This window comes from Wenzhouxiangella indolica (assembly GCF_042310355.1).
Taxonomy (GTDB): domain Bacteria; phylum Pseudomonadota; class Gammaproteobacteria; order Xanthomonadales; family Wenzhouxiangellaceae; genus Wenzhouxiangella.
The window spans coordinates 1-115,343 of record NZ_JBHJMR010000009.1 but is presented as its reverse complement, the minus strand read 5'-3'; the positions used below and the strand labels follow the sequence as shown (position 1 = coordinate 115,343).

Here is a 115,343-nt window from a genome sequence, read left to right as displayed (position 1 = left end):
GGCTTTCACCTCCTCGTGATCGATCGCAGGTTGAAATAGTGTCATTTGATTCGGGAGAAACGATATGAACATTCGAGGAATGCTTGGCCTGAGCCTGGTCGGTCTGGCCGGCATCGCCGCAGCTGATTGTGGCAACTTGCTTGACTACTCGCATCGCGGCCTGGCTACGTCCGAGGAAACCAACCTTTGCGAGGCCTTTTCGGGGCAGGTCATGCTGGTGGTCAATACGGCCAGCGAGTGCGGCTTTGCGCCGCAGTTCGAGGGACTCGAAGCCCTCTACCAGGCCTACCGGAACGAAGGCCTGGTCGTGCTGGGCTTTCCCTCCGACGATTTCCAGCAGGAACTCGACGACGAGAAGGACACGGCGGACGTCTGCTACGTGAACTACGGCGTGAGCTTTCCAATGTTTGCGACCAGTTCGGTCAAGGGTGAGGATGCCAATGCGCTTTTCCGGCAGCTCAACGCCGAGGCAGGCGAGCCGGGCTGGAATTTCAACAAGTACCTCATCGATCGAAACGGCAAGGTGGTGCAGCGTTTCGAGTCCGTCGTGAAGCCGCGCAACAGCGCGCTTGAAGAGCGCGTGGCCGATCTGACAGCGCAGTGACGCAGGCATGATGCATGGTGACCATCAGGCCGCTCAACGTGATGGGCACCGAACTGGCAGATCAGGTGTTTTCCGGCTTGCCAGCGGATTCTGTACGAGTGCGATCCAGTAGCACGCGATCGCGTGGCCACCATTCGGGGTGATAGCGGCGTACCCAGTCGCTCAGGTCCTCGCGCAGGTCCAGCTGCATCAGCCAGGCGTCGGTGGGGTTGGCGGCAGTGGCATAGAAGGTGATTTCCTGGAAGTCCTCGTTGATCTCCGTGACCGACGTCATGAGCAGTTCATCTTCGACGGCGCGTTCGTCTTTCGCGACCAGCTTCTTGAAGGCCTTGCGCAGCTTGTCCGGTTCGGCGCAATGGTCGAGGCGCAGCGAAACCGTACGGGTAAGGCTGGCGTCGACCATCGACAGGTTCTCGAACGGATGGGAGATAAAGTACTGCACCGGCACGATCAGGCGCCGGCCGTCCCAGGAGCGCAGGACGAGGTAGCTGTAGTAAATCGACTCCACGTAGCCCCACTGGTCCCCGTACAGCACGGCATCGCCGATGCGGACCGGCTTGGCTACGGCGATCTGCAAGCTGGCCAGGATGTTGCCGAGCACGGTCTGGCCGGCAATGCCCAGGACTACGGTTATCACGCCGGCTGAAGCCAGCAGCGACATGCCGACGTTGTCGAACAGACGCAGCTGAACCAGGAACAGCACGATGCTGATCAGCACAGCCGCCAGTAGCACGAAGCGGCGCAGGGCGTAAATGGATGTGTAGAGCTTGCGACGATCCCGGTCGCTGCTGTCGTCGATCTCGTCGACAAAGCGCTCGGTGACTTTCTCGAGCGTGGCGTCGATGGTGCGCAGTGCGGCGAGTGTGAGGCCGACGATGGTCAGGCCGATCAAAAGCGGCGTGAGCACGGTGTAGAAGAACCCGGAAAAGCTGATGATCCAGCCGGTCAGAAGCTGAGCGAGCAGGGCCATCAGCGCGACCGTCAGCGGCATGCGCATTCGGTCGGCCGCACGGTTGATCCAGCCGATAGGTACCCGGCATCCCAGCCAGCCGAGCAGGCGATGGACGATCAGGCCCAGCCCCACCATCAATGCGACGGTCAGAGGCAGGGCCAACCATTCCCAGGCTCTCGTACCGAAACCAACCGGCCGCTGGAGCACGTCGGGCAGTCGCTCTTCCAGCCAGCCCGGCCCGTAGCTTTCGTACATGGCATCGATGGCGCGAACCGTCTGGGAGGAGAAAATCCAGATGGGTGGCTGCTCGCCCGGTTTGGCCCGGTTGAGGCGAATCTCGGCCGGTCGGCCATTGACTTCGAGCACGCTGAGTTCCAGGCTTCGGCGCGGCTGGCCGGCCAGTGGCGCATCATTGCTCGCGGCTTCGAACAAGGCATCGCTGCGAGCTGGCAATTCGTTCCAGCTGATGACCATCGTACGGTTCATGACCTCGCGCAGTTTGCGCGCCAGCTCCGGGCCTCGCTCGGCCTGCTCTTCCTCGGAAATGTGGCTTAGTTCGAGAACGTGCGCCGCTCGAGAAAAGTCTCCGTCGTCGCCTGAGTCGAGGAACTCGATGACCGCCGCACGCGGCGTGCTGATATCGAGGTCGTCCGGGGGGGCTCCAAGGCCGGCGTTGAGGCTTTCAGCCTCGAACCAGTTGCCTTGCGTGGAATCGTTGGCCGCGCCTGCTGCCGCCGAAAGCAGGAATACCAGTCCCAGCATTAGCGCCAGCCGCATGAAACCGAATTTCGAGGCAGGATTCATGTAAACAGCTTACACGAGCGACTCCACGTCGCGCTCAATCCCAGCGCTTCAGACGCTTGCCGGGATGATGCGTTACGGCCTGACGGCCTCCACGCATCCTGCGAGCAAGACATGGTGTTGACGCGTATCGCAGGTAGGATGCGTGGAGCGCAAGCGCAACGCATCAGGCGCCTATCGGGCCACCACAAGTTGATCGTGCCGCGGCAGGTAGAGTGCGGCCTTGATGTCGGTCTCGCCCATCTGTGCGAACAGCTTTCGATAGGTCTCCAGTTGCACGTTGTAGCGTTCCGCTTCCTCGCCGAGGAAACCCTCGAGATCGCCGCCGCCGTGATAGCCCGACTTGTAGTCGATGATCCAGCGCGTGCCGTGTTCGTCGATGAAGGTGCGATCGATGACGGCGTTGACCAGCTCGCCGTCGATGATGCCCGACAGCGGCAGTTCGCAGGCGGCCTCGCGATGCTGACCGCTGAGGATCCAGCGCCCGGTTTCACTTTCGAGCGTTTGGTCGAAGGCTTCGCGAATGGGTTCGACGGCGGTCTCGAGCTCGTCGCCGCCCGTGCCCATGGCCTTGAGCAGGCCGGGGATGCGCGCGCGCAATGACCGGCGCTGATGCTCGTCGAATTGCTCGATCCCGACCTGCCCGACGCGCTCGAGCAGGCGATGCAACACCGTGCCGATGCGCCTGACCTGGACGCCGGCCCAGTTGAATTCGATCTCGACCTCGCGCTCGCGCGGCGGCAGGGTTGGCCGCCATTCCAGCCGCTCGCCGATCGGCGGCTCCCAGCCGGCCCGCACGCGGCGCAGGCCCTGGTCGGGTCGACCATCGCTGCCCGTGGAAGCGTTTTCCGGCGGTGGCGCTTGCTGCAGCGCGCGAACGAAGTCCTCGCCACAGGTCGGCCACAGGTCGGACAGCAGGCTGCCCGCCGACGGCTGGACCGGTACCTTCTCGGGGTCGAGCGAGGCCGTCAGCAGCAACTGCTCGCGTGCCCGCGTCGCCGCGACGTAGAGCAGGCGCTGGTGTTCGAAGCCCTCGCGCTGCTTCTGCTCGGCGCGGATGAGTTTGATGAGGTTCGTGTTGTCGTCCTGCTCGGCCGAGCGCAGTGGGGCGATCAACACGCGCTCCTCGCCGGATTCGGGCGTGAAGGGCAGCCAGTAGAGCAGCTCGCGGTCATTGCCGCCGGTGCCGCGGTCGAGCCCCGGCAGGGCGACCAGGTCCCATTCCAGGCCCTTGGCGCCGTGCATGGTCAGGATCTCGAGCCGGGTGTCTTCGCTGGGTGGGTCGCCTTCGGTGAACTGCTCGTCGAGCAGCTCCATGAAGGCGTTCCAGTCGGCCAGCAGGCCCTGTTCCTCGGCGGCGGTCAGGGTGTCGAGAAAGGCCAGGGCATCGCGTCGTTCCGATTCCGGCCGCTCGAGCACCTGCGGGCCGCCCAGCCGGGTCCACAGGCCCTCGACCAGGTCGCGCACGCCGCGCTTTCGCCACAGGTCCCGCGCCTGCTCCAGGGCTTCTAACACCCGAACCGCACGGCTGTGACCGTCTCCGGCAAGCCGCTCGAGCGCATCCGGGTCGTCGGGCGACCGGCCGTCGCCGGCCAGGGCATGCAGGTCGGCCAGGGTCAGGCCGCTGACCGGCGAGCGCAGCAGCGCCAGCAGCGAAGCCGTGTCGGCCGGGTTGATGATGGTGCGGGTGATGGCCAGCAGATCCTGTACGACCGGGCGGGTCAGCAGGGGGTCGAGCTTGACCGCCCGGTAGCCGATGCCGTGGCGCGCCAGCGCGGGCAGGATATCCGCCAGGTGCGAGCGCGCCCGCACGATGATCGCGGCCTTGAAGTCGGGATCGTCGCGGCGGGCCTCGATCGCCTCGGCCAGTCGCCCGGCCAGGGCATCGGCCTCGGAGACGCGATCGGGGCGGGCGAGTATCTCGACGCGGCCGCCGCCGTCGCGCCCGGGCTCCGACGGCGCGTAGCCGACGGCGCCGGCGGAGATGTCCTCGTCGACGGGAAAGACCGGCCCGAGCCGTTCGTTGACCCAGTCGACGATTTCGGCCCGCGACCGGAAATTGCGCGTGAGGCGGCAGGACTCGACCGCCTGGGCGCCGATGCCGTGCTCGCGCGTGCGCATGAACAGCCCCACCTCGGCCTCGCGGAAGCGGTAGATGGACTGCATCGGGTCGCCGACCAGGAACAGGCTGCGTTCCTCGCCCGGCTGCCAGGCGCCGACGAGTTTCTCGAGCAGGTGGTACTGGCCCCAGTTGGTGTCCTGGTACTCGTCGACCAGGATGTGGCGGATGCGGCGATCCAGGTACAGCGCCAGGTCGGTGTAGCCGCCTTCCTCGTCGCCCAGGCCGCGCAGTGCGGCCGCGCCGATGCCGGCGAAGTCGCTCTGGCCGGTTTCGGCGAACACCAGTTCGAGTTCGGCGGCGCTGGCCTCGAGCACCCGGATCATCGAGGCCAGCACTTCCCATTCCTCCGGGCCGTAGTGCGGCTCGGGCAGGGCGCGGGCGCGGTCGATCCAGGCCGCCAGGTTATCGTCGTCGCGCAGCCGATCGAGCAGCGGCACGATGCGCTCTTTGTGTTCGCTCTTGGGGGGAAAGCCCTGGTTCTTGTTGGGACTGGCGCGCCAGGTGCCGGTGTTGGTCAGCAGGGCGAAGCCCAGCGCCCGCCAGATCGGCAGGTCGGCCGGGTCGGGGTTCGGCAGCCGCGTGAGATCACAGTCGTCCAGCGGCGAGTCCGTGCCGTCGGCCTGGAGGCTGCCGGCCGCCTGGCGGAGCAGCTCGAGCAGGGTCTCGGGGTCCACGCCGGCGGCCGCCAGGCTCTCGTCGAGCGCGGCCCGGGCCGCGCTGAGCTGGTCGGTGACCACCGCGCGAACCACGCGCTCGAAATCGGCCCGTTCCGGATGGCCGCTGATGCCAAGCGCCCGCAGCCACTGCTCGCGCTTGCCGAGCAGGGCGACCAGGAGATCCTCGATGTCCTGGCTGCGGTGGTCGCGCCACAGCAGCAGGCGCTTGACGTCCTCGGCCAGCCCGTCGCCGCCGTCGGCGCGGGCCAGCACCCGTCGGGCGGCCTCGCGGTAGAGCACGCGGGTATTCTCCGCCGGCGCGGGTACCGGCCCGAGCTGGCTGGCGACCGGCATGGTGCGCGCCAGGTAGTGGTTGAAGCTGTCGATGGTGCGGATCAGCAGCCGTTGCGGGTTGTCGAGCAGGTGCCACTCGGCGACCTTGTCGGCCACCGCGCGGGCCTTGGCCAGCGCAGCCTGTTCGTGTGGGCCGGAAGCCTCGTAGTCCGGGTCCAGGAACTGCAGGATGCGCTCGCGCATTTCGGCGGCGGCCTTGCGCGTGAATGTGATGGCCAGGATTTCCTCGGGTGCCTCGACCACGCCGAGCAGGCCCAGGTAGCGTTCGACCAGCAGGGTGGTCTTGCCCGAGCCGGCCGGCGCCTGGACGATCACCGAGCGATGCGGCTCGACGGCCAGTTGTCGCTGCTTGTCGTCACTCATGATCGGCCTCCGGCAGGACCACGCGCTCGTTGATGCGGCAAAGCGCGTGCAGGTGGCAGTACCGGCAGACCTGCGCATCGCGCGGGTGAACTTCGGCCCGGCCGGCCTGGAAGTCGGCGGCCAGGAATCCGAGCAGATCGCGCCAGTCGTCGACCAGCGACGGCCAGGACGCCGCCCCCTTGAAGCGGGAGTTGCCCTTGATCTCGCCGATGACCGAAACGCCGGGCATGCCGGCATCGACCTCGGCCAGGCCGTCGAAACCCAAGCTGTCGGGCCGCAGACGCGCGAAGGCGATGGCCGCGGGGCGCGGCTGAAGGCTGGCGGCGTAGGCGGGTAGCTGCACGTCGGCCAGGCGCGCCTCCGGCGCCCAGCCGCTCTTGCCGCTGGCGCCGGTCTTGTAGTCGATCACGACCGAACCGCCGCCATCCATCTCGTCGACGCGGTCGATCTTGCCGGTGAGCTTCAGGCCGCCGAACCCGAGCTCGATCGTTGTTTCCAGCGCCTGGACGGTGAACCCCTCGCGCTGGCGTTCGATCGCCAGCCAGCGCTCGAGCGAACGGTCCAGGCACTGCGCCTCGATGGCCAGGCCGGCTTTGCTCAGCGCCGTCGGGCTGCGACGTGCGAATTCCTCCATCGCGGTGTCGCGGGCGGTGGCGATGCGTTCGGCCAGCGCGTTCTCGTCGAGGGCTTCGAGCGCGGCCAGGCCGTCCAGCCCCCGCCAGAAATGCTCCAGCGCCTTGTGGATCAGGCTGCCGCGGTCGCGTGCATCCAGCCCGGGGCGCGGCGGGGTCAGATCGCCGGCGCCCAGGCGGGTTTCGGCGAAGGAACGGAAGGGGCAATCCGACTGGCGCTGCAGCACCGATGTGCCGCCGCGCAATTCGCCGCCGGGGTGGGCCGGTGCCACGGTGTCGTCGGGCAGGGTCTCGATATCGGCCGGGACGATCGCCTCGCCAGAAGCGGCTTCCTCGACCGTGCAGCCCTGCAGCAGCGGCGTGAGGTGGCGCTGCTCGTCGTCGCTGCCGCGGCTGAAGCTGCCGACCACGCGTGAGGCGGCGCGCAGCAGGCCGTCGAGTTCGTCGCGCGCACGACCCAGGGCACCCTCGGCGCTGGCCGCCGGAATTTGGGTCTGAAGGCCGGCCGGGATGAAGGGGTCGCGCCGCGTCGGCGACGGCCAGGCCTGGTGGTCCAGGCCGGTGATCCAGACCGCGTCGAAGCGCGATCCCAGCGCTTCCTCCACGCCCAGGATCTCGACCGGCGCGCCGGGGTTGCGTTCGCGGAAGGTCGCCGCGGCCGCGCGTTCGTTGAGTCGGCGCACCGCCTCCGGGCGCGAGACGGGGCGCTCGACGACCAGGTCGAGCGCGCTGAAATCCTCGAGCAGATCGTGGAAGCGCTGCAGCACCTGGAATTCGCGGCTGTCGAGCCCGCGACCGCGACCGAAGCCGATGGCCGCCAGTTCCTTCTGGAAGCGCGCCACCCACTGCGAGGGCAGGGCGGTATCGCGGTGTTCACGCCGCAGCATCTCCCACCCTGCAATCCGCGTGGACAGCTCCTTCGCGCCCGCCTCGCCCGACTGCCAGGCCAGCTGCCCGGCGTGCAGCCAGTGCGGGCGATGGCGAATCAGGCGCGAAAGCGCATGGGCTCTCGAGCGCGCTTCCTCAGGCCAGTCGGCGAGAAAGGGTGAGCGCAGCAGCGTGGCCGCCTCGGGCTGGCTGATACGGTGCGGATCGAGCCGGAGCAGGCCCAGCGCGTCGGCCACCAGCGGCCAGCGCGACAGCGCGGGACCGAGTGAAACGTGCCAGGGCTCGTCGCGGTGGGCCGCCAGCGCGAAACCGCCGGGATCGAACACCTGCCGGAAAATCCGCTCGACCGCGCCGAGACGTTCGCGCAGGCCTGGGACGACGATGGCGATGTTCTGGTCGATGTCGCCGGCCAGTCGCTCGCGCGCCCAGCGCGCCGCGGCGAGCAGTTCATCGGTGTCCTCGGTATGCGCGGTGACCGACCGGATCGGCCCGGTAGCCTCGGGCGGCTCGTCGCGTTCGATCCGCGTACCGGCCGCCTCGGCCGCGTCGATGATGGCGCGCTGCAGCGGCGTCATGGCCAGCTCGAAACCCGACAGTCGGATGGCTTCGGGCAGCGCGATATCGCCGGCGGCGATCAGCTCGGGCAGCCGGCCGGCGAAGCGCCACTCATCGATCAGTTCGCGGCTGTCGCACAGTTCCAGGAAGCGTTCCGCCCAGTCGCGAAAGTGGCGGCTGTCCTCGCTCAGGATGATGTCCGACCAGCGCGTCGGTGCCTCGATGCGGTACTCGTGCAGCAGCCGCCAGCTCGCCGCGGCCATCTCGGCCACGCGCGGCTCGCCGATGAACACGTCGCGGTCGATCACTGACTGCCACAGCACCAGCGCCTGGGAGGCCGACACCGGCACCCGCGGCGACTCGGCCGTCAGGAACCAGTCGTCGCGCAAGCGGCCGATCCAGCTGGAGAAGGCCAGGACTTCCGGCGAGCGCCAGGCTTTTTCGCCATCGGCCTTGTGCGCCAGCGCCTGGCGGTGCTTCTCCGCGCGGGCCAGCCGTGCGGTGGGGGTCAGGATGGTTTCGTTGGGGGTCTGCACGCCGTTCATGAGGCCGCATTATGCAGCAGGAATTCTCAGAACCCGAGAATCCGAAGTTGCGTCGGCGGCATCGTCCACGACCCACTGGCCTGGTCCATAATCGGGGCCGAACCTTCGCTGGAGATGATTCGATGCAATCCGTTCTCGTCGGTGCAGGGCTCGGGCTGCTGGCCGTGGTCGCCGGGGCCGCTACGGGGCACGGGCCGGTCGGCGGCCTGGATGCCGAGGCCATGCGCTCGGTCATGACGGCCGTGCGCTACCACGAGTTCGGCGCGGTGATGATCGTGGTGACTGGCTTGGCGGGCTCGCTGGTGGACGCGAAGGCAGTGGCTTTCCGGTTGGGCCTGTCTTCATGGCTGTTCGTCGCCGGCACGCTGCTGTTTAGTTTCAGCATCTACGCGCGCATGCTGCTGGGCCTCGACTGGCTGGGGCCGGTCACACCGCTGGGCGGCATGTGCCATATGGCCGGGTGGATCGCGCTTGCCTGGGCTGCGGTAGCTGGTACCCGGCGGGCAGTGTTCGAGGCATCCCGCTGATCGGAATCAGCTTCCTTCCAGTGCCGCCATCATCCGCCGTCCGGCTGCATTGGATTCCCGGATCAGGCCGTCATCCATGCCTGCATCCCGCAGGGCTTCGAGCCTTTCGATCAGTTCGGCCTCGCGGTCGGCCAGGGCCCGTTGCAGGTGGGCGTGGCGTTCGTGGTCGAGCCACTCGCGGAAGCGATCGGCCAGGCGGGCCAGGTCTTCGCGGTCGACGTTGACGTCGTGGGGCATCAGGTCCTGGTCGCGAATACGCGACTCGAGCGCATCGGAGAGTTCGTTCAGCTCGGCGCGCCGGTTCTCGAGACGATCTTTCAGCTCGCCATCTTCGAGCAGCTCCTCGCAGGCGTGCCCGTAGCGCTGTGCGAGGGCGCAGGCGTGCTGGTGCGCTTCGATCAGTGCGGCCTGTTCATCGGAGTAGACGGTCCGGTTGTTCATGGCATTCGACTCCCGTTTCGCCCGGAGTGATGGTGGATGTTGGCAGTCTACCCGTTCGCACGGGCTGGCAGGGCGGGCCTATCATGGACGCATGGCCCGGCAATGCTACGAAGTGGATTCGGAATCGCTGGGCGATCGGACCGTCCGGTTTTCGGTGTCGGATGCCGGCGGGCCGCTGAGCTGGCGCCGTGTGCTGGCCGGGTGGCGCAGCGATCCGGCGCTGGGCGACTGCCTCGGACGGGCGCTCGCGCGGCAGCCATTCGTCGCCTTTCGATTTGAAACGCCGGCGATGACGGCCTCGCGCCTGGATTCGATGTTCGAGTGCGTGGTCGTGGCGGACGCTTCGCTCGACGGTCGGGCCGATCCGGTGCCCTTTGCTGGGTATTTCCGCACCGATCGGGACGTGGTCCGTTTTCACAACCTTGGCGGTGACGCGATCATGGTCGTGCCCTGTCCCCGCGCCGACGAGGGCGTGTACGTTCATTTCGCAGCTTTCTTGCGGGGCGCACCCCGCGAGCAGCAGCGCGAACTCTGGCGGGAGGTTTCGGTGGCGATGAGCGAACGCCTTGGCGAGTACCCGGTCTGGCTCAGTACCGCCGGTGGCGGTGTGGCCTGGCTGCACGTCAGGCTCGACGATCGACCCAAGTACTACGCCTATTCGCCCTATTGTCACGCGCCCGAGGTCGGGCGGTGATCGGGCGGCGCGACCGCGTTCGGGGTTCAGCGTGGCGCGTAGATCGACAGGCAGGCCGGAACGACGGTGCACTCGACCGGGGTTTCGGCCAGGAATTCGCCGTCGGCGGTGACGTCCATGGTCTTGTCGGTCTCGATGCTCAGCTCGCTGCAGCGCCAGTGGCTCAGCGAATCGGCGGCGCGGGTCAAGCCCGTGCGGAACCGAAGCGCATTGCCCAGCAGGCTCAAGTGGCTTTGTTTGGGCACCAGCAGCACATCCAGCCGCCCGTCGTCGAGCTTGGCGTCGTCGGCGACGGTCATGCCGCCGCCGTAGTGAATGCCGTTGGCGATGGTGATCTGCACGTACTCGCCTTCACGTGAGCGGTCCTCGCTCTGGATGCGGGCACGAAAAACGGACTGACGCTGCAGCGCCTGGACGATGCCCTTGAGGTAGGCCAGCACGCCCAGCTGCGACTTGGACCCGGCGTCCATCTCACGCGTGACCTGCGGCCCCAGGCCAATCCCGATGGCGTTGATGAAGCTCACATCGTTGACGCGTGCGGTATCGATCCGGCGCAGGTGCCCGGCCAGGATGATGTCGACCGCGCGCTCGAGGCTCTGCGGGATCTCCAGCGAGCGTGCCAGGTCGTTGGCGGTCCCCAGCGGCAGCAGGCCGAAGGGCTTGTCGACTTCGATCAGGGCGTCGAGGGCGAGGTTGACGGTGCCGTCGCCGCCGCCCAGAACGACTCGATCGAAGTCGCGGCCGCGTTCGCGGATGGCAGCGGGAAGGTCGCCGGGTGATCCGGGCCGGATGACTTCGATCTCGCCCTGTTCGCCCAGGCGCTCTGCCGCCAGGTCGATATCATCGCCCCCGGAGCGGCTGCCGGGGTTGGTGATCAGTAGCGTGGATTTTCCCATGTTCGTCAGGATACGCCGATTCGGCGCGTTCGATGGGTTGGGGATATCCTGCTGTGCAACGCCTCGTTAACGTCTCACGCGTACAATGAAGTTCCGCTTTCGATGAATGAGGAGCCAGACAATGACCGTAAGAAAAGCGAATGCCCAATGGCAGGGCGATCTCAAGTCCGGCAAGGGCAGCATGGCTTTCGGGAGTGGTGCCTGGGAAGGGCAGTACTCGTTCAGTTCGCGTTTCGAGTCCGGCACCGGCAGCAACCCCGAAGAGCTGATTGCCGCCGCCCACGCCGGCTGCTTCTCGATGGCGCTGTCGAACATCCTGGCCGAGTCCGGCCACACGCCCGATTCGGTGTCGACCGAAGCGAAGGTTCACCTCGAAATGGGTGACGACGGTCCGTCGATTACGCGGATCGAGCTGGTGTGCGAAGCGACCGTTCCGGGCATCAGCGAGGATGAATTCCAGCAGCATGCCGACGCCGCCAAGAAGGGCTGCCCGGTTTCGAAAGTACTCGCCGGCGCGGAAATTTCTCTCAACGCCACCCTCAAGTAATTGCCGAACGGGCCGAACGGGTCAGTTCGGCGCGGAAGCGATCGCCGCTTCGCTCGTGCCGCCCTCGGCGCTTTTCGGGGTCGGCGCGGGCCGCCGCGCGATCATCGGCGGTTCGGCCATCACCTGATGCCAGAAGTGCAGCGACAGGTCGTTGATCGCGCCGCTTTCGGCGTTGAGCAGCAGCGCCAGGCCGGTGTCGTGGTCGGGTGAGTAGGCGATCTGGGCGACGAAGCCCCGCACCCAGCCGCTGTGGGTGACCAGGTCGTGGCCGTCGATGGTGTAGACGCGCCAACCCAGCCCGTAATGAGCATCCGACAGGAGATCGCGCCAGCCCTTGCGGCGCAGTTCGCGCGTGGTGCGAACGCGCTTGCGCGTCAGCTCGCGCACCAGCTCGGGGCGAATCACGTCCGGGCGGTTCCCCATGTGGGCAACCAGCCACTTGCCCAGGTCCAGGGCGCTGGCGTTGACCCCGGCCGCGGGCGCGACGCGGTAGTAGTTCTCGTTGACGCCCACCGGCACCCAGCGCTTGCGCGTGATCCTCACGTGCGGCGAGGCGCGGTTGCCGCTGGTATCGAAGCCGACCAGGCCGACCGAGGCCTGGCGCATGTCGAGTGGTTCGAACAGCCGCTCGCGTAGCAATTCGGCGTAGGGTCGTCCGGCGCTGGCCTCGATGGCCGGCTCGACCAGTGAGAACAGCACGTTCTGGTAGGTGTAGCACTGTCCGGGCTGGCATACGGGCATAACCTCGCCGAACTTCGGCAGGATCTGCTCGAGGCTCCGCCCGGCGTCGAGCATGTTGTCGTAGGCATTGGGGACGATGCCGGCGGACTGGCCGAGCAGGTGCTCAATGGTCAGTTGCCGCGCGTGCTCCGGACGGGCGAGGGTGAACTTCGGCACGAAGCGCTGGATCGGGTCGTTCCAGCCCAGCGCGCCCTCGGCCACGAGCTGGCCGGTCAGCTGCGCGGCGAAGGTCTTCGACACCGAGGCGGTGCGAAAGACGGTCTCGGGCGTGACCCGGCGCTGATCGTCGAGCGAGCGCACGCCGTGGCCGGCGGCATGGACAATGCGCCCGTCACGCACTACCGCCCAGGCCGCGCCTGGCACCCGCTGGGCTTCGAGCAGGATGCGGAACTGGCTGTCGATTTCGGCGAAGGTCGGCCCGGTCGAGGCGACGCTCGAGCCGTTGGCCAGCGACATCGCCATTGCCAGCATTGCAATCAGGATTCGGGGCATGCGCGGTACGGTTCGGCGGATAAGACCGACGATTATACGGGTCGCCGCGCGGAAAGGTGAATGGCGGCCTGCCGGCCCCCGGCCGGCGCTGACCGGGAGCGCTGTCCGCTCCCGGCCGCGTGGTTCAATCCTCGAATCGGTCGGCGAAGAGACCGTCGCCGGCCTCGACGGCGGCAAGCGCGTCGAAGCCGGCCCGTCGCCAGGACGGATGGCTGTTGAGGTCGACCGCGGTCATGCTGAACAGCTCGGTATCCGGATCGTATTCGACCACCTGGTCGTTGCGGACATAGAACGACCCGCCGGTTCCCGGCACCATGATCCCGCTCTGGAACGTCATGAGGATATTGCCCGAATCGAGAATATGGGCACCGTTGATGTCGGCGCGAGCGGGCAACATGCTTCCCTGGAAATAGAGCTCGTAGACCGATCCGGTCCAGCGAACCAGGTCGGCGCGGCGAAACAGGGGACTGCCACCGACGCTTCGGTCGAAGGAAAGCACGATGTCTTCAGTGGCCGGATCGATCGTGACGGCATCGATGTTGACGCCGGCCGGAAGCGCATTGGCGCTGCCGTCGAAAACGACCACGGGATCCGTCAGGGAAGCGTTCACCTGAACGACATCACCGGGGCGGACCAGCACACCGTCGATGACCAGCGAGATGTCGATCGCGAACCATCGAGGGAAGCGGTTGTACCCGACGATGTCGACCGGGTCGGTCGCCGGCGGGGCATGAAACTCCCCAACGGCGCTGTTGGTTCCCGAAGCATTCCAGATGAACGTGCTGTGGTCGCTGGCATTGATGGCCACCGTTTGCGAAGCGTCCTCGTAGATCCGGGTCTGTATGTCGGACGAAATGAAGACTTGTGCCAGCGGCGTCTGAGCGAACAGGCTTGGCGCCATGCACAGCAGCAAGGCCCAGAGCGCGGGGAAGACGGCTCTGCGAGTGGGGTGTCGGTCGTTGTTGGATGTCAGCATCGTGGTCCCAGCCGTCAGTCGCATTGGGTCGCGGTGCCGCATCGATTCGGTGCAATCGCCGTGCAGGAATTGCTGGCGTTGCCCGACATCAACACGTTGCCGCAGTAGCCACCGAACACGCCCTGGCCGCCGTTGTTGAAGACCGTGCTGTCGGTCACGTAGCTGGCGCCGAAGCCGAGCGAGACGCCGTTGTCGCCGTTTTCGCGCACGACCAGGTCGTTCAGGCGAACTCCCGGACAGAGCGCTTCGATGCCCCGGCCGCCGTTCTCGGCCACCGTCAGATTCTCCAGCCTTGCGCCGCGACAGACCCGGATGCCGTCGTCACCCATGCCGGTGATCGCGCCGTTGCGAATCACGATGTCCTCCCTGCCGTTGGCGTCGATACCGTCACCGCTGCCGCTGCCCGAACAGGTGAGCGTGGTGCCGGAGCAAGTGACGGGCCCGCGGAGCGAAAAGCCGTTGAGGTCGATGGCGACCGAGTCAGTGCTGACCTGGATGAGGGTGGTGTTGACGCTGGAAGTGGTCAGGTCCGACGTGAGCCGATAACTACCCGGCGAGGTGATGGTGACCGGCAAGCCGGACGAATCGCCGCTGAAGCAGCCGAAGACCGCACAATCGGCGTTGATTTCGATCACGCCGTCGACCGCCTTGGCCGAGAACGGCGCCAGAAGCAGCAGGGTCAGGACAAGAATGCGCTTGCTCATCTGTGATTTCCTTTTTGATCAGTGGTTTGGAGGCTCCGCGTTCGAACCGGGGTTGCGCTCGTGATTTCTAACGACCCGGGTTTGATTTCCGTGCCAAAACCGCAGAGAATCCGGATAGGCGCTTCTGGCGCCTTTGCGGGGATGCGCTCCGGGAGTGGCAATGGCGCAGGCCAAGCGGGAAGATCTAATCGATACGTGCGGCGCGTCCGGCCGGGACGAGTATTTTGTCCAGGTCTACCGCCAGCTTCGCCAGGCGGCGCGCCAGGCCCGGTCGGCCAATCCACAGCAGACCCTCAACACCACTGCGCTGGTCAACGAAGCCTGGCTCAAGCTCGAGCAGGCCGACGCCCCGGCCAACGACCGGATGCACTACCTCAAGACCGCCGCCATGGCCATGCGGCAACTGCTGGTCGACTACGCCCGCTACCGCGGCGCCGAAAAGCGCGACCGCGCCATGGAATTGCCCCTGTTCGAGGAGTTCCTGCCGGAGGTCGATACCGATTCGGCTGAGGAAGTGCTTGCCCTGGAAGCGGCCCTCGAGTGTCTGGAGGAACTCGACCCCCGTGCCGCGGAACTGGTGGTGCTGCGCTTTTTCGGCGGCGCCACCCTGGAAGAAGCGGCCGATATGATGAACACCTCCCGCCGCAGCGCGGCGCGTGAATGGGCCCGGGCCCGGGCGTTCCTGCGAACGCAACTGGTGCCGTGAGCCCCGATCGACAGGTCTGGTCGCAGGCCGCGGCCCTGTTCGACGAGCTGGCGGAAAAGCGCTCGCCCGAGCGCGAGCGGATCCTCGCCGACCGCCAGGTGCCCGAGGCGGTGCGCCGCTGGCTGGACGAACTCCTCGACGCCCACGATACCGACCGTTCCCTCCTCATCGACCGCCGGGTCGAGGAGCTTGCCCGCGGGCTGACCGGCGCGGCATCCGGGCTGTCTGCCGAGCAGCTGGTCGGCCAGGACTTCGGACCCTGGCGCTCGCGCCAGGCGGTCGGGCGCGGCGGCATGGGCGTGGTGCTCGAAGGCGAGCGTGCCGACGGCCGTTTCGACATGCGCGTGGCCATCAAGGTGCTCGATCCCGAGGGCCTGGGTTCGGCAGCCCAGACGGTCATCGAGCAGGAAGTGCGAACCCTGGCCCGGCTCGAGCATCCCGGCATCGCCCGGCTCGTCGACGGCGGCGTGCGCGACGACGGCGTGGCCTGGCTGGCCATGGAGTTCGTCGACGGCGAGCCTCTCGATGCCTGGTGCGACCGCCGCGGCTCGTCGCTGGCCGAACGTCTCGCCCTTTTCCGCCAGGTCGCCGAGGCCGTGGCCTACTGCCATCGCTCGCTGGTCGCCCATGGCGACATCAAGCCGGGCAATATCCTGGTCGACGAAAGCGGGCGAGCGCGGCTTCTGGATTTCGGCATTGCCGCGCGCATGACCGATCCGGGAGCCGCCGATTCGGTTTCCAGGGCGGGTCGCTGGTGTTCGCCCGGGTACGCTTCACCCGAGCGCCTGGCCGGGCAGGCGCCCTCGATCGGCGACGACGAGTTTGCGCTTGGCGCCGTGCTCTACCGCCTGCTGACCGGTCAGGGCATTCGCTCGGCGCTCAAGCAAACACGGCTGCTCAGCGGCGAACCGTCGCGCCTGGAAGGTGGCACCGAGCGCGCGCTGGCCAGCTGCCACGACGCTGACCTTGACGCAATCCTGCGGCGGGCGATGGCCAGCGCCCCGCACGAGCGATACCGCAGCGTCGAAAGCCTGCTCGAAGACCTCGAGCGCTGGTCGGTCGGCTTCCCGGTGGTCGCCCGCAACGGCGGCGCGATGTATCGATTCCAGCGCTGGCTGGGACGCCATCGCAGCCTGGCCGCGGCCGGCGGCCTGGCGGTCGTGGCCTTACTGGCGGGCACTGCTGTGGCGCTGTGGCAGGCTGATCGCGCCCGCCTGGCCGCCGAGCGGGCCCAGAGCAACGCCCGGTCGGCCGAAGTGGCGCAGGGCCGAGCCGAGGCCATCAATCGTTTCCTGTTGGACCTGTTCGAGGCCGAGATTCCCGATCTGCCGCCCGACGAGATGCCCACCACGAGGGAACTCGTCGAGCAGGGTATCGAGCGGGCGCGTGACCCTGCGGCCGGCCCGCCGGAACTTCGCGTCGAGCTGTTGATGACGCTGGCGGGCATTCTCATTGCCCGCAGGCAGCTCGACCAGGCCGACGGCCTGATCGAGGAAGCGCGGGCCCTGGTCGATACCGATGCGCATCCGGACCTGGCCATCCGCCTGGCCATGCTGGATGTCGATCGCAACCGCGACCGAAACCGGTTCGACGCGATGGCCTCGTCGCTCGAGCACGCCATCGCGCTGCTCGAGCGCCACGATCCGGAGAGCATCGAGCGCCTGGAAATGCAGCGTGACCTCGGACGGCTCCACATGCGGCGCGAGGAATTGGCGCGCGCCGAAGAGATCCTCGCGGAGGTTCAGCACGCGGCGCGCGAACGCGAAGACGCGGACGACCTTCAGCTGCGCCTGGCCGGCGACCTGGCGATCGTGGCTGGCCGCTCGGGACGGCCCGAGCAAGCCATCGAACGGTTCGAGGAAGTGCTTCGACTCAAGCGCGCCCGGCCCGAGCCCAGCCCGCTGTCGCTGGCGACCACGGTCGTGAACCTGGCCGGGCTGCACGCCCAGCTCGGCGACTACCAGCGCGCCGAGGCTCGCTACCGCGAAGTCCTGGACCTGCTCGGCCCTTTCGGGGAGTTGCCCCAGGGTACGCGCGCGACCAGCCTGGCGGGACTGGCCGATCTCAGGCGCTGGCAAGGCCGATTCGACGAGGCCGAATCGCTGATCGAACAAAGCGCGGAAGAGTGGCGTCGCCTGCTCAACCTCGAATCGGTCGACGACGATTTCTTCATTCATTACTACCTGGCCGAACTCTACGGTGACGCGCACCGGTTCGAGCCGGCGGCGGAGCGAATCGAGCTGGCCATCAACCGCATGACGGCCGGCGACGAAGCGCCGCCGCAACGGGTTGCCCAGGCCCAGGCCGATCTGGCGCGCTACCGCTGCGAACTCGGGCGAACGTCGATGGCCGGCTTGTTGCTCGAACAGGCCCGAAGCGTGCTCGAACCCGACCGATCAAGGGCGCTGGCCGAAGCCGAAGCCGCGTGTGCGCTGGCGCGCGCGGATTCGGTCGGCGAGACGCTGATTGCCATGGATCTGATCGAGCAAGCGCGCGAGGTGCCCGGCGAGCTGGCCGTGGTCGCCCGGCTGGAACTGCGCCGCGCCGAGCAGCTGCTCCACATGGATCGCCCCACGGAAGCACGTCAACTGGTCGAGCAGGCCCGGGCGCGGCTTCGCGCCGCCGCCGTTCTGGCCGAGCATCCGCTGCAACGCAAGGTCGGCGCGCTGCTCGACGGCCTCGACGACGCGGCCCGGGGCTGAGCAGCGGGCGGCCAAGGGCTGCCGTCACGTCGCATTGCCATCCTTGGGGTAACCAGCGAACAGAGGGAGCGAACGTCATGTTGAATCCAGTACTGAATCCAATACTCAAGTCCGCATCGGCGGCAACCTTGTTGCTGCTCGGATCGGCGACGGCGCAGGATATCGAAGACGTCGAGATCGGCGTCGAATCGGTCGGTGACAACGTTCATGTGCTGACCGGTCGCGGCGGCAACATCGGCTTGGTGGTCACCGACGACGGTGCCTTCCTGATCGACGATCAGTACGCACCCCTGACCGACAAGATCGTCGAAGCGGTACGCTCGGTCACCGACCAGCCCGTCCGGTTCGTGCTCAACACCCACTGGCACGGCGACCACACCGGCGGCAACGAGAACCTGGCCGAGAACCAGGGCACCCTGGTCGTGGCGCACGACAACGTGCGCGAGCGCATGTCGAGCGAGCAGGTCAGCGAGTTCTTCGGCCGCACCACGCCGGCGTCGCCCGACGGCGCCCTACCGGTGGTGACCTTCAACGACGCCATCTCCTTCCACCTGGGCGGCCACGAGATCCGCAGCTTCCACGTACCGCAGGCCCACACCGACGGCGACTCCGTGGTCCACCTGCCCGACGCCAACACCATCCACGCCGGGGACATCGTCTTCTACGGGCTGTATCCCTTCGTCGATGTCGACTCCGGCGGCAGCCTGTCCGGCATGATTTCGGCAGTGGAACGCATCGCCGAGCTGGCCGATGACGAGACGGCCATCATCGTCGGCCATGGCGGGCCGGTCATCGATCGCGAGCAGCTGCTCGGCTACCACGACATGCTCGAAACCGTTCGAGAGCGGCTGACCCACGCCATCGACCGGGGCAAAAGCCTCGAAGAGATTCAGGCGATGGGAATCACGGAAGAGTACGACGAGCAGTGGGGTGGCGGTTTCATTCCGCCCGATCGCTGGATCGAGCTGCTCCATCGTGGCCAGACCGAAGGACGCGGGCCGCACGGCCACGCGCATTGAGCCGGGCCGGCGGCCTGAACGGCCAACCCTTACGTTCAGGCCGATAGGGTTCCGAACCAGATGAAATGCCGCGCGCCCTTGCCCTTGCGGTGGGGGCGCACCACGCGCTCGTCGACGCGGAAGCCGGCCTGTTTCATGCGCTTGACGAACAAGCGGTCCGGCCCGGCCGACCAGACCGACAGCACGCCCCCGGGCCGCAACGAGCGGGCGATGGCCGCCAGGCCGGCGGCCGAGTAGATCCAGTCATTTTCGCGCCGGATCAGCGCCTCGGGGCCGTTGTCGACATCCATCATGATCGCGTCGAAGCCGGACTCGGGCTGGCGGATCACGTCACTCACGTCGCCGACGTAGACGGTGGTGCGCGGGTCGGACAGGGGATGCCCGGCCGGCTCGCCCATGAAATCGCGGTTCCAGTCGACCACCTCCGGCACCAGCTCGGCTACGACCACCTCGGCGTCCGACGCGCTCGCTTCCAGCGCCGAGGCAAGCGTAAAACCCATGCCCAGCCCGCCGATCAGCAGGCGCGCACTCTTCGTGCCCTTGATCCGCTCACAGGTCAACTCCGCCAGCGCCTTCTCCGAGCCGTTGACGCGGCTGTTCATCAGCTCGCCCCGGCCGGGAATGGTGATCGAGAACTTCACGTCGTGCTGGTAGAGCAGCATCTGCTTGTTGGTGTCGGGGATGGTGGCGCTACCGAGGAGTATCGAGGGTTTCATGAGCGTTCGGAGAGACCGGGTTGAGCGGAAAGGGCGGCGACCTGCGTGGGACAAAGGCCAGGCGGAACGTTCAGCATGCATCGGATGGGGCAAGTGCGACACCACGGTCATGCCGGCAACGATTATACGGCCTCCCCGCTCGACGCTGGTTCCCGTTGCATCGCGGCGCCGCTGCTTCTACCTTGGTGGGCGGCATCGCTTTTGCACCGGTTCCGGGCCATGATCGAGACAACGGTGAGATCCAGGGAAGTGACGTGGCATTGCTTGCGCAGATTGTGCAAGCCATGGACGGATCTGCCCGGTGCTGCATCGTCATCCCTGGGCTTCTTCGCCTTGAGGGCGATCGTGCTCGTTTGCGGCAGCCTTCGCTCGGTCCGCTTTCTTGCACTGGTGATTGTGCTTGCGGTATCGGGGTGTATCACACTGCCTGAGCCTGCGGAGTACGACCATTTTCTTCAGGCCCAATCAGAAGGGTTTGTCGTGTATCACACCTATGCCGATGTGGTGTTTTTGAAGGTAGTGGGTATCCGATCGCTCGTGCTGGGAGAACGAGCCGCGGATCTCGATCGTCTGCGTACCGTGTACGAGTCAAACTCGAAGTCCAGGCCTGCCTGGAAGATCGATGCTGTGCCTGCCTTACACGATGCACTGGTAAGGATCGAGCCTGTGCTCGACGAGCACGTGCAGTTCATCAACACCACCCTGTCCGAGCGCGGATGGATTGACGAGTTCCGGCCGATCATCCACCTGAGCCTGGTCGAGCAAGATCGGAAGGTCGATCACTTTCAGGTCGATCGTTTTCTGTCCAGACCGACGCTGCACTTCGTGCTTCCGGCTGATCCCGAGTCGCCTCGATCATTGGAGGTCTCGTTGATCAACGCGCTGAGTGTCATCCAGCACGAATTGGTGCACTTTTCCGGGGCTTTCGGTGAGCTCGATGGGCCGACGGGACGTGAGGGCAATGAACAGACGAACGAGGAGGTCCTGGCGAACCTCGTTCAGCAATGCGACCGCTTGGCTTTGTACTCGAACTTCAAAGGCGGGTCGGTGAAAGTTTCCCTGCCCGAACCGGCGGCAAGCTTCGCCGGAAACATGGACGAGGCGCTCGAGGCCGCCCGTTCGGTCGGGCCATCGGCAGAAGGCCAGCTCATTGCCGACTGGTTCTTTCTTGGGGCGGGCGCGGGTGATCCTGATCCCTTGTCAAGCACCGATTTCTCCCGGATAGCCTCGTACTGCGCAGACTGGACGGCCACTGCCCGGGATTTCGTCTCCATTTACGAGCTTGTCACGAGCTTTCGCAATCCCATGAGTGAAGGCGTATATTGACCCAAAGAAGTCCTTAACTGCCGGACAATCGCCGGCCCGACCAGGGAGAAAGACCATGGCCATCCGGTTGTTGAAAGTTGTACTGGTTATCTGCATCGGCCTGCAGGCGCTGTTCTACGCGCTGCAGAACATCGTCAATCTCGAGGCCGCGCACGCGGTCATGTCGGCCGTCTTGTCGATGGCCGACCACGAGTACTACCCCAATCATTTCGGTCCGCCGGTGACCGGCGTACTGGTCTGGGTCGCATTGTGGATCGTGATTGTCGGCGAGCTGCTCGCCGGGGTCCTGTGCCTGAAGGGCAGCTTCGACATGCTTCGCCGCCGGCACGACACCCCTGCCGTGTTCGCGCACGCCAGGCAGTGGGCGGTTGTCGGCTGCGGCGTGGCCGTGGCGGTCTGGCTGGGCCTGTTCATGGCCGTTGGTGGGGCCTACTTCCAGATGTGGCAGACCGAACTGGGTATCAACTCGCTCGAAGGCGCGTTCATGTACGCGGTCTCCTCGGGCATCGTGTTGTTGTTCGTCAACATGCCCGAAGAAGTGCCCGGGCAAGCGGTGTGACCGGGCACGAGTCGGTTTCGAAAACGCAGCCCGCAGCGTGTAACCTGTAGGCCGGCTTCAACCCCGACGATTGCCATGCCCCGTTTCCCGAACATCGCCGAGTCTGCCCAGGGCGTGAAAGGCGCGGTCTATTCCGGCCTGAAGAAAAAGCCCGACTCCGGACGACCACCCGTTCCGCTACATATCGGCGATACCTGGATGGAGCCGGCTAAAGGCTGCCGCATGCAGGACCTCACCGTCGATGATCATCCGGGCATGCACCGCTACTCGCCCGTGCCGGGTTACCCACAGCTGCGCGATCGCATCGCCGAAGTCCACGGCGAGCGCACCGGCATCGCGACCGAACGCAGCCAGGTGGTGGTCACCGGCGGCGCGACGGCCGGCCTGGCCGCCGTGGTCGGGGCGCTGGTCTCACCCGGCGAGGAGGTGCTGCTCGTCGCCCCCTACTGGCCGCTGATCGCCGGCAGCGTCAGGGCCTTCGGCGCCACGCCGGTCGACGTGCCGATGATGACCGAGATCGAGACCGCCGAGGCAGCCGTCGAGCGGCTCGAGCAACACCGAACCGACAAGACCGTCGCCGTCTACTGGAACACCCCGCACAACCCCACCGGAAGACTCCTGCCGCGCGAGTGGCTGGAAGCCATGTCCCGCTGGGCGCGCAAGCACGACCTGTGGATCTTCTCCGACGACGTCTACGAAGACTACGTCTACGACGGTGAACATGCCTATACGCGCACCGTGTCGCCCGACAACACCATCTCGGTGCACAGTTTCTCGAAAGCCTACGGCATGGCCGGCAACCGCTGCGGCTACCTGGCCGGCCCGAACGAGGCCATCGATGCCGTCAAACGCATCATGACGAACATCAACTACTCGGCCTGCTCGGCCTCGCAACTGGCCGCGCTCAATGCACTCAACGGCGCGGCCGACGAATGGGTGGCCAACGCCCGGGAGAAGTATGCCGAACTGGGCCGGGAAGCCGCCGAGGCCCTCGACCTCCCGGCACCCAGGGGCAGCACCTTCCTGTTCCCGGATGTCTCCCACGCCCTCGATGCTTGCCACGACAATCGTGGCCTCGACGGCTTGCTCGGCGACCTGGCCGAGGCCGGCGTGCTGGTCGCCCCGGGCCCGAGCTTCGGGCCCTACAAGCAGCACGTGCGCCTGTGCTTTACGGCCGCGCCGCCGGAGCAGATCAGGCGAGGTATCGAGATTCTGGCGGCGCGCATCGGCCGCTGACTGCCGAGTTTCTCGCGGCAGCAATTGCCAACGCCAAGCGCCTTTGAGAGGCTCCAGGCTGAACTCGTCGGTGCGGTAGGCAACAGTGCGCTTCGAGTCCTCGGAATACACTGAAGTGAAAGATTGATTCAGTGCAATGATGCAGAACCTGCATGGTGGGCTTGCGTCTATGGAAGGCAATACAAGACTTCTTTTCTATTCAGTAGCCTTGGTTACGGGCATATTCTTTTCGGCCTGGGGCCTCATCGAAGCCAAAAACATCCTTGCGCCACTGATCACCGCTATCAGTCTGGCGCTGGTGATCTTGCCGTTGGCAAAGTGGATGGAAAGGCATTCGAACAGGGCGGTGAGCTCCCTGGTCAGCACTTTTCTGCTCTTCGCTCTTTCCCTGATATTTCTCGCCGTACTGTCCTACCAGACCAAGGTGTTTGTTGATAGTTGGCCCGAAATTTTGGAAACGATGGAGCCCAAGATTGTTCAATGGAAGGCGGTTATAACGGACAACACCTTCCTGGGTGACAGCGATCTCGATATATTGGACGGTCTTTCATCCTCTGGAGATGAGTCCGGGGAGGGTGCGCCGGTCGTGAGCATGGCCGGGCGTGGCGTCGGGTATATCGGCACGTATCTGCTGACACTTATCTACGTCTTCTTCATACTCAATTATCGGCATCGGTTCCGGACCTTTCTTCTGCGGCTATTTGCTGATGAGAAAGGCGATGAAGTCGATCAGATCATCCAGGAGTCGGGCAACGTAGTCGTCCAGTACCTGCTTGGCAAGCTGATACTTATAGGCGTGCTCGCGCTAGCCTATTCCATTGGCCTGGGGATTACAGGCGTCAGCAATTTCATTCTCGTCAGTATCATGGCTGCGGTCTTGACGCTTATCCCCTATTTGGGAAATATCATTGGATTTGTCCTCGCCATGGTGTTTGGCTACCTGACATCCGGGGAAGTCGGCGTGCTGATCGGGATTCTGATCACCTTTACGATTGCCCAGTTCCTTGAAAGCTACATTCTGCAGCCCTACGTCGTGGGCCAGAAAGTGGATGTGCATCCATTTATCGTGATTTTGGCCGTAATTGTCGGAAACGCGTTGTGGGGAGTGATCGGCATGATCCTGGCCATCCCCGTGATGGGGATCATTACAATCCTGTTTTTGCACATTCCGGCCCTGAAGCCCTTCGGTTACCTCTTCAGCAATAGAGAGGCGGATATCTGATCGGAGGGCTTGGTCTCGCGAGGTTTTTCACGGGCCCGGAGCAGGCCGTTCACACCGTCCCCGACGGAGGCTGCCCATTGATCCATCCGACCCCACTGGCGCAGACAAATCATGCTGTGCTAGTCTCCAAACTGTATCGGCCCGCTTGGGAAAGGGGCGGGGCCGGACACGAATTCAGAACAGGAGGGTGGTGGAATCCGACCACGATTGCGCATTCACCCTTGGCGTTGGCGATATTTTCAGGCCCAGGGCAGATCATGAAGTTTCCCGCTTCCCCTTTCCGGGATCGGAATCGAGCCCCGTTTCGCCAGCGTCCAGCCCGAATCCGCGCAGTTAAGTGGCCCCTCGGCCACGTAGCACGCAGGTAGCGAGGAGGAAGTGCCAAGTCAAATCAGAATGATGGGACCCAGAAGCGCCCTCCACCGCAGACTAAACGGCGAGTTCGTCCGTTTAGTCACTAAAATCCGCTTTTCAAACCTGTTTGCTATTTAAGCATCTAATGCAAGACGAAAAACTTAAAGACTACAGGTCTGACCTGACTAATACGCTTCGGTTTCTCAATGAGGCCTACGACAAAATGCTGCTCACCCTTGCGGGCGGAGCCCTCGGTCTTTCAATTGTTTTCCTCAAAGATATTCTTGTTGTGGAGGCATTGAAGAGCCCTTTGCTGCTGATATGGGCATGGGGGCTTTTTATTTTCAGCTTAGCCGGAGTTCTTGGAAGGCTTCTCTTCGGAATAGAGGCCTATCGCAAAGCGTTGCGTCAAGTTGATGACGGGACCATAAGACAAGCTAGGCCGGGGGGCTTTTATTCGATCGCGAGCCGGTCGCTTCACATATCAGCTGCACTTAGCCTAATAGCCGGTTTTATCTGTATTGCTGCATTTGCCTACAAAAACGTTGGAGAAGCCAATGCCGAAAGAAAACCCCAAACCACCACCGCCGCCACGATGGCCGCCTCCGCCACCTCCGCCCAGGCCTGGGAAAGATGACCCTAGGCCACAAGACCGACCGACATGGGACCCACCCCCTCCGCCACCAAGGCGAAAGCAGAATGCTTAACAAGTCGCTCAAGTACGTTCCGGGCCTGTCGGCCCTCCACCGGATGCAGCAAAGCTGCGCCGCTTAGCTCAGACGTTAGGCTTCTATTGTGCGGAATCCCTTTCTGGTCATTGCATTAGTTGGCACTTTGTTTGGATGTACTCGTTACGCGAACTATGATTTTGAGACTAGCGGAGAAGCTTGGCTAGAAGCTGAAGAACACGTTCGCGGTCTTCAGAATGTCCCATTCCAAGGATTTATGTTTTTGTATTCTGGCCCTTGGGCATGGAGCGAACCCGATTGGCGAATTACCGTTGACTTTCGAAAAGGATTTTTAGCGAAGGTAAGACGATATGAGTTTCACCCGGGGTTTCAGGCCCGAGAGATTTTCGAATCTGGGGTGAGAACCAGAGAGGAATTGTTTGAAGAACTATCCTATGAAGAGTGGGTGACTACTGCTTCACAATGTCCAGGTCTCAAAGGCCAAACGGATGAGCTGTGGTCGATGGTTACGTCTCGAACTGCTGATTTTTCCTATAATCTAGACGGAAACGTCCGGGTCATGTTGGATGGCGGATTCTCATATGATTTGTGGCTTTCAAATGGAATGATGGAGAAGACTGGCTACTCAGTAGTTTTAAAAAGTGACCCAATTGTGCAGGCTATTCAAGCATACGAAGAGACTGTCATTGAGTGCGCGAGAGAAGCCTAATCGCTAGCGAGCTGGCAAATGAACTACCTTCAAACATTCGGCCCAAAGGTCGGTCCTTGTAACATATGCGGTGAGCACAGTCGGCTTACTGCGGACCATGTTCCTCCTAAAGGAGTGAATCGATTCCCACGAATGCGACTATATCAGCTCGTTGATGCGATGGGAGTTCCGGATGTAGAAAAGAAGGGAGGCCGAGACTTTCAACAGGGAGTAAAGTTTCGAACCTTGTGCAGCCGCTGCAATGGCCGTTTGCTAGGGCGATTGTATGATCCGGAGTTAATAAGACTATCTAACAATGTATCTAGATACCTATTCTCAGTCTTGGATAGGCCGCATGCAACCCAATTCGAAACCAACCCAGGATTAGTGGCCAGGGCAGTTCTAGGGCATATACTCGCCTTAGGCGTTAAGCGAGCTCCTGAGGGACCAATGGCCGAGGAGGCAGCAAAGTTAGTGCTGGATCCAGATAGGCAGTTCCCGGAAAGATTAAAGGTTTACTATTGGCCATACCCGTTTTGGGACCAAGTGAAGATTAGAGGGTTTGGGCTCATTGTAAAGTGGGGGGCACCACAACTAGTTGCTTCAGTTTTGAAGTATATGCCATTGGCGTTCTTGGTTTCGCACGATGTAGATCCGAGGCTGACTGTTCCTCATTTGTGTTTAAACGAACACATGGTAGGTAGTGGGAATTACAGAGCGGATATACCTTTGAGTTTTAGTGACATTCCTCCACATAGATATCCAGAGGCTCCCGGCGATGACGGGGCAGTTCTTCACGGGGCAGACTCATATCTGTCGGAGCGGCGTAGTTAAATGCTACGGTAGCAAACGTTTGCAGGCCGCTTCGGCCTTCGGTCTACAGTGGACGCAGGCAAGGCTGCGCCTCTGAACACGAACGTCAATAGGGTGTGGTCGGCCCCATTGTGCATAAAAAGTCCCTGAACCACGCGCCCCCAATCAAATCCAACAAGATTCGCTTACGCGCACGCCCTACCAGAAACGCAAGTAGCACCAAGAAGGAGAATCAAATGAAGTTCTCGATCACGTTCCAATCCGCAATCCTTTCGGTTCTTTTCCTGGCGTTCTACGCCACTGCCGATTCGCCGGATTTCCTTGTTGAGATGAGAATCATGGAATCCGGAACCGAGGTGGCCTCGCCGCAGATAATGATCAAGGAGGGTGCTGAGGGTTCCCTGAGTACGTCGGGCGAGAGCGGCGTTGCCCTGGGGCTGGTTGTGAATGAGGTCAGTGAGCAGGAGGTCCATGTCATGGCCGAAGTCGAGTCGGGTCAGAGCGCCATGTCTCCGGAGCTGTTGATCAGGACAGGGCAGTGGGCCAGTGTTTCCAGCGGAGACATGGAGTTTCATTTGCGCGTCGAGCATCTGGCGGCTGGAGAATAGTGTAGCCGAACGCTGGGACTGTGCCGCCGGAGCCGCCTTTTGAATCTGTGCGTTAGCGAACTGACGACGGCTACGTACTAAGGCATCCTGACATCGGCTGCTCGCAACGAGCAACCACTACCACGCGCATTCAGACGCACAGTCGGATGAATGGCATCGTGACCGGGCCTCCCTCTCCCGTATCGATCAAAGCACGTGGCGCCCGCACTTGTTCCTCCCAACGAGTGCGGGCATTTTTTTTGTCAAATCCGTCCCGAGCATTCTCGGCATTCTGGTGCCAAGGTGTTGCGCGCGTCCCTTGGAAGGCCCGTTGCAGTCAGGTTGTGCACCACGCGACCGGATATTGCTGTGTTTGTTCGATAGCGCACGGACGGGTCCTTGCTGATGCGGCATTCTGGCAATGGATGTTCGCAAGGAGCATCCAGAAACACGCGCATTCAGCCGCACAGTCGGGTGAAACGCATCGTCCCCGGGTTCCCCCGCCCGCATCGATCGAAGCGCGTGTCGCCCGCACCCGTTACTCCAAACGGGTGCGGGCAACCTTTATTGGGGTGACGTGCAAAAATTATTTGGGCGACGCTTCGGAAGCGGCGAGGTTCTGAAGTCGCTGTCGCAGATCATCCAGTTCCGGGCCGGCCTCCGCAAGCCAGCTTTCGATGTCCGGTTGCAGTTTCTCGATGCGGTCGGCTTGGCCGTGCTGTCGGTAGAGCTCAAGCAAGCGGATTGTCGATGCCAGGCTATCCGGGCTCGGCTCGGTCTCGTCATTCACCGTTTGATCGATCTCTTGTTGCCGGTACATCCTTTCGCTGCTGTAGTCGCCTGCCTGGCGATGAATGTCGGCGGCCAGGCGCAGGGTGTCCAGTAGCTCGGGATCTCCGGGCTCGAGTTCTCTTCGGCGGACATCCAGTGCAGGTTCGAGGTGGGCCAGGGCCTGCTCGGGCTGGCCGGCCTCCAGGGCGGCGCTGGCCGCCAGGTCGCGCGCACTGAGCGAATCGGGATGGCCCCTGCCGAGCAGCCGCTCGCGCCAGATGATGACCGGCTCGATTTCCTCCAGCGCCCGTTGCGGACGGTTGGTGCGCATGTAGAGCTGGGCGAGATTGTGCCTGGAGCTCAGGGTGATCGGGCTGTGCGGGCCCCAGGCCTCGCGCGTGAGCCGGAGGATGTCTTGCATCATGGCCGTGGCCTCGTCGAAGCGGTCGAGGTCCATGAGCGTGACGGCCATGTTGTTCATCACGCGCAGGGTGGAGTCGTGGCGGCGGCCGTAGTGGCCTGAGAGGATGTCGTAAACCTCGCGCTCGACTTCCAGGGCCGCTTCGGACCGGCCCAGGTGGCTCAGTGCGGCGCCAACGTTGAGCAGGGCGCTGTAGTAGGAATCTTCGTGGGGCTCGAAGTGGCCGCGTGCGCGCTCGACGGCGGCGCGGAAGTGCTCCAGTGCTTCCTCGATGCGGCCGGACAGGGCGTGGACGTAGCCCAGGGTGTTGATGGCGCGCACGGTGTCGGCGTGGTGCGGCCCCAGTTCCTGTTCGGCGCGATCGATGTTCTCCAGCGCGACCTCAAGCGCGCGCTCGTTCTCGCCGGTGCGGACCAGGTGGTTGGCGAGGCTGTCGTGGGCAGCGTGGCGCAGGCGCAGCTGGTCGGGCTTGTCCGAGTCGAGTCGCGCCATGATTTCGTCGAGCTGGGCGCGCGCGGCATCGAACTCGGCCTGGCGGGAGAGCAGGCGGTAGTACTGCCGGCGCGCCTCGAGGGTATCGGTGGCGGCCGGGCCCAGGGCGTCGAGCCGCAGATCGACCACGCGCTTTGCCAACGGCAGACTGTTCTCGACCATTCCAGCGTTGAAGTAGATGTCGCGCACGGTCTCGAACAGGTCGGCCTGCAGGCGCGGTTCGTCGGCGAAGTCGGTCTCTACATTATCGATGGCGCGCTGCATCATGAACTCGTCGAGCAGGTCCTGGGCCAGGTCGGTGGGGTTTATCCGGCCGACGGCCAGGTCGAAGGCCTCGATGCCGGCTGTCACGGTTTCCTCGTCGGCGTCGTGGCTGAACGACTGCGCGTGCTGCTGCCGCAGGCGGTCGACGAAGCTCTGGCCCAGCTCGCGCGGCTGCAGGTCGCCGAGCATGGACTGCTGGAAGTCGACCATGCGTTCGAGCTCCGCCGATCGGGCCTCGGCGATCTGCTGCTGCTCGCGCGCCTCGCTCATGCCCCGGATCGCCAGGGTCAGGCCGGCGGCCAGCGACAGGGTCACCAGGCTGGCGGCGGTCACGGCCAGGGCGTTGCGCTGCACGAATCGCCGCGCGTGGTAAAGCCGGCCGCCGTTGACCGCGCGCACCGGCTGACGGGCCAGGTAGCGGCGGATGTCGTCGGCCAGTTCCGGCACGCTGGCGTATCGCTGTTCGCGGTCGTGGGCGATGGCCTTGAGCGCGATGGCGTCGAGGTCGCCCTTGAGCTGGCGAACGAGCCGCCCCGGCGTGGTGCGGCGATGTTCGGCAGCGTGCTCGAGATCGGCCTCGTCGGACTCGAGCAGGCGTGAGGGTGCTGCCGGGCGTTGTTCGGCCAGGCGCTGGCGGATGACGTGGGTGTCGGTCTCCCTGAACAGCTGTGAAGGATAAGGGCGGCAGTCGGTGAGCAGCTCGCACAGGATCACGCCCAGCGAATAGATATCGGCGCGCATATCGATGCCGACGGTCTCGTCGAACAGCTCGGGGCTCATGTACAGCGGAGTCCCGGTGGTGCCCTGGTGACGGCGCTCGCTGGCCGAGCTTTCGGTGGCGGCGATGCCGAAATCGATGATCTTCGGGCGGGGTACGTCGTCGACGCGGGCGACCAGGATGTTGGCGGGCTTGAGGTCTCGGTGGACCAGGCCCTTCTGGTGCGCGTGCGTCACGCCCTGGCAGATGCGCACGAACAACTCCAGGCGCTCGCGCAGTCCCAGGCGGTGGCGGGTGCAGAACTGCGTCAGCGTCTGCCCCGGCACGTACTCCATGGCGAAGTAGGGATAGCCGTCGGGGTTGGTGCCGGCTTCGAAGATCTGCGCGATCGCCGGGTGGTGCATCTGCGCCAGCGCCTGGCGCTCGACCAGGAAGCGAACCTCGCTGGTCGCGCTGCGGATCTTCTGCTGGATCAGCTTGATCGCGACCTGGCGTTCGACCGGTTCGAGCTGCTGGGCGAGAAAGACCTGGCCCATGCCGCCGCTACCGAGCTTCTCGATCACGCGGTAGCCCGGCAGCTTCAGTTCTTCGTCCGCCGCGCCTGCTTCGATGCCACCCGCGTCCCCGCGCTGTGCGTGGGTAGCCGCCTCATCGAGTCGGGTGCGGTCGTCGTCGCGTCGGTCGTGGCTCATTGCGGGCCGCTCTCCCCGGGAGCGTCGAGCATCCTGAAAAACCCATTATGCACGACTCGTCTGCACCAGCCCGACCCGGCCACCTGGTGCCGGTCGCGCTTGCCCAACGGAACAACCGTCAGGCGTGTTCGGTGCAGCCGTTCAACTCTTCCAGAACCAGCGCCACATTTCCGCGTAACTCGGTTCTTTGCCGTACATCATCATGCCGGCAGCGAATATCTTGCCGGCCGCGCGCCGAAACAGCCATGCCGTCGCCGCAAGCAGTGGCAGGGCAAGCGCGATCTCCCACCACGCCACGCTGGTCATGACCATGCGGGCCGGCAGGACGGCGTAGCTGGTCAGCGGGAACACGCCGAGGAACTGGATCAGTGCGCTGTCGGGATTGACGAGCGTGAAGAACGCCAGCCCGACGGGCAGGAGGGGCAGCATCATCCAGCCGGCCTTCTGCGAGGTGTTGGGGTCGTCGATGGTGGCCGCCACGCCGGCCAGGAAGGCGTTCCACATCAGGATGCCGAGTAGGGCGAGGACGACGAACAGGGCCAGCAGGAACGGGTCGACCAGTTCCAGCCCGGCCGCGAACGGTGCCCCGAACCAGGTCAGGATGGTCGCGCCGATCAGGGAGATGAGCGCGTAGTAGACGACGTAAACCAGGCCGATGCCGGTAATGCCCAGGATCTTGCCGTCGATCCATGTCTGCGGCGAAATCGCCGAGACCACCTGTTCGGTGATGCGCTGCTGCTTTTCGGCGGTGATGGCGGTGAACTGGTAGGCAAAGCCCATGAAGACCGCGATCAGGACCAGGCCGATCGCCACGCCGGCGACGATGCGGTCGGCGCGGCTTGCCTGTGGCTGGCTGCGGAACTCGGTTGCGAGCGCCATCTCGCCGGTCAGTTGACGGTAGGTCGCCTCGTCGATGTCGAGGCGGGTCAGCATCAGTCCGGTGCGGGCGTCCTGCAGAAACTCCTCCAGAATCCAGCGCCACGGCCGGTCACCGGCGGCAATCAGGCGGGCCTGGTCGGTGGATTCGATCGACAGGATGCCGCCGATCTCCTCTTCTTCCAGCATCTGGATCAGGCTGTCCCGGTCGGCGTCGCGCCGGTCGAGGAAATTCAGGCGCGGGCTGTCCAGGTCCGCCAGTTCGAACGGTCCGGTCTCGACTACGGCGATATCCGGAACGCTGAGCGCATCGCGTCCGAGATAAGTGGCCACGGTGCCCCCCAGCGCGCCGAAGATCAGCATGAAAATCGTGCCCTTGATCATGTCGGAGAGCTTGAAGAAGCGCTTGAACTCCCAGCGCGCGACGGTGCGAACCAGCATCAGGCGATCGCTCATGACTGGCCCTCCCTGGTGTTGGTGCTTGCCGGGCCGTCGCCGGACCCGCCGAAGTTGCGGATGAAGATCTCGTGCAGGCTGGGCGTGAGCGTGGTCAGTCCGGTCAGGCGCCCGGCGCGGGCGAGATCGGCCAGGACGTCGCCGAGTTCGGCATCGTCGTCGAGCTGGATTTCGATGCGGCGTTCGTCGACCGGCTCGACCTTTGCGACGCCGGCCGAAGCGTGCAGGCTTTCGGGGGCGACGGGATCGGCGTAGTCGATGACCAGCCGGCTGGCGGAGGCCGTGCGGCTGCGGATTTCATCCAGCGTGCCGCACAGCCTCGCCTGGCCCTGGTGGATCAGCAGGATGCGATCGGCGATCTGTTCGACCAGCTGGAGCTGGTGGGCGCTGAGCAGGATGGTCATGCCTTCGTCGCGCAGCTCGCGGATCCAGGCGCACATGCGTTCCTGGTTGATGGGATCGAGGCCGGAGAAGGGTTCGTCGAGAATGGCCAGGCGCGGCTCGTGCAGGATCGAGGCGATGAACTGCACCTTTTGCTGGTTGCCCTTCGACAGGCTCGAGACCTTGTCGTCGGCGCGCTCGGCCAGTTCGAGGCGCTCCAGCCAGGCCAGGGCGCGCGGGCGCGCCTGCTCGGGGCCGCAGCCGCGCAGCGAGGCGAGGTAGAGCAGGCACTTGAGCACGGTGGCATCCTGGTAGAGCCCGCGTTCCTCGGGCAGGTAGCCCAGGCGCCGGCGGTCGAGCCGGCCGTGGTCGAGCAGCGCCGGGGCGAGTTCGATCCGGCCGGCGTCGGGCTCGATCAGGCCCATGATCATGCGCACGCTGGTGGTCTTGCCGGCGCCGTTGGGCCCCAGCATGGCGAAGATCTCCCCGGCATCGACCGCGAACGACAGCGCGTCCACGGCGCGGACACCGGCGAAATCCTTGGCGACGCCCTCGAAACTCAGCATGCAACTTCTCCACTCGGATGCAGTCCGGGAGCGTATTCGTTCCGGCACTCGTTGTCGTGTGCCATTGGTCAGCCCTTCGCGTTCGGGCTGACCAAGGTGCCGGCCTACTTGAAGATCGTCAGCTCGAACTCGCCCTGGCTGTCGGCCAGGCTCGTGACGTGGATCGTGTAGGTGCCGGTTTCCGGCAGGGTGGTGACGGCCATGCTGTTGGTGCCGTCGCCGCCGTCGTCGTCGCTGACCAGGTTGCTGCCGTCGGGCCTGGAGACGTAGAGCATCGCGTCGAAGGCGTTCGACTTGAGCTCGATGGTCAGCGTCTCGCCGGCCTCGCCCTCGAACTCGAAGCTTTCGTAGCGCTTACCGTTGTAGGCGCGCGCCGAGTCGTTGTCCAGGCGTCCGTCGTATTGCGCAGCGGCTTCGCTGGACAGTTCGGTAACGCTCAGCTGGTAGCGGCCGGTGCTCGATCCGAACGTTCCGGCCGTGATGGTGATGGTCTCGCCGTCCGCTTCGAACTGGTGGTACAGGCGGCTGTTGAGGCCCTCGTCCCCGCCGTCGTCGTCCGTTCGCTCGTTGCCCTCGGAGTCGACGACGGTCAGGAAGGCGTCGAAGTCGTAGGACTTCAGGTCGATGACCACCCGCGTGTCGGCCGAGCCGACCAGCTGGTAACGATCGCCGCCGCCGGACGCGTCGTCGAGCTGTCCTTCGACGGTCTGGCCGATTTCGATCGTGCCCGGTGAGGGCAGCGTGCGTGCAACCACGCGATAGCTGCCGGAGCCGCCCATGAGCGCGGACGCGACGATCTCCACTTCGCCGCCCTGCTCGAACGTTCGCACGAAACCGGCGTTGATGTCCTGGTAATCGTCGTTGACGAGCGTGTCGCCGTTGGGCAGTGTGGCGTTGACCACGGTGTCGACGCCTTCGCCGATGACGATGACTTCGACCGTCTTGCCGGCTTCGACTGCAATCGTGTGGCGGTTGGCGGACGGGTCGCCGTTTTCGCTGAATTCACCCGACTCGGAGAAAAACTCCTGCTGGGCGGCCAGCCCGCTGCTCAAAAGCACGGCGGCGATCGCTGTAATGGCTCTGTTCATGATTCCGGTGTCCCTCGGGATATTGTTGGTCGAGCGATTATACGGCGGCGGCGACTCGACGACTGCCTTCCAGGCGCGGCCGGGCCGAGGGACATGCCGTGATGGTCTGCCCTATCGGGCGCAGTCCGGCTGGCTTTCCAGCCAATGCACCGCGGCTTCCAATGCATCGTCGGGCTTGACCTTCTCGTCGGGCTCGACCTTCGGATGATGGATATTGCCGTGGCGGTCGGCCATGTAGCCGATGGGGAATGTGATTCGAAAGCCATCCGATAGCGGTCGCCTCACCCGAACTCGAGGTGCGGGTGAGACAAGCACGGCGATGGGAAGGTCGTTGGATGCCGGTTGGGGAGATCCGAACGTTGTATTCCTACCAGGCGATGCCGTAGTCCTCGCCGTAGTCGCTGGCGCCGCCCTGCATGGTGCCGTTCTCGAAGTCGAACCAGATGGCCTGGGTGGGGTTGTAGACGCGATCGACCCGATCGACGTCGTAGCCCATCTTGCGCAACTGGCCGGTGGTGTAGGGCGAGAGCGAGCGTGGCACTTCGATGCGGCCCGGCTCGGCCTGGTGGGCGCCGAAGCTGCTCTGCATCTGGTAGCTCATGATGTTCTGCTTGCCCTCGGCGGCCTGCTGCACGTTCATGTCCCATTCGACCATGTTGAGAAAGAACTGCAGCAGGTTCTGGTCCTGGGTGTCGCCGCCCTGGACGGAGAAAGCCATCAGCGGCTTGCCGTCTTTCAGTGCCATCGAGGGCGTGAGCGTCACGCGCGGGCGCTTGCCCGGCTCGACCACGTTGTAGGGGTTGAGTGATTTGTCGAGCACGAAGCTTTGCATGCGCTGGCTCAGGCCGATGCCCGACTCGCCGGCGATGAAGGCCGGCACCCAGCCGCCCGAAGGCGTGACGGAAACGACCCAACCCTCGGCGTCGGCGGCCTGGATGGCGGTGGTGCCGGCGCGGAAGCCTTCCTCGAAGGACAGGGTGCTGGCCTGCTGGAAGCCTTCCTCGCCCTCGGCCTCGGCATCCGGAGGGACGAGCTGCCAGCTCTGGCGAAGTTCTTCGAAGGGATTGTCGCCGTCCTGGAACTGGTACGGGTCGCCCGGCAGGTAGTCGGTCAGGTTACGGTCGTCGCGGATCAGCTTGCGGCGCTCGGCCGCGTATTCCTTCGACAGCAGCCCCTCGACGGGCTCATCCGGCGGCATGTAGGGGTCGCCGTAGTAGAAATCGCGGTCGGCGAAGGCCAGGTTCATGGCCTGGTAGAGGGTGTGGATGTAGCGCTGGGAGTTGTAGCCCATCGCCTTGAGGTCGAAGCCTTCGAGGATGTTGAGCGCCTGCAGCATCACCGGGCCCTGCGTCCAGGTGGTCAGCTTGTAGACGTCGATGCCGCGGTAGTCGGTGGTCACGGGTTCTTCGAGCTTGACCTCCCAGTCGGCGAGGTCTTCCAGCGTGAACAGCCCGCCGGCCTCGCGCGTGGCGCGCACGATCTCGCGAGCGATGTCGCCGGTGTAGAAGCGGTCGTAGGCGGCGTAGATGGCCTCCTCGCGACTCTTGCCCTCTTCCAGGGCCTGCTGCTCGGTTTCGACCAGTTTCCGGAGGGTCTCGGCCAGGTCCTCCTGGACGAAGATTTCGCCCTCGCGCGGGGCCGCGCGCTGGTCGGGGTCGTCCGGGTCGTGGTTCGGCAGGAAGACTTTCCGCGATGCGGGCCATTGCGCGAGCACTTCGCGCCGACGTTCCATGTTGTCCGCCTGGGCTTTCTCGATCGGGTAGCCGTCGGCCATCTCGATGGCCGGGGCCAGCACGTCAGCCAGGCTGAGCTTGCCGTACTCGGCCACCATCACCATCAGGCTGCCCGGGGTGCCGGGTGTCACCGCGGCCAGCGGACCGTTTTCCGGCGGGTACTGCATGCCCTGCTCGCGGAAGAACTCGGGCGTGGCGCCGGTGGGGGCGACGCCGACGCCGTTGACGCCGATGACTTCGCCGGTTTCGGGGTTGTAGATCAGGGCCTGCGTCTCGCCGCCCCAGCCGAGCGTGTCCCACATGGTGGCGGTGGCGGCCAGCATGGCCGCGGCGGCATCGACCGCATTGCCGCCCTGGTGGAACATCCGCGCCCCGGCCGTCGCGCCCAGCGGCTTGCCGGTTACCGCCACCCAGTGCTTGCCGTGCAGGATGGGTTTGCCGGTGTCCTGGGCCGAAACCGATGCGATGCATGCAGCCCAGGTCAGCGCGAAGGTCGCAAGGGTGAGCGAAAGGCGGTTCATGGCTTGTTTCTCCGACGGGAAGTGCCTGCATGATAGCAAGGGCCTCGTCGGACAGCGTGTGCGCCACCGAGCAGTGGCAGGAAACTTGCGTAGTTGTCGTAAGTGAGTCCTGGAACCATTCCGGAAAGGCCATTGCTCGACAAACGCGCGCATCTGACGGCCCTGCTGCTGGTCGCCGCCAACCTGGTGCCCCTTGCAGGCGTCTTCTACTTCGGCTGGGCGGTCTATGAAATCCTGCTGCTGTTCTGGGCCGAAAACCTGATCATCGGTCTCTACACGCTGGCGCGCTTCGTGACGGTCTATCGCCGCAACGGGGACGGCAGCGTGTGGTTGCTCATGCCCTTTTTCTGCTTTCACTACGGCCTGTTTACCCTGGTTCACGGAGCGTTTGTCATGACGGTGTTCCGGCCGGAGGCCCATGACGGCGGCCACGCGCTCGGGCTGTGGATTCCGTTGCTGGCGCTGCTGGTCAGCCACGGTGCCTCGTACGTGATGAATTTTCTCGGCGATGGCGAGTACCGGCGCACGAGCGGGAAGGACTTGATGGTCGCGCCGTACCGGCGGGTGATGATTCTGCACGTCACCATTGTCGGCGGCGGTTTTCTGGTGAGCTGGCTGGGCGAGCCGCTCTATGCACTGGCGCTGCTGGTCGTGCTCAAGATCGTCATCGACGTGGCCGCTCACCTGGCCGAGCACCGTCGCGAGCAGGCAGCCGAGCGGCGCAAGCGGGAAACGGGGCGGGCCGACAGCCATATCTTTCGCAATTGGGATTGAAACAACCGGGAGGATTTTATGAGCGCGACGCCGAAGATCGATGTCGTTGAACTGATCGAGCGGATTCAACCCCGTATCGATGCCGTTGAGCAAGAGCGCGAAAGGTCTCGCGCGCGCCTGATTCGCAACCTGGCGCTGATAGCCGCCGCTGCCGTGATTTTAGCGCTGGTCGTGCTGTTGACCGATGCCGGATTCGGATTGGCGCTCGTACCGCTGATCCTCGCCCTCGTTGCCGGTCTCGTCCTGCTTCAGCGCGCGCAGAAGCGCTGGTCGGCCGCCGCCCAAAAGGAGTTGGTGCCGCTGGTGTGCGAGTCGATCAGTGACGATCTCGAGTACCGCAACGCACTCGACTCCCATGACTTCGTCGCGCCGTTCGATGCGCTCGACCTGGTCGGCAGCTGGTCGCGCGCGGACCTGGCCCACTTGATTCGCGGTCGACACCATCAGACCCGCTTCGAGATGGTGCATGCCACGCTCGAGCGCGTCAGCCGCGACAAGGACAGCAACGACAGCACGAGTACGGTGTTCCATGGGCTGCTTGGCCGCGTGGAGCTGCCGATGAGCGTCGATCCCGGTTTCAGCATCCGGCCCAACTTCGGCTGGTTCATCAAGAAACTCACGCCAAAGACCATCCCGACCGGCGATGCCGAGTTCGACGAAACCTTCCTGGTCACCCCGGAGCGTGGCGCCGAGCTCGATTCATCGCAGGTCGAGGCCGTGCTCACGCCGGAATGGCGTCGGGCCCTGTTGGCCATAAACGCGGGCGAAGGGCGCCAGGTCAACAACCGGCCCGCGCTGGCTGCCGGATTCAAGTACGACAGCTTCTATTTTTCCCTCAGCCGCTATGAAGTCGGTCGGGCGCTCGGCCCGATCAAGACCGAACGCGCCCGGCCCTTTCTCGACGTGGGCCATGTCCTGGCCAGGGAATCGCGGCTGGTGGACGGCGTGGAGACCATGGTCGATGACGTCTGCGTCATCCACCGCATCATCGATCGGCTGGAACCGGCGCTCTATAAGTTATAAGGTGAGTGACGGGGTACACTAGGCCGGGCAGCCGGGCAAGAGCGCTCAGGCCGGTCCGTAGTCGTAGTCACCGCCGACTTCGAGCGCGCGCTGGTAGGCGGGCCGGGCCTGGAATCGCCGCACGTATTCGAAGATGTGCGGAAAGGTCGTTTCATCGACCGTGCCGCGGGCTGTCGCGGCCTCCAGCGGAAAGCTCATCTGGATGTCGGCCGCCGTGATCGATTCACCGGCGAACCATTCGTGTTCGGCCAGATGCGCATCGACGAACGTGAAGTGTGTGCGGATCTGCGGGTCGGTGAAGGTCCGGTCCACCTGGGCGGCGATGCCGGCCGCGACCGGGCGAACGAACAGGGGTGAGCCGGTGCGGACCTTGGTGAACACCAGCTTGAGCAGCAGCGGGGGCATCAGCGAGCCCTCGGCGTAGTGCATCCAGTAGCTGAATTGCCAGTAGCTCGGGTCGTCGGGTGACGGCGCCCACTTGCCGCCGCCGTAGCTGCGCGCGAGGTACTCGATGATGGTCGCCGACTCGGCCAGCACCCGTTCGCCGTCGGTGATGACGGGTGATTTGCCGAGCGGATGAATCGAGCGAAGCTCCGGCGGCGCGAGGCTGGTTTTCGGGTCACGCTGGTAGCGCTGCACCTCGTAGTCGGCGCCGAGCTCCTCGAGCAGCCAGAGGATGCGTTGGGAACGTGAATGTTCCAGGTGATGCAGGGTGATCATGGGTGGCTCCCGTTGCTGAAGCGGTCATGGTAGCTTGTTGGCATGCAAATGATCGCCAAGTACGCCACGCGTTCGGAAGCCGAAGAGCGCGCTGCCTTCCTGCGTTCGCGCGGGATTGCCACGCACGTGACCGACATGACCTCGCTGCGCCTGAACCTGGCTCACCAGGGCCGGTTCCGGGCCGCGCTCTGGGCCGTGCTCCCGGAGCAGGCGGAGGACGCCGAGGCCTTGCTCGAAGATCCGTCTCATCGCGCCAGCACCGCGCTCAATGACCATGAGTTTCAGCGCCTGGAGGGCGAGGGCGCCGATGCGGCGCGGCGTTCCATGATTCGCTGGCTGACCATCACGGCGCTCGGTCTGGCCGCGCTGGCGGCGCTGGTCGTGGCGCTGGGGCTCTAGCGCTTCCATGCCTGAGGGGCCGGAAATGTACCTGACGGCCCGCAAGGTGGCCGGGGTTCTGGGCGATCATGCCCTGAGCGAAGTCTGGTTCGCCTTCGATCGGCTCAAGCACTGGTCGGAGCGCTTGGCCGGGCAGTCCCTTGAGTCGGTCGACACGCTCGGCAAGGCGCTGCTGCTGCGCTTTGCCGACGGCACCACCATCTACACCCACAACCAGCTCTACGGCCGCTGGCTGTTCGCCGAGGCCGGCCGCCGGCCCGACACCAATCGGCAACTGCGCCTGGCATTGTCGACCGAGGAGCGCTCGGCCTTGCTCTACAGCGCGTCGGAAATCGAAGTCATCGAAGCCGGCAGGCTCGGTGAGCATCCCTTCATTGCACGCGCCGGCCTGGACATTCTCTCCAGCGGTGCCGATGTCGAGCGCGTGGTCGAATGGATCGGGCAGGCGCGCTTCGCGCGCAAGCGCCTGGGCCACCTGCTGCTCGACCAGGGGTTCCTGGCCGGCGTGGGCAACTACCTGCGCTCTGAGATCCTGCACGTTGCCGGCCTGGATTGGCGGCTGCGGCCCCGCGACCTGGACGACAACGCGCTGTCCGGCCTGGCTGAGGCCGCGCACACCCTGATGTGGCGCTCGGTCGATACCGGCGGGCTGACCAACGATCCGCAGCGCGTCCGCGAGCTCGAGCAGGCCGGCTGGCACCGGCGCGACTATCGCCACTTCGTCTTCAACCGTGACGGTCAGGTATGCTTTGCCTGCGACTCGCCCATCGAGCGTGTCACCGTCAGTAGCCGCCGGCTCTATCACTGTCCGGTCTGCCAGCACCCGAAGAATCCGACTTGAGCGCCGAATTGTTGACACCCCTGTTCTCGTTCACCCGCAAGGATCGGGAACTGGGCGAGTCGACCCTGCAGCGCGTTCGGCGGCGCGAAAGCGCCTTGATTGCTGCGTTCGCGCGTCGGGCTCCGCATATTCCCCTGGTGCAACAGCGCACGGGCGAGGACGACTCGGCCCTGGGAACGGCCGGTTTTGCCGACCTCGAGGCCCGTCCGCGCCGGATTTTTCCGACCGACAACCTGGCCGTGACCTATGTCGAGCTGGAGTTTCGCTACCTCTCTTCGCGCGATGTCGCCTACCGCTTGAACCTGGGGCGTACGCGCCTGTTTGCCCGCATCGAGGATCCGCTCTACCTTGACCGGCGCTGGCACAGCGTCGAGGCCGTTCGGGGCGACGATGCCCTGCGCGAGGCCTATTTCCGCAAGATTTTCGGCCTGATGCAGGCGCAAAGCGACTGCAACCGGGACCTGGGCGCCTGGTGGCGGGACTACTTCCTGCCCGACTCGGGCGGCAGCGACCGCGATCTCCTCTCGGCGATCCAGTATTTCGACCACAACCTGCGCACCCGTGCCCGCCTTCCCGATTCCGGCCGAAGCCGCTTCCAGTCGGCGATGCAGAATTTTCATCCCGGCGAGCAGCTGCCGCGGCAGGGACCGTTCGCCCTTCGGCTGTCGGTTCGGCCCCATCGTCACGACGACGGCAGCCACAGCCAGTCGGTCACCAGCGTGTTCGTGGGCACCACGCGCGGCATTCCGTTTCGAGCCGCGAACGGCCGGGTGCGGTTTCTCGCGCCGGGCAACGCTTTCGAGCGTCGTTTCCGCGAGCACGTCGACGCCGCTGCCCGGGAACGGCTGTCCGACCTGGCGCGAAGCTCCTGGCGCCGCAATGCCGAGGAGCGAATATGGGGCGGCCCGGGCGAGTGCGAAGCCTACTTTCACAACCACGCATCATTCGTCATCAAGGGGCTGACCTACCGGGTGGAACGCGGCGCCGACGGCGGGCCTCGCGTGATGGGATCGCACCGCAACGTGGCGGTCTATCGCAACGAAGGGCATCGACTGGTGGTCAAGGCCGTGCCGTTCGAGACGGTGGGCGACCTGGTCCGCCTGATCCAGGCGCATCAGTACGTTCACGGCGTGCAGGCGCCGGCGTTGCTGGCCCAGGCCTGCGCCCATCCCGAACTGGCCGAGGAAATCCTGTCCACGGTGACCAGCCCCCTCAGTGCGGTCAGGCCCGCCGGCCCCGGCGACCCGTCGTCGGCGAGAAAGGCCCTGGGAGAAGACTGGAGCGCCTTGTTCAGGCGCAACCTGGGGCCGCTTCTGCACCGGGTCACGGTCGATTTCGAGCACAAGCTGATGCTGACCGTGCTCGACTGGAGCGCCGGCGGCATGCTCTCTGACCTCGACGCGCGCAAGCGGCTGATCGAGGATTGTCCGCTCAGCCATCGCCTGCGGATGGCGGCCAACCTGTTTCAGAACGGGCACGAGATGCTGGCCGACGACGTCACCCACACCGACCTCAAGCCCGAGAATATGCTCAACCTGCCCGGCGGCGCCTTTCGCGCCCAGCAGCGGGCAAGGACGGACGGCTGGCCGGTTCTCGACCCGCTCGACATCGATGAGCTCCAGCGCGGTGAGCGAGCGATCGAGGGAGACTTCTCGGGGATCCATTTCGGGCGGGAGGGCGCCATCGACAACCTGCCGCGCGGCGAGGGCCTGCCCACCTCGATCCATTATTCGAGCTGGAAGTTCACCAGTCTCGGGCTCAGCGACGGTTCGATGCCGATGGTGCTCAAGGGGCGGGAGGTGGCAATGCCGCCGATCGACACACTGCTGCTCGAGCAGGACATTGCCAACCGCGGTACCACCGCCTGGGAAATCGTTTACGGCTCCCTGGTCGACTGCATTCCACCGGCCGAGGAGGCGCGCCGCAGGGCGTCGCACCATGCAGCGCGCGAGCGCATCACCGGGCCGCTGGAGCGCGTCATCCGGCTCAAGCGCCAGGGGCGGGAAGATGATCCGGTCGCCAGGCGCGAACTGCGCGATGCGCTTCGCACCTGCGACAGCCGCCTGCTCGACGTGGCCAGCCTGCGGTCGGAAACGATCGATGCCAAGCGGCGCATCACGCCATTGCTGCAGAGTGCTTGCGACAACAGCGCGGGCCAGGCGGTCTGGCTGGATACCCGGATCATCGAAATGCTCGATCACCTGGCCTGCGACTTCAGGCGTCGCGACGTCACCAGGGCCCAGGTCGCCAAGCTGTATCGAACGGCCGAGGCGCTCTTTCGCGCCGAGGCGAGGCGGCTCGAACACGCCGATCACCGCACGGCGGTGACCCGGCGTCTGAGAATGGTGGCCTACATGCAGGCGCGCGGACTGCACTTCAATCCGGACTGCGGTCTGCTCGGGCTGGAGCGACTGCCGGAGCAGCTGGAGCGGGCCAGGGCGCTGGTCGATCGCCTGCCCGATCCGCGCCTGGCGCTGAGTGAGTTCGGCCAGACCTGGCGGCACGTGCAGCAGTGGGATGGCGGCATTGCCCAGGCCCTGGAGCACCTGGAGGAAGCGGCGGGTGAAGCACCCGAGCGCCCCGACGAGGCGGCCCGCAGGGCACTGGACGAGCTCATCCAATCGGCGATTCGGAAGGAACACGACACGCGCTGCCGTCTGGAGTCGAGAGCCGAGGAGGAGAAGATGAGGCCGCCGTTCCTCGGCTTGTTCGAGCGCCGCCGGATTTGCGTTGACCAAATGGATGGTAAATTCCAGTTCAGCCACAGCGTCGATCCCTGAGTGCCGAACAAGACCGTTAGGATGACAATATGAAACTGCACACATTCCCCGAAGCCCCGAGTCCGCGCCGGGTCCATCTCTTCCTGGCCGAGAAGGGCCTGGAGATCCAGCAGGTCCTTGTCGACATGCGCAAGGGCGAGCACATGAGCGACGCCTTCGCGGCGCTTCATCCCGACTGCACCCTGCCGTTACTCGAACTCGATGACGGTACTTGCTTGAGTTCCTGCGCGGCCATCTGCCGCTATCTCGAGGCGCTACAACCCGAGCCGCCACTGCTGGGAACCACGCCGGAAGAACGTGCCCTGATCGACGATCGCGACCGTTGGGTCGAGATGAACGGCATGCTGGCCGTGATGGAGGGGTTCCGGAACGCGGTCGGGGGCATGAAGGATCATGCGCTGCCGGGGCGCCGTCCGGTGGCGCAGATTCGGGAACTGGCCGAGCGCGGTCGGCAGCGTTTCGAGTGGTTCATGAATGACCTCGACGACATGCTCTCCGGTCGGGACCATGTGGCCGGCAACGATTTCAGCGTGGCCGACATCACCGCGCTGGTGACCATCGACTTCGGGCTGCGCGGCATGAAGATGCAGCTCCCCGAGGATGCCGCGGCGCTGAAGGCCTGGCACAAGCGCGTGTCGAGCCGCCCCGCGATCAGCGGCAAGTAAAACGCCCGAAGCGCGGTGCACTTCGGGCGTTGCTGGGAGAGCCCTGGAAACCTCTCAGTCAGGGAGAGTCGCGGGTTCGGTCATTTCGGGCCCACGCAGGGCAGGGCGCCAACGCCAATTGGCTTTCGCTGAAGATTCCGGTGCCGGACTTGCCGATCGCGACCGCGCGCGAAGCAACGGGTGCGTTGCCTTGAGCTTGCGGGGTTGGTCTGCGATCGGGCATCGGTCGTCGGCATGCGATGGTCTTGCCCGTGTACTGCCGCCAGAGCGCGAGTTCTCTCACCGTTATGGCGTGTCAGTCATCCAGCGAGGTGCCGGTCAGTACGAAGCCCGCCCAGTAGTAGGGATGGGCCGTCTCGCGATGCTGTCGCATGTGCCGCTGCGCTGCGCCCAGCGCCCCGGCCGGTGATTGCGCCTCGATCAGCAGGTGGCGATAGAAGACCTGCATGAACTCGGCCGTGCGCGCATCGTCGATCTTCCACAGCGTGCTCAGTACATTGCGCGCGCCGGCGACCATGAACGGGCGGGCCAGGCTGAGTGCGCCGCCGCCGGCCGGCACCGGCCCGGTGCCGGTTTCGCAGCCGCTGAGGACGACCAGCTGCGCATCGAGCGAAAGTTCGGCGATTTCCATCGGGCGCAGCAGCGAAGGGCCGGGACCGTTTTCGTTGGCCAGCAGCAGCGCGGATAGTTCCGGGTAGTGCAGGTCGACCAAGCCGTGCGTGGCGATGTGGACCAGGGAGTAGCCGCCGAGGCCGCCTGCCAGCAGAAACTGCCGCGACGCCGTGCGCCCGGTGCGGATTCGCACGTCGACCGCGGCGGGATCGAGCTCTCCGAGCAATTGCGCTTCGCGCTGCGTGCCCGGTAGCCGGGCAAGCAGGCCGCCTCGCATGAGTTGCCTCGCCAGGCTGCGTTCCGGCAGCGAGCTGGCCGGCGCCCCGCCGGATTGCCAGCCGGGATTGGCGACCAGCATCATCCTGGGTTTGGCGCCAAAGCTTGCCGGCGAAGCGGGTAAGGCGTTGTCCATCGCGGCGATGCGGCGCAGGGCGAGGCGCTTGCCGAGCGGCGTGCCGTCGTTGACGAGCAGGCTGAACGGCAGGCCCTGCAGGTTGCCGTGCGGCTCGATCAGCAATTCGTCGGAGCGAGCGATCATTTCGGAGGCCGGTTCGACGAGCATCCCGCCCAGCTCACCGGCCAGTCGGCCGATGGCGCCGACGGCCTGGCGGGGGTGGCGCAGGCGCGCCAGCAGATCCGATACGAGTGCTTCGATCCGCCCGGAACCGGGCAACTCGAACATCCGGGACCGCTCGGACGAAATGGCCCAGAGAAAGCTTCTATCCTCCATCAGATAGAACGTGAGAAGCAGCTGATGCGCTTCAAGCCGCGAGCGGACCGCGGCAAGCGATGTCCGCGCGCCTTCCGGGCCCCTCCCTTCGAGCTGCCGCAGGCGGGTTTCGAGCCGGTCGATGGCCAGCAGCAGCTCCTGTTCGTCCGGTTCGTCTCTGTCGCCAGCACCGACGAGTCGCCGCTCGTGCAACTGCGTCATCAACGCGCCGTGCCGGTCGAGCAGGCGACGCCGGTCGGATCGCTTCAGCCCGCGGCGATGGGCCCTACGCAGGTCGATGGTTTCGGATGCCCGCACGCGGGCAGTGGATTCCCAGGCCTGTTCCGGCCGGTCCATTTCGACGAGCAGGCGAATATGCCTTTCGTCGATGCGCCCGAGCGTCGCCGACATCCCCAACCGGCGGACGTTGCCTAGGGATTGCCCGCGCAGCGCCAGGGCCCGATCAAAGGCCTGCGTGCTAGTCTCCAGGCGGGCCGCGTCGCCACCGGCGGGCAGCTCGAGGAGGGCATCCAGGGTCAGCAGTTCGTGAAAGACCCGCTGTGTGTCGCGGAAGACCGACAGGGCATCGTGCAGTATTCGGCGGGCTTCGTCGTGGCGGCCGTCGGCGATCAGCGCCACGCCCAGGCGGTAGGCCACGATGGCTGATTCGCCCGGCTGGCCGAATTCAGCCATGGCGTTGCGGACGGCACCTTGAGTCTCGATCGCGCGATCAGGGCTTCCGGCGAGTAATGCTACGTGCGCCCGCCGGCTCTCCAGCATCAGATGCTGGCGCGAGTCCGGGCGATCGGCGATGAGGGCCAGCGCGTTGTCGATCGCCGCGATGGCTGCCGGAAAGTCGGCCAGTTCCTGCTCGAGGTCGGCCAGGTTGCGCAGGGCGCGTAGGCGGGCGTCGAGATCCTCAGGCTTGAGCTCGACCGCTTCGTGTGCGAAATGCAGGGCGGCATCGATATCCCCGAGATGGAAGTAGATCTGGCTGAGACGGACGCGAACCTCGCTCATCCAGCGACGCGCGCCGTCGGCGTCGAATAGTTCCATGGCCCGAGAGAGGATCGGCAGGGCTTCGTCCAGCCGGCCCTGGCGGATCAGCAGGCCTGCCAGATTGTGCCTGGCCTCGGCGCCGGTCCGCGCACGGTCCACGTGACCTTCCAGCGCCAGCAGGTTGCGCCAGTAGCGTTCGGCCAGCGCCACCGCGCCCTGCTTGCGGCGCACGATTGCCAGGTTGTTGAGGGTGTTGAGTGCCCAGGTCAACTCGGCAGCGCCGTCCATTGCCACGTCGGGTTCGACAGTGGGCTTGATGTCGCGAAGGTCGACGGGGCCTTGCAGGATACTCAGCGCAATCTCGAAATGCTCGGCTGCTGGCAGAAGCCTTTCCCGGCGCATCTCGAGTAGCCCCAGGTTGTTGTTGATGGCGGCAACGTGGTGTCGATCATTCAGTTCGATGAATATTGACAACGCCTGCTCGAAGTGAACACCGGCTTCATGTAGTCGACCATTCTGCAGCGCCACCAGTCCCAGACCGTTGGTGGCCGATCCCTGCCCGAATCCGTCGCCCAGGACGACGAAGAGATCCTTCGCTCTCAGAAAAAGCTCGGCAGCTTCTTCTAGCCTATCCCTGGCCCGGAGCAGGTCCGCCAGTTCGTAGCTTGCGATGGCCAACCAGACGTCGTGTTCGCTGCGCTCGAAGGCATCAATGGCGGCTCCAAAGTCATCGACGATGATCCCTCTCTGGCTTTCGTCGCCAAAGTATGCAGCGAGTCTCTGGTCGATCGCCGACGCCAGCCCCGCTATTCCGTCGCGCGGAAGATCCTCGGGGCAGGTAGAGATCTGGACATCGGCTTCGCTGATCTCGACGTCTTCGAGAGCGCGAAATCGGATAGCGTGGGTAGCAGCTTCCGGTGGGGGAAGCAGGTATCGGCCATGGCGGCCAAGCCAGCTTCCCGCTCGACGCTGCAGCTCTCCGTAGTCATCTATGTACTCTGCGATAATGTCCACGCCCTGGTTCTGTATCTGAACGCAGGGCGCGGTGGATTCAAACAAGCCTGCGGGCTGGAGTTCGAAGCCTTGATTCTCTACAGACCAGCCACCTTCAGACAGCGCGAGCGCGACCGCAAGGAGTGATGGTCGCAGAGCTGCTTGCATTTCATCAGTTTTGCGGCTCATCGCTGCCAGTGCCATGCCCATCGCCCGGGGGGCCGCTTATTTCAACGGGCTCGCCGATTCCGAGGGTATTTACACGCCAATAGACTCTATGGCCCGAAGAGTTCTTGCAAGTGCTGAAGAGAATCTCTTCGGGTGGTTCGGACCCCCAAAACTGAGCCAAATCCGACTCACATGATTCGGCGTCGTTGCTCAGAGAATGAATGGTAAGCTCCTTCCATTCTCCGGTGCTGCTCCCGTTCGGTTGGTCCCAAAACCTGACTCGAATCTCTTGGGCTTCGTCTGATTGCTGAGGATTGTGCAGCATCCCGTCCAGAGAGTGCACTTGGGCGCTTCCCTGAGTGTCGTAGTCAACAATGATAAAAGATACTAGTCCTGATGAGAGCCGATCGACCTGGATCATGTCGCCGGGCATAAGAGGGTTCTCAAGTTGTTCCTCACAAAGGCCACCTGACAGCTTGTTGCAGCCGATGATATGCCAAGTTTGGCCAAAGAGCTCAGTCGTCTGAGACTGGGCATGAACTGGTAGTGAAAGTACTGCCAGCAAAAGCCCTATGGTAAGAATGGTTCTTCTCAAGATCATGGATCGCTCCTTCTGTAGTTGTAGCAACTAGTCTTCTATCGAGTTTATCGGTCAGCAAAAACTGAGCCTATCAGTATCGGATGCCGGAATTAGCGCCCGACAATTCGCTACATGCTCCGAACTTATATGCGCTCGTTCTCGCAATCAATTCGATTGCCCGCCGCCGTCGCTGCCGGTACCGTGTCCGCTTCCCGGTGGCCCGTAGGGCTGAATTTCGCCCCAGTCGACTTCAACAAAAGTGGTGTGATCTCCGGGCAGAATCTGCCAGTAGACCAGGGAATCTCGTTCGCACTCCGATTGGGCTTGTGTCTCGGAGAATCCCTGACCAAAGCGCTGTCGCAAGTACTCTACGCATTCGTTCAGTTCCTCGCCTTCCGGTGCTCCATCGATATGCAGGGCAGAGATGATCGCCGTCTTCATTTCTTCATTACCGTCCTCCCCGTAGTCGAGAAACGTGATGGCAACGCGTGGCGGGTTCTCGTCCAGATCGAAGTCCAGTGAGCGGCCGGCGAGTCGTAGGAACCCCTCGGGAACCGGTGTCGAGAAACGAAACTGAAGACCGTCCTTGAAGTGAATACCGAGTCGCGATCCCGGCTTTGGTTTGCGGACGTCGGTGCATGGACTGGACGCGTTGGCGCTCGTGCAGAAAGTGACTTCCCAGTCGAACCCGACCAGGGCCGGGTCTTGTGCGTCGACACTAGTGGCGAACGTTATCAGCGCCAGGACTGACGCGGTGTATACATGCTTCAACATGGCTTAGTGCTCCCTCAATTTGTAGGACTTCAAAGTTTGACCGCCTGGAGAACGGACGACGATCGATTTTAGCTCCCCAGCTTCCGGCAACATTACGGTGAGATAACCGCGTTCGTCCGGAGTCTGCGCTTCCCAGATCAGGTTTCCTTCGTCGCGTACGAGCTCGAGCTGGAAAGATGCGTGCGAATAGCCGGAAACATCGATCTCCAGTAGTGCCGGCCCCTTATGGCCGGTCAGTTGAAGCGTGGAGTCGGCGGGTTCCGGAAGCAGGCTGCGCTGTTCAAAAAGCGTGACCACTGGAATTCCGGCGCTCGGTGCCTGGAGATTGTCGATTCGCTCGTTTAGCTGTGACGAATAGAGTCCGAGCGCCACAGTTACGGCCGCGAAGGATGCCGCCAGCGCCCAGCCGAGGCGGGGCAGGGGCGTGCTACCGGATTGGCGCTTTGGCCGATCGGAGGAAGCGACGCGTTCGGTCTCCTCGAAGCCCCGCCTGAGCAGGTCTTCGGTCTGTACCCGTTCGAACAGGTCGTCGTCCTCGAGCATCTCGATTTCCAATTGGCGCGCGGTCTCGTCGTCGGCATGCCCCCGCACATATTCCTCGACGCGACGATTCCGGTCTTCGGGTGCATCGCTCATGCGGAATCACCGTTGCGTGGCATGGGTAGTACTGTCTTCATGGCTTCGAATCTCTCATCCATGGCGGGTCAGCGGACGATCAGGTTGCCGTCACCCAGGCGGGCTTCCAGGATCTGGCGAAACCGCTGCCTGGCGCGATAGAGCACGCGGTCGAAATGCGCCGGGGTCAGTTCCAGCGAGGCGCAGATGCTCTCCTTGGCTTCCTCGCGCAGGTAGAAGCGGCGCAGGATCTCGCGATCGCGCTCCTGGCCGAGTTCGTCGAGCAGGGTTTGAACGATCTTGCCGAGTTCGCGTCGTTCGAGACGATCGACCAGTAGCGGCTCGCGGGTGGCGGCGCGCTCGACGGCCTCGAAATCCGGATGGGTGTTTCGGCGAAAGTAGGTGCGCGCCTCACCCTTGGCCAGGTTGATGGCAGTTTGGTACAGGAAGGCGGCAAGCTTCTCGGGTTCGGCCAGGCCCTCATCGCGAAGGCGCTGGATGACCACCATCAGCGCTTCCTGGCGCAGGTCGGCGGCCAGTGAGGGTTCGCGTACGTGCCGGCGCAGGACGAACTCGATCTTCGGGCCATAAAAACCGGCCAGCGCCTCTTCGGCACTCCGGTCGCCCCGCCGGATTCGCAGGGCCAGGTCCACGGCCCGATCTTCGGTCTGCTGAGCGTCGTTCACATGCTGTCCCCGTCGGCGCGGGCGGGATCCCTCAACCCCGCAACCGCGCTGGTCACCGGATCGTATCACGGTGCGCCTGTCACGCCGATGACGCGGGTCCTTGAAGTTGCCGCCCGGAGGCCGTACTAATCATTTCAGAAAGCCCAAGGAGGCATCGATGACCGACACCCGCGAGCGCGACGGCGCGCTTTTGACCATCGCCCTGTTCGCCGCCTTTGCCGACGGCGCCAAGCACGAGCACGAACGCGAGGAAATCCGCAATATCGCCGAGTCGCTCTCGGGCGAGAACGCGCCGGATCTGCGCGCGCTCTACCAGGACGTGCTGCTCAAGCGCGTGAGCCTTGCCGATTCGGCCGGTTTGCTCACGGACCCCGGCGAGAAGCACCTGGCCTACGAAATGGCGGTGGGCGTATGCGATGCCGATGGCCGCATGACCGACGACGAGCGTCGGTTCCTCGACCGGTTGCGCGGACTACTGGGCATGGATGCCGACGAATCGGCACAGATCGAGCACGAGGCCGACCGCGTCGTGGACATGGTCGAGGCCGCCGCGCCGGCAACGGTGTCGAAAGCGGCAGCCACCCAGCCGCCGATCGGCAGCGCCACGGCGGTTGACGAGGTGGCCATGGACAAGACCATCCTCAACTATTCGATCCTCAATGGGGCGCTGGAACTGCTGCCGCAGTCCTGGGCGTCGATGGCGATCATTCCGTTGCAGATCCGCATGGTCTTCGGCATCGGCAAGGAATACGGCGTCGAGCTCGATCGCGGCCACATCAAGGAATTCCTGGCCACCCTGGGCGTGGGCATGACCTCGCAATACCTCGAGCAGTTCGGCCGCAAGCTCATCGGCGGTCTGCTGGGCGGAATGGCGGGGCGCGGCGTCGGTCGCGTGGGCCGCTCGGCGACCGGCATGGCGTTCTCTTTCGCCACGACCTATGCCCTGGGTCATGTGGCGCGGCGCTATTACGCCGGCGGCCGGCAGATGAGCACCGAGTTGCTCAAGTCGACTTTCAACGAGATGCTCGGCTCGGCCAAGCAGAAGCAGAGCGAGTTCATACCGCAGATCGAGCACAAGGCCCAGAACCTCGACATGAGCCAGGTCATGAGCATGGTCAAGGGCGGCGGTCGGATCTGACGGTCGTCGGGTCTTCGGGCATGGCCTCCGGATCGGGCAGCAGGAGGTCCTCGAGGAAGAAAGCCGACAGTTCCGAGCGGCCGGCCAGCCCGGCCTTGCGGTAGACGGCGCGCGCTTGTTCGCGCACCGTTCGCTCCCCGGTCTCGCGCACGGTGGCAATCTCCTTCAGGCTCAGGCCCTTGAGCAGGAGCAGGGCGATCTCGGCTTCGGCCTTGCTTAACTGCCAGGTCTCGAATTGATCCTGGATGGCTTCGCTCAATCCCCGTATGGTGGACCGGTAGCGTTCTCTCCAGCGGCGCGATTCAACGCGGGCCGAATCGAGTCGGGTGTTCATCCAACTCAACTGTTGGCGTCCTCGGATGACCAGCATCAGCAGCCAGGCGAACATGCTTGCCGCCAGCACCAGCAGAGCCAATTCCACCAGCACGTGGATCGGGTCGACGCCCTCGGCGGAGTCCGACAGGAGATCCCAGCCGATCAGCACCGCGATTGCGCCGAACACGATCAGCAGCAGCGGCGTTCCGGGGGAGGTGAATCTGTCATTCGACATATTGGGGGTCTCGTGGCCGACAGGTCATTTGCCGGATTCTAATGAATGCAGGGTGGGTACATGCTTGCCCCCAGTCAATTCTACGGATCATCGCCATGAGCCATCACATGAGCCATCAGGAAAACTCTTCGTCGACACGCGTCTGGGATCCGGCGGTTCGCATCGGCCACTGGTTGCTGGTGGTCGGCTTTTTCATCAACTACATCATGGAAGACGAGGTGATGACACTGCACGTGTGGATCGGCTACACGCTGCTGGCCATCGTGTTGCTTCGGGTGCTCTGGGGCTTCGTGGGTTCCGAGCACGCCCGCTTCGGGGATTTTGTCCGTTCGCCGGCGACGGTCTGGCAATACCTGGGCAATATGGTCCGCGGCAAGGCCAGGCACTACCGTGGCCACAATCCCGCCGGTGGCATCATGATCCTGCTGTTGCTCGCCTGCATGGGCGCGCTCGCTTTCAGCGGTCTCGTGCTCTACGCGCTGGAGGAACAGGCCGGACCGCTGGCCGGCTGGGTTGTCGAGGCGGGCGAGGGCGGTGCCCGGGCACTCTGGTCCGCTGACGAGCATTTCTGGGAAGAAGCCCACGAAGTGCTCGTCAACGTGATGCTCGGCCTCGTCGTCGTTCACGTCGTGGGCGTGGTGGTTGCCAGTCGTCTCCACAAGGAGAACCTGGTCCGCGCGATGATCACCGGACGCAAGCCTGACCGGTAGAAGTGCGACCTTTTCAGTCTTTCTTGCCCGTCTGCGCGCTGTATGTCTCTCGTCGAGGATCGGCTCGCCAGACGAAGTAGGACAGACCGACGGGAAGGAGGGCGGCGAACAGGATTGCCGCCAACATGATCATCCAGCCCGTGTCTTTGTCGGTCAGCCAGACGGCAGCCAGCGAGCCCAGGCCGGCGGCGATGAACAGGCGCGCGGCCCAGCGGTGGGTGACGTCCCAGCTGCGGTCGGACGACAGGGTCCAGGGGGTGCGGATGCCGGCGAACCAGTTGGGGCGCGCCTTGCTCAGGAAGTTGCCGATGACGATGATGAACAAGGCGACGAGGCTGGCGATGATCCGCGGCATCGTCGCGCTGCCGGCCTCGATCAGTCCGATTGCCGACAACGTGATCACGCCCTGGGCGATGGCAAGAACGACCAGCGTGCCGAGCCAGGCCGTCAGCCACAGCGCCGACGATTTTTCGAGGTTGCGACCGCGGGGATCGATGTAGGGCGCCACGACGAATATGAGCGTCAGGCCCAGCGCGAGGATGGGCATAAAGACGAAGGCTTCGAGCCGGCCGCCGGTGCGGTTGACTTCGCCGCCCGTGCCCCAGTGCACCGCGACCGCCTCGCCGGCCGGCACCATGAACCACCCGGCAGCACCGAGCGCGCCGATCAGGATGAGCAGCGGAATCGATCCGATCAGACCTTTGCGAATCATCGTGATTTACTCCTCTTGTCGTGGCTTGCCGGCACCGAACAGATCCATCAGACCGCTCAGCGCTTCCTCGGCCACCGAAACATTCAGCCGGTAGCGGATTGTCGTTCCGTCGCGTTCGGCGTGGATCAGGCCCGCGTCTTTCAGGGCGGCGAAATGACGTGACATCGTCGGTTTCGACACGGGAAAATCCGCTGCAAGGTCGCCCGCAGACACCGGCCCGTTCCTCAGCTTCCTGAGAACCGCGCGTCGAACGGGATGGGCCAGTGCCTGGTATACGTCGACCATGCCACCAAATTTACACTAGACGCTAATTAGCGTCAATGCTAAATTAAGGTATCAAGCTTGGGATGCTGGCCCAGTTTCAGGTCCACGGGTGCTTCGTCGGCGACCAAACTTAGCTGCCAGCCCTGCTGGATCCCCCCCTGCGGAGATTGGCCCGATCAAGGACAATAACGCGACCCTTTCGGCGCACCGGAGCAACCCAGCAATGAATCTGGCCCTTTTCGACCTCGACAACACCCTCCTGGACGGCGACAGCGACTACCTGTGGGGCGAGTTTCTGGTCGAGCTCGGGGTGGTCGACGGGGACTGGTATCGCTCGGAGAACGAGCGCTTCTATCAGGTTTACAAGGACGGCGAACTGGATATCAATGAGTTCCTCGGTTTTGCCTTGCAACCGCTCGCCGCGCATCCCCGGGCGCTGCTGGAAGAATGGCGTCATCGCTTTCTTGAAGAGAAGATCATGCCGCGCATCGGAGCCGAGGCCCTGCAATTGGTCGACCGGCATCGCAATGCAGGCGATCTGCCGGTCATCATCACCGCGACCAACCGCTTTATCACCGAACCCATTGCCCAGCTGTTCGGGGTCGATCGCCTGCTGGCCACCGAACTGGAACGCCAGGCTGGCGAATACACCGGCCGGGTGGCAGGCACGCCCTGCTTCCAGGAAGGCAAGTTGACCCGTCTGCGCGAATGGCTCGACCAGCCGGCCGACCAGCTCGCCGAGGCGACGTTCTATTCGGATTCGCGCAACGACCTACCGCTGCTGGAAGCCGTCGGCCGGGCGGTGGCGGTGAATCCGGACGATGTCCTGGCTGAAATCGCGCGCGAACGGGGCTGGCCGATCATGTCCCTGCGGGCCTGAAGCGAATCGCGGCCCGAATGAGCCACGCGAGCCGTATACGCTGCCGGATTCAGGGTTCGGTACGCAGTGCGGCCGACGGAACAGGCCAAGTAGCCATTGACCAAGCAGCTGAAACCAGGATGGTCGAACTGGCGCAAGGCCTGCAAACACTGAATCTCGCAACCAGCTCGCACGAATCGGCAACCACCGGGCATTTCCGCCGAAACCGCGCCATAGCAGACTGAAGCCTGGTGTCTCCCGGAACGGGAATCATGCGAATTCAGAATGCGAAAGTATGCTCGACAAACCTTGATACGCGCCCAGGCCATGTCCAATCGATTGCGGCGTTCGCCGCTGTCATGATTCTATGCGCGGTGATGCCCCTGCGGTCGTGGGCGGCCGACAACGAGGACCTTGAAACCCAGATCGGGGCGCTGATCGGCACGCACAATTTCGCCTTGCCGATCTCATTCGTGCCGGATCCCGTCGTCGGCATTCCGGCCGGGGTCGTGACGTTTGCCACCAACCTCAAGCTCAAGGACACCCGCGCGGTCTTCGTCACCCCCGGCGACCGGTCGGACTGGCCGAACACCGCTGACTCCTGCGCCTACGCCTTCGAGCTCCCGCAATCTGAAGACGAATTTTCCAACCTGCTGGGTTTCGTCGACCTCAAGAGCATCTCCGGTGACTGGGGTGTCCTCGACGACAACGGATCGGTTGAGGTCCAGCATGCCAACACCGGGGTCAACGTTTCGGTCAACAACGTCTACATCCTGCCCGGGCAGAGTTCAACGCAGACGGTTTCGCTACCCCCCGGCGTCCACCCTTTCGAGTGGCGGGCCGATACGCAGATTTCGGATGCTTTCGACATCATCATTCCGGCCGCGCTTCTGACCTACAACGCGATCAAGTACGGCGGCGCTCTGGCTAACCAGGGAGCATCCGCGGCGCAGCAGCTCACGCTCAAGGAAGCCGCCGAGGAAACCCTGAAGAACATCGCGCTAGCGACGGGGCTCGTCGCGACGTCGCAGCTGTTCGACACGCGCAACTCGGTCACTCATACCCGCAACCAGCAAGTTACGATCTACAAGGCCGTGGCACCGGAGATTGCCACGACCCAGTCGAACGTCGTGCTGGAAGCCACGGACTACGGTGGCGTTCGCTACGAGCGAGTAGCAGGCCAGCTGGCTCAGACGATCGATGCCTCCGACCCCTGCGGCATGCCGTTCTCCCTCGGCAATGATGCGCCGCTGCTGCTGGGCGTGGGGAGCAATGACATTACCTGGACGGTCTCCGACAGTGGCCCGCTGCCGGGCGGCGGAGGTAACAGCAATTCGCTCGTCCAGCAGGTCGTCGTCGAAGACACGCAAGCGCCCATCCTGGTGGCCCCACCCGGCCGCGTGATCGAGGTGCCGGTTGCCGATCCGGGTCTGGATGCTGCTTCCGTCATGCTCGGTGCGCCGCGCGTGGTCGACCTGGCCGACCCGGCGCCGCAGACCGACAACGACGGGCCGGCATTTTATCCCATCGACTCGCGCTCGCCGATCACCTGGACGGCGACCGACCAATCAGGAAATTTCAGCCAGGCCGATCAGCTCATCACGATCAAGGCGGCGGGCAGCAACACTGCGCCGGTGGTCGACAACGTCGTGGCCGATACGCTGACGTCCCAACCGGTCGATATCGTGCTGAGGGGCGAGGATCCCGATTTCCTCGACGGGCGATTCGATCCCTTGTCGTTCCGGATCAGTGAGCGGCCAGCCAACGGTGAGTTCGTCGCACCGCTATACCCGTTCTTCATTGAGGACTACCGGACCAGTCCGGGCGGCCCCTACGGACAGCCGTTACTGGACGCGGACAACCCCAATCAATGGCTCTACCAGAATGTCTGCCAGGTCCTGCCCGGACCGGACAACGACAAGATCGCACTCGACTGGGTGCATCGGCCGCAGTACGTCCACGTAACCGACGCGGGCATCTACGCCATGATCGACTTCTATTTCCGCTGTGGGCCGAGCAGCGTGAGCCGGAACAAGCGCCTGTCATTCTGGGACGCCGACGGGGAGTTCATCGAACAGGTCGACTACATTGGCAGCAACAACACCTTCGTCGTCGACCAGGACAGCTTCCTCTACACTCTCCGACGCAACGGCGGCGGGTCGAGCACCTCGCTGCTCATCGCCCAGAGCGACGACAGCGTCGATCCTGAAGAGTCGGCAAGCGGCGGCGACAGCTGGCGGATCACCGCCTCGTCGGCGAACAATCCCGAGCTGGGGCTATCCGATCCGATTCAGGCAGAATCGCTGTCCTACGCTCGGGTCGACACACGCGAGGGTTTGCTCTACGTCACCGACCGTCGACGCGTCTTCGTCTTCGACGTGCTCGAAGACCTGAGCGACGGCGTGCCGAACGACAACAACGACATGAACGATCAGTATCGCGGCGCCCTGAACGGTGGCGCTCAGTTCCTGTGCAACAGCGGCAATTGGGGCAACGACTGGACGGGTTTTGCGATGGATGTCGATCCCGACGGCAATCTCTACGTGGCCGACTCCTGCGCCGACCGCATCCACAAGTTCGGCCCCAGTACCCGCAATGCCCAGGGCGAAGTGATGCTGGGTGACTACGTGGGCTGGATGGGGCGCTGCGAGACGAGCACGAACAACGCCTGCGACGAGCAACGTCAGACCAGCAAGGGCTACAGCTGCACCGATGCCACCTGCAGCGTCGGCGCCGGCGGCTTCGCCGGCAGCGAGAACGGCCAGTTCTCCGAACTGGAATTCATCGCCCTCGATCCCAAAGGCGTGCTGTACGCCACCGACGACGGTGACCCGGACACCGGCGGGCGCGTTCAGCGCTTCGGCACCGACGGCAGCTTCGGCGGGGTGGCCCGCTCGACCGGCACCGGTATCAACCAGGGCGACCAGCCCGGCTTCGTGCTGGGCAACCTGGGCACGGTTCGCGCGGTCTCGGTCAACTCGACCCAGTTCTTTGTGGTCGACCAGAAGGAGTCGTTCGTGCACGTGTTCGAGACCTCGCCGCTGAAGGACATCACCGAAAGCTCGGTGACCGTCACCTATGTGTCCAACTTCGGCTTCCACAGCGATATCGACAGCTTCGAATTCATCGCCACCGACGGGCTGGCCGACAGCAACGTCGGCACCGTCTTCGTCAGTGTGTCGAGAAACTTTCGCCCGCCCCTGGCATTCAGCCAGTCGGTTGTTACGGCCGAAGACCAGGCCGTCGACATTACGCTCGAAGCCGAAGACCCGGACGGCATCATCGGGGTCGACTTCAATGGCCTCGACGAGCTCGGCTACCAGGTGGTCGAGCCGCCTGCACATGGCCAGGTCGAACTGATCGCCTCGGACAATGCGACGGCGACCGTGCGGTATACGCCCGAGCCCGACTACTTCGGGAGCGACCGCTTCACCTTCGTGGCGAACGACGGCGTCGATGATTCCGAACCCGCCGAGGTTGCAATCGAAGTGACCTACGTTGACGACCCGCCGCGGCTGACCAAACTGGAGGCGCCGCCGCGCGTGGGCCTGGGCTTTCCGGTCGCCATCAACGCCGAATTCGAAGACGACGGCGCGTCCGGCTATTCGGCGACCTTCCTGGCCGGCGACGGCAGCCCGATTCAGAACGAAGGCGGCATCGTGGAGGAGAACGACGAGGCGTATCTCGACGGCATTCTGCTTATCGAGCCGGTCCTTGGGCAGGGCGCGGGTCGGGCGGTGGCGCAGCACACCTACACCGGCGCCGGGCCGAAGACCATGACTTTCTGCGTGGCCGACCAGCTCGCGCGCGAGGACTGCGCCCAGCAAACGGTAACGCCCGAGCCCCTGGTCAGCCTGGGCGTGAGCCTGCCGGACGATCACGGTGACGATGCGCCGCCGCCGTTTGCCGCGGGTGAGGATTTCTTCATCGACGTCGCGGTCGGCAACCTCGTGCCCGAGGGTGCACCGGGCTTGTCGGCACAGTCGGTCTTCATGGAAGGCACCATCAGCGGCGCGCAGGTGACGTTCACCGGCGCGTCGGAGGGCGACTGCCAGATCGGCGCCGATGGGTTGAGCATGGACTGCGACTTCGGTGACTTCGTGGTGGGTGAAGAGCGAACGGTGCGACTGTTCTTCGCCAGCGACGGAACGGTGATCGACGACGGCACGGCGATCATTGATCTGAGTTTCACGACGGCCTCGCCGGCGGTCAACGAAGTCATGAACGTCAGTGCCGTTCGCCTGATCGATTCAGTCATCGGTATCTTCCGCGACCGTTTCGTGATCGATTGACCGCATGTGACGTAGCGCCCGCGAGAGCAGGACTCGCGGGCGCTGCGGCGGCCGGCGGCTTGAATGAGTTTCGGCCGGTTCGAAGGGTATACTGAAAATCTACTCGATCCGGAAGCGCCGCTTGAGGAAACGCGACCTGCTCGCTGCACTGGCTTTGCTGGCGGCATCCGGATGGGCACTGGCGCTTGAGCCCCCGCCCGGCAAGCCGCCCGTTCGCAACTACACCATGGCCGAATACGGTGGGCACCTGACCAACTGGGTGGTGCGCCAGGGACCGGACCAGCGCATCTACGTGGGCGGCGGCGACGGCCTGGTGATCTTCGACGGGGCCGGCTGGCAGGCCATCCGTTCGCGCCACCGCGGTCGCATCCGGGTCATGGAGATCGACAAGACCGGCCGCATCTGGGTCGGTTCGCCGGACGAATTCGGCTACTTCGCCGCCGGCGAAGACGGTGGTCTGGTCTACCACTCGCTCAGCGACCGCCTGCCCGAGAACCAGCGCAACTTCGGCGCGATCCGCGGCCTTCAGCTGATCGGCGATGCGGTTTACTTCCAGGCCCTCCGCTACCTGTTTCTATGGCGCGACGGCAAGCTGTCGGTCGTGCAGCCCGCCGAAACCGTGTTCCGGACCACTCTGGAGCACCGCGATCGCTTCCTGGTCGTCATCGGCGACCGGATCCATGACTACACCGAGTTTCCGGCGTCGGATGCAGTGCCGGAACCTGAGCCGGGCTGGCGGATGCCCGAGGGTCCGCGACTGAGCTTTCTCTCGTCCTGGCCGGACGGGCGCATCCTGATGGGCAGCGTCGACGACGGTCTGTTCTGGCTCTCGGATGCCGATCCGGAAGCACTCGATACCGGCTTCGATTTCCAGGACGCCTGGCTCTACCGGGCTATTCCCGCGCCCGACGGCGGCCTGCTCGTGGCCAGCCAGCAGGCGGGCCTGTTCCGCATCGGCCCGGACGGCCAAGCCGTCGAGCAGCTGACCCATCGCAACGGTCTGTCCGTCAACGGCATCTTCGACCTGACTGTCGATCACGAGCAGGGCGTGTGGCTGGCGCAGGGCGGAGCGATTGCCCGGGTCGACCTGTTCAGCGGCCGGCGAATCTACGACGCGGACTTCGGCCTGTCGACCACCAACGCGCTGCTTCCTTTCCAGGGCCGCTGGCTGCTCGGCGGTGACGCCGGCCTGAGCGTGCTGGCCGCCGACGGCGCCGACGCGAGCCGCCTCGAAACCTTCGATGCGCCGATCCTCGAGGTGTTCGACATCCTGCCCGACGGCGACGGCCTGCTCGTCGCCGGCTCCGAGGGCGTGCATCGCATGGTGCCCGACTTCGAAACGCTGAACCTGCGCGAGCACGAACGACTGATTACCGATACCTACAGCTACGGCATGACGCGATCACGCCTGCGCGACGCGGTGTATGCGGGGCTGGAATCCGGGCTCGGCGTCCTTTTGAGAAGCGACGACGGCTGGCGCGCGCTCGAGCGAATCGAGGGCGTCGAACACCGTGCGCACAGCATCGCCGAAGATGACGCCGGCCGCGTCTGGGTCGGCACGGTGGTCGGTGTTTACTACCGCCTGGTCTGGCAGGGCGACGAACTGGTCCTAGAAGCCGTGCTCGACGCCGACGACGGCGTTCCGGAGGGCTATGCCTGGGCGTTCAACCTGGGCGAGCGGATGGTGCTCGGGACCAGCCTGGGCGGCTACCGGCCGGTCGAGCCCGGCGCGACGCGGATCGAGCCGGACCCGGAATTCGGCAACGACGAACTGGGAGAGCCGCGCGGGGTGTACCGACTCTACGGCACGGATGATGGCCAGGTCGTCGCAGGCATCGGCCCCGGGGGCGCGCTGTGGCGTGGCCAGCTCGACGACGACGGTCGCTTCGACTGGCAGGACCGCTGGCTGACCGACCTGGAACCGGCGGTCAACTGGTTCATCGAAGAGCGCGGCGATCATCTCTGGATCGGCCGCCATCCCGGCCTGCTGCGGCTCGACTGGCCGCCGGTCTTGATCGAGCCCGCGCCGAGCGAGCTACAGGTGGTGCGAGCCGGTTTCCCCGATAACGGACAGTGGCTGCTTGCCGGGCCCAGAGCCGGGGGGCTGCTCGAGGCCTTACCGGCGAATTCCGGGTCGCTTCGCTTTGAATATGCGCTCGGCAGCTACACCGCCCCGGACCTGACCGAGTACCGGGTTCGCCTGGACGGCCTGGAGAACGATTGGTCGCGCTGGAGCGACGAGACCCGCCGGGACTACACCAACCTGCCGGGCGGCGACTACGCTTTTCGGGTGCAGGCACGCAGCGCCGCGGGTGTGGTGTCCGAATCGCCGCCGCTGTCCTTCGGCGTGCTTTCACCCTGGTACCTGACGCCGCTGGCCTGGGCGGCGTATGTTGCAATTGGATTGCTCTTGCTGACGCTGGCCGCGCGCTACGGCCAGCGGGCACGGGAACGTCACCTGCTGCTTCGGCAGAAAGAGCTGTCCGAGGAAGTCGCCAGTCGCACCGCCGAGGTGCGCGCCCAGGCCCGCGAAATCCGTCGTGAGAGCGACGCCCGCGCGCGCTTTTTCGCCAACGTCTCGCACGAGCTGCGCACGCCCCTGACGCTGACCCGCGCGCCGCTGCAGGAGCTGGCAAAGCAAGCCGGCGGGCAGCTGGACGAGGCTTCGAAGCAGTACCTGGATGTGGCGCTTCGCAACAGCGAGGCGATGCAGTCGCTGATCGGACAGATCCTGGACCTGCAGCGCCTGGAGGCCGGGCGCATGCCGCTGCGCCTGGCCCGGGTCGACCTGGCGGGTATCGTGCGCGGCGTCGTCGATCGATTCGCGCTTCAGGCCAAGCTGCGAGGAATCGAATTGATCACCGAGGGTGTCGAGCAAGCGCTCGTGATGGCCTGCGACCAGGCGCACGTCGACACCATGCTCGCCAACCTGCTGTCGAACGCGCTGAAATTCACGCCCGACGGCGGGCGGATCGTGATTCGCCTCGACGCCGGCCCCGATCGGATCGAACTGTCGGTGCGCGATAGTGGTCCCGGCGTGGATCCACGCGATCGCCAGGCCATCTTCGAGCGCTACCGCCAGGGAGAGCTCACCTCCGAGAGCAGCCCCGGCACCGGAATCGGCCTGGCGCTCGTGCGCGAACTGGCCGAGCTGCACGGCGGGTCGGCCCGCCTGGACGAGTCATGCGAACCGGGGGCTTGTTTCGTCCTCGCGATTCCGTCGAACCTCGAGCCCATCACCGCGGCGGACGAAACCGAACTCGCTGGCGAACCCGAGCCCGCGGATGAATCGTCCGCCGATACGCCCCCGCTCGACGCCGAAGACGTCCCCTGCGTACTGCTGGTCGACGATAACGCCGAACTGCGCGAGTTCCTGCGCCTGCGCCTGGGTCGCAGCTACCGTATTCTCGAGGCAGCCGACGGCGCCCAGGGCCTGGCGGCCGCGCGCGAGGCCCTGCCGGACGTGATCATCACCGACGGCTTGATGCCGGTGATGGACGGCCTGGCGATGACGCGCGAGATCAAGGCCGACCCCGAACTGGCTTTCGTGCCGGTGCTGATGCTCACCTCGCGCGCGGCCCCGGAGGACGCCGTGCGCGGACTCGAGGCCGGCGCCGACGACTACCTGGCCAAGCCCTTCGACAGCGCCGAGCTGGCCGCACGGGTGGCCGGCCTGATCGCCTCGCGTCGACGCCTGAAGGCGCGGCTCGAGGCGGGTGAGCGCTTGCCGGAAGAGCGCCCCGAATCCGCCTTCCTGGCGCAGGTCGACGGCGTGCTCGATGCCCATCTGGGTGAGCCCGGCTTCTCGATCCGCGACTGGGCGCAGCTGATGCATATGGACCGCACGACGCTCTACCGCCGACTCAAGAGCGAAACCGGCCAGTCGCCGGAGGAGTACCTGCGCGAGAAGCGCCTGCAGGCTGCCGAGCGGCTCCTGGCCAGGCGCGCGGGCAACGTCGCCGAGGTGGCCGACGCGGTCGGTTTCGCCAGCGTTTCGCATTTCTCGCGCCGCTTTCGGGTGCGCTTCGACTGCACGCCGGCCGCCTGGGCGCGGAAAAGCTGACTTGCAACCAGCGGGCAAACGGTCCGCAACACCCACCCATTCCGATCCGGAACGATCTCGCAAATACTTGAGGGGAGGCCTACAGGACAAGGGAGCGGGGTATGCACAAACGGATCGAAGGGCTGCTGGCTAGCTTGCTTTTGCTGATGGTAGCCGTCGAAGGGATGGCTGCCGTACGGGTTCTGCCGCCTGAAGCACGTTCATTGATGGGCGCGGTCAATCTGGCCGAAACAGCGGCGCGGGGGGCGCAAGACAGCCCGATTTCGGCATTCGATCTGCGGCGGCTCGAATTCGACCGCGGACAGCTCTGGCTGGCGTCGGTCGAGCCGATCGTGCTCCAGCTTCAGCAGCCGAAAAACCAGGTCGGCCTTCAAGTGGGCGAGCTGCATGACGCGATCGTGTTGGTGACGCTTCACCGCGGCGACCATCTTGTGGGGCGCCAGCTTTTCGCCGATCGGGCCCTACCCGGCAGTCGCCTGGCGGTGGTGCGCGACGGCTGGATGGGGGTCGAGTCCGACCAGGCTTTCGACCGCGTCGAATTGAGCAGGATCGAAGGCGCCGGGCCGGCGGTGGACATCGAATCGTTGTCGCTGTCGACTGACGCTGGCGCGCGCGGCGCAGGCGGCGAGCTGGCCTGCATCCTTCCGCTTGGCGCGGCCTACAACGTTGCGTTTGGGTATTCGATCACACCGGCGCCGGGGGCTTACGCGGCAGCCTGGGCGGCCTATTCCGCCAATATGGCGTTGAAGTTCTGCAAGCCGAGTTTGATCGCACCGAATGACATCGAGCGCCAGGTTCCGCCAGGCCAGTGCGAAGTCGAGATCGAGCAGCCGCATATGGCCTTCGCCTACTCGGACGCGCTCGGCATTCCCATCGCCACCCAGAGCGACTGGGGAGAGCTGGGCACGCCGCAAATGCTCCACCACAACACCGATGTCGACGTGATGCTGCTGGCCGGCAATCCCTGGCCGCCGACGGCGAAGTCCACCGAACTGGATTTTCTGCTGACCAGTGCGTCGTTTGATGCCAGCGACAAGATATGGGAAAGCTGTCGCGACGACGGCAGCGTGCGATACAGCCAGTTCGAGGGCTCCGGTCCGCAGTACGAATGTCCCTACGTTGAGGATCGGACGCTGTCGTTCTCGGTCGGCTACAACACCGTGATGTGGCGGGCCAACCCCCGCCTCAATCCGGTGGATCTGGTGATCCCGTTTCCGGGTCTTCCATCCGGCGCGAAGCTCCAACCCTATTCGGGCATACTCCTCGAAATCTGGTGGGAAACGTGGTTCGCTGTGCTGGGTACGCAGATCAGCGGCTGGCGACTGCCCAACGCGCAGTTCGATTTCCAGGAAGTGACCGTGTTCGACGATGTCGCGCCGACCATCACGCCCATGCCCGGCAGTGAAGGCAACGCCATCGCCACGCTGGTGGGTGATGTGTTGCACGTGACCATCGAAGCCGACGAGGTGGGCGGGGTGTCGCGCCGTCGTTACGAGAACATCCTGCGCTCATTCCTCGAGGTGAGTGATGCCTGCAACCGTCCGACCACGCTGAACATCGACTTTCCGTCCGAGGCCCTGCACAGCTTCTGGCCGGTCAGCACCGATACCGACGACAATGCCTTCTTCGCGACCTGGACCGCACGCGATCCGGGCCCGAATCAGGCCGGCGATCCGAACGAGACATTCGCCAGCATGCGGATTGAAGTGCTGGACCGCCAGCCGCCGTCGCTGGTGCCGCCGCCGGACATCGTCGAGATCGATATCCAGCAAGTCAGCGACCTGGGCCAGGCGGCTGTGTTCGACCTGGTCGATCTGAGTCCCGAGGTCAGCAACAGTGCAGAGCTACCGCTGGGCCCGGGGTTGCACGAGGTGGTCTGGACGGCGGTAGATTCCGCCGGCAACAGCAGCCAAGCTATCCAGATCGTCAACATCAAGGCTAGCAATGTTCCGCCGGTGGCGCTGGCCCAGACTGGCGCTGGTCGGCCTGATGCGATCTCGTTCGAGCCCACGCCGATTCGCCTGCGCGGCAGTGACGCCGACGGCGATCCGCTGCGCTTCAAGATCGAGTCACAGCCCGAAAACGGCTTCTTCGTCGCGCCCCTGTATCCGTACTTCATCGAGGATTTCCGCATCGAGCAGACGGCCAGCGACGCCGAGCTCGAGGCCCTCTGCCTCCCTGACCCAACCGGCCGCTACGAGCTCGACTTCCCCTCCGACCCCACCTTCTTCTCGGCCAACGATCGGGGTGACACCTTCGTGGCCGACTTTGGTGTGGTCGAATGCCGGCCCCCGCCGACGGTCTTCCTGCGCCAGAAACGCCTGGCGCGCTTCAACCCGGATGGGAGCCGGGGTCCCACCTACACGAACCTGGGCTCCGCCGAGTTCACTGACGTGAGATTCGACTTCAACAGCGGCCTGGTCGTTACCACGCAGACCCTCCCGGCAAGCTCGAACAGCAACGGCCTGATCCAGATCTACGACACCGATCTCGAGTATCAGAAGGGCTTCAACCTGGGCTACATCGAGGACACGAGCGGCAACTGCATCCCCTTCTCCGTTGATGGCTGCCTTATCCGTAACCCGCGGAGCACCGTGGTCGACGCCCTCGGCCTGATCTATGTGATGGGTCGCACGGGCCGGATCTTCGCCCTGGAAGAGCATTGGAATCCCAGCAACCCCGGCGCCCGGTTCGTCGACTACCTCAGTCATGACGTCGATAACGACCCCGCGACCTGGCTGGCGACCGGCCCGCTGGCCCTGGACGCGGACGGCTTCGTCTACGCCGCGCGCGGGGATCGAATCTACAAGTACGAGCCGTCGCGACAGGTTAGCCCTTCACGGGTGATTCCCGGCGACCTGGTCGGCTGGCTGGGCCGCTGCGACAGCGACCTGGCGCCGGGCGATCAGGCGGTCTGCGATGTCGGCAACCGCCGCTCCCTGGGCTTTTCCTGCACGGACGAAATCTGTGGCGTGGACAATGCGTTCAATGCCGAAGAGACTGCGTTCTGTGATGAGGGTGCGGTCATCGACCCCAGAAGCGGCTGTCGCCCCGGGCAGTTCCGTGGCACGCCGCAGGGCCTGGATATTGCGCCGGACGGCACGATCTACGTGGCCGATTCGGGCAACAATCGCATCCAGCGCTTTACGCCCGACGGCTTCTTCGCCGGCCAGGCCAAGTCCACCGGTGCCGGCTCGGGCTTCGTCGTCGGTGATTTCGGGAGCCCGCAGAACGTCTCGGTCAATTCCAGCCGCTTCTATATCCTTGACCCGCAAACCAACCTGCTGCATATCTCGCTGCTGACCCCGTTTGTCGAGATCGGTGACGACTACGCTGATCTTGTCTACCAGTCCAACAATCAATTCGCCTGCGAAAACAGCGCCGACTGCATCGATGCGTTCTCGTTCCGGGTCAGCGACGGCGTGCGCGATCCGGCGACCGGCCAGCCGGAAGTCAGCGCCCCGGCCGAAGTTGAAGTCGAAGTCAGTCGTAATTTCCGCGAGCCCTTCGCCACGCCCGGCATCGGCGCGATGGTGGTCGAAGACGTGCCCGAGGCGATCACCCTCGACGGCAGCGATCCCGATCCGCTCGACACACTCGTGTTCGAGGTGGTCGATTCGCCGACGCACGGCGCTGTCTCGATCAGCGGTAACCAGGCGACCTACACGCCGGATGCCGACTACTGGGGTCCCGACGCCTTCAGCTTCAGCGTCAGCGACGGGATCGACACTTCGTCGCCCGAGGTTGTCACGCTCGAAGTCGCCGAGGTCAACGACGCACCGATCATCGACCTGCCCGAAGAGGCGCTGGACGCCGGTACGGGCTATCGCTTCGAACTTGAACTGAGCTTTTCCGACCCGGACCCCGACGAACTGCATACCGTGGAGGTCGACTGGGACGATGGCACGGTCGAATCGGAAGGTGAGTTCGACGCTGACGGCCAGCCGACCGGACCGATTCTGGGCCACGGCGGAACCGACTCGGGGCGGATCACCGCCGACCATATTTTTCTGAGTAGCGGCACGAAGAACGTCGAAGTCTGCATCACCGACCGCATGCAGCTCGACGGCAACGACGACAAAGTACCTACGCCGGGCCTGTCGCTCGAGACCTGCGAGACGATAGCCGTCGCGGTGACTGACGCCGTCGACCTGCAGCTGACGGCCGAACCTTCCACGGATGTGGCCCTGCCGGACAGTTTCGTGAGCTATGTCTTCGACATCGAGAACCTGGCCCCCCAGGCCGGTTCGGGCGTGACGGCGACCGGCGTGGCATTTTCGATACGTCTTTCGCGCGGCTTCGATCCGGGCAGTGTCACCACACCGCCGGGCTGCACGCGCAATGGCTACCGGCTAGACTGCACGATCGGTTCCTTGGCTCCCGGGCAGTCCCATGACTTGAACGTGACCGCGCAAGTGGACGGTGAGACCGAATCGGGCTATCTGCTGGTCACCGAAGCCGAGGCCATGCTCGATCAGCAACCGCTTCGGTCGGAGATGTCGCTGCTCCTGACCACGCCGGTCACGCGCCCGGCCGACTACCAGGTCGGTGCGACGGGCGACGCGCTCAGGGACGAGCCGGACGCCAACCCGGGCGACGGCCAGTGCGCCACGGGTGACGGCGTGTGCACGCTGCGCGCGGCGATCGAGGAGGCGGCCGAGGCCGCCACACCCAAAGTGATCGCGCTGGCCAACGGCCTGTATCTGCTGGATGACACACTGGAGATCAGCAGCGATGTCACGCTGATCGGTAACGGCCCCGACCAGACCCGGATACACGGCGCACGTCTGGTCACCCGCCCCGGAGCCGACACCCTGCGCATCGAAAATCTCACCCTCAGTGGTGGCGGCATGACCGTGGGGCCGGACTCGCTGACCATTCGCCGGGTGCGCTTCACCGACAACGAACAAGACTTCTCCTTCGGCGGCGCGATCCAGACCACTGGCTCGGTGCTGGATATCCGCGATAGCACCTTCGACAACAATCGTGCCGTCGACGGCGGCAGTTTGATGTGCTTTGACTGCAGCGGCGTGATCGAAAACGTGACCGTCACCGGTGGCAGTGGCGGCGGGCTGACCTTTGCCAACTCGGGCCAGGTGGCCTTGAAGCACCTGACCATCGTCGGCACCAGCGGCGGTGCGGGTTGGAGCTTGCCGAACGGGGGGGCGCTCCACGTCTACAACGACATGGATGTCACCATCTCCAACTCGGTGGTGGCCGGCAACTACTCGACCGGAACCGCGAACAACTGCGCGGTGGCCAGCACTGCCAGTCTGACTTCCCTGGGCAACAACGCCTTCGGCGACCTGACCGGCTGTGACATCAGCCCGCTGGCCAGCGACCTGAGCATCACCAACGCACGCCTGCGACCACTGGCCGCCGGCCTCGACGGACTGCCGGTCAGATTGCCGAAAGCCGACAGCCCGCTCATCGACGCTTTCGACGACGCCAGCTGCCTGGCCACCGATGCCCGCGGCCTGTCCCGTCCCAGAGATGGCAATGACAACGGCATCGCGCACTGCGATATCGGCGCGGTCGAGCGTCGGGCCGACCGACTGTTCTCGGATCGATTTCTCTCGGGTTCCGACCCGATTTCGAGGCAATAGTCGTGGCGGTTCTCGCTTCCTCCGTTTCAGTGCAACGTTCGACGCATGGATGGATTAGTGCCACAATCAGAGCTCATCAATACCTGAAGGCTTCTTATGTCTCCTTTTTCATTCTCGCCGGGCATGGCAACAGCTATTGCATTCGGATTGGTGACGCTTCTCGCCGCTTGCGGGTCGGAGTCCACTGCTGACAAGACCTCCGACGCGAGCGGCGCGAGTGCGCAGACGGAACAAGGGCCAGAGGCCGATGGCGGTCCGGGGACCGAAGCACATTCGCCCGGAGGCGGTGGACTCGACACGCTCCACGCTGATTCATTGCACGACGGTGTGGAGACCGCTGCCCCCCGAACCGCTTACATCACCATTGACGGTGAGCGTCTTGATTTCACGGAGCTTGAATGCGACGTGACTGAGCTCGATGGCGGTTCCGCCGTGAAGTTCGCAGTTGAAGGTGCGACTTCCTATGGTGTCACCAAGCTGTCAGTGTTGCGGGGCATCGGCTGGGACGTGGGGTTCGAATACGAAGAGGAGTTGATCCAGGTGACACACGTGGAAGACAGCGGTGATGGCAACAGTTTCGTCGACTGGAATAGTTCCAGCAACTTTTCGATGGCGCAGAACTCCGGTGATGAGGATGGTGGGATCAAATGGCGCCGTGGTAGCGGCCCGGACCCGATGATCAGGATGGTCGGCTCTGACGTGACCGCGACCGGCACGCTCAGTGGGATGCGCGATGCCTACGGCTCTGAATACGCTTTTGAGATGGCCGCCAACTGCGATTAGGGAAGCTCTGAACAACTCTGCGCGGGCGCCCGTGCAGAGTTGTTCAGAGGTTCCTTAGTGGTTCGGAGGTTCCCTGTTGAGTGTGCCGAGGCAAGGCCCTTTCAGGTCGCCGCGAGCCAATTCGTCGCCGCTTGGCCGCTGGTACAGGCCGGCGACATCCTGCTCGGCAACTTCGGCGCACCCGACTGGTTGTTCAATCGGTCTGCCGCCGGTCGATTGGGGGGCAAGCGCTTGAGCCCTGCTCCCGGCCGGTTCGCCGGGCACATAGTCACTCGGGGCTGAAGCGGTACTGGAAAGCGGGCTCCACTTCCCCTGTGACCGCATTGACCGTGCTGATAACGACATCCCCGCTCTCGAGTAGCGATACGACCCGGTAGTAAGGGATATGCTGGGCCTTGTCGGGGAGTTTGGTTCGTTCCAGGGCCGGCACGTGCACATGGTGAACACCGTATTTCTTGCGCACGCCTTCGGCTCGACTCAGATCCATGTGGAGATCGCCGGAGAAAGTTGCCACCAGGTTGTCCTTGTCCATCAGGCGCAGGAATTCCGGGTTCTGCACCCCCTTGTCGCCGCCCTCGGGGAACACATCCTGGGGTGCGCCGTGGATGAACAGCACCGCCGGTTTCTGTCCGAGGCTGTCCAGTTCGTCCTCGATCCACTGGATGCCCTCGTCGTGAAAATCGCGCCCGTCCTTTTCGGGAGTGGCGAAGATCAGGGCCAGATGCGGCGTGTCGATCGTGTACTTCAGCGCCTCGATGGTCGCCCGTCCGCGGTTCCAGCGGTTGGCGTAGTCGAGATAGCGTTCTTCGGAGGCGCCGTACTCTTCGTTTCCCATGATGGGGTAGAAAGGCAGGGCGAGATTTCCAAGCACGTCGAGCGCAGCATCGTACTGCTCGATCGTGCCCTTGTGGGGGATATCGCCAACGCCGGCGACGAAGGCGAGATCGTACTCGTCGGCCAGTGAGTTGATGCTCTCGACCGCCGCCCTCAGGCCGGGAAACTCTGCATCGGGCTTGGGTTCACCATCGCCGATGACGGCGAATCGCAGCTTCGCGTCCTTCGGCAGCGCGGCGGGGCCGTCCACCTGCCTGTCGCTACCGCTGACGGGTGCCGTCGAAAACGCGAACGCTAGCCCGACCAGGACCAGGATTGAACGAATTCGCACTGGATGCTCCTGTATTGGGTCAATGAATACCAGGCTTCAGTCTAGGGGATTCGTATGACGGTTCGTTGTCGCTACCGGGTGGAGCCGGGAAGGTCATCGGAGCGTAACTGCCGGGCGCCAGAATGGTATGCAGGTCAATTTGACGCCTCGCGCCAGCCGATGGTCACCCTCGGGATGTTGGCTGGCTTCGCAAGGTTGTCGTGAGTTCTCAAGGCCCGCCCCGGAGCGGAATGTCATGACTCGATTACGCAGCCCGCAAACCGTCAATCAGCATCGCCGTCGACTCCTCAGGCAGGCGCTCGTCGCCTCGGGCGTTCTTGCCGTCGGGCCGGGCCTGTGGGGGATGACGACGCAGGGTTCGCCGCGTTCGGCCATGCCGCTGTCGATGGGCAAGAAGGTCAGCAACATCCCCAATCTCTCCGGGACGCTGCACGAAGTGGCGGTGGAGAACGACGCCTCGACCCGGATGCTTGTCCCGCGCGGGTTTTCCGTGCGCCAGGTAGCCCGCACCGGCGAGCGGCCGGTGGCTGTTTCCGACTACCTCTGGCACGCCGACCCCGATGGAGGAGCCTGCTTTCCCATGGACGACGGCGGCTGGGTCTATGTTTCAAATGCCGAAGTCGGCGCATGGCGGCAGGGTGGCGTGGGCGCGTTGCGCTTCAATGCCGAAGGCGAGCTGGTCGACAGCTATTCCATCTGCCGCGGCACGACCAACAACTGCGCCGGTGGTCCGACGCCCTGGGGCACCTGGCTGACCTGCGAGGAGATCGACGAGGGCCTGGTCTACGAATGCGATCCGACCGGGCGTCGTCTGGCCGTGCCCGCGCCGGCGCTGGGCGTATTCAAGCACGAGGCCGCGGCCGTCGACCCGGTTCATCGTCATATCTACCTGACCGAGGACGTCGAGGACGGCAACTTCTATCGGTTCGTGCCCGACTCCTATCCCCCGGGCGGACGCGCGGACCTGCGAAGCGGACGGCTGGAAGTGGCCGTGGTCAGCGGGGACGATCCGCTCACCACGCGCCTGGTCGAATGGCGCCCGGTGCCCAACCCGATTCCCCGCCTGGGCGGGGATGATCCGGCGCGGCGGGATCCGCCCACGCGCAAGCAGGTGCCCGAAGCCGAGACCTTCGACGGCGGGGAAGGCTGCTGGTATTTCGACGGGATCGTCTACTTCACGACCAAGGGTGACAACCGCGTCTGGGCCCTCGATACCAATCGAAACATGCTCGACCTGGTCTACGACAAGCAAAGCGATCAGGCTTTCAATCCCGGCATCGACGACGTCGACAACCTGACGGTTTCGGCCGGCGGTGACGTGCTGGTGGCCGAGGACGGCAGCGAAATGCGCCTGGTCGTGGTCGGGCCCGACGTCAAGCCCTTCGAGCTGGTCAATGTCATGGGGCAGCACGGCTCCGAGATCTGCGGCCCGGCGTTCAGTCCCGACGGAGAGCGGCTGTATTTCAGTTCGCAGAACGGGCCGGCCGGGGATCATACCGACGGGCGCATCTACGAGCTGCGCGGCCCGTTTTTCGTGGATGCCTGATCGAACCGGGTCAGCTCTGTGAATCTTGTTTCTCTGGAGTGCGCAAACTCATGCTCATCGACCCAGGATTGAACGGCCCGGCACGGGTCTGCTTGTTGGCCCTGCTGGGCGTCATGTCGCTGTCGGCCTGCGGCGATCGCAGCGGCAGCCCCGGCGAGGAATCCACGGGCGAGAGCGCTTCCGGCGCCGCCACCGCTGAGTCAGAGCGGGGCCGGCAGACGGCGTTCCGGGTTCGCGAAGATTTTGAAGCCGAACTCAACAGTGGTGCGGGCTGGGCCGGGGACGTGAATGTGGCGGCCAGCGTTGTCGCGGACCGTCCGTTTCGCCTGCGCTTCGAGGTGGAATCTACAGATGAAGCGTCCGCGTCGCGCCAGTATCGCCTGGAGGTGCGGCGGAACGGCGGCGAATGGGCGCCGCTGCCGGCCGAAAATTTCCCGCAGCCTGAAAAGCTGCATGAGCTCGATCTTGCCGGCCTCGCTGACGATTCATCCGATCCGCTCTGGCGCTTCGAGCATGGTGGCGCTGAGTCGATGAGCCTGCATACGGAGGCTGGCGAGGCGCACCTGCGGCTCGAGACCGGCGACGAGCCCATGCTGGCGCTCGGCCGCTACGAGGTTCCATGGCGGCCGCGCGAGTTCGCCGTCGAGTTGCGGCTGAGCGAGGAAGAAAGCGCCCGCGCCGGTTTGATATTCGACTACCGCGGAATCGAAGATCATTCGCGTATCGAAGTGGTCGCGCCCGATACGGTCCGGGTCGTTCGCGTTGAAGGCGGACGCAGCGTTGTCGTGGCCGAGCACCAGGCCGACATCGATGCCGGGCGCTGGATGGAGCTGAAGACGATCATCGATGGGCGCGAGCTTGTCGTCGAGTTCGACGACGAGGCGCTGGTCTTTTCCGAGACCCTCGAGACGGACGATCCCGCGCCGAAGCTCGGCTTGCACCTGCCCGAGCGCAGCGCTGCCGACATTCGCGCCATCGCCATCGAAGGCCAGCCGCACACGCCGCGCACCAGCATCATCGCCAGCGAGACGTTCGATCACGGGGCGCCGACCCAGGATGTGCTGTCGGTCTCCGAGCAGCCGTTCTCCGGCGGCGCCGGCGTGAGCTTTTCCGAACGGACACCGCCCTGGCACGCCGACGGCGGCCACGGGGAATGGGAGTTTCCGATCGTGATTCGCCGCTTTTCCGATCACGCCGCCCTGAACGAGGCGGGTGACCGCTTCGACTACCGGCTGGTCGGGTCCGACGGCCGCGAGCTGGCGGCAGAAGCAACCGCTTCGGTAAGCCTTGAAGTGCCCGATGGTCATCTCGGCGGCACTTTTGTCGAAACGCCGATGCGGATCGGGCCGTGGCAGGCCGACAACGGCGACTTGTATTTCCTGATGGAGCCGGCCGAAACCTGGAACGCCCTGATGGCGGTTCGCTCGTCCGACGGCGGCGATTCGTGGCGCGAGGTCGACGGCGAGAATCGCCCGAAGACCGGCGACCTCGAGGGGTTCGGTTCGCTGCTCGTCGACGATCGCATTCACATGCTGCATCAGACCTCCGACGAGGTGGTCTATCACGTCTTCAATACTGCCGACCACCCGGAGGCGCCGAATTCCTGGGCCATTCGCGACGAGCTCGTCGCCGCGCCGCCGGAACCGCCGACGCAGGTGGCCGATATCGCGGTTCGCTCCGACGGCAGCGTCGTCGCCGTCTACGGTGGCCCTGACAAGATTCGACTTCGCGTTCGCTCGCCGGGCGGGCAGTGGGGCGAAGAACGCGTGATTGATGCCGACACGGATCCCGTACTGTCCGGACCCACGATCGTTCGCGGCGGTAGCGATGTCATCCACCTGGCCTACACGGCCGACGACGGTAGCGCCTGGTATCGGCGCATTCTGCCCGACGGTGAATTGAGCGAGCGGGTTCAAGTCGCCGCCAACCTGGGAACCGCGAGTGAAGACATCGGCTCGATCCTGCCCTTGTTGTACCTGCCGCAAAGCGAGTCAGTCAGCGTCATCTACCGCACGCGCGACGGCAGGCTTCACGAGCGGCGCGTGGAGGCCGACGGCACTTGGAGTGATCCCCTCGTCATCTCCGAACGTGTCGTGGCCCAGAATACGGTGGACGCCGACCAGGTCGGCGCGGATGCGGTCGTCAATGGTGACACGGTGCATGTCCTGTTCATCGAGGACCGTACGGGCCGGCTCTTCCACGCCTCCCGGAGTGACGGTGCCTGGGGTGACGGTGACCTGCTGGTCGACGGTGAGAACGTTCAGTGGGTGCGTGGGGCCGTTCTGGAGATGGCCGGCAATGGACGGGTCTACGGCTTCGTCTACGACGCCGGATCGGACGGTGGCTCGGGCATGAACCGGTACGGGCAGCTCACGCTCGAGACGCCCTGAAGCTTTCCGGGCATTCAAGAGACGGTCACCGGAGTTTAATGGCCGGTTCATTCGGGCTACATCTGAGATTGTCACGCTGGTGAACTCATACCAGCGTTCCGGGAGATTTCAATGAGCCGCAGCCTGATCTGCATTGCCGTGTCTTTGTTCGCGTTCGTCGCGATGCCATCCGCGTCCGCCCAGGAGGCCTCGGCCAGCCTCGAGGGAACCGTGATCAATGCCGAAGGAGAGTTTCGCTTCGAGGGCGCGCGGGTACGCCTTCTCGATACCAATCGCCGCACATCGACCGACCGCAAAGGCGAATTCCGTTTTCGTGAGCTCTCGCCGGGGACCTACGAGATCGAGGTGTCCTATGTCGGCGCAGCACGCAAGACCGAGACGGTCGAGGTTGTCGCCGGTGAGGAAAATCGCGTCGAGATCCGGCTCGGCGGCACGAGCGAACTGGATCGCCTGGTCGTCGTCGGCCAGGCCGCCGTTCAGAGTGCTTCGCTGGCCCGTGAGCAAAGTGCTCTCAACAATATCAACGTTCTCTCGGCCGACGCCATCGGCCAGTTCCCCGACGACAACGTTGCCGAGGCCCTTCAGCGGGTTCCCGGCCTGTCGCTCGAACGCGATCAGGGCGAGGGCCGCTTCGTCGTAATCCGCGGCGCCAATGCCGAATTCAACACGACGACGATCAACGGGCTTCGAATTCCCGGGCCGGAAGACGACAGCCGGGCCGTCAACCTCGACGTCGTGTCCTCGGAACTGGTCGAAAGCGTCGAGATCACCAAGTCCCTGCTACCCGATCAGGATGCCGATGCCGTCGGCGGCAATATCGAGATCAAGACCCTCAGCGCTTTCGATCTCGGCAATTCGTTCAGGGGGCGGGTCGAGGGCAGCTACAACGAGCCGCTCGAGGAAACCAGTCCGCGGATGAGCATGACGGGAACGCGATTGTTCAGCGTTGGCAACGGCACCGACAACCTGGCTGTTTCGGGGTCGGTCAACTACTACGACAGGGCATTCGCGGTCGATAATGTCGAAGCCGGCGAGTGGCCGCTGATCGAGACGCCGGCCGGTGAAATGGTCCGGTCGCCCGAAGCTGCCGAGCAGCGCGACTACGAGTTGGAGCGCAGGCGGGTCGGCGGCGTTCTCAATTTCGACTATCGCACCGACGGCGGGTCGGAGTTGTACCTGCGCACGCTTTACAGCGAGTTCTCCGACAACGAGGTCGAACTCGAGCACGAGTACCTGTTCGAGGATTCGACCCCGGTCGAGATCAGCGCCGACGCCGGTCTGTACACCGACGGCGAGGTCGAACGCCGCGGCAAGGAGACCACGGCAACGCGTGAAATCCTGTCGCTGGTCTTCGGCGGCGAGAGCACCGTGGGACAGTGGGATACCGACTACCAGGCCGGCTACTCCGAGGCGAGCACGTCCGAGCCCTTTTCGCTTGGCACCGCGCTGATTGCCGAGGGGCTCGATATCGGCTACGACCTCGGCGGCGACCGCCGCAGGCCGCGGCTTTTCGGCAGCGACCTCGATCAGCTCGAGAATCTCGAAGCCTACGAGCTCGACCTGGTCGAGCTCGAAAGTGACCTGACCGAGGAAGAGGAAATCTCGCTGGCCTTCAACGCCGGCCGCTACTATTCCTGGGGAAGCAATCCGGGTCGCCTGAAGTTCGGGGGCAAGATTCGTCTGCGCGAGAAGTTCAACGATGCCAACAACTTCGACTTCGAGTCTTTCGGCGGTGATTTCACCCTGGCCGATCTGGCCGGCGCGGGCTCGAGAGACTATCCGCTGGGTCGTTTCGGTCCCTACGTCGATACGCGGCGGCTGAGACAGTTCTACTTCGACAATCGCGACAATTTCGAATTCGACCAGGCCGGTTTCCTGCTCGACAGCGAAGGCGAGGACTACGAGCTCGAGGAGGACATCTACGCGGCTTACGTGATGTCGGAAGTGTCGCTCGGGTCACTCGATCTCATGGCTGGCGTTCGCATCGAGCACACCGACCAGTCGCAGGCCGGCTTCAGGTCGCTGGTCAACGAGGACGTGGATGACGGTATTCCGACGATCGAGCCGTATTCCGGCAGCAACGAATACACGGATTTCTTCCCCAACCTGCAGGCGCGCTTCAATATCAGCGATGAGTGGCAGTTGCGTGCTGCGCTCACGCGGACCATGGGGCGGCCGAACTTCGAGGATGCCGGGGCACGTCAGCTGGTCGAAATCGAGGGCGGCGACCGGGTCGCCGAAATCGGAAACCCCGATCTCGATCCGTTCTACTCCAACAACTTCGATCTCGAGTTCAGCTACTACGCCGCCGACGAGCTGACCGTGGCCTCGGCCGGTTTCTTCTACAAGGATATCGATGACTTCTTCGTTTCAACCGATATTGCCGGCGAGGCACCGTGGCAGGAATTCGACGAGGTCTCGACCGTCATCAACGGTGATTCGGCCGAACTGTTCGGGATCGAGTTGAGCTTTGTGCAGCAGTTCGGATTCCTGCCGTCGCCCTGGGACGGCTTGCTGCTGATCGCCAACTACACCTATGTCGACTCGGAGGCGAGTGTGTCGTTCAGGGACGGCAACATACCCCTGCCGCAGCAGTCCGACAACATCGCCAACCTGGCGCTCGGCTACGACGGTGGAGGGATGTCGCTGCGCCTGGCCGCAAATTACCGCGGCGAGTACTTCGACGAGATCGAGGACCCGGAAGACCCTTCCCAGGATCGCTACGTGGACGATGAGTTGCGCGTTGACTTCACCTCGGAATATCAGTTCAGCGATAACTGGACCGCGATATTCAACGTGTCGAATCTCACCGATGAGGTCTTCTACGCCTACCTGGGCGACCGTCGCTACGCCAACCAGTACGATGAGTTCGGGCGCACCTACGAGTTCGGGCTCAGGTTCCAGTACTGAGAATCGCGAGGCGGCCGGATGCCGGCTGCCACCTCCCCCGGCCGGGACACCGCCGGCGACTCTTCGCGTAGGAGCCTGCTACACTCTGCCCCGCCGGAGCGACTCGCTCCGGCAGTGATGCCACCAGCGGGAGAGTGCAATTCGAGTGATCGCCGAGCTCAGGCAGCGCCGTACTTTCCGTGTTGCCGCCACCTATTTCGTCATCGCCTGGCTGCTGGTTCAGGTGGGCGATATCCTGCTGGGCAACTTCGGCGCACCCGACTGGGTGTTCAAGACCCTGGTTCTGGTCATCGCCCTGGGGTTCCCCATCGCGCTGTTTGTGGCCTGGTTCTTCGGTGAGCAGGCCAATCGTGCCGCAAGCGAGCGGCAAGGCGCTTCGGCCGGAAGGACGAAAACGGTTCTGTCCGTTCTCAGCATGCTGGTCGTGACCGCCATGGCGCTGGCGCTGATCTGGCTGGTCTGGGACAAGTTCCGCGGCGAGCCGGGCGCTCGCGCCGCTTCGGTGGCCGTTCTCCCCTTTGCCGACATGAGCTCTGAAGGTGACCAGGAGTACTTCGCCGACGGCTTGTCGGAGGAAATTCTGAACCTGCTTGCCGGCATTCGCGAACTGAAGGTGTCCGGACGCACATCGTCGTTTTCCTTCAAGGGCAAGGATGCATCCATTACCGAGATCGGGCAGCAACTCGGCGTGGCGCACGTGCTCGAAGGCAGCGTGCGCAAGGCCGGTGACGAGCTGCGCGTGACCGCCCAGCTGATCGAAGCCGATGAAGGCTTTCACCTCTGGTCCGAGACCTATGACCGTGAACTCAACGATGTTTTCGCCATCCAGGACGATATCGCCGCCGCCATCGCCAATCAGCTGGCGCTGACCCTGGTCGACTCGGACGGACGGGCGGTCAGCGCCGACAGCACCGATTCCATGGAGGCCTACGATCTTTACCTGGAGGCTCGCCGCCTGGTGCAGGGGCGTTCGGTCGAGGGTATCGAGCGGGCCGGGGAGTTGCTCGACCAGGCACTCGAGCTGGATGGCGAGTTCGCGCCCGCCCTGGCCGAGTCGGCACTGGCCAGGCTGATGCTCTCCGACGCGCGGATCACCCCGGGAGACCGGCCGCTGGCCGCGGCCATCTCCGAGGCCGAATCGCTGCTCGAACGGGCCCTCGAGATCGATCCCCGCCTGGCCGAAGCGCATGCCGTCTCCGGGCTGATGCATATCCTCGAGCGCGACGTCGATGCCGCCGAATCGGCGCTGTCGCGCGCTCTGGAACGCAATCCCAGCCAGTCGGACGCCCTCAACTGGCGTGCCATCAACCTGCGCAGCGCCGGGCGATTGCGCGAGGAGTTGCGGGCGCGGCGACGCTTGGCGGATATCGATCCGCTCAACGTCAGCAACCGCTTCAACCTCGTCATCGCCCACGTGCTCGCCGGTGACGAGGCAAATGCCCTGAACGCGGTTGAACAAATGCGTGAGGACTTTCCCGATTCGCCCTGGAGCGACCTGGCCGAGTTCGAGGCCATGGAAGCCTTCGGCCGGCTTGCCGAGGCCGACCGCCTGGCGCGGCATGCACTCGAGTCCGGCAATGACTTCATCCGCTCATCCGCCAGCGGTCTGAAGCTCACCCTGGGAAGCTATCGGGAATCGATGGATCTGATTGGCGGCGAATACGACGTGGCGCTGCTGGCGCTCGGGCAGGTCGACGAGGCCGTGGCCGCGGCGCGCGACCGTGCCGCGGCCTCGCCGCGTAGCCTCGATGCCGCTCACGGCGTGATGTACATCCTCAGCCGGGCCGGTCGCCACGAAGCGGTACTGGAATACTACGACCGGCGCTGGGGCGGACTGGGCGCGCTCGAGCGCCGCTTCGGTTTCGACGACATGTCGGCGGAAGTGATACCCATTGCGGCCGCGCAGTATCATCTCGGGCGTGAAGAGGCCCTGGCCGGCACCATCGCGCATTGGCGCGAGCGTTTGGCAACGCCGCTGGATCAGGGCTATGACATGCCCTTGTTCCGCGTGATCCGGGCCAGCCTCGAAGCGCTGGACGGTCGGCACGAACGGGCCGTGGAGTTGCTCAATATGGCCATCGATGCCGGTTATCGCGACCCGCAGCTTACCAATCGGCCCGCACTGGCCGGGTTGCGCGGCCATGACGGCTACAAGCAAGTGGTCACGCGCAATTTCAGGCTGATCAACGCCGAGCGCGAGGCGCTCGATCTGCCCCCCCTGCCGCAGCCCGAATGAGTCGAACGCGGTCACCTTCGACCTGAACGGTGCAGGGCCTGTGCGTCAGGCGCGTGGCGCTTCCGGCAGGTGCCACTCGCGCCGATAGAAGTTGCACAGAATCTCGATGAACCTTTGGGCGCGCGCGGGAAAGCCGTTGGCCTGGTAGCTGTCGAGACGGTCGAATACGCGCCGCCGGAACCGCTCGACATCCACCGCCGCGCCGGAGAGGTTATCGACGCTGATCCGGAAGCTCGAGCCCGCCGCGATATGGAATGCCCACTCGATAGCCTGTGGCTTTTCCTCCACGCGCTCGAATTCGCGCTGTTCGTCGGCATCGCGGCCGTCGGGAAGGTACCAGTAGCCGTAGTCGACCTGCATGCGCCGTCGTCGCCCGGCAATGCACCAGTGCGCGATTTCGTGCAGGGCGCTGGCGAAGAAGCCGTGCGCGAAGATGATCCGGTGTCGTGGGTTGTCGGCGTCGGCCGGCAGGTACAGCGGCTCGTCGTCGCCGCGCACCAGCACGGTGTTGTGACTGGCTTCGAACTGCGCGTTGAACAGGTCGATCAGATCCTGGGCGTCGTGCTTCACGGGGTCGCCGCATGCTGTGAGGGTGCGCAGTATTCTAATGCGGTCAAGCAACCCGCCGGCGAAGCAGCTGTGAGGCGAGCGCGACGCCGACCAAGCCGATGACTGCTCCGGGCACCGCACCCATGACCAGCGCCAGGCCCAACCCGGCAAGGAGCGCGGCGCCGCCGGCAAGGATGGCCGGTGTCGACTCGGCGTGGGGCACGGTCTTGCGCCGCTGGGTTTCGATCCAGGCCACGATCGCGAGCACGGGCACGACCATCAGCAGGCACAGCCCGAGCCACCACAATCGGCCGCTCCAGAAGCCGGGATCGCCGGGGGTGCCGGCGTCGATCGGGGCGCCGAGGATCTCCCCCAGCCAGGCGGCCGGCAGTTCGGCCAGCTTGTGCCAGAGATAGAGCGGCATGCCGAAGGCGCCGAGGAATGCAACGACGCCGGCCAGGCGTTCGCGGTCGAGCAGCCAGCGTGCCGGCCGCTCGCATAACAGCACCAGGCCGACCTGCAGCCATATCACGCCGATCAGCGCCAGGGTCGGCGGCAGCATGTTGCTGTTGCCCTCGAGGTCGAAGCCGATCATGCCCACGGGGTAGCCGCTCATCACAGCGCCGACCAGCCAGCCGGCGCCGAGCGCGAACAGCAGCAATCCCGTGAAGGCGCCCTCGAATCGACCCCGCTTCCAGGCGATACCGAGCTGTTGCGGCAGCAGCCAGACGACGAAGGCATTGAGCCAGCCGATACCGCCGTCGCTGCCGGTCACGCGGGCCCCCAGCGTGGGCCACTGCGCAGGCCAGAAAGCGCCCGACCGGAGGATGTCGAAGACGGCGGCGAGCACGATCAGGCCCAGGATGGCTCGCATGCCGAAGCGCCGGTCGGCCGCCACGCTCAGCGGTAGCAGGGCCTGGACGACCAGCAGCATGATCAGGAACCATAGGTGAACGGTCAGCGAACCGTCGAAAGTGCCCAGGAAACGTCCGCCGGTGAAGTGCGCCGCGATCACGAGGAGAGTCAGCGCGGCGAGGTAGGTGACGGTGGGCCGGGCAAGGCGAAGGGCCCGGCTTCCCCACCACTGAACCTGGGGATGCCCGTGATGAAGCCGGCGTGCAACACCGTCGGTGCTGACGGCCGCGGAGACGAACACGAACAACGGAACAACCTGGACGGCCCAGGTCAGAAAGGCGGCGGGGATCCAGGCATGGAGAAGATGGTCGGTAGCGACCAACTCGCCGCCGTCGAGTCGCGGCAGGGTCGCAAACCAGTGCCCGAATACCACGATGAGCAGCGCCAGGGCGCGCAGCGCGTCGGGGTAGAGGTCGCGTTGAATATTCTCTTGCGGGGGCAGGGTGCTGTCCCGACGTCGGGCTTGACGGGAGTATAAACCGGCTCTGGTGCGGGCTTGGGAATGCCGCGGGCGAGGCGCCCGCGGCATGATCCTCCTATGCCTCCTGCGGTTGCGGAATGGTTACTCGATGAACTTGATTTCGCGCAGCAGCAGTTCGCTGCCGAGTGTGCGAAGTTCGCCGCGCTCGATGCCGGTGCAAGGGTCGTTGGCAAGGCGGCTCCCATCATCGGGACGCCCCGGCGAAGTCGGACGATGACCGGGAATACGCGGCTTTTCCTGTCGAGATGCTTGCCATCCCGGCGACAGAGGTCTAAAAAAGAGATCGGAAGCGTGATGAAGTCCGCTTTAGGGAGGGATTGACATGCTCGATTTCACGCCGGTGTCCACCCCGGGGGATTCGCTGCTCGGGCGGCTGTCAATCCATTTCGATGTTTCTGCACGCACGCTCGAGCGAGGCGGGAGGCAGCGCCGATTGGCGCCCAGGGAGGCGAGGCTCCTCTCCGTTTTGCTGAGTCACGAGTCCGGCATAGTCGTTGGGCGGGGTGAACTGCTGGACGCCATCTGGGGTGATGGCGATGTCTGCGACGATGCCCTGACCGTGCTCGTTTCGCGTCTTCGGCGCCATTTCGACCGGCTTGGAGTGGACGAAGAGGTGATCCGAACCGTGCCGCGCCGCGGCTATTGTCTCGGCCATTGCCGGGTCTCGCAGGGCCCCTGGCACGACGAGCGCCGGGGCGCAAGCCCGCACAATGGGCTGGGACTGGCCGCCCTGGCCTTTTCCACGCTGGCCCTGGCGGTTGCGTGCCTGGCGTTCATGCGCGTGGTCTGATGACGACGCGGCGGCGGCTTGGAGGCGCGTTCAGTACCCAACCAGCGGCCATCCACCCGGCCGCCGGGTCAATGGCTTGCGGCTCGAACGAGGCGGTCGTGGAGGGCGATCCAGCCGGTTTCCCTCGGCGGGTGCTGAATCAGGATACGTGCCGCGCCGACCTGGTCGAGCCTGCGCAGTGCCGCGTAAAGGCCGCGGGCATAGGCGCCCGGTTCGGCGGGTAGCGACTGCCAGGCCTTGAACCCGCCCGGGTCCCGCGTTCCGTCCAGGGCCAGGACGGCCGCCGCCGGATCCGGTTCTTGCAGAACGCCGGCGTCGACCAGCTCGACCCGGGTCTCCGGAGCGTAGTGCGAGGGCAATCGGCCAGCGGTCCTCGGGCCTTCCGATTCGTTGGCCAGGACGGGCGGCTCGCCGAGTACCTGGCTGAGTTGTTCGAGGCCGATCATGCCCGGACGCAGGACACGTGCGTGGTCTCCCGTGCAGTCGACGATGGTCGACTCCACGCCGACTTCGCAGGCGCCGCCGTCGATGACGGCGGCAACGCTGTCGCGCCCCTGGAACTCGCTGACGACGTGCTCGGCGGTCGTCGGGCTGATGCGGCCAAAGCGGTTGGCCGAGGGGGCGGCGACGGCCCGGCCCAGGAGCTTCAGCAACCTGAGCGTGACCGAGTGGCCCGGCACGCGCAGACCGACCGTTTCCTGCCCGCCGGTAACCTCGTTCGGGACCTGCTCGGCCCGGGGCAGGATCAGGGTCAGCGGGCCGGGCCAGAAAGCGCGGGACAGGCGGCGAGCCGATTCGGGTACCTCCGCAGCCCATTGGTCCATGGCCTCCACGCCGGGCAGGTGGACGATCAGCGGGTGGTCGATTGGACGGCCCTTGGCGGCAAAGATGCGGCGTACGGCGTGCGGGTCGGTGGCGTCGGCGGCCAGGCCGTAGACGGTTTCGGTCGGCACGGCGACCAGCTCGCCGCGGGCGAGGAATTCGGCCGCCCGCTTCAGGTCTGCGTCGCTGGTGCCCAGGCGAATCACGGCTTGAACTTCTCCGGTCGCAGCACTTCCACATCGGAGAGCGCCAGGATCATGGCGTAATTGTCGTAGTAACGTTCCCGCAGGTGCCGGGCGATCTTGTCGGCCGTTTCGTCGTCGCAGATGACTTCGACGCGGATGTTGCTGTCGGCTTCCCAGCCTGCCTTGCGCACGCCGCGCTGACCCCGGCCGCGGGCATTGGTGATGGTGTAGCCCGGCGCACCGAGCTGGTCGAGGTCGCGGGTCAGGTGCGTCTCGAGGGCGGCCTCGGTGATCACCGTCAGGAGCTTTCGCCGGTAGTCTTCCTGGATGCTCATCGCTTGGTCTCCTTCGGGCCTAGAGTGTCTGGTGGATGAATTCGGCCAGCCGCCAGTAAAGCGGAATGCCGACCAGCACGTTGAACGGAAACGTGATGCCCAGCGAGGCGGTCAGCGACAGGGTCGGGTTGGCCTCCGGCACCGAGATGCGCATGGCCGCCGGCACCGCGATATAGGAGGCGCTCGCGGCCAGCACTGCCATCAGCATGGTGCCGCCTTCGGACATGTCCAGCAACCAGCCTGCCGAAGCCCCGATCAACGCGCCGAACAGCGGCATCACGATACCGAAACCGATAAGGAAGAGCCCGTAGCGCCGAAGGCTGCCGGCCCGTGCGGCGGCGATCAGGCCCATCTCGAGCAGGAAGATGGCCAGGATTCCCTTGAACAGATCCATGAACAGCGGCTCGATGGATTTCAGGCCCTCGGGATCGGACAACCAGCCGATCAACAGCCCGCCGATCAACAGCACGATGCCCTTGCCCAGGAAGACTTCGTGGGCGATGTCGCCCCAGCGCGTGTCGTTCTGGACGCCCCGGGCGAGCACGATGCCGACCAGGATGGCCGGAATCTCCAGTACCACCAGCAGAAGCGGCAGGTGCGGTTCGTAGCCGATCTCGCGCGTGGCCAACCAGGCGACCGCCACCGCGTAGGTGCCGACGCTGACCGAACCGTAGTGAGCGGCGATGGAAGCCGCGTCGGCGCGCGTGAAGCGGCCCAGCTTTCGAAGCACGGGAAAGGCGACCAGCGGCATCAGAAAACCGATGATGAGCGTGACCGCCACGGCCGGCGCCAGGTCGAGAAACGGCTGTTTCTGCAGTTCGATGCCGCCCTTGAGACCGATCGAAAGCAGCAGCAGGATGGAAACGAATTCGTAGACCGCCTGCGGCAGCCTGAGCTCGGATTTCAGCAGCCCGGCCGCCAGGCCGAGCAGGAAAAACAGGATGATCGGGTCCATGCCGTTTCGGGCGCAGTGATGAATGGCCCGTTATTATGCCCCGATGAGCGTGTATACAGAAAAAGGCCCGCCGGCACGCTGGTGCCGACGGGCAATCCGGTTGGGGAGGGTTGCATGACACCGGGCCGTTACGGCACGGTGCCGGGTCTGGGCTTATGAAGCGGGCCAGTCTTCGTCCGGGGAACCTTGCTGTGAACTCTGGCAGTGCTTCTGTACCGCGGCTTCGTACTCGCTGCGGTTCAGGCCCCGATCGTCTTCCTTGTCGATCTGCCGGTAGGCCTGGGCCAGGCAGGGCAGGGCCATGGCTTCGCTGCCGCTGATATAACCGTCCTCGTCGCGGTCGAGCTCTTCGAAGCCGGGGTTCTGCGCCATGGCAACCGATCCGGCCATGGCCAGGGATGCGATGAGTGCCGTTGCGGAGAGCTTTGAGCGTTTCATCATGATCAACTCCTTATCGGTTTGAGCGTTGCTCGATTCAGCGAGCCGGATTGGCTCGCCCCGATATTTGCAAGCGGTATGCCATTAGCAGGAAAGCCTTTTAAAATCAGTAGGTTGGGCGCCTTCGTCTCGTCCAGGAGCGGGTCAACCTGTCGCCTCGAAGCGACGGTTGGTTCGCCCGGATCCCGTCGAGCCGCCGGGTTGAGGCCAACCGCGCCTGTCGCCTCCAGGCGACGGTTGGGTTTCAGGGCTTGAAATCGCCCGGGGTCAGCCGGTGGCGCTTGAGCAGGCGGTAGAACTCGGTGCGGTTTCTCCCGGCCAGTCGCGCGGCTTCGCTGACGTTGCCGCCGGCCATGCGCATGATGCGCGCGAGATAGTCGCGCTCGAAGCCGTCGCGCGCCTCGGCCAGCGGCGTCACGCCGCCTGATTCCTGCCGCAGGGCGCGCCGGACGAGGTGCTCGGGAATCGGTCCGCGACGGCACAGCACGCAGGCCTGCTCGACGACGTTGCGCAACTGCCGCACGTTGCCCGGCCAGTCGTGCCCGAGCAGCGCCCGCAACGCCTCGCGCGAGAACCCCGCGACGCGCTTGTCGCGGGGCTTGTCCGACTGCAATTGCGCCAGGAAGTGCTCGGCCAGCGGCACGATGTCTTCGGGGCGATCCCGCAGCGCGGGAATGTCGAGTTGCACGACGTTGAGGCGATAGTAGAGGTCTTCGCGGAAGTCTCCGTCGCGAATCGCCTGTTCCAGGTCACGGTGGGTGGCCGACACGAGGTGGACGTCGGTTTCGATCTCCTCCGCCGCCCCGACCGGGCGAATGCGCTGCTCCTGCAAGGCCCTGAGCAGCTTGGCCTGAAAGGCGGCGGGCATGTCGCCGATCTCGTCGAGCAGCAGGGTGCCGCCGCGCGCCTGCTCGAACAGGCCGGCATGGTCCCGGTCGGCCCCGGTGAAGGCGCCCTTGCGGTACCCGAACAGTTCGGACTCGAGCAACTCCGCCGGCACCGCGGCGCAGTTGATGGCCACGAACGCGTGGTCGCTGCGCGGGCCTGCGTCGTGGATGGCCCGGGCGATGATCTCCTTGCCCGAGCCGCTCTCGCCGCAGATGAGGACGCTGGCGTTGCTTTCGGCAATCAGTTCGATCTCCGCGAGCAGGCGCTCCATGGCGCGGCTCCTGGTCACGATTGCGCGTCGCCAGTCGCTGCCGCTACGGGACTCACCCGGGCGGGTATCGACGGCCTCGGCGATGGTTTCCAGCAGTTCTCGGCTGTCGAAGGGCTTGGTGAGAAATCCGAAGGCGCCTTCGCGGGTGGCGGCGACGGCGTCGGGGATGGTGCCATGCGCGGTCAGGATGATGACCGGAAGCGTCGGATCCTGTTCGCGCAACTGGCGAAACAGGGCCATGCCGTCCATACCTTCCATCCGAAGGTCGGTGACGACGACATCGGGTGTCTGGCTCGCTGCTTGTCCGAGCGCGGCTTCGCCGCTGTCGGCGGTGTCGACGCAGTATCCGCTGGATTCCAGCCGCAGCGAGATCAGGCGCAGGAGCGACGGGTCGTCATCCACCAGCAGGATCCGCGGTCCATCATCGGGTCGTTGGCGGCCAGCGTGGTCGTCTTTTGTCATGATTCAGGGCCCTCCATCGTCGGCTTGGCGATCACGCGCTTCGATTTCCTCGTCGATCTCGCGCAGGGCGGCGAGCTTTTCGAGGGTGCGCAGATGCGCCGCACGCTCGCCCTGCAGGGCCCGGGCCATTCGCTGCCGTTCCCGGTCGGCCTCGATCCGTTGCGCCAGCAGCCGGGTGACGACTGCCAGGGCGGTGGCGGCCGTGTCGTCGAGCCCGGACGCGTCGGGCGCGGCATCGGCCAGCTGCTCGAGTTGTTCCAGCCCACGCTCGGGGTCGCGAAGATCGTCCGGCCCGAGGATTTCGAGCAGGGCGCGCTCGAGTTGTCCGGTCCAGTCATCGACATGGGCCAGGCCCGTGTGCCACAGGCGGGCATTGTCTGCGTCCATGCGCAGCACCCGTTCAACGCGCCCGATGATATCGCCGGCGTCGACTGCCTCGCTGCCGGCGGAGTTGTCGGTCTGCGCCGCCCCCGGTGACGCGAGCGTCGCCGCGGCGAGCATGGCCGCAAGAGTGATGATGATGCGTTTCATGGTGTGTTCTCTCCCCGCCGCTTCAGCGGCAGACGGATCTCGAAGACGGTCGACCAGCCGGTGCAATCGACCAGGTGAACATCGCCCTGGTGGGCCATGACCAGGTCGCGACAGATGGCCAGGCCCAGGCCGGTGCCGGGCTGCGTGCGGGCCGGGCTGCTGTCGCCGCGAAAGAAGGGTTCGAACAGCCGATTGCGATCACGTGGTTCGATGCCCGGGCCGGTATCGGCGATCCGGATCACGGCGGACTCGCCTTCGCGCCGGATCGAAGTCCCGACTCGGCCGCCGTCGGGCGAAAACTTCAGGGCGTTGGAGACGAGGTTGTCGATCGCGGTCGTGATCATGTCGGGGTCGGCGTCGATCCTGATCGCGGTGGGCGCTTCGCGCTCGACACGAATTTCGCGCGCCTCGACCGTCAGACGGTGATTGTCCAGTACGCGATCGAGCAGGGTGTCGAGCCGAACGCCGCGCTGCAGGCTGGGGCGCTGGGGATTGCCCTGCAGCCGGTTGAAGCGCAGCAGGTTCTCGATCTGTTCCTGCAGCCGGTCGATGCCGGACTGGATGATGTCGACGACTTCGCGTTGTTCCCGGCCGAGCGCGCCGAAGTTCTGATCGGCGAGCAGGCTGGTGCCCTCGCGGATCGCGCTCAGCGGCGTCTTGAGTTCGTGGCTGACCTGGCCGACCAGCCGGCGTCGCTCGCGCTCGGACCGCACCAGCCGTCGTCGAACCCACTCCATGCGTATCGACAGTGCGCGCAGGTCACGCGGGCTTGCGATCTGATTGATGTGGGCGCCTTCCGGGCGGGTCAGCGCCCGCATGCCGCGGTCGAGGCGGCGGATACGGCGATTGAGGTAGCCCGCCATCAACAGTGCCAGCAGGATGGCCAGGGGGACCGTCAGTGCCAGGCTCAGTAATGAGAAATTGCGCGCCGCCGCGCCCATGCGTTTGAGTCGTTCCAGCTCCTGTGCGGCGGTCTTCTCTGTATCGCCGAGCAAAAGCCCGGCCTGCTCGTTGAGGGACTCGAAGCGACCGGCCAGGCTCCCGGGCCATTCCCGGTCGGGATCGGCCTCGAGGACGCGTTCGAAAACCTGCCGGCTATCCGCCTGCAGCTTGCGGATCTGTTCGGCAAGCGGGGTGTCGGGTGTCAGCGCGAGGAAGCCGTCGAGTTGTTCGACCAGGGCCCGGTGTCGCTCGATCAGGCTGCTGCGCGCGTCGCGGTCGCGCAGCACGCGGTACTGCCTCGCTGCCCGCTCGAAGCCGAGCACACGGTCACCGATCTGGCGTGCCGACTGGGTGGTCGACAAGCTGCGGTCCAGCAACTGTTCGCTGTTGCGCGTGACGCGATCGATCTGCTGCCCGGAAATGATCAGGCCGGCCAGCAAGGGCAGGGCGACCAGCGCGAAGCCCGCCAGCTGCAGCGTGAGCACCGAGCGGGAGCCCAGTCTGCGACGGACCTGGCGCAAAAGACGCCTCGAGCGCGAACGCAAAGGATGACGGCTGGATCTATTCATCACCTCATCGTCGGACGCCGAGGCGGCGGCCGGGGTTCAACGCGTGTTTCAGAAGCCGGCGAGCTGCCAGCCGGGCGCACGCGTGGCATGAAGCGGAATGACGACATCCTCGCCGGCATCGATTGCCGCGGGGACGCGCCAGTCGGAGCGGACCAGCACGATCCGCTGTTGCGGGCGCGGCAAGCCGTAGAAGTCCGGTCCATGCAGGCTGGAAAAACCTTCCAGCCGGTCGAGCGCGCCGGCGGCGTCGAAGACCGCCGCGTACAGTTCGATCGCTGCCGGGGCCGAGTAGACGCCGGCGCAGCCGCAGTCGGATTCCTTGGCGTGTTTCGGGTGCGGGGCGCTGTCGGTACCGAGGAAGAAACGCGGGTTGCCGCCGGTGGCGGCCCGGACAAGGGCCTGGCGGTGCCGTTCGCGCTTGATCAGCGGCAGGCAGTAATGGTGTGGGCGCAGGCCGCCTTCGAACAGGGCATTGCGGTTGAACATCAGGTGGTGGACGGTGATGGTCGCCGCGATCGGGCTGGGCGCGGATTCCACGTAGTCGATCGCGTCGGCCGTGGTGGCGTGTTCGAGCACCATCTTCAATCCGGGAAAGCGCGGGCGCAGCTTCTCGAGATGGCGCTCGATGAACACCGCCTCGCGGTCGAACACGTCGATCTCGCTGTCGGTGACCTCGCCGTGCATCAGCAGCGGCAGGCCGTGCTTTTCCATGGCCTCGAGCACCGGGTATACGCGTTCGAGATCGCGCACGCCCGAATCCGAATTGGTGGTGGCGCCGGCCGGGTAGTACTTGACCGCGTGGACGAACTCGCTCTCGGCCGCCTCGCGGATGTCCTCGACCGTCGTGGCTTCGGTGAGGTAGAGCGTCATCAGCGGTTCGAAATCGCTTCCTTCGGGCCGGGCGGCCATGATGCGGTCGCGATAGGCGCGCGCGTCGGCAACCGTGCGTACCGGCGGCTTGAGGTTGGGCATGACGATGGCGCGGCCGAAGGCGCGGGCGGTGGCCGGCACGACGGCTCGCAGCATCTCACCGTCTCTCAGGTGCAGGTGCCAGTCGTCGGGGCGTCGGATCTCGATTCGGTTCATGTTCACGGGTTCGGGATTGGCCTGACGGGCATTCTAGTCGCTTATCGCGCGTGTCGCGTTCCGGCTGCCTTCGGGGGTTGACCGATGCCGGCTTAAGGGGAATAATGAATTGATATAACATTACATTCTCGCAGAATCCGATGGAGACTCGAATGATCCGATCGACCTTCCTTCTGGCCGGTCTGTTGCCCCTGGCCGCCCTGGCGCAGGACGCGAATACGCAGGCGGAGACCGAAACGGACCGCGCATCGCACACCGAACGCGCCGAACTCGAAAAGATGGAGGTCAGGGCGCTGCCGATTGCGCGCAGCAAGCTGGACTCCGCCCAGCCGATCGACGTGCTCTTCGGCGAGCAACTCGACGATCGGCGCGGCCTGACCCTGGGTGAGACGCTGATGCAGCAGCCCGGCGTGCACTCGACCAGCTACGGCCCAGGCGCCGGACGACCAGTGATTCGCGGCCTCGGTGGCGGCCGGGTACAGGTGCTAGAGGACAGCCTGCCGTCGGTCGACGTCTCGGCCCAGTCCGACGATCATGCCGTCAGCGTCGAGCCGATGCTGATCGATCGCGTGGAGATCCTGCGTGGCCCGGCCACGCTGCTGTTCGGGTCCGGTGCCGTCGGTGGCGTGGTCAACGTGATCGACGGCCGGATTCCGGAGTCGGTGCCGGCCCGGGCCATCGAAGGACGCTTCGAGCTGCGCGGCAACACCGTGGCCGACGAGCGCACGGGCGTGCTGCGCCTGGACGGCGGCAGCGGCAACTGGGCATGGAATGTTTCGGGCACCTGGCGTGATGCCGCGGACTACGAGATTCCGGGTTACGGAGAACTCGAGTTCGACGAGGATCACGACGAAGACCATGGTCACGAGGAAGAGCACGGCGACGAGGAGGAGCGGGTCTTCGGTACGCTGGAGAACAGCTTCGTCGAGTCGAAGTCCGGTTCGGCCGGCCTGAGCTGGATCGGTTCACGCGGTTTTTTCGGCGTGTCCTTCAAGCGCCATGAAACCGAGTACGGCATTCCAGCACCTCACGCGCATGGCGAGGAAGCCGAGGACGACCATGACCACGGCGGGCACGGGCTGAACGGTCTGCGCTACGCGCTGCTGTCGGAAGACGGCCACGACGACGATCACGATGACGAGGGCGGACACGAAGACGAGAATGTCTACATCGATCTCGAGCAGACGCGTTGGGATGCCAAGGGCGCGCTGAACGATCCCCTGCCGGGCTTTACCCGGGCGACGCTGCGCACCAGCTACAGCGACTACACGCACGCCGAACGCGCGGTGGGCGAGGGTCATGACGAGGAAGGCGATGCGCACGAGGAAGCCCACGAGTACGCTGGTGACCACGCGCACACCGTTTTCGATGTCGAGGCCTGGAATGCGCGGCTGGAGCTCGAGCATCGACCCGTGGCGGGTTGGCGCGGCGCGTTGGGTTTCCAGTTCGAGGACGAGACGCTCGCCGCTACCGGCGAGGAAGCCTACATCCCCGACGGTGACACGCGCTCCTGGGCACTGTTCGCGCTCGAGGAGAAGCGAACCGGCCAACTGACCTGGACGCTCGGCGGGCGCGTCGAGCGCAACGAGGTCGAAGTCGATGAGCTGCTCGAGGAACACCACGACGAAGCGGAAGACGGGCAAGGCGATGACGGCCACGAAGACGCGCACGATGCCGAAGGCCCGACGCGACGCAGCTTCACGACCGTGTCGGGGAGCGCCGGCGTGCTGTGGCGCATCGACGATCGCTGGCAGACCTCGCTGAACTATTCCTATGCCGAGCGCGCGCCATCGCAGGGCGATTTGTTCGCCAACGGCCCGCACGCGGCGACCTTCACCTTCGAGCGCGGTGCCGGCGACCTGGACGAGGAAGTCACCAACGGGCTGGACTTCATCGTCCATCGTCACGGTGAGGACTTCGATCTCGAGGCCAGCCTGTTCTACAACGCTATCGACGATTTCATCTACCTCGACGAGACCGGCGAGTCGCTCGACGGGCTGCCCCTGCGCCAGACCCGGCAGCAGGACGCGACTTTCTACGGCGGCGAACTGCTGGCGGTCTGGCACCTGCCGCGCACCGCCGCGGGCCATTTCGACCTGCGCGCCGGCTACGACTGGGTGCGTGCCGAGCTCGATTCCGGCGACAACCTGCCGCGAATTTCGCCCGCGCGCTACATCGCCGGCGTCGATTGGCACCGCGGCGACCTGCGCGGCAGCCTGGAATACCAGCACGTGACCGATGCCGACGACCTGGCGCCCAACGAGACGCCGACCGAGGGCTACGACATGCTTGACCTCAACGTCAGCTACTTCTTTGACCTTGGCGGCGCCGAACTGGAAGCGTTTGCCAAGCTGTCGAACCTGCTCGACGAGGAAGCCCGGGTGCACACCTCCTACCTCAAGAACTTCGCGCCCCAGCCGGGACGCAACGTCGGGTTCGGTCTGAGAGGGCGGTTCTGAAGGGAACGACAGACTGAGTCGCTACTGATTTCCGGCCTGTTCGTGGCTTGCGCGACGCCTCACCAGCGCCCGGAAGAACCCGAGGCCTGGCAGCCGGAACAGGCCGCTTGCGTTCGGGCTCTGTCCGAGCTCGAAGCGGAGCCGCTGCCCGCCGCCGCGGGCGCTGGTCGTCGGATTTCGTTTCGCGCCCTGGCAAGCCGCCTGTCAACTTTTTCGAGTGACTTGCGGTAGACTGTCGCGCTTTTAATCTCAGGTGGAGACAAAGCGCGTGAAAATCAGGTCATGGCCGATCATCGCCGCGTTCCTCGCGGCGCTCGCCCTTGCCCCGCAGCCCGTCAAGGCCCAGCAGCCCAGGGTCCTCGATCCGCTACTGGTCAGCGCCAGCCCGGCCGGCGACTCGCTGGCGGATCGCTTCCAGTCGGTCACCGTCATCGGCCGCGAGCAGATCGAAACCTGGCCGGCGGCAACGCTGTCGGGGCTGCTCGCCGGCGTGGCCGGGGTCGACGTCCGGCGTCGCGGCGAGCCCGGCGTGCAGGCCGATGTCGGCATCCGGGGCACCGGCTTCGAGCAGACGGTCATCCTGCTCGACGGCATGCCCATGGGCGATCCGCAGACCGGCCACCACAACCTGAACCTGCCCGTGCCGGTCGACCACATCGAACGCATCGAGGTGGTCAAGGGCCCGGGTGCGATGGCCTACGGCGGCAATGCCACCGGCGGGGTGATCAATATCGTGACGCGGCGCGGCGGCGACGCCTCGCTGGCCGGGCAGGTGCGGACCGGTAGCCACGACACCCGATCGGGTGGTTTCTCCGCCGCCGCGCCCTGGGGCGACAGCGACCATCGACTGAGCCTTGACCACCTGCGCACCGACGGCCATCTGTCGGGACGCCGGGCCGATGCCGAGTTGAATCGCGGGCTCTATACCGGCGGCGCCGGACTGGGCGAAACGGACCTGCGTTGGGGCCTGGGCGCGGAAGACCGCGACTTCGGCGCCTGGAAGTTCTACACCGCCGACTTTCCCGACCAGCGCGAGCGCACCCAGTCGCGCACCGCCTGGCTGGCGGCCGACACCGACGCGGGCGACTGGACGCTGACACCGCAATTGTGGTGGCGCGAGCACGACGACTGGTTTCGCACGCTCGTGGCCGGCAACGCATTCATCAATCGTCACGCCACCCGAGTGCAGGGCCTGCGACTGTCAGGCCGGCGCGACTGGGGCGGCGGCGTGAGCGCGCTCGGAGTCTCGCATTCGCGCCAGCGCATCGACTCCAATGCGCTCGATCGGCACGATCGCGACGAGACCCAGGCCTGGCTGGTGCACCGCCAGCCGCTGGGCGAGCGCACGGCCGTTGAAGCCGGTGTTTCGCTGGTCGACTACAGCGACTACGGGCGCTACGGCCTGCCGACGCTCGCCGTTCGGCACCGGCTGAATGAACGCTGGACGGCCTTCGCCTCATGGGCGCGCTCGGCGCGCGTGCCTTCCTACACCGAGCTGTTCTTGCAGACCGGTGGCAACCTGGGTAACCCGGAACTGGAACCCGAGCGCTCCGACTACGCCGAGGCGGGGTTGCGCTTTCGCGTCGGCGCACACCGGATCAACCTGGCCGCGTTCGAGCGCCGCACCGACACGCTCATCGACTGGGCGCGTGAGCCGGGTGAAGTTCAGTGGCAGGCCGGCCAGTTTGACGGTCACCGCAGCCGCGGCGGCGAGCTCGAGTGGCGCTGGTTTCCCGAGCAGCGCTGGCTCGAACGCGTGGACCTGGCTGCAACCGTGCTCGACACCGAGCTTGACGCGCGCGGTCTGGAGATCAAGTACGCGCTCGACTACCCCGAGCGGGGCGTGACCGGCGGCGCGGTCTGGCGGCTGGGGGAGTCCGTCCGGCTGACCACGCGTGCTCGCTACCAGGATCGGAACACGGGCGAGTCCGGAACCCTGGTCGACCTGCGCCTGGGGTGGCGGGCATCGAAGGTCGAGTTGTTCGTCGAGGGCAACAATCTGCTCGACAAGCGCCTGGTGGAGGCCGGGTTCGCGCCACTGCCGGGGCGATGGCTCTACGCCGGCATCCGCGCGGACTATTGAGCTTTCTCGTCTTCTTGTTCGCTTGCGAGCCACTCGTCGAAACGCTGGCGGATGCGCTCGAGGGTGTGCGCGTACCAGACGATGTCCTTGGCTACCGCGTTCGCGCTGTTGTAGGCGTGTGTGGGAATGTGCGGGCGCATGTCGATGCCGGTTTCGGGGTGGCGCCGGATCTGGGCTTCGGCCGAGTGCCGCGCTGGCCCATAGGCCAGCCGCTCGGCCAGCTCGATCAGCGGTTCGGTCTGCGTGGCAAAGCGAATGAAGCGGCGCGCCGCCTCGGGCCGGTCGGCATCGGCCGGAATCACCCAGGTCTGGTATTCCTTCACCTGGCCGTCCCAGATGATCTCGATGCTGCTGTCGGGATCGAGCTGGGCGTTGAAGAAGCGGCCGTTGTAGCCTGATGCCATGACCGCCTCGCCGGACTCGAGCAGTCGAACCGGCTCGTCGCCGGCCTCCCACCAGATGATGGATTCGCGAATTTCTTCCAGGCGTCTGAAAGCCAGCTGCAGGCCGCGCGGTGTCGACAGCAGGTTGTAGAGCTCCTGGCGCGGCACGCCGCTGGCCAGCAGCGCCCACTCCATGTTGTCGGCCGGTGTCCTGCGCAGCGCACGCTTGCCCGGATAAGTTTCGGTATCGAACAGGTCGGCCACCCGGCCGGGACGCTGGCCGGAGAACGCCCGATTGTCGTAGGCGATGACGGTGGCGTAGACGGTGTGCGTGATGGCGCAGCGGTGGCGCGCGCCGCCGATGAAATCGTTACGGGCGGGCGTGCCGTCACTGCCCGGCGGCAGTTCCAGATCGTCGATCGGCTCCAGCTGGTCTTCCGCGCAGGCGGAAAGGGATTCGCTCATGGCCATGTCGACCAGGTCCGGCGGCTGTTCGAGAACCCCGGTGCCGCCGTTGTAGGGCACGGTCTCGACGGGAATGCCGGTCTCGGCTTCGAACGGCTCGAACAGCACCTCGCGCTGCACGCGCTCGTAGGCGCCGCCCCAGGTCGCGATCACGAGTGGCTCCTCCCCGGCCGCGACCGGCGCGGCGGTCAGGCCGGTCAGAAGCGCGCAAACCAATATCCGATCAGGCCGTGGCATGTTCCTCCCTGCGCATCCGCTCGAGCAATTCCAGGTAAGCGTTGATCAGTTCCGACTCGAAGACCGTTCCCACCAGGCGCCCGTCCTTGTCGAGGACCGCGACCCCCTCACCGACGAAGTGGCGCATCGCGTTCATCGCGTCCCAGACCGTTTCGTCGTCGCGCATGCTCAGCGCATTGCTGTCGCACCATCGCTGGGCCGGCTCGTCATCGTCGGCGGCAACGAGTTCGTGAAGATGGACGGTTCCGACGTAGTAGCCGCGGGCATCGACCAGGTAGGCCTCGGCCGAGCCGGCCTCGACGATCGCATCGCGTGCTTCACCCGCCCGGGCGTTCGGCCGGACCGTGACATAGTCGTCCGAAATCAGCTCCGCGAGCGTGTGCGTGCGCAGGATGGCGCGGCTGCGGCCGCCGGAGAGGTCGTGGCCGCGCTCGGTCAGCTGCCGGTCGAACAGGGAGCGTCCGAAGTATCTCGAGGCCACCAGGTTCGCCAGGGCCACGCTGGCCAGCGCGGCAATCGTCAGCGGGTAGCTGGCGGTCATTTCGAACACGATGATGACCGTCGTCAGCGGTGCACCGATGACCGGCGCGGTGACCGCCACCATGCCGCAGACGGCGTAGACCACCAGCGCCGACAGGTCCAGGCCGAAGACCGTCGCGACCACGCTGCCGAACAGCGCGCCGAACAGGCTGCCGATGACCAGCGCCGGACTGAACACGCCGCCGGCAAAACCCATCCCCAGGCACCAGGCGGTGGCCAGCAGCTTGAGCGTCATCACCAGCAGCAGCTCCCACTGGGTGAACGCCCCTTCGATGAAGGCCAGGCGCAGCGTCTCCGAACCCATGCCGAGGATGTCGGGTACCCACAGCGCGGTCAGGCCCAGCCCCAGGCCAGCCAGCGCCGGGCGCAGCACGGCCGGCACCTTCATGCGCCCGGCGACGCGGGCCATGCGCAGCAGCGCCGACATGTAGGCGACCGCCACGCCGGCGCTGGCGATGCCCAGGATGACGAATAGCCCGAATTCCCACAGATGGGCGACTTCCGCCTCGGCCACCTGGAACAGCGGCGGCTGCGGCCAGATCAACTGGGCGGTCACGTGCCCGAGCACGGAGGCCACGGCCACCGGCGCGAAGGCGCGCAGGGCGAAATGGCGCAGCACGACTTCGTGCGCGAACAGGATGCCCGCGATCGGCGCGTGGAAGACCGTGGAAATGGCCGCGGCCACGCCGCAGGCAATGGCGATGTTGTCGCTGCTCACGTCGGCGCGAAACAGCCGCGCCAATCCGGAACCGACGCTGCCGCCGACATGGACCAGGGGACCGTATTGCCCCACCGAGGCCCCCGAACCGAGGGAGACCAGGCTGGAAACGCCCGTGAGCAGTCCGGTGCGAAGGGGCAGCCGGCCCTTGCGGGTCTGGACGGCGGCGATCAGGTCGGCCGGCGAGTGCGGTCGCCGGTCGGGAATGAAGCGGTGCAGGATGCCGCCGACCAGCCCGCCGGCGGTGGGAACGATGATGATAGCCAGCGTGACCAGCCAGGCCTCGTCTTCCATCATCCGGCTGCGCGGCGAGATCAGCAGCAGGTCGTTGAGCCAGCCGATGGCGGCCACGAAGCCGTTGGCCAGCACCGCCGAGACCATGCCGGCCAGCGCGCCGAGCACGACGACCAGCGCCACCCGGCGCAGCAACTCGGCGGGTTCCTGTCGTTGGGGTGCCGATTCGACCGGGTCGCTCATCGGCCGGTCCGCTAGCTGATGACGGGAACGCCGAACAGGATCGGATGCAGCCAGAAGGCGAAGGCGACGTAGAGCGCCAGTCCGCCCACGACCACGATGATGTCGTTGGCGTGCGAGGCCGGCAGCTGCGGAATGTCACGCTTGGGCCGGCGCTTGAGCGAAATCCGGTCGACTACCGCCCAGACCAGGAAGCCGCCGAACAGCAGCACATCGGCCAAGGTGCCGTTGACCAGCAGATGGGCCAGCGCCCAGGCCTTGACCGCCACCAGCATCGGATGCCCCAGTGCCTGCTGAATGCGGCCGGGAAAATACGCCGCCAGTAGGGCCGGAAACACGAACAGCATCAGCAGCATGTTGACGTGGCGCAGGAAGGCCGGTGGCTGGTAAAGCCAGGTCGGGTCCATCCGCGCCTGGCCGTAGCCGATGACGATCAGCACCAGCCCGACGATGGCCAGCAGGCCGTAGACGCCCTTGAACGGCATCTCGCCCATCTTCGCGACCATTTGATCGCGCCAGCGCCAGGAGATGATGCTGATCGAGTGAGTGCCAAGAAACAAAATCAGACCGAGTACAAGCAGGGTCATCACGCTTTCCTCTTTCGTTGTCGATCCCTCATTCTGACCGAAGGGTCCGCGCGGTGGTCGTTGCGGTGACGGGCCTGCTTCGGTGCCGCTCAGCGACAGCGTAACAGCTTCAGCCCAACGGCCCGGTTACCATTGTCGGCTTTGCCGCCGCCGATCACGATGGACACCCGCCCGCACCTCGACCCCGGTTTGATCGATTCGCTGCCGCCTGAAAGCCGCCGTCTCGGAGGCTCCTTGCAGGCGGCCGGTGTCGTTCATCTGCAGCACCTGGGTCAGCACGATGGGCGGGTGATTGTCACCGGCATCGTTGGCGACAGCGAGCGAGATCATCGGGTGTATATCAGCCTCGAGGGCGGTCGGCTCGAGGCCGACTGTTCCTGCCGGCCCGGGGGCGACTGCGAGCACGTTGCAGCGCTGATGGCGGCGGCGGTGGCCAATCCGCGGCCGGCCCGGTCGGCGCCTGCGACAGGCGGGAAACCCGGTGCGCGATCGCCTGAATCGGGTATGCAATACATGGCCTGGCTCCTGCGGCTGTCGGAAGCCGGTGACGAGCTCAGCGTGTGTCCGTCCCGGGTGGCCGAAACCGCGCACGGACCCGTCGCCATCCCTTTCTCGCTGGCGCGCATCCACGATGACCGGCAGCCGGGCTACGTCGGAGAATCCGATCTGGCCATCCTCCACGCCCTGGCCGACCACGCCATCGATGCCGAAGGCCTGGTCTGGCACCCCCTGGCGGCGCATTCCGGCAGGCTGTTGGCCGACATCATCGCCACGGAACACTGTCATTGGCAGGATGCAGAAGGACCGACGCTCTCGCTCGGGAAGCCGCTGGAGGCCACGGCGCAGTGGCGACGCCTTGAGAGCGGCTGGCAGCAGCTGGTGCTCGAACCGGCGGCCACCGGCGGGCTGATTCGGCTTCCGCTGGCGCCGCCGTGGTGGCTGGATTCGGATAGCGGGCGCTGTCATCGGCTGGAGAGTGCACTCGAGACGGAGCAGTTGACCCGATTGCTGGCTGCCGGCCCCGTGGCCCCCGAGGCTGTCGACGAAACGGTCTCCTGGCTGGCCTCGGCGCCGGAGACATTTCCACGCCCGGCGGCGCAGACCGTGACGGAGGTGGCGGCCGGGCCGTCGCGCGCACGACTGGCCCTGGGCATGATCGAAATCGGGCGCGACGGGTATTTCGAGCGTGAGCCGTCGGCGCGCCTGCTGTTCGACTACGGCGCATATTCCTTCGACTGGGACGAGGCCTTCGATACGCGTGCCGACGGCCCCGGACGGGTGGTGCGTATCGAGCGCGATAGCGCCGCTGAACAGGCCTGCCTGGATGAGCTGCTCGGCGCCGGCCTGATCGCCGTGCACGAGCTGCGCGACCGCGATTACGGCGCGGGCGAGGGGGGGCGCTGGGTCGCGCGTGACCGGCGGCGAGAAGCCGCCGTCTGGATCGACTTCCAGCGCCGTTTCGAGGCCCTGCGCCGGACGGGCTGGTGCATCGAGATCGCAGAAGACTTCGTGCCGCAACGCATCGAGCCCGAGGATTGGTACGGCGAGATGGTCTCGCCCGAAGAGGGCGCCGTTGCCCTCGATTTCGGTATCGTTTGGCGCGGTCAGCGGCAGTCCCTGATCGCCGCGCTGGCAAGCTGGCTGGAACTGGCGCCGGAGGCGCTGCTGCGTGACTTGCTGCTGGGCGATCCCGGCGAGGGTGAGGTCAGCCTGTGGCTCGATGAGCAGCACGTGGTCGCGATGCCTTTTCCCCGGCTGGCGGCGACGCTGCGAGCGCTGATCGACAGCCCGGCCGACCGCCAGGCGATCGCTTCGAACCGGGTCGTTGTGCCGCGCTCGCGCCTGGTCGAGGTCGCTCAAGCCGCCCGTCACTGGTCGATGGGCGGCGAGCCCGAACTCGCGGCTTTGAGCCAGCGCCTGGCCCGCTTCGAGGGCATCGAGCCGGCCGATCCGCCCGACGGTTTCCAGGCCCGGCTGCGCGAATACCAGCGTTATGGACTGGGCTGGCTGCAGTTCCTGCGCGAGTTCGGCTTCGGCGGCATCCTGGCCGATGACATGGGGCTGGGCAAGACGCTGCAGACCCTGGCTCACGTTCTGACCGAAAAGCGCGCCGGGCGTCTGCAGCATCCCTGCCTGGTCGTCGCCCCGACCAGCCTGTTGTTCAACTGGCGCGCCGAATCCAGGCGATTTGCGCCCGAGCTCAAGGTATTGATGCTGCACGGGCCGAATCGACGGGGGCTTTTCGGCTGGATCAAGGAAAACGACCTGGTGCTGACGTCCTACCCGCTGGTTCTGCGGGATATCGGCTGGCTGGTCGAGCACGAGTTCGAACTGCTGGTGCTCGACGAGGCCCAGGCGATCAAGAACCCGCGCGCCCGCGTCAGCCGCCTGGTACGTCGACTGCGCGCCCGCCATCATCTGTGCCTGACCGGCACACCGCTGGAGAACCACCTGGGGGAATTGTGGAGCCTGTTCGACTTTCTCATGCCGGGCCTGCTCGGCAGCCAGACGCACTTTCGCCGCCACGTTCGCAATCCGGTCGAGCGCCACGGCGAAGATGCCCCGCGGCAGTGGCTCGAACGCCGCATCCGGCCGTTTTTCCTGCGCCGCAGCAAGCGTGAGGTTGCGCCCGAACTGCCGGCCAAGACCGAGATCACGCGCCGTGTCGCGCTGACCGAAGCCCAGCACCGGCTCTACGAGCGCACCCGGGTGGTTCTGCACGACAAGGTGCATCGTGCGCTGGCGGAAAAAGGGGTCGAGAAGAGCCGGATCGTGGTTCTCGACGCCTTGCTGCGCTTGCGACAGATCTGTTGCGACCCGCGCCTGATCGCGGCCGGCGAGCGCATGAGCGCGGTGGATTCAGCCAAGCTGCAGCTGCTGATGGAACTCCTGCCGGAGCTTGTCGCCGAGGGCCGGCGGGTGCTGCTGTTCTCGCAGTTCGTCGGCATGCTCGAATTGATCGAGCGCGCCGTGCGCGAGGCCGGCATCGATTACGTCAAGCTCACCGGCCGCACGCGCAATCGTCAGCGGGTGGTCGAGCGCTTCCAGACGGGCCGGGTGCCGCTTTTCCTGGTCAGCCTCAAGGCCGGCGGTGTCGGGCTGAACCTGACCGCGGCCGATACCGTCATTCACTACGATCCGTGGTGGAACCCGGCCGTCGAGGACCAGGCCACTGACCGCGCCCACCGCATCGGACAGGCGCGCAAGGTGTTCGTCTATCGCCTGCTGGCCGAGGGCACGATCGAGCAGAAGGTGTTCGAGCTGCAGCAGACCAAGCGCGGACTGATCGAGGGCCTGCTCGGCTCCGGCGGTGCGGCATCGCTCGAGGTCGAGGACCTGCAGGCGCTGCTCGCGCCGCTGGAGGAGCCGGCGTGAACGCGCAGCATATCCAAATGCTGGTTGACCGCCTGGTCGCCCGCGACGGCTGCTATCGACCGGTCGAACTGCTCAAGCGGCTGCGCCGTCTCGAACCGGCGGATGAGCGTCGCTGGCTGCGCAACGAGATCGATGTGCTGGAGGATGTCTTCTACGGGCATCCCGGTTGCTGTCTTGAGCTGCTTCGCATTGCCGAGGAATGGGCCCGAAGGCTTGACCTGGAGTGCAGCGACGAAGCGGCGGCCGGCCGGCGCGTGTTCCGCGTTGCCGGTGCCGACGCGATGTTTCACCGCAGCTGGTCTCGCCGGGCAAGCGACAGCCAGCAGGACCTGTTCTTCGATGGCGGGCAGACCGCCGCACGCAAGTCGCTCGAGCGCGCGCTGCTCGAAGCCGACGCCGCCGGCGCCGAACGTGAACTGGCCGAAATGGCCCGCGCGGGTGCGAACGAGGCGGTGCAGGTCGATGCCGAGCATCTCGTTGGCGCCATTGCCTGGCTGCGCCAACCCTCACCGGATGCGGAAGAACTGATCGCCGAGATCCGGGGTGATCTCGGCCAGCGCGCCCGGCGCTTCCTGGGGCGCGACGACGGCGAGCGCTACCTCGCGCATTTTCGGCGCTCCCTGGCCGAGAATGCAGCAGCGGCGCGCTTCGAGGCCGAACGGCCCGGTCGCCATCGAAGCGCCTTCCTGGAGGAGTTGGCCGACTGGCCCGCCGTGATCGAGTCTGTCGAGGCCGTGGCCGAATACCGGCAACACGCGCCGCTGCTGACCAGGCTGCTGCGTGCGTTCCTGGCGACCGGCGAGCGTCAACGGGCGCTCGCGGCCCTGGCGCTGCTCTGCTGGCGGCATCCCGACTCCGCCGAGCAGTGGCTGGAGACGACAGCCGACCCTGATATGGCCGAGCGCGTCGCCCGTTTCTGGGACCTGGAACCGCCCCTGCCGATCGGGCAGTTCCCCGCCTGGCTGGCGGCGATCGGCGCTCCCGTGCCGCCGCCCGAGGATGACGACCATTCAGATCACGCCGAGCTGCTGCACCGCGCGCAGCGACTGCGCGCCAACCCCGCCGAGCGCGGCCCCCGGGAATGGCTTCAGCAGCACTACCCGGAACTGATGGGGCATTGGCTTGGCCGGCAGCGGAGGAGCGACCGGTCTTAGCCAGTCATCCGGGCCCGGAACGAAAAACGCCGGCCAGGTAGACAAGGCAGGACAACCCTACATCCTGGATCCTGTATCCGGTTAGGGCCATGTTGGCCCAGACATCGGATGTGGCACGCATAGTGGGCGTACTGCATGATGTGGCGGAGGATACTGGCTACTTACTGGAAGATCTGCGCCAGGATGGTTTTGGGAATGAGGTTCTTGAGGCGCTTGAAGCTGTTACGTGCCGCAACGACGACACTTACGAGGAGTTTATTCAGCGGGCGGTTTCTGCCGGCTCCATTGCTTGGTCGGTCAAGTACGCCGATCTGCTAGAAAACTGTGATTTGAGCCGAATCGCAGAGCCTCGACAAAAAGATTACGACCGAATTGCGAAATATCGAAGAATGCTAGACCAGTATTTTCATAAAGAAATTAGAAGTGGTCTGTAGCGTCCGGGTTGTGACGTCTAACAAGGGTTGTTGATGAACCCTTGCGTCGGCGCAAGAATCCTTACAGAAATAACTTCAGAGGGGGTAGTGCCTGATTGAGTTGCCATCGGTGACCGGTTGTGGAACTTGAAGTCCGACTGAATTGCGCGGGGGGCAGACAGCTCGTGGCTCAACTTGACCGAGTAGCCAGGGACTGGCAGGCTGTCAACGGCTTTGGCTACTGGGAGGACTGCAAGAATTCCTGACACTCAAATTGGCACCAAAGCTCCCCAATAGGCCTCGTCGTGAGGGTTCGAAGTGTGTGTAGATTGGTGGAAGTCCACGTGATCGACGAAGGTGTTCATGAAGTACGGAAAATCCATCGCGGGATGATGCATGGATGGGGGCGCTCATGAGCTCATCATTGTCTTGGCTTGATTACTCCGACACGGAGCGCCGCCGCGTTCTCGATGTGGTTCGTTCTCTGAGCGAGAAGGACACGCGCGACGAATTGGGATTGGCAACAGTCCGTGATGCGCTCGCGGATCTGCTTGCGCCAGGAGTGTCGACGATCCAGACGCGTGCCCGATATTTCCTGTTCATTCCTTGGATTTATCAGCAGATCGAAAGTCGGGTCGGCAAAAGGCGAGGTCAGGTGACCAAGGACTGGGTAGCGCGAAAGGCCCGAAATGCTGAAGTCGATCTCATCGGGCATCTGCTGGAGTCCGAGGATTCAAGGGGAACAATCGGGAGCTGGTCCGGGAAGAGTCTGAAGCGGCTCCCCAGCAGCGTGTACTGGAACGGGCTTTCGGAGTGGCGGATCCGTCTCTGCCCGTGGTCGCTGGATTCGTATCACCACCGGCTTGCGGTCCACGGGCCACCGGAGGTGGGCGACGGTATGGATGGCGGTTGGCCGAACTGGCGCCCCGGCCTCCCGCTGCCTCCGAATGGTTTTCCGGAAGGTACGAGTATGCAGCTGCGGCTCGAGGAAGCCGAGTATCTGCGTGACCGTATTCTAGAGACCCACCCGAACTCACTGCTCGGGCAGCTTGCATTGGGCACGAGCGGAGCGTTCGACGTGGAGTCACCCTGGGAGGTGCTGGATCTCGGTGTCGATTTACCGCCGGATGTGGCCAACAACGTTCGCCACGCCCGCGAGTTCTCGCTCGCCATGCACGGCGCGGTGCTCGTATACAACGTGATGCTGGCGGAGGCGCTCGCCGAACCGAATCCGGAATGGGTTGATCATTACCGGAGTATGTTAGCCGAGTGGTCTGACGAGATTATGGCTCGGTCGAACGAATTTTCGTCATGGGACCGCTCCGATTTCTGGCGAACTGTTGCGCGAACGCGTTCCAACGTGCCGGTGGGGAGTCGCCAGTTCATCAACAGCTGGCTCGATCGACTGCTTGCTGCGGATGATGCTTCCTCGCTGGCCGATCACCCGAAGGTCCGTTATCTTATCGACAATCGTGAGCGTCAGCTCAAGAAGGCGCAGGCCCGATTGCACAATCCCAGACTGCTGGAGTTGTGGAACGGCGAGACTGGTTCCGGGACGGCCCGCATGAATTACCGCTGGCCAGTCATGCGCGACCACCTCGCCGACATTCACGAGGCCCTCGACCATCAGTCGGAGGCCCGGAGTGCTTGACCCCCAGGATCGGCGCCTGCTGCTGGACTGCGTCAAGCCACCCGAGGGGTATGACCTCGATCAGGCCATCGGCACCACCTACTCGCTCGATCTCTACGCCCTGCTGGGTGTGCCGGTGGCCGCCGCCTTCCGGGATGCAATGAGCGAGGACGGTCAGGCCGATCCCCTGGCTACGCTGGAGGCGCTTCGCCGATACGCGGACCGAATCCACGTCTTCTGCCAAGCGGGCGAGATCCACGTGCCGCGCGGCCAGCAGCGCTTGTTCGCGTATCTAGAGGACTGCGTGATTCCTGTCGCCGCGGCGAGCGAGCACGGCGTGTTCCATCCAAAGTGCTGGCTGTTGCGTTTCGTGGACTCGAACGATGACGTGCGGTACCGGTTCGTCTGTCTCAGTCGGAACTTGACCTTCGACCGCTCCTGGGACACGGCACTGGTGTTGGATGGGTCACTGGAATCGAAGCGCGTAAGTGATCCCGATCCCAGGCCGCTGCGTCGATTTATCGAAGCCCTGCCTGGTTTTGCCATGAGCGAATCCGAAAGTGCGCAGGCCGCCGTGGATCGGGTGCTGGGTGAGGTGAATCGTGTGCGTTTCGAGTGTCCGCCGGGGGCGGAATCGCTCCGGTTCTGGCCTATGGGTGTGCGCGGCAGCAAGACGCCGGCGTTCGAGCCCCAATACCGGCCATTGCTCGTCGTTTCTCCGTTTCTGAGCGAGGGTTGGGTCGTGCGTCACGCAGAGGGGCGTCGCGCCGCGAAGCTGGTCAGCCGCGAGGACCAGCTGCAGGTGCTATCGGGAGAGACCCGTGAATTGTTCGACGAGCTTTTCACCTTTTCGCAGAACGCGACGCCCGAGGAAGATGTCGAGGCGCAGGGTGAGGACGAGAATCTGCTCTCCGGCCTCCATGCCAAGTTGTACGTGATGGATGACGGCTGGCAGGCTCGGGTATGGACGGGCTCGGCTAACGCGACCGAGGCGGCATTCCGTCACAACGTCGAGTTCCTCGTGGAGCTCGCCGGCCGGAAGAAGAACCTCGGAATCAAGGCGCTCCTCGAAGAGGGCAATGGTGAGGCCGGATTCCGAGACCTGCTCGAGTACTGGCAACCGCCCACGGAGGAAGTCGAAGAGACCAATGTGGTGGGTCAGAGACTGGACGATCGGTTGTGGCAGGCGCGACGAGCCTTGGCCAGTGCAGACCTTAGGGTCTCCATTGAAACTACCGACCAGAAACCGCCCTATGTGCTTCGAGTCGGGGGTGAATGGCCGGAGCTCGGTGATGGGCTGACGGGGCAGGCCTGGCCGATTGGCCTGGAGGAGCGGCGGGCACGAACGATCAATGGCGGCAAGCTCGATTTCGGTGCGGTGACGCTGGAAGCGCTGACCGCCTTCGTTGCCGTCGAGTTGACTGCACGCGAACAGGACGAGAGCCGGAAGAGCCAATTCGTGCTGCGTCTGCCCGTTGACGGTCTGCCGGCCGATCGGGGCAGCCGATTGCTGCGCAGCATGCTGCAGGACCGGCGAGAGTTCATGCGACTGCTGATGATCCTGCTGGCGGACGACAGCATCGAGGCGATCATGAATGCGGGCATCGGACACGGTGGCTGGAGTGGTGAATTCCGCATCACGGGGTCGGACGACACGCCGCTGCTCGAGTCCTTGCTCAAATCGCTGGATCGCTCCCCGGAGCGACTAGATCAGATCAAGCGCCTGCTCGATGATCTGGGAGAGACGGGCGATCTGGACGAAATGCTGCCCGATGGGTTTCTGCCTGTCTGGCAGGCCGTATGGGCCAATCGCAAGTCGGCGGTGAAGGATGCCTAAGGCAGGTATCGAGAAGCCGGATACTGAGCAGATGCTCGCTGCGCTGAAACCCTTTCAGCGGGATACGGTCGAGCACGTGTTCCGGCGCATGTACACCGATCCCGACTGCACGCGGCGGTTCCTGGTTGCCGATGAGGTGGGCCTCGGCAAGACGATGGTGGCCCGGGGTGTGATCGCGCGTGCAATCGAACACCTGCAGGACAAGATCGAGCGCATCGATATCGTCTATATCTGCTCGAATGCGGACATCGCCCGCCAGAATCTGCAGCGACTGAATCTCACCGGTTCCCGGGAGGCGGCACAGGTCGGGCGGCTGACCATGCTGCCCGCGATGTTGCCGCAAATGGATAATCGACTGAATTTCGTGGCCTTTACGCCCGGCACCTCGTTTCACATGGGGAACAGTACCGGCAAGTGGCAGGAACGGGCTCTGCTTTACTGGATGCTGGAGGACCTGGACCTTCTGCCGGTGTCGGAGCGGGGGAAGGTGCTGGGCGGTGGCGGGCCGAAATTGTTCCAGGGCGGGGTCAATGATCTTCGGGATTGGAAACAGCGGCTTCGCGCGCGCTATCTCCCGGGAATCGGATACGTGGAGATCGAACCGGATCTGCTGCGCAGGTTTGGGGATGCCATCGACCGCGAAGCCGTGCAGGCCGATAGTGGTGGGCGGAGTTCACTGCACGACCGGATACACGAGGTCTGCGCGGCGCTGAAGGGGGTGCCCATCAGGAACACGTCTGACGAGCTCTGGCGGAGAATGCAGCGGATCGTGGGAGAACTCCGACGGGTGCTGGCCAATGCCTGTCTGACTGCCCTGGAGCCGGACCTGGTCATCCTCGACGAGTTCCAGCGATTCAAGGAATTGCTGGATCCCGAGAACGAGTCGGGGGAGCTGGCCCATCGTCTGTTCGAATTCGCCGAGGGAGACGTGAGCGTCCGTACCCTATTGCTCTCCGCGACTCCCTACAAGATGTACACGTTGCACGGCGAGGCCGAGGATGATCACTACCGTGACTTCATGCAGACGCTGCGATTCCTGTTCAATGACGATGACGAGGCCGGACAGGTCGAGGCGTTGTTCAAACGCATGCGGCGTTCGCTGTACCGGATTCCCTCGGCCGGACCGGAAGAGGCCTTGGAATGCCGCTCCGGGGTGGAACAGCATCTGCGCAAGGTAATGGTGCGGACCGAACGGGCACGTGCCAGTGATTCCGGTGACGACATGCTGATGGAAGTGCCGGACTCGCAACCAGCGCTGTCGAGAACCGATGCGGGCCGCTACCTGGCGCTGCAGCGAATGATCCGGTCCGTCAACGGCCCCGACATGATCGAGTATTGGAAGTCGGCACCGTACCTGCTGAACTTCATGGACGATTACAAGGTCAAGCATCTGGTCCGTGATGCACTGAAAGTGCGGGGCAATGAGTCACTGACCCGGGAGTTGCGCCGGCACCAGTCACTGCTGCTGTCGGAGGAGGCAGTAACCGCCTATCGCGCCATCGACCCGGGCAACGCGAGACTCCGCATGTTACTGGAGGACGTCATTCGTCAGGGGGTCTGGAACATGCTCTGGCTGCCACCGAGCCTGCCGCCCTATGGTCTCCAGGGAAACTATGCCAGGGTCGATCCCGGCCGGGTGACTAAGCGACTGATCTTCTCGGCATGGACCGTTGTGCCGAAGACGATCGCTGCACTTGTCAGTTACGAGATCGAACGCCGCCTGCACACCCGCTTCGACGAGCAGGCGGAGAACACGCAGCAGGCTCGCGAGTCGATGTCACGGTTGCTGCGGCTGGACGTCCGCGATGGCCGCCCCATCGGGTTGCCTCTGTTCACCTTGCTCTATCCCTCCAGTGTTCTCGCCCGTGTGGGTCGCGAGGCCCTGCTGAGCGCGTCCCGGGATGCGGATGGCGAAACACCAGACCTGAGATCCGTGCTGCGGCATGCCCGTGAAGCCATTGAACAGTTGTTGCCGGCAGTTGTGCCGGGGCAGCTGGAAGGTCGCACGGACGAAGCCTGGTACTGGGTCGCACCGATTCTGCTCGACCTCGAAGACGACGGGGAGAACGCCTGGGCCTGGTGGGCGCGCGAGGATCTGGCTTACGAATGGACCCATGACGAGCGGGAGGCCTACGCGGAAGGCTGGACCGAGCATCTTGAGCACGCATGGCGAATCGTTCAGGGCCAGCGGCCGAGCGGGCGTGCGCCAGAGGATCTGGTGGAGTTGCTCGCGCGAGTCGCGATTGCCGGTCCCGCCACCAGCGCGTTGCGCAGCCTACGATCCGTCTCGGGTCATTGCGCGGCGGATACTCCGGTCTGGCTGCGCGACGGAGCGGCACGCATAGGCTGGAGTTACCGTCGGCTGTTCAACCAGATCGAGACCTCGGTCCTGATCCGCGGCGGATACCGGTCGAAGACGTCCCAGCCCTACTGGCGTCAGATTCTGCGTTATGCGTTGGAGGGTGGCCTGACCGCGGTCAATGACGAGTACTTACATATGCTCGCTGAGTCCACGGCCGCATCCAGACAGGCCCCCGAGGCCGCGTGCACTCGCATCGTCGAGGCCTTTGAGGAAGGCGTGGCGCTGCCCGCCAGCCGCGTGGAGTGGGACGAGATCGGTTTCGAGAATGGCGATCCGGAACTGCAACGCAAGCGCCTGCGAACGCACTTCGCCGTGCGCTTCGGCAAGGCGGAAGGGGATGACGGCAGCGGAGTGACTCGAGAGGATCAGGTGCGTGCCGCCTTCAACTCCCCGTTCTGGCCGTTCGTGCTCGCATCCACCTCGGTCGGGCAGGAAGGGCTGGACTTCCATCCCTATTGCCACGCCATCGTCCACTGGAACCTTCCGGGCAATCCGGTGGACATGGAGCAGCGCGAGGGACGAATCCACCGGTACAAGGGGCACGCTGTCCGCAAGAATCTGGCATCACGTTATTCCGCAACGGGGCGCGAAGCCGTAGACAAGGATTGCTGGCGGTCGATGTTCGATCGTGCCCGCGATGAGTTGCCCGGCCACGCCACTGGCCTGATTCCCGACTGGATCTATCCGATCGATGGCGGCGCCCGCATCGAACGGCATGTGCCGGTGTTGCCGTTCAGCCGGGACACTCGCAAGTATGAGCACCTGCGCCGCTCCCTCGCCGCCTACCGAATGGTATTTGGCCAGGCGCGGCAGGAAGACCTGGTGGCCTATTTGCTCGAGCACGTGGGGCCCGATCGGATCGAGGGGCTGGCACGCGAGCTTCGGATCGACCTGAGTCCTCCGCGTGTTGAGATCAGGTAGGACGGCGCTGCTGCCCGATGAATTCCACCGTTCTCCCAAGGAGCCGGACGCTGGATACACGATAGCCCGCCTGATATGCTCAATTTCTCACATTGCTCCATGCTCGAGTCGCGGCGTACGGTCAGGGGCATGTTGGGTTGTTTGGTGGCAAGGGGTTAGCTTATTCCCTTGTGGGTGCCGTAATCTCCGTTATGGCTACAAGCCAGTGCAGCCGGTTTCCGGTCAGATTGGCAGCAAGGCGCCCAGTGGCTCACGAGCCATCGTCGTCCACGATGTCGCCCTGCCAGGAGCGAGTGGTCCGGATGGCCTCATCCAGTTGCTGCAGGTAGTCGGCGAGCCACTGTTGCAGACCGGTATGGTTCTTGGTCCATGCTCGAAATTCGGTGACTTCGTCGTCACTCCAGTCTGATTTTCCCTCGAGTACTTCGTGGACCAGGAGGCCAGACGCGTACTTCGGACAATCCGGTGGCGTGCCTTCGCGTTCGTCGAAATAGACGACCGGTAACAGTTCAGCCAGGTCCTGGGTCTTCCGAATCGAGGTCCTCGTTAGCATCACGGCATTCAGCGCACCAGTCTCGTCAGCCTGCCTGACTGCCTCAATCAGTCCCGGTTCACCCACGGCCACGTGTCGTCCAGACTCGAGTTGCGGCATAACTTCGCTCGCATTCGTGAGTTTGCTGCCAGTGTGCCTGATACGCGGGCGCCCTTGTGGGCTTCCCCTATTTCGTGACCGCCGCAATTTGATCGCGGGCATTTGGGCCTGATTGTGCCGGCGGCGATTATCTCTAGGCCAGTCGGGGGCGAGCGCGTCGATAGCGCCGCGGTCGGCCGGCGTCAGGTGATTGGACATTTCAGAGGCGAGCAGCTCAGCACAAAGCAGGGTAGAGGCTGGCCGAGGGAGGTGAGGGCGGTACTGAAACTGATTTCGGGCCGGATGCCGTGGGCGTTGAGAGAGGGCTCGGTGCCCGTGCCCAGGATTCTCACATTCTGAGAAGTTCGAGTGCGATCCTATGAATGTCAGAGTCGCGTTTGACAACCCTGATTCGCATCCAGAAAAAATAGGGGAAAGTGTCGCAGACCCCGTCAAGGAAGGCATCATCTATGGGAATTTTGGATCGAGCGAAGCCGAATCATCGCGAAATGAGCAGTAATCAGCAGGCAGTGCGTGGGGACGCGCCGGCGACCTACCTGACCGGCACCGGCCGGGATTATGCCGGGCTCGAGTCGAACGACCGGGCCGTCAAATTCTGGGTGCCGGAGCCGGTCTGGGAGGCGCTGTGGGAACTCGCGGCCTACTATGACAGTGACCTGTCGAGCGTGGTGCGCCATGTCCTGTTCGCCCATGTCTACGGCCACTACGATTTTCTGGCGCTCGCCGAGCGCGGTGACCAGCGGTTCCTGCCGCAGGGCGAGAAGGAGGCGTTTTTGGATGTGCCCATGTACTCCCGCTCGGCTGCCGCCGACAACCGGACAGCCGAGCTGGGCAAAAACGACCACGACCTGAAGGTGTGGATGCCACAAGCTCTGGCCAGTGAGCTTGAGCAGCTCGCGGGGAGAACGGATATCAGCCGATCCGAATACATCCGGGAGACGCTGGTCAGCCACCTGTTTGGCCGCGTGCAGCTACCCGACAGGCGTTGACCCTATGCCAATGGGTTGGGTCTAGCTGAATGGCCGGTTTGATCAAAAATCTGAAACACGGAGGTGACAACGATGCAACAAGTGAGCAAATCCATTTCCATGATGATTCGCGTGGGGCTCGTTTCCGGGCTCCTTATTCTCTCCCAGGGGATTTTGGCCGACGAGTACCTGGGCAACCTCAGCGCCAATCCATACGGGGCCGACTCCACTGCCAATCCCTATGGCGCCGGGAGCAGCTACGACCCGAATAGCATCGGGAACCCCTATGGCCCCTATGGCAACCCCTATTCGAACCATAGCGCCACCAACCCCTACGCGACGCAGGCGCCGAAGCTCTACGACTCGCAAGGCAACTACCGGGGGCGGCTGAGCACCAACCCCTACGATCCCGATTCGATTTCCAATCCCTACGGCCGTTTCGGGAGCCCCTACTCGTCGGAAAGCATCAACAATCCCTACGGGGCGGGGAATCCTTATCGCCAGGATTCGCCGAACAACCCTTACGGGAGAGGATGGAAGATCATCGGGGAGGACGGGTCGCCGTGAGCGCGGCTTGATCCACATGAGGTTGCCTTGGCAGGCTATGGGTATGAGCGGCCAGATACGGACGGAGGCTCTTGGTGAGGAGAGGAAAACGAACGCATATCGGCGTAGCCGCCTGGCATGAAGCCGGACACGCCCTGGCGGCCATGCGAGAAGGCCGCTGGGTGGTCGCGGTGGCGGTCAGCAACTCCCTGCCCGGCTCCGGCGTTACAAGGCAGTTGGTGAAACGAAGGCGCAACCGCTTCAATCCGGTCGTCGGGCCGGGTAATGCCCGGGCCGCGTGGGAAGATACCCTGGCAGCGTATCGGGCAGAACTGCGCGTGTCGCTAGCAGGCCCGCTGGCCGAAGCCAAGGCGGTCAATCGCCCGCTGCGTGCCATCGGTGCCCGCATGGACTTGGAGACGTGCCGGTTCCTGGCCCAGCGCCTGCAGACTTTGCGGGAGTACGTCGAGGATCTGGGTGTCGACTGTGGTGCACCAATCGCGGAACGCTTTAACGAGGAGCGCAAGCGAGTGCGCCGCTGGCTTGCCCGGCCCGTCAACTGGCGGGCGATCGAGAAAATTGCCTGGCAGCTCAGGCGCAAGCGTCAAATCACCGCGCAGGAGGTTTTTGCCTGCTACATGGAGGCTAGGGCCGGGCACCAGCAAAGCCTTCTCTTGTCGTGGGATGCACCCGACCCAGCTCAAACTGCAAGAAATTTGAGGCAGGCTGCATGACCGAGTGCCGGGGCCGCTACATCGTAACGGTCGGGAACGTTATCCACGGCGTCTTTCCGAAGTCGTCGGAGTACCCGATGATCGCCAAGTCGGACTTCATTCCGTGTGAAGTTTTCTATGACGCCGAACCGACGCAAATGGAACTGGATCTGACTGGGAGCTATTCAACCCAGTCGCGGCCGCGGGAAGACATGTCGCAAATTCGTTGACGGATGTCACATTTGGAAAGGCTGTGCGCGTCACAGCGCCTCTCAAGAATACAAAGGAACCAGACAAAAGACGCAGGAGGTGCAATTGGCAACAGATGAAAGAGGGATCGCAATTGCGGTAGAGGCCCAACCTGGCCAGTTTGCCGGCTCAATTGCTCGATCGGTCAAGTGTGCCGATTTGCTAGACCAATAGCTCAGTAGACCCTGCGGAGGACTGTTCGGATGGGGCAGTGCCCGGTTGGTGCGCTGCCATTGCCCGGTTGCGGCATCTGTGAATTCCGGCTGAGCTACAAGCCCGAGGATCGATCGACATCCCGCTAAGCGACGTGACGTCCAGCCGAGGCGCCCAATAGCCCTCGTCGTGAGGATCAGAAGCGTCTATGATGTCGGGAAAGCCCAAATAACTTGAGTGAAACGCCGATTGATAGTGCTCACGCCTGAAGATTTGCCGTGATCTCGCGTTATGGTAAAAAGGGCAGGAAGTAAGAGGGGTTAAGCAGCTTAGCAGAATACAAGCTCTACTGAGATGGAGGCTGAGATAGCTTATTCGAAATAGGAAATCTAAACTGGCAGGGGCTTCATGCAATTTGTGAAAACGATAACATGGTTTTTAGCGTTTACCCTGATAGTGGCTGGGTGTGGAAATGGAGAGTGAGCCACGGCTGACCACCGAGGCGTTTCAGATCAAGAGCGTGAGATCAGGAACCTTATTGCGGATCGAATACATAGGGCGCAAGAGGAGGGGGCAGAGCCAGACGGTCTCTACTCTGTTTACATATTGGATGAGCTTGGCGAACCGCGTTTTAGAAACATCAAATTTATTCGGCCAGAAGAGGAAAACGAGAGAGTCGTATGCGGAGAAATCTCATTTGGTCTTTTTGATGAGCGCAACACGCTAATAACAACGTTTATAGTGCTCGGGGATTATGTGAATATAGGCACAAGAAATGACCAGTGCGGTTTGGGTGAGGATATTTGCATGGAATTGCAAGGTAAAGCGAGGGCCGACTTGGGAGAGGTTCAAAAATCCTTGGAATCTAGGGCGTCAACCGGGAGGGCTCCCTCACTTCAACAGAAAATTGACGCTGCTCGGAATTCTCTCGACTCTGCGACCGCTCAATGTTCTAATCATAAAGTCGCCAGCGTGCTCGATTCATATAGAGCAATTTTAGACTCCACCGAGGCCATTTATGGGAATTGAGGAAGACACGTACCTTCAAAGGCGAAGCGGCCCATTGGTGCTACCGTTTCCGGCGGATACAACCCCACTCATACGGAGGCATCCGAAAAACCGACAACTCTCCTGCGGATACGCTTTGCTGAAAGCCCTAGCACGTCCGAAGGGCCCCAGGCTGCTCCCTTGTGGCTTCCGTAATCCCTAGCATGGCTACAATCCAGTGTAGACAGTGCCTGGTTGAACGGGCATTGTGTCGGCGGAAAGTTCGGGGTCTTTCCAAAATCGTCCGTGTGATCGGAATAGAGCCCGTTTGGGACCTTTAAAAATTCGGTATATATCTGCTGAGAAAATGAGATGAATAAAGCACATGCCTTTGCATTAGTGTGTTCCGCAGTTCTCTGGGGATTCCTGACAGTTGGTTGCTCAAGCTCTATCGAGGAATTCGAAGACGATTGCATTAGGAATAGCGGTGATGCCGGGCACTGCGCGTGCATGAGCAATCAATTAGCGATGGTGCTCACTGACGACGAGCTAGAGAAACTTACCGAAGTTATGGCTTCCAAGCCGTCTTCTTTAAATGACTTTCGGGATTCTCTCAACGGAAAAATCCATCAGGCTGTAGTTTCAGCAACGTGGCATTGTGTATAGTTCGACCGGGAACTGTTATTAAAAGGCAAATACGTGCGCCGATCCACCTTCTTTATCGAGCGGTCCTGGCCGAACTAATGGCTCAGTTCTTCGTGCGGAGCATCGTTCAGTTGCAAGATTTCCTAGGTCACCAGACCTTTGAGCTATTTCCGTTGCGCTGCCTGACGCTTGAGCTTTCCAATTCGTGGCGGGCTTCCAGCTCTTCGAGGGTCGTTCGAGCGAACCTCCGGGTCAGCTCCGTAATAATGCGGCCCGCTCGTAAGCTCCCCGGAGTTAAAGCAAAGTTTCTGAGGCGGCTGTAAGTATGCTCAATCTTTTCAAACGAAATACTATATGGGAGGCTTGTTGTGAAAGATACGGTAAACTCACTCAACCAGGGTAGGCTATACAGAAGGCTCGTCATAGCCTCGGCCTTACTTCTTCTCCTTGGCATATTCTTGGCCTCGACAAAGCCATCGGAGAGCGCTTTTTATAGATGGCTTGCCAGTAATGCGGAAGCGAGTTCCGGAAGATCGTTGGGAGAGACTGGCTTTACATTATCGTGGATCAGAACCGGCGGCATCTCTAGATATCAAGATTATGCAGTTTTTGCTGTTGTTGATTCTCGTCTTGACACGTTCGGTGTGTTTAATTCGAGCGGAAATTACCGGCGCCGCTTTATTGGTATTGCTGGGCAGTGGATTCCTCTAGATGGTCCAAAGTCGAGATATACCGAGGATGAATTTCTTTATTGAGTTATTGATTCTGGATAAGTGAGTTAGTTTAACGCGGCAAGAGAGTTAAAGTATAAGTTGAAGAGGGTTAATAATTATAGGGGGAGTCGGCATCAGAAAACGATTATGGAAGGTGCTCGTAAGGACTTAGGGGTTGTTTTGCAGCTCGTAATAAGCCATTTAGTTAGTTGCTTAAGGCAAAGCCTGTAAAGTATTTGGTTGAAATGTCTGTATAGTTAGTTTAGGGGTTCTTTTATGAAGAAGATTATGATCGCCGTTTTAGTACTTATTGCGGTTCAAGGTTGCTCCAAGGAACTCACCCAATCCGAACGCATGATTGAGATCGTTCGTTCATATGGCGGCACACCTGTTGATTCTACATTGATAATGGACTTTGCTGCCAATCTAAATTCAGAGCGTCAAGATTCTGACGATTCAATTAGTTTTAGGTCAGAGGGGGTTTCTCTTCGCTTGGAGGAGGATCGTGTGTACGCGATTTTCCTCGCATCTGGTCATACTGATGGATGTTTGACACTTAGTGATAAGCGCTATCGTGGCGAACTTCCATTTGGTCTCAGTTTTGGTCGAACGCAGGAAGTATTAGATCGTTTTGGTGTGCCCGAGAGGGCATATACCCATATGGGAACTGGAATGCTCGAGTGGAAAGTAGAAGGCGTTCGTGTTGTCGTTAATTTTGATGATCCCACGGATGAAGAGTTAGGGACTATTTGTCGAATAATGCTTGTGAATAAAAACTTGTAAATAAACTCTCTCCGGAAAATTGACGTTTTAGCAAAGTGAGTCGCCTTGGGTTTTGGACACTGAGAAGTCATATTATGATGATGTAGAGCCGGCGTCAGAATGGGGGGGGAAGCACAAAACTGGCGAACTCAAGGTTAACGTAATTTGGCGGGTTATTCTGACCGTACCTCGAAAATCAGGCCTGTGCCGAATGAGGGAATTCATTGTCTTGGGTGGCGAGGGTTTCGCCTGTCCCCTTGTTGGTGCCATGGGCCCTGTCATTAGGGCAGGTCGGACGGTAATCCCCCCGGAAATCAGCCGGCGCCAAAATCTGCCAGGCGGGCAGCGAACCCCCCTCTGTCAGGATAGTTGTGTGTGCCGCAGCAATGCGGTTTCGGTCGGCGAGAGCTGACCGGGCAGCATGAGAAGCTGCCGAAGTGATGGCGGAAC

General features: G+C 64.3%; 85 protein-coding genes. 45 read left to right on the top strand and 40 right to left on the bottom strand.

What is annotated here, in order from left to right; all coding sequences use genetic code 11:
- Window positions 1-64 precede the first annotated feature (64 nt).
- A complete protein-coding gene (locus ACDC67_RS11050) occupies window positions 65-604 on the top strand; it encodes a glutathione peroxidase (RefSeq protein ID WP_376693124.1) in 540 nt (179 codons plus the stop codon).
- A gap of 61 nt (window positions 605-665) precedes the next feature.
- Here the strand turns inward: ACDC67_RS11050 and ACDC67_RS11045 are convergent, their stop codons facing one another.
- The 3 genes from ACDC67_RS11045 to ACDC67_RS11035 form a co-directional block, all read right to left on the bottom strand.
- Window positions 666-2,333: a mechanosensitive ion channel family protein gene (locus ACDC67_RS11045; protein ID WP_376693122.1), complete on the bottom strand. Its 1,668-nt coding sequence runs from the start codon at window positions 2,331-2,333 to the stop codon at window positions 666-668.
- Window positions 2,334-2,531: 198 nt separating this feature from the next.
- Window positions 2,532-5,852, bottom strand: coding sequence for a UvrD-helicase domain-containing protein (locus tag ACDC67_RS11040; protein ID WP_376693120.1), 3,321 nt, complete (start codon window positions 5,850-5,852; stop codon window positions 2,532-2,534).
- The gene (locus ACDC67_RS11035) at window positions 5,845-8,472 is read right to left on the bottom strand and encodes a PD-(D/E)XK nuclease family protein (protein ID WP_376693118.1); all 2,628 of its coding nucleotides are present in this window, start codon (window positions 8,470-8,472) and stop codon (window positions 5,845-5,847) included. Before ACDC67_RS11035 ends, ACDC67_RS11040 begins: the two co-directional genes overlap by 8 nt.
- 122 nt (window positions 8,473-8,594) lie before the next feature.
- On the opposite strand from ACDC67_RS11035, the gene ACDC67_RS11030 reads away from it, so the two are divergent.
- Window positions 8,595-8,999, top strand: a complete 405-nt coding sequence (locus tag ACDC67_RS11030) for a DUF423 domain-containing protein (RefSeq protein WP_376693116.1) — start codon at window positions 8,595-8,597, stop codon at window positions 8,997-8,999.
- Window positions 9,000-9,005: 6 nt separating this feature from the next.
- Here ACDC67_RS11030 and ACDC67_RS11025 read toward each other — a convergent pair whose 3' ends face one another.
- Entirely contained in the window at window positions 9,006-9,440 is a 435-nt protein-coding gene (locus tag ACDC67_RS11025) for a hypothetical protein (protein WP_376693114.1), read from the bottom strand.
- A gap of 91 nt (window positions 9,441-9,531) precedes the next feature.
- Here ACDC67_RS11025 and ACDC67_RS11020 point away from each other — a divergent pair, with 91 nt between their 5' ends.
- Window positions 9,532-10,134, top strand: a complete 603-nt coding sequence (locus tag ACDC67_RS11020) for a DUF6940 family protein (RefSeq protein ID WP_376693112.1) — start codon at window positions 9,532-9,534, stop codon at window positions 10,132-10,134.
- Between the two features lie 26 nt (window positions 10,135-10,160).
- Here ACDC67_RS11020 and ACDC67_RS11015 read toward each other — a convergent pair whose 3' ends face one another.
- The gene (locus ACDC67_RS11015) at window positions 10,161-11,030 is read right to left on the bottom strand and encodes a diacylglycerol/lipid kinase family protein (RefSeq protein ID WP_376693110.1); all 870 of its coding nucleotides are present in this window, start codon (window positions 11,028-11,030) and stop codon (window positions 10,161-10,163) included.
- Window positions 11,031-11,151: 121 nt separating this feature from the next.
- Between ACDC67_RS11015 and ACDC67_RS11010 the strand changes: the two genes are divergently transcribed.
- Window positions 11,152-11,577, top strand: coding sequence for an OsmC family protein (locus ACDC67_RS11010; protein ID WP_376693108.1), 426 nt, complete (start codon window positions 11,152-11,154; stop codon window positions 11,575-11,577).
- A gap of 21 nt (window positions 11,578-11,598) precedes the next feature.
- Here ACDC67_RS11010 and ACDC67_RS11005 read toward each other — a convergent pair whose 3' ends face one another.
- The 3 genes from ACDC67_RS11005 to ACDC67_RS10995 all read right to left on the bottom strand — a co-directional run bounded on the left by ACDC67_RS11005 (window position 11,599) and on the right by ACDC67_RS10995 (window position 14,490).
- Window positions 11,599-12,810: a serine hydrolase domain-containing protein gene (locus tag ACDC67_RS11005; protein WP_376693106.1), complete on the bottom strand. Its 1,212-nt coding sequence runs from the start codon at window positions 12,808-12,810 to the stop codon at window positions 11,599-11,601.
- A 124-nt stretch (window positions 12,811-12,934) separates the two neighbouring features.
- Window positions 12,935-13,786 carry a hypothetical protein gene (locus ACDC67_RS11000; protein WP_376693104.1) on the bottom strand — a complete coding sequence of 284 codons (852 nt, stop codon included), beginning with the start codon at window positions 13,784-13,786 and terminating at the stop codon, window positions 12,935-12,937.
- Window positions 13,787-13,800: 14 nt separating this feature from the next.
- Window positions 13,801-14,490 (bottom strand): right-handed parallel beta-helix repeat-containing protein, encoded by a 690-nt coding sequence (locus ACDC67_RS10995; protein WP_376693102.1) that lies wholly within the window; start codon window positions 14,488-14,490, stop codon window positions 13,801-13,803.
- A 160-nt stretch (window positions 14,491-14,650) separates the two neighbouring features.
- Between ACDC67_RS10995 and ACDC67_RS10990 the strand changes: the two genes are divergently transcribed.
- From ACDC67_RS10990 to ACDC67_RS10980, 3 genes are all read left to right on the top strand, one after another.
- A complete protein-coding gene (locus tag ACDC67_RS10990; RefSeq protein ID WP_376693101.1) occupies window positions 14,651-15,196 on the top strand; it encodes an ECF-type sigma factor in 546 nt (181 codons plus the stop codon).
- Window positions 15,193-17,898: a protein kinase domain-containing protein gene (locus tag ACDC67_RS10985; protein WP_376693099.1), complete on the top strand. Its 2,706-nt coding sequence runs from the start codon at window positions 15,193-15,195 to the stop codon at window positions 17,896-17,898. Before ACDC67_RS10990 ends, ACDC67_RS10985 begins: the two co-directional genes overlap by 4 nt.
- 77 nt (window positions 17,899-17,975) lie before the next feature.
- Window positions 17,976-18,917 (top strand): MBL fold metallo-hydrolase, encoded by a 942-nt coding sequence (locus ACDC67_RS10980; protein WP_376693097.1) that lies wholly within the window; start codon window positions 17,976-17,978, stop codon window positions 18,915-18,917.
- A gap of 35 nt (window positions 18,918-18,952) precedes the next feature.
- On the opposite strand, the gene ACDC67_RS10975 is transcribed toward ACDC67_RS10980, so the two are convergent.
- Window positions 18,953-19,633, bottom strand: coding sequence for a spermidine synthase (locus ACDC67_RS10975; protein ID WP_376693095.1), 681 nt, complete (start codon window positions 19,631-19,633; stop codon window positions 18,953-18,955).
- Between the two features lie 75 nt (window positions 19,634-19,708).
- Between ACDC67_RS10975 and ACDC67_RS10970 the strand changes: the two genes are divergently transcribed.
- The 7 genes from ACDC67_RS10970 to ACDC67_RS10940 all read left to right on the top strand — a co-directional run bounded on the left by ACDC67_RS10970 (window position 19,709) and on the right by ACDC67_RS10940 (window position 27,128).
- Window positions 19,709-20,959 carry a hypothetical protein gene (locus ACDC67_RS10970; RefSeq protein WP_376693093.1) on the top strand — a complete coding sequence of 417 codons (1,251 nt, stop codon included), beginning with the start codon at window positions 19,709-19,711 and terminating at the stop codon, window positions 20,957-20,959.
- A 55-nt stretch (window positions 20,960-21,014) separates the two neighbouring features.
- Window positions 21,015-21,518 carry a DUF2165 family protein gene (locus ACDC67_RS10965; protein WP_376693091.1) on the top strand — a complete coding sequence of 168 codons (504 nt, stop codon included), beginning with the start codon at window positions 21,015-21,017 and terminating at the stop codon, window positions 21,516-21,518.
- 75 nt (window positions 21,519-21,593) lie between these two features.
- Window positions 21,594-22,754, top strand: coding sequence for a pyridoxal phosphate-dependent aminotransferase (locus tag ACDC67_RS10960; protein ID WP_376693089.1), 1,161 nt, complete (start codon window positions 21,594-21,596; stop codon window positions 22,752-22,754).
- Between the two features lie 136 nt (window positions 22,755-22,890).
- The gene (locus ACDC67_RS10955; protein ID WP_376693088.1) at window positions 22,891-23,976 is read left to right on the top strand and encodes an AI-2E family transporter; all 1,086 of its coding nucleotides are present in this window, start codon (window positions 22,891-22,893) and stop codon (window positions 23,974-23,976) included.
- A 499-nt stretch (window positions 23,977-24,475) separates the two neighbouring features.
- Window positions 24,476-24,967 (top strand): hypothetical protein, encoded by a 492-nt coding sequence (locus ACDC67_RS10950; protein ID WP_376693086.1) that lies wholly within the window; start codon window positions 24,476-24,478, stop codon window positions 24,965-24,967.
- A 158-nt stretch (window positions 24,968-25,125) separates the two neighbouring features.
- Window positions 25,126-25,728, top strand: coding sequence for a hypothetical protein (locus ACDC67_RS10945; RefSeq protein WP_376693084.1), 603 nt, complete (start codon window positions 25,126-25,128; stop codon window positions 25,726-25,728).
- 1,028 nt (window positions 25,729-26,756) lie between these two features.
- Window positions 26,757-27,128, top strand: coding sequence for a hypothetical protein (locus ACDC67_RS10940; RefSeq protein ID WP_376693082.1), 372 nt, complete (start codon window positions 26,757-26,759; stop codon window positions 27,126-27,128).
- Between the two features lie 565 nt (window positions 27,129-27,693).
- On the opposite strand, the gene ACDC67_RS10935 is transcribed toward ACDC67_RS10940, so the two are convergent.
- The 6 genes from ACDC67_RS10935 to ACDC67_RS10910 form a co-directional block, all read right to left on the bottom strand.
- Window positions 27,694-30,465: a serine/threonine-protein kinase gene (locus ACDC67_RS10935; protein ID WP_376693080.1), complete on the bottom strand. Its 2,772-nt coding sequence runs from the start codon at window positions 30,463-30,465 to the stop codon at window positions 27,694-27,696.
- Window positions 30,466-30,606: 141 nt separating this feature from the next.
- The gene (locus ACDC67_RS10930; protein WP_376693079.1) at window positions 30,607-31,797 is read right to left on the bottom strand and encodes an ABC transporter permease; all 1,191 of its coding nucleotides are present in this window, start codon (window positions 31,795-31,797) and stop codon (window positions 30,607-30,609) included.
- Window positions 31,794-32,744: an ABC transporter ATP-binding protein gene (locus tag ACDC67_RS10925; RefSeq protein WP_376693077.1), complete on the bottom strand. Its 951-nt coding sequence runs from the start codon at window positions 32,742-32,744 to the stop codon at window positions 31,794-31,796. Before ACDC67_RS10925 ends, ACDC67_RS10930 begins: the two co-directional genes overlap by 4 nt.
- 104 nt (window positions 32,745-32,848) lie before the next feature.
- On the bottom strand, window positions 32,849-33,832 hold the full coding sequence (locus tag ACDC67_RS10920; RefSeq protein ID WP_376693075.1) for a PPC domain-containing protein: 984 nt from the start codon (window positions 33,830-33,832) through the stop codon (window positions 32,849-32,851).
- 111 nt (window positions 33,833-33,943) lie between these two features.
- Window positions 33,944-34,117 carry a hypothetical protein gene (locus tag ACDC67_RS10915; RefSeq protein ID WP_376693073.1) on the bottom strand — a complete coding sequence of 58 codons (174 nt, stop codon included), beginning with the start codon at window positions 34,115-34,117 and terminating at the stop codon, window positions 33,944-33,946.
- Window positions 34,118-34,199: 82 nt separating this feature from the next.
- Window positions 34,200-36,086 (bottom strand): gamma-glutamyltransferase family protein, encoded by a 1,887-nt coding sequence (locus ACDC67_RS10910; RefSeq protein WP_376693071.1) that lies wholly within the window; start codon window positions 36,084-36,086, stop codon window positions 34,200-34,202.
- Between the two features lie 132 nt (window positions 36,087-36,218).
- Here ACDC67_RS10910 and ACDC67_RS10905 point away from each other — a divergent pair, with 132 nt between their 5' ends.
- Together ACDC67_RS10905 and ACDC67_RS10900 are read left to right on the top strand one after the other, a co-directional pair.
- Complete coding sequence (locus ACDC67_RS10905) at window positions 36,219-36,860, top strand: DUF6498-containing protein (RefSeq protein WP_376693069.1); 642 nt, start codon at window positions 36,219-36,221, stop codon at window positions 36,858-36,860.
- Between the two features lie 18 nt (window positions 36,861-36,878).
- Window positions 36,879-37,883 (top strand): hypothetical protein, encoded by a 1,005-nt coding sequence (locus ACDC67_RS10900; protein ID WP_376693067.1) that lies wholly within the window; start codon window positions 36,879-36,881, stop codon window positions 37,881-37,883.
- A gap of 45 nt (window positions 37,884-37,928) precedes the next feature.
- Here the strand turns inward: ACDC67_RS10900 and ACDC67_RS10895 are convergent, their stop codons facing one another.
- Window positions 37,929-38,603 (bottom strand): glutathione S-transferase, encoded by a 675-nt coding sequence (locus ACDC67_RS10895; RefSeq protein WP_376693066.1) that lies wholly within the window; start codon window positions 38,601-38,603, stop codon window positions 37,929-37,931.
- Between the two features lie 42 nt (window positions 38,604-38,645).
- On the opposite strand from ACDC67_RS10895, the gene ACDC67_RS10890 reads away from it, so the two are divergent.
- From ACDC67_RS10890 to ACDC67_RS10875, 4 genes are read left to right on the top strand one after another with little or no spacing between them, the layout of a single operon-like run.
- A complete protein-coding gene (locus ACDC67_RS10890; protein ID WP_376693064.1) occupies window positions 38,646-39,002 on the top strand; it encodes a hypothetical protein in 357 nt (118 codons plus the stop codon).
- Window positions 39,003-39,009: 7 nt separating this feature from the next.
- Complete coding sequence (nei, locus tag ACDC67_RS10885; protein ID WP_376693063.1) at window positions 39,010-39,843, top strand: endonuclease VIII; 834 nt, start codon at window positions 39,010-39,012, stop codon at window positions 39,841-39,843.
- Window positions 39,840-42,623, top strand: coding sequence for a hypothetical protein (locus ACDC67_RS10880; RefSeq protein WP_376693061.1), 2,784 nt, complete (start codon window positions 39,840-39,842; stop codon window positions 42,621-42,623). Before nei ends, ACDC67_RS10880 begins: the two co-directional genes overlap by 4 nt.
- Before the next feature lie 29 nt (window positions 42,624-42,652).
- The gene (locus ACDC67_RS10875; RefSeq protein WP_376693059.1) at window positions 42,653-43,288 is read left to right on the top strand and encodes a glutathione S-transferase family protein; all 636 of its coding nucleotides are present in this window, start codon (window positions 42,653-42,655) and stop codon (window positions 43,286-43,288) included.
- A gap of 295 nt (window positions 43,289-43,583) precedes the next feature.
- Here the strand turns inward: ACDC67_RS10875 and ACDC67_RS10870 are convergent, their stop codons facing one another.
- A complete protein-coding gene (locus ACDC67_RS10870) occupies window positions 43,584-46,286 on the bottom strand; it encodes a CHAT domain-containing tetratricopeptide repeat protein (RefSeq protein WP_376693058.1) in 2,703 nt (900 codons plus the stop codon).
- 9 nt (window positions 46,287-46,295) lie between these two features.
- Between ACDC67_RS10870 and ACDC67_RS10865 the strand changes: the two genes are divergently transcribed.
- Window positions 46,296-46,748, top strand: coding sequence for a hypothetical protein (locus tag ACDC67_RS10865; RefSeq protein ID WP_376693056.1), 453 nt, complete (start codon window positions 46,296-46,298; stop codon window positions 46,746-46,748).
- Between the two features lie 25 nt (window positions 46,749-46,773).
- Here the strand turns inward: ACDC67_RS10865 and ACDC67_RS10860 are convergent, their stop codons facing one another.
- The 4 genes from ACDC67_RS10860 to ACDC67_RS10845 all read right to left on the bottom strand — a co-directional run bounded on the left by ACDC67_RS10860 (window position 46,774) and on the right by ACDC67_RS10845 (window position 49,424).
- Complete coding sequence (locus ACDC67_RS10860) at window positions 46,774-47,370, bottom strand: hypothetical protein (protein ID WP_376693054.1); 597 nt, start codon at window positions 47,368-47,370, stop codon at window positions 46,774-46,776.
- Between the two features lie 144 nt (window positions 47,371-47,514).
- Complete coding sequence (locus ACDC67_RS10855) at window positions 47,515-48,123, bottom strand: hypothetical protein (RefSeq protein ID WP_376693052.1); 609 nt, start codon at window positions 48,121-48,123, stop codon at window positions 47,515-47,517.
- Between the two features lie 3 nt (window positions 48,124-48,126).
- Window positions 48,127-48,759, bottom strand: coding sequence for a hypothetical protein (locus ACDC67_RS10850; RefSeq protein WP_376693051.1), 633 nt, complete (start codon window positions 48,757-48,759; stop codon window positions 48,127-48,129).
- Between the two features lie 68 nt (window positions 48,760-48,827).
- Entirely contained in the window at window positions 48,828-49,424 is a 597-nt protein-coding gene (locus tag ACDC67_RS10845; protein WP_376693049.1) for an RNA polymerase sigma factor, read from the bottom strand.
- Between the two features lie 157 nt (window positions 49,425-49,581).
- Here ACDC67_RS10845 and ACDC67_RS10840 point away from each other — a divergent pair, with 157 nt between their 5' ends.
- Window positions 49,582-50,562: a YcjF family protein gene (locus ACDC67_RS10840; protein WP_376693048.1), complete on the top strand. Its 981-nt coding sequence runs from the start codon at window positions 49,582-49,584 to the stop codon at window positions 50,560-50,562.
- Here the strand turns inward: ACDC67_RS10840 and ACDC67_RS10835 are convergent.
- On the bottom strand, window positions 50,540-51,112 hold the full coding sequence (locus tag ACDC67_RS10835) for a helix-turn-helix transcriptional regulator (RefSeq protein WP_376693046.1): 573 nt from the start codon (window positions 51,110-51,112) through the stop codon (window positions 50,540-50,542). The two genes, ACDC67_RS10840 and ACDC67_RS10835, sit on opposite strands and share 23 nt — an antisense overlap.
- 107 nt (window positions 51,113-51,219) lie before the next feature.
- Between ACDC67_RS10835 and ACDC67_RS10830 the strand changes: the two genes are divergently transcribed.
- A complete protein-coding gene (locus ACDC67_RS10830; RefSeq protein WP_376693044.1) occupies window positions 51,220-51,822 on the top strand; it encodes a cytochrome b/b6 domain-containing protein in 603 nt (200 codons plus the stop codon).
- A 13-nt stretch (window positions 51,823-51,835) separates the two neighbouring features.
- Here ACDC67_RS10830 and ACDC67_RS10825 read toward each other — a convergent pair whose 3' ends face one another.
- Both ACDC67_RS10825 and ACDC67_RS10820 read right to left on the bottom strand, forming a co-directional pair.
- Entirely contained in the window at window positions 51,836-52,534 is a 699-nt protein-coding gene (locus ACDC67_RS10825) for an SdpI family protein (RefSeq protein WP_376693042.1), read from the bottom strand.
- Between the two features lie 6 nt (window positions 52,535-52,540).
- Window positions 52,541-52,819, bottom strand: coding sequence for an ArsR/SmtB family transcription factor (locus ACDC67_RS10820; protein WP_376693041.1), 279 nt, complete (start codon window positions 52,817-52,819; stop codon window positions 52,541-52,543).
- A 202-nt stretch (window positions 52,820-53,021) separates the two neighbouring features.
- Between ACDC67_RS10820 and ACDC67_RS10815 the strand changes: the two genes are divergently transcribed.
- The 5 genes from ACDC67_RS10815 to ACDC67_RS10795 all read left to right on the top strand — a co-directional run bounded on the left by ACDC67_RS10815 (window position 53,022) and on the right by ACDC67_RS10795 (window position 68,401).
- Window positions 53,022-53,678 (top strand): histidinol-phosphatase, encoded by a 657-nt coding sequence (locus ACDC67_RS10815; RefSeq protein ID WP_376693040.1) that lies wholly within the window; start codon window positions 53,022-53,024, stop codon window positions 53,676-53,678.
- A gap of 356 nt (window positions 53,679-54,034) precedes the next feature.
- On the top strand, window positions 54,035-57,949 hold the full coding sequence (locus ACDC67_RS10810; protein ID WP_376693038.1) for an Ig-like domain-containing protein: 3,915 nt from the start codon (window positions 54,035-54,037) through the stop codon (window positions 57,947-57,949).
- A 121-nt stretch (window positions 57,950-58,070) separates the two neighbouring features.
- Window positions 58,071-62,012: an ATP-binding protein gene (locus ACDC67_RS10805; RefSeq protein ID WP_376693036.1), complete on the top strand. Its 3,942-nt coding sequence runs from the start codon at window positions 58,071-58,073 to the stop codon at window positions 62,010-62,012.
- Window positions 62,013-62,218: 206 nt separating this feature from the next.
- Complete coding sequence (locus ACDC67_RS10800) at window positions 62,219-67,618, top strand: Ig-like domain-containing protein (protein WP_376693034.1); 5,400 nt, start codon at window positions 62,219-62,221, stop codon at window positions 67,616-67,618.
- A 96-nt stretch (window positions 67,619-67,714) separates the two neighbouring features.
- Window positions 67,715-68,401 (top strand): hypothetical protein, encoded by a 687-nt coding sequence (locus ACDC67_RS10795; protein WP_376693032.1) that lies wholly within the window; start codon window positions 67,715-67,717, stop codon window positions 68,399-68,401.
- Between the two features lie 268 nt (window positions 68,402-68,669).
- Here the strand turns inward: ACDC67_RS10795 and ACDC67_RS10790 are convergent, their stop codons facing one another.
- The gene (locus tag ACDC67_RS10790; protein ID WP_376693030.1) at window positions 68,670-69,566 is read right to left on the bottom strand and encodes a metallophosphoesterase family protein; all 897 of its coding nucleotides are present in this window, start codon (window positions 69,564-69,566) and stop codon (window positions 68,670-68,672) included.
- A 235-nt stretch (window positions 69,567-69,801) separates the two neighbouring features.
- On the opposite strand from ACDC67_RS10790, the gene ACDC67_RS10785 reads away from it, so the two are divergent.
- The 4 genes from ACDC67_RS10785 to ACDC67_RS10770 all read left to right on the top strand — a co-directional run bounded on the left by ACDC67_RS10785 (window position 69,802) and on the right by ACDC67_RS10770 (window position 78,648).
- Window positions 69,802-71,112, top strand: coding sequence for an alkaline phosphatase PhoX (locus tag ACDC67_RS10785; RefSeq protein ID WP_376693028.1), 1,311 nt, complete (start codon window positions 69,802-69,804; stop codon window positions 71,110-71,112).
- 50 nt (window positions 71,113-71,162) lie between these two features.
- Window positions 71,163-73,502 carry a hypothetical protein gene (locus ACDC67_RS10780; RefSeq protein WP_376693026.1) on the top strand — a complete coding sequence of 780 codons (2,340 nt, stop codon included), beginning with the start codon at window positions 71,163-71,165 and terminating at the stop codon, window positions 73,500-73,502.
- A 111-nt stretch (window positions 73,503-73,613) separates the two neighbouring features.
- Entirely contained in the window at window positions 73,614-76,412 is a 2,799-nt protein-coding gene (locus ACDC67_RS10775; RefSeq protein ID WP_376693025.1) for a TonB-dependent receptor, read from the top strand.
- A 145-nt stretch (window positions 76,413-76,557) separates the two neighbouring features.
- The gene (locus ACDC67_RS10770; RefSeq protein ID WP_376693023.1) at window positions 76,558-78,648 is read left to right on the top strand and encodes a tetratricopeptide repeat protein; all 2,091 of its coding nucleotides are present in this window, start codon (window positions 76,558-76,560) and stop codon (window positions 78,646-78,648) included.
- 45 nt (window positions 78,649-78,693) lie between these two features.
- Here the strand turns inward: ACDC67_RS10770 and ACDC67_RS10765 are convergent, their stop codons facing one another.
- Together ACDC67_RS10765 and ACDC67_RS10760 are read right to left on the bottom strand one after the other, a co-directional pair.
- Entirely contained in the window at window positions 78,694-79,218 is a 525-nt protein-coding gene (locus ACDC67_RS10765) for an elongation factor P hydroxylase (RefSeq protein WP_376693022.1), read from the bottom strand.
- A 43-nt stretch (window positions 79,219-79,261) separates the two neighbouring features.
- Complete coding sequence (locus tag ACDC67_RS10760; protein WP_376693020.1) at window positions 79,262-80,641, bottom strand: acyltransferase family protein; 1,380 nt, start codon at window positions 80,639-80,641, stop codon at window positions 79,262-79,264.
- A 274-nt stretch (window positions 80,642-80,915) separates the two neighbouring features.
- On the opposite strand from ACDC67_RS10760, the gene ACDC67_RS10755 reads away from it, so the two are divergent.
- The gene (locus ACDC67_RS10755; protein WP_376693018.1) at window positions 80,916-81,383 is read left to right on the top strand and encodes a winged helix-turn-helix domain-containing protein; all 468 of its coding nucleotides are present in this window, start codon (window positions 80,916-80,918) and stop codon (window positions 81,381-81,383) included.
- Window positions 81,384-81,451: 68 nt separating this feature from the next.
- Here the strand turns inward: ACDC67_RS10755 and ACDC67_RS10750 are convergent, their stop codons facing one another.
- The 8 genes from ACDC67_RS10750 to pyrC form a co-directional block, all read right to left on the bottom strand.
- Window positions 81,452-82,411, bottom strand: coding sequence for an L-threonylcarbamoyladenylate synthase (locus tag ACDC67_RS10750; protein ID WP_376693016.1), 960 nt, complete (start codon window positions 82,409-82,411; stop codon window positions 81,452-81,454).
- Window positions 82,408-82,725, bottom strand: coding sequence for a P-II family nitrogen regulator (locus tag ACDC67_RS10745; RefSeq protein WP_376693015.1), 318 nt, complete (start codon window positions 82,723-82,725; stop codon window positions 82,408-82,410). Before ACDC67_RS10745 ends, ACDC67_RS10750 begins: the two co-directional genes overlap by 4 nt.
- Before the next feature lie 19 nt (window positions 82,726-82,744).
- Window positions 82,745-83,680 carry a sodium-dependent bicarbonate transport family permease gene (locus tag ACDC67_RS10740; protein ID WP_376693013.1) on the bottom strand — a complete coding sequence of 312 codons (936 nt, stop codon included), beginning with the start codon at window positions 83,678-83,680 and terminating at the stop codon, window positions 82,745-82,747.
- A gap of 153 nt (window positions 83,681-83,833) precedes the next feature.
- Window positions 83,834-84,121 carry a hypothetical protein gene (locus tag ACDC67_RS10735; protein ID WP_376693011.1) on the bottom strand — a complete coding sequence of 96 codons (288 nt, stop codon included), beginning with the start codon at window positions 84,119-84,121 and terminating at the stop codon, window positions 83,834-83,836.
- A gap of 241 nt (window positions 84,122-84,362) precedes the next feature.
- Window positions 84,363-85,739: a sigma-54-dependent transcriptional regulator gene (locus tag ACDC67_RS10730; RefSeq protein WP_376693010.1), complete on the bottom strand. Its 1,377-nt coding sequence runs from the start codon at window positions 85,737-85,739 to the stop codon at window positions 84,363-84,365.
- 3 nt (window positions 85,740-85,742) lie between these two features.
- Window positions 85,743-86,270, bottom strand: a complete 528-nt coding sequence (locus ACDC67_RS10725) for a hypothetical protein (RefSeq protein ID WP_376693009.1) — start codon at window positions 86,268-86,270, stop codon at window positions 85,743-85,745.
- Window positions 86,267-87,781, bottom strand: coding sequence for a sensor histidine kinase (locus ACDC67_RS10720; RefSeq protein ID WP_376693007.1), 1,515 nt, complete (start codon window positions 87,779-87,781; stop codon window positions 86,267-86,269). Before ACDC67_RS10720 ends, ACDC67_RS10725 begins: the two co-directional genes overlap by 4 nt.
- A 48-nt stretch (window positions 87,782-87,829) precedes the next feature.
- The gene (gene pyrC / locus ACDC67_RS10715; protein WP_376693006.1) at window positions 87,830-88,867 is read right to left on the bottom strand and encodes a dihydroorotase; all 1,038 of its coding nucleotides are present in this window, start codon (window positions 88,865-88,867) and stop codon (window positions 87,830-87,832) included.
- Between the two features lie 152 nt (window positions 88,868-89,019).
- Here pyrC and ACDC67_RS10710 point away from each other — a divergent pair, with 152 nt between their 5' ends.
- Together ACDC67_RS10710 and ACDC67_RS10705 are read left to right on the top strand one after the other, a co-directional pair.
- Window positions 89,020-91,326 carry a TonB-dependent receptor gene (locus ACDC67_RS10710; protein WP_376693004.1) on the top strand — a complete coding sequence of 769 codons (2,307 nt, stop codon included), beginning with the start codon at window positions 89,020-89,022 and terminating at the stop codon, window positions 91,324-91,326.
- A 268-nt stretch (window positions 91,327-91,594) separates the two neighbouring features.
- Window positions 91,595-93,409 (top strand): TonB-dependent receptor plug domain-containing protein, encoded by a 1,815-nt coding sequence (locus ACDC67_RS10705; protein ID WP_376693003.1) that lies wholly within the window; start codon window positions 91,595-91,597, stop codon window positions 93,407-93,409.
- On the opposite strand, the gene ACDC67_RS10700 is transcribed toward ACDC67_RS10705, so the two are convergent.
- Genes ACDC67_RS10700 through ACDC67_RS10690 form a run of 3 tightly spaced genes read right to left on the bottom strand, consistent with a single transcriptional unit; the run spans window position 93,403 to window position 96,813 of the window.
- Window positions 93,403-94,494 carry an ABC transporter substrate-binding protein gene (locus ACDC67_RS10700; protein WP_376693001.1) on the bottom strand — a complete coding sequence of 364 codons (1,092 nt, stop codon included), beginning with the start codon at window positions 94,492-94,494 and terminating at the stop codon, window positions 93,403-93,405. The genes ACDC67_RS10705 and ACDC67_RS10700 overlap by 7 nt on opposite strands.
- The gene (locus ACDC67_RS10695; RefSeq protein WP_376692999.1) at window positions 94,481-96,229 is read right to left on the bottom strand and encodes a chloride channel protein; all 1,749 of its coding nucleotides are present in this window, start codon (window positions 96,227-96,229) and stop codon (window positions 94,481-94,483) included. The genes ACDC67_RS10700 and ACDC67_RS10695 overlap by 14 nt, the downstream gene beginning before the upstream one ends.
- Before the next feature lie 11 nt (window positions 96,230-96,240).
- Window positions 96,241-96,813, bottom strand: coding sequence for an NnrU family protein (locus tag ACDC67_RS10690; protein WP_376692998.1), 573 nt, complete (start codon window positions 96,811-96,813; stop codon window positions 96,241-96,243).
- Window positions 96,814-96,972: 159 nt separating this feature from the next.
- Here ACDC67_RS10690 and ACDC67_RS10685 point away from each other — a divergent pair, with 159 nt between their 5' ends.
- From ACDC67_RS10685 to ACDC67_RS10660, 6 genes are all read left to right on the top strand, one after another.
- A complete protein-coding gene (locus ACDC67_RS10685; RefSeq protein WP_376692996.1) occupies window positions 96,973-100,188 on the top strand; it encodes a DEAD/DEAH box helicase in 3,216 nt (1,071 codons plus the stop codon).
- Complete coding sequence (locus tag ACDC67_RS10680; protein ID WP_376692994.1) at window positions 100,185-101,342, top strand: hypothetical protein; 1,158 nt, start codon at window positions 100,185-100,187, stop codon at window positions 101,340-101,342. Before ACDC67_RS10685 ends, ACDC67_RS10680 begins: the two co-directional genes overlap by 4 nt.
- Window positions 101,343-101,431: 89 nt before the next feature.
- On the top strand, window positions 101,432-101,776 hold the full coding sequence (locus ACDC67_RS10675) for a hypothetical protein (protein WP_376692992.1): 345 nt from the start codon (window positions 101,432-101,434) through the stop codon (window positions 101,774-101,776).
- A 391-nt stretch (window positions 101,777-102,167) separates the two neighbouring features.
- Complete coding sequence (locus ACDC67_RS10670) at window positions 102,168-103,406, top strand: DUF6361 family protein (protein ID WP_376692991.1); 1,239 nt, start codon at window positions 102,168-102,170, stop codon at window positions 103,404-103,406.
- Window positions 103,399-105,222: a phospholipase D family protein gene (locus tag ACDC67_RS10665; protein ID WP_376692989.1), complete on the top strand. Its 1,824-nt coding sequence runs from the start codon at window positions 103,399-103,401 to the stop codon at window positions 105,220-105,222. The genes ACDC67_RS10670 and ACDC67_RS10665 overlap by 8 nt, the downstream gene beginning before the upstream one ends.
- Before the next feature lie 31 nt (window positions 105,223-105,253).
- Window positions 105,254-108,505, top strand: coding sequence for a helicase-related protein (locus tag ACDC67_RS10660; RefSeq protein ID WP_376692987.1), 3,252 nt, complete (start codon window positions 105,254-105,256; stop codon window positions 108,503-108,505).
- Between the two features lie 250 nt (window positions 108,506-108,755).
- Here the strand turns inward: ACDC67_RS10660 and ACDC67_RS10655 are convergent, their stop codons facing one another.
- Window positions 108,756-109,058, bottom strand: coding sequence for a hypothetical protein (locus tag ACDC67_RS10655; RefSeq protein ID WP_376692986.1), 303 nt, complete (start codon window positions 109,056-109,058; stop codon window positions 108,756-108,758).
- A 587-nt stretch (window positions 109,059-109,645) separates the two neighbouring features.
- Here ACDC67_RS10655 and ACDC67_RS10650 point away from each other — a divergent pair.
- From ACDC67_RS10650 to ACDC67_RS10635, 4 genes are all read left to right on the top strand, one after another.
- The gene (locus ACDC67_RS10650) at window positions 109,646-110,146 is read left to right on the top strand and encodes a hypothetical protein (protein ID WP_376692984.1); all 501 of its coding nucleotides are present in this window, start codon (window positions 109,646-109,648) and stop codon (window positions 110,144-110,146) included.
- An 81-nt stretch (window positions 110,147-110,227) separates the two neighbouring features.
- Window positions 110,228-110,692 carry a hypothetical protein gene (locus ACDC67_RS10645; RefSeq protein WP_376692982.1) on the top strand — a complete coding sequence of 155 codons (465 nt, stop codon included), beginning with the start codon at window positions 110,228-110,230 and terminating at the stop codon, window positions 110,690-110,692.
- A gap of 74 nt (window positions 110,693-110,766) precedes the next feature.
- Window positions 110,767-111,405, top strand: coding sequence for a hypothetical protein (locus ACDC67_RS10640; protein WP_376692980.1), 639 nt, complete (start codon window positions 110,767-110,769; stop codon window positions 111,403-111,405).
- Between the two features lie 3,002 nt (window positions 111,406-114,407).
- Entirely contained in the window at window positions 114,408-114,914 is a 507-nt protein-coding gene (locus ACDC67_RS10635; RefSeq protein ID WP_376692978.1) for a hypothetical protein, read from the top strand.
- A 175-nt stretch (window positions 114,915-115,089) separates the two neighbouring features.
- Here the strand turns inward: ACDC67_RS10635 and ACDC67_RS10630 are convergent.
- Window positions 115,090-115,343 (bottom strand): hypothetical protein (locus tag ACDC67_RS10630; RefSeq protein WP_376692976.1); only part of this gene is annotated, 254 nt, incomplete at its 5' end.

Excerpts from the sequence above, each read along its gene's own strand:
- ACDC67_RS11050 (WP_376693124.1), top strand. The coding sequence starts at position 65 with ATGAACATTCGAGGAATGCTTGGCCTGAGCCTGGTCGGTCTGGCCGGC.
- ACDC67_RS11045 (WP_376693122.1), bottom strand. The coding sequence starts at position 2,333 with ATGCGGCTGGCGCTAATGCTGGGACTGGTATTCCTGCTTTCGGCGGCA.
- ACDC67_RS11040 (WP_376693120.1), bottom strand. The coding sequence starts at position 5,852 with ATGAGTGACGACAAGCAGCGACAACTGGCCGTCGAGCCGCATCGCTCG.
- ACDC67_RS11035 (WP_376693118.1), bottom strand. The coding sequence starts at position 8,472 with ATGAACGGCGTGCAGACCCCCAACGAAACCATCCTGACCCCCACCGCA.
- ACDC67_RS11030 (WP_376693116.1), top strand. The coding sequence starts at position 8,595 with ATGCAATCCGTTCTCGTCGGTGCAGGGCTCGGGCTGCTGGCCGTGGTC.
- ACDC67_RS11025 (WP_376693114.1), bottom strand. The coding sequence starts at position 9,440 with ATGAACAACCGGACCGTCTACTCCGATGAACAGGCCGCACTGATCGAA.
- ACDC67_RS11020 (WP_376693112.1), top strand. The coding sequence starts at position 9,532 with ATGGCCCGGCAATGCTACGAAGTGGATTCGGAATCGCTGGGCGATCGG.
- ACDC67_RS11015 (WP_376693110.1), bottom strand. The coding sequence starts at position 11,030 with ATGGGAAAATCCACGCTACTGATCACCAACCCCGGCAGCCGCTCCGGG.
- ACDC67_RS11010 (WP_376693108.1), top strand. The coding sequence starts at position 11,152 with ATGACCGTAAGAAAAGCGAATGCCCAATGGCAGGGCGATCTCAAGTCC.
- ACDC67_RS11005 (WP_376693106.1), bottom strand. The coding sequence starts at position 12,810 with ATGCCCCGAATCCTGATTGCAATGCTGGCAATGGCGATGTCGCTGGCC.
- ACDC67_RS11000 (WP_376693104.1), bottom strand. The coding sequence starts at position 13,786 with ATGCTGACATCCAACAACGACCGACACCCCACTCGCAGAGCCGTCTTC.
- ACDC67_RS10995 (WP_376693102.1), bottom strand. The coding sequence starts at position 14,490 with ATGAGCAAGCGCATTCTTGTCCTGACCCTGCTGCTTCTGGCGCCGTTC.
- ACDC67_RS10990 (WP_376693101.1), top strand. The coding sequence starts at position 14,651 with ATGGCGCAGGCCAAGCGGGAAGATCTAATCGATACGTGCGGCGCGTCC.
- ACDC67_RS10980 (WP_376693097.1), top strand. The coding sequence starts at position 17,976 with ATGTTGAATCCAGTACTGAATCCAATACTCAAGTCCGCATCGGCGGCA.
- ACDC67_RS10975 (WP_376693095.1), bottom strand. The coding sequence starts at position 19,633 with ATGAAACCCTCGATACTCCTCGGTAGCGCCACCATCCCCGACACCAAC.
- ACDC67_RS10970 (WP_376693093.1), top strand. The coding sequence starts at position 19,709 with ATGCATCGGATGGGGCAAGTGCGACACCACGGTCATGCCGGCAACGAT.
- ACDC67_RS10965 (WP_376693091.1), top strand. The coding sequence starts at position 21,015 with ATGGCCATCCGGTTGTTGAAAGTTGTACTGGTTATCTGCATCGGCCTG.
- ACDC67_RS10960 (WP_376693089.1), top strand. The coding sequence starts at position 21,594 with ATGCCCCGTTTCCCGAACATCGCCGAGTCTGCCCAGGGCGTGAAAGGC.
- ACDC67_RS10955 (WP_376693088.1), top strand. The coding sequence starts at position 22,891 with ATGATGCAGAACCTGCATGGTGGGCTTGCGTCTATGGAAGGCAATACA.
- ACDC67_RS10950 (WP_376693086.1), top strand. The coding sequence starts at position 24,476 with ATGCAAGACGAAAAACTTAAAGACTACAGGTCTGACCTGACTAATACG.
- ACDC67_RS10940 (WP_376693082.1), top strand. The coding sequence starts at position 26,757 with ATGAAGTTCTCGATCACGTTCCAATCCGCAATCCTTTCGGTTCTTTTC.
- ACDC67_RS10935 (WP_376693080.1), bottom strand. The coding sequence starts at position 30,465 with ATGAGCCACGACCGACGCGACGACGACCGCACCCGACTCGATGAGGCG.
- ACDC67_RS10930 (WP_376693079.1), bottom strand. The coding sequence starts at position 31,797 with ATGAGCGATCGCCTGATGCTGGTTCGCACCGTCGCGCGCTGGGAGTTC.
- ACDC67_RS10925 (WP_376693077.1), bottom strand. The coding sequence starts at position 32,744 with ATGCTGAGTTTCGAGGGCGTCGCCAAGGATTTCGCCGGTGTCCGCGCC.
- ACDC67_RS10920 (WP_376693075.1), bottom strand. The coding sequence starts at position 33,832 with ATGAACAGAGCCATTACAGCGATCGCCGCCGTGCTTTTGAGCAGCGGG.
- ACDC67_RS10910 (WP_376693071.1), bottom strand. The coding sequence starts at position 36,086 with ATGAACCGCCTTTCGCTCACCCTTGCGACCTTCGCGCTGACCTGGGCT.
- ACDC67_RS10900 (WP_376693067.1), top strand. The coding sequence starts at position 36,879 with ATGAGCGCGACGCCGAAGATCGATGTCGTTGAACTGATCGAGCGGATT.
- ACDC67_RS10895 (WP_376693066.1), bottom strand. The coding sequence starts at position 38,603 with ATGATCACCCTGCATCACCTGGAACATTCACGTTCCCAACGCATCCTC.
- ACDC67_RS10890 (WP_376693064.1), top strand. The coding sequence starts at position 38,646 with ATGCAAATGATCGCCAAGTACGCCACGCGTTCGGAAGCCGAAGAGCGC.
- nei (WP_376693063.1), top strand. The coding sequence starts at position 39,010 with ATGCCTGAGGGGCCGGAAATGTACCTGACGGCCCGCAAGGTGGCCGGG.
- ACDC67_RS10875 (WP_376693059.1), top strand. The coding sequence starts at position 42,653 with ATGAAACTGCACACATTCCCCGAAGCCCCGAGTCCGCGCCGGGTCCAT.
- ACDC67_RS10860 (WP_376693054.1), bottom strand. The coding sequence starts at position 47,370 with ATGATCTTGAGAAGAACCATTCTTACCATAGGGCTTTTGCTGGCAGTA.
- ACDC67_RS10855 (WP_376693052.1), bottom strand. The coding sequence starts at position 48,123 with ATGTTGAAGCATGTATACACCGCGTCAGTCCTGGCGCTGATAACGTTC.
- ACDC67_RS10850 (WP_376693051.1), bottom strand. The coding sequence starts at position 48,759 with ATGAGCGATGCACCCGAAGACCGGAATCGTCGCGTCGAGGAATATGTG.
- ACDC67_RS10840 (WP_376693048.1), top strand. The coding sequence starts at position 49,582 with ATGACCGACACCCGCGAGCGCGACGGCGCGCTTTTGACCATCGCCCTG.
- ACDC67_RS10835 (WP_376693046.1), bottom strand. The coding sequence starts at position 51,112 with ATGTCGAATGACAGATTCACCTCCCCCGGAACGCCGCTGCTGCTGATC.
- ACDC67_RS10830 (WP_376693044.1), top strand. The coding sequence starts at position 51,220 with ATGAGCCATCAGGAAAACTCTTCGTCGACACGCGTCTGGGATCCGGCG.
- ACDC67_RS10825 (WP_376693042.1), bottom strand. The coding sequence starts at position 52,534 with ATGATTCGCAAAGGTCTGATCGGATCGATTCCGCTGCTCATCCTGATC.
- ACDC67_RS10820 (WP_376693041.1), bottom strand. The coding sequence starts at position 52,819 with ATGGTCGACGTATACCAGGCACTGGCCCATCCCGTTCGACGCGCGGTT.
- ACDC67_RS10815 (WP_376693040.1), top strand. The coding sequence starts at position 53,022 with ATGAATCTGGCCCTTTTCGACCTCGACAACACCCTCCTGGACGGCGAC.
- ACDC67_RS10810 (WP_376693038.1), top strand. The coding sequence starts at position 54,035 with ATGCCCCTGCGGTCGTGGGCGGCCGACAACGAGGACCTTGAAACCCAG.
- ACDC67_RS10800 (WP_376693034.1), top strand. The coding sequence starts at position 62,219 with ATGGGCGCGGTCAATCTGGCCGAAACAGCGGCGCGGGGGGCGCAAGAC.
- ACDC67_RS10795 (WP_376693032.1), top strand. The coding sequence starts at position 67,715 with ATGTCTCCTTTTTCATTCTCGCCGGGCATGGCAACAGCTATTGCATTC.
- ACDC67_RS10785 (WP_376693028.1), top strand. The coding sequence starts at position 69,802 with ATGACTCGATTACGCAGCCCGCAAACCGTCAATCAGCATCGCCGTCGA.
- ACDC67_RS10780 (WP_376693026.1), top strand. The coding sequence starts at position 71,163 with ATGCTCATCGACCCAGGATTGAACGGCCCGGCACGGGTCTGCTTGTTG.
- ACDC67_RS10775 (WP_376693025.1), top strand. The coding sequence starts at position 73,614 with ATGAGCCGCAGCCTGATCTGCATTGCCGTGTCTTTGTTCGCGTTCGTC.
- ACDC67_RS10760 (WP_376693020.1), bottom strand. The coding sequence starts at position 80,641 with ATGCCGCGGGCGCCTCGCCCGCGGCATTCCCAAGCCCGCACCAGAGCC.
- ACDC67_RS10755 (WP_376693018.1), top strand. The coding sequence starts at position 80,916 with ATGCTCGATTTCACGCCGGTGTCCACCCCGGGGGATTCGCTGCTCGGG.
- ACDC67_RS10745 (WP_376693015.1), bottom strand. The coding sequence starts at position 82,725 with ATGAGCATCCAGGAAGACTACCGGCGAAAGCTCCTGACGGTGATCACC.
- ACDC67_RS10740 (WP_376693013.1), bottom strand. The coding sequence starts at position 83,680 with ATGGACCCGATCATCCTGTTTTTCCTGCTCGGCCTGGCGGCCGGGCTG.
- ACDC67_RS10735 (WP_376693011.1), bottom strand. The coding sequence starts at position 84,121 with ATGATGAAACGCTCAAAGCTCTCCGCAACGGCACTCATCGCATCCCTG.
- ACDC67_RS10730 (WP_376693010.1), bottom strand. The coding sequence starts at position 85,739 with ATGACAAAAGACGACCACGCTGGCCGCCAACGACCCGATGATGGACCG.
- ACDC67_RS10725 (WP_376693009.1), bottom strand. The coding sequence starts at position 86,270 with ATGAAACGCATCATCATCACTCTTGCGGCCATGCTCGCCGCGGCGACG.
- ACDC67_RS10720 (WP_376693007.1), bottom strand. The coding sequence starts at position 87,781 with ATGAATAGATCCAGCCGTCATCCTTTGCGTTCGCGCTCGAGGCGTCTT.
- pyrC (WP_376693006.1), bottom strand. The coding sequence starts at position 88,867 with ATGAACCGAATCGAGATCCGACGCCCCGACGACTGGCACCTGCACCTG.
- ACDC67_RS10710 (WP_376693004.1), top strand. The coding sequence starts at position 89,020 with ATGATCCGATCGACCTTCCTTCTGGCCGGTCTGTTGCCCCTGGCCGCC.
- ACDC67_RS10700 (WP_376693001.1), bottom strand. The coding sequence starts at position 94,494 with ATGCCACGGCCTGATCGGATATTGGTTTGCGCGCTTCTGACCGGCCTG.
- ACDC67_RS10695 (WP_376692999.1), bottom strand. The coding sequence starts at position 96,229 with ATGAGCGACCCGGTCGAATCGGCACCCCAACGACAGGAACCCGCCGAG.
- ACDC67_RS10690 (WP_376692998.1), bottom strand. The coding sequence starts at position 96,813 with ATGACCCTGCTTGTACTCGGTCTGATTTTGTTTCTTGGCACTCACTCG.
- ACDC67_RS10685 (WP_376692996.1), top strand. The coding sequence starts at position 96,973 with ATGGACACCCGCCCGCACCTCGACCCCGGTTTGATCGATTCGCTGCCG.
- ACDC67_RS10675 (WP_376692992.1), top strand. The coding sequence starts at position 101,432 with ATGTTGGCCCAGACATCGGATGTGGCACGCATAGTGGGCGTACTGCAT.
- ACDC67_RS10670 (WP_376692991.1), top strand. The coding sequence starts at position 102,168 with ATGAGCTCATCATTGTCTTGGCTTGATTACTCCGACACGGAGCGCCGC.
- ACDC67_RS10660 (WP_376692987.1), top strand. The coding sequence starts at position 105,254 with ATGCTCGCTGCGCTGAAACCCTTTCAGCGGGATACGGTCGAGCACGTG.
- ACDC67_RS10655 (WP_376692986.1), bottom strand. The coding sequence starts at position 109,058 with ATGCTAACGAGGACCTCGATTCGGAAGACCCAGGACCTGGCTGAACTG.
- ACDC67_RS10650 (WP_376692984.1), top strand. The coding sequence starts at position 109,646 with ATGAGCAGTAATCAGCAGGCAGTGCGTGGGGACGCGCCGGCGACCTAC.
- ACDC67_RS10635 (WP_376692978.1), top strand. The coding sequence starts at position 114,408 with ATGAAGAAGATTATGATCGCCGTTTTAGTACTTATTGCGGTTCAAGGT.